Consider the following 115,343-nt stretch of genomic DNA (forward strand, 5'->3'; position numbering starts at 1 on the left):
CATGCTGAAAAACATGCCGCTGGGTACTGTAGTACATAATATTGAGATGCAGCCTGGTCAGGGTGGAAAGATTGCCCGCAGTGCTGGTACATCTGCACAGCTGAGCAACAAGGAAGAAAAGTACGCTGTATTGAAAATGCCTTCAGGGGAGTTGAGAAAAGTATTGATCAACTGTTATGCAACCGTAGGGGTAGCATCAAACAGCGATCATAACCTGCAGAGCATGGGTAAGGCTGGTAGAAATCGTTGGAAAGGTATTAAACCGCGTAACCGTGGTGTTGCGATGAACCCAGTTGATCACCCGATGGGTGGTGGTGAAGGTCGTGCATCCGGTGGACATCCGAGAAGCAGAACCGGTAAGTATGCAAAAGGTCTGAAGACCCGTAAGCACAAAGGCTCTGACAAACTGATTATCCAGCGTAAGAATGGTAAGAAGTTAGCCAATAAATAATCTACAATCATCAATCAGCATTCTAAAATTTAGATATGGCTCGTTCAATTAAAAAAGGTCCTTACGTAGACGTAAAACTGGAGCAGAAGGTGTTGAATATGACCGAAGGTAAATCCAAGAAAGGGGTTATCAAAACCTGGAGTCGCCGTTCAACGATTACACCTGATTTCGTTGGTCACACGTTCGCAGTGCACAACGGCAACAAGTTCATCCCGGTTTATGTAACGGAGTTCATGGTAGGTCACAAGCTTGGTGAATTTGCTCCTACCCGCAACTTCAAAGGACACTCTAGCAAGAAAATGTAATTAAATAAATGATCCGCCCTGCTTCCGGCAGGGTGGGTTAAAGAATCATAAAACAATGGAAGCAGTAGCTAAACTGAGAAATTACCCCACATCGCCCAGAAAGATGCGTTTATTGGCTGACCTGGTGCGTGGCATGGAAGTAGAAAAGGCGCTGGCTGTGCTGGAGCACAATGCCAAGCATCCCGCTGTTCCTTTGCGCAAACTGGTAGTAAGTGCCATCAGCAACTGGAAGCAGGCAAACGAAGGTGGTGATGAGACCCAACTGGTTGTTAAGACCATTTTTGTGGACGGTGCAAGAACGCTGAAGCGTATGCGTCCGGCTCCCCAGGGTCGTGGTTACCGTGTGCGCAAGCGTAGCAATCACGTAACTGTAGTTGTAGATACTAAATAATTCAATCGTATAAACTTAATATACCAAACAAATGGGTCAGAAAACAAATCCTATTGGTGCAAGGTTGGGAATCATCCGCGGTTGGGAAAGCAACTGGTTTGGCAGTAAAAAAGACTACTCGACCAAGTTGATTGAGGATCACAAGATCCGTACCTACCTGATGGCTCGTATTAACAAGGGAGGAATCTCTAAAATTGTTATTGAGCGTACACTGGGTAAGCTGATTATCACCATCCATACGTCCAAGCCTGGAATCATCATAGGAAAAGGTGGTAACGAGGTAGATCGCATCAAGGAAGAATTGAAGAAGCTGACAGGTAAAGATGATGTTCAGATAAATATTCTGGAGATTCGTCGCCCTGAACTGGATGCCAACATCGTTGCCGACACCATCGCCAAGCAAATCGAGAACCGTATTAACTATAAGCGTGCCATCAAAATGGCGATTGCCTCTGCGTTGCGTATGGGTGCTGAGGGAATCAAAGTGAAAGTAAGCGGTCGTTTGGGTGGAGCAGAAATTGCCCGTTCAGAAGAAATCAAACAGGGTCGTACTCCTTTGCATACACTTCGTATGGATATTGATTACGCTAATGTGTTTGCACTGACTGTATACGGTAAAATTGGTATCAAGGTTTGGATCTGTAAAGGAGAAGTATTGGCCAAGCGTGATCTGAACCCGAATTTCATCGGAGGTAAAGACAGTGGTCCGATGGGTGATCGTCGTGAGAGCAGGGGAGGTGATGACCGCAGAGGTGGTGGTGATCGTGACCGTAACCGCGGCGGCGGAGGCGGTGGACGCCGAAGAGGCTAATACCCAAGTAGACGTGAGACGTGAGACGTGAGAAGACTTTACAGAATCTGATTTTAAAAAGAACATTGACAAATTAATATAAGATGTTACAGCCAAAAAGAACAAAACACAGGAAGATGCAGAAGATGCCTGTGAAAGGCAATGCAAAACGTGGCACCAGCCTGTCCTTTGGTTCCTTCGGTCTGAAAGCGCTGGAAACAGTGTGGATGACGGATCGCCAGATTGAAAGTGCCCGTCAGGCAATGACCCGTTCCATGAAGCGGGAAGGAAATGTCTGGATCCGCATTTTCCCTGATAAAATCGTTACCAAGAAGCCCGCTGAAGTAAGGATGGGTAAAGGTAAAGGTAACCCTGATCATTGGGCTGCTGTAGTAAAGCCCGGTCGTATTCTGTTCGAGTGCGACGGCGTTTCTGAAGAGGTAGCAAAGACCGCAATGGAACTGGCTGCTCAGAAATTACCGATTAAAACAAAGTTTGTAGTTCGTCGTGAACTGCAATCCTAAGCTATAACAACAAAATCGACCATACGATGTCAAAGAAGACCGATTTCGTAGCCACCCTGAAAGATATGAGCCTGGCTGATCTGAAGGCTCGCATTCAGGAAGATGAACTGCGTCTGAAGAAGCTCGAGTTCGCTCATGCGATCACTCCGCTGGAGAATCCGATGAGCATCCGTTCTCTTCGCCGGGATATTGCCCGTCTGAAAACGGAATTAACCAAAAAACTGGCAACTGCCTGATCAGGTAGCCCAGGTGTATTCAAAAAGCGAATAAGCTAAAAAAGATAACAATGGCTGAAAGAAATTTGCGTAAAACAAGGATTGGTTATGTAACCAGCAACAAAATGGAAAAAACCGTTACCGTTGCCGTTGAAAGAAAGGTGAAGCACCCAATCTACGGTAAGTTCGTAAAGAAGACTACCAAGTTCCATGCACACGACGAAAAGAACGAGTGCAGCATTGGTGATCTGGTACGAATCATGGAAACCCGCCCGCTCAGCAAAACAAAGCGCTGGAGAATGGTGGAGATCGTAGAGAAAGTGAAGTAATCCCTCTGTTTTACATTACTAATTGAATAAATTAATTAAAGATGATTCAGCAAGAAAGCAGACTGAATGTAGCTGATAACAGTGGAGCCAAGGAAGTGCTGGTTATTCGCGTGTTGGGTAACAGCGGCCAGGACTATGCCAAGATCGGCGACAAGATTGTCGTAACTGTTAAGGACGCCATTCCTGCAGGTGGTATCAAAAAAGGTACCGTTACCAAAGCGGTAATTGTACGTACCAAAAATAAACTGCGCCGTAAAGATGGTTCCTACATCCGGTTTGATGACAACGCCGTTGTGTTGTTGAACAACTCTGATGAACCTCGTGGTACACGTATTTTCGGACCTGTAGCAAGGGAATTGCGCGACAAGGGATATATGAAGATTATTTCTCTTGCTCCGGAAGTATTATAATTGTACCTTTGCGCCCCGATTAAGGGAGCACGGGCAGAAAACAAAAGTGAAAAATAGATAAACAGAATCTACATGAGCACAAGATTCAAAGCTAAATACAACATTAAAAAAGGCGACACGGTGGTAGTTATTGCCGGCGACGACAAAGATCTGAAGAAACCCCGCAAGGTTTTGGAAGTAATGGTTGACGAAGGTCGCGTGATCGTTGAAGGGGTGAATATCATCACCAAACACACGAAGCCTTCTGCACAGAACACCAAAGGTGGTATCGTAAAGAAGGAAGCTGCCATCAATATCTCCAACATTATGTTGTGGGATGCTAAAGCTGGTGCTGCCACCAAGGTGAAGCGTACCCGTGAAGCTGGAAAGTTAGTTCGTGTTTCTAAAAAATCAGGGGAGGTAATTAAGTAATGAGTACCGTTAAATATACTCCGCGACTGGCAGACAAGTACAAGAAAGAAGTTGTACCTGCCTTAATGAAGAAGTTTGGCTATGGCACTGTAATGCAGGCTCCCAAACTTACCAAGATCTGTCTGAACCGTGGTGTCAATGGCGCTGTGGCTGACAAGAAGCTGGTTGACATTGCAGTAGAAGAGCTGTCTACCATTACCGGTCAGAGAGCTGTAGCTACCATGTCTAAGAAAGACATCTCCAACTTCAAGCTGCGTAAGAACATGCCAATTGGTGCGCGTGTAACCCTGCGTGGTGAGAAGATGTATGAATTCCTGGATCGCCTGATCTCTGTATCTCTGCCACGTGTACGTGATTTCAAGGGAATCAGCGAGAAAAGCTTTGATGGCCGTGGTAATTACACCCTGGGTGTTACCGAGCAGATCATCTTCCCGGAAATCGATATTGATAAAGTGAACAAGATCACTGGTCTGGATATCACTTTTGTTACTACTGCAGGAACCAACGAAGAAGCATATGAATTGCTGAAAGAATTGGGAATGCCGTTCCGTAATATCAAAAGAGGAGAAAACGCTTAACTTACTTTTTAACTAATAATATGGCAAAAAAATCAGTAGAAGCCAGACAAAGGAAAAGAGAGGCGATGGTAGCCAAGTATGCTGAAAAGCGTGCTGCTCTGAAAGCTGCCGGAGATTACCAGGCACTTGATAGCCTGCCGAAGAATGCTTCTCCCGTTCGTTTGAAGAATCGCTGCCAGTTGACTGGCCGTCCGAAAGGTTACATGCGTTATTTCGGATTGTCAAGGGTTATGTTCCGTGATATGGCCCTGGCTGGAAAGATTCCTGGAGTAAAGAAAGCCAGCTGGTAAGGAAATTTCCGGCAGGAGAGAAAATTTGTTGATATCAGCTAGGATATCGCATTGTAAAACAATTATCAATCAAACTTATTTTAGACAATGGTTACTGATCCTATAGCAGACTTCCTGACCCGCATTCGTAATGCACAAATGGCTGGTCATCGTATCGTGGAAATTCCTGCTTCTAACCTGAAAAAGCGTATAACCGAAATTCTGTACGATAAGGGATATATCCTTAAATACAAATTCGAAGAAGATAACAAACAGGGCATCATCAAGATTGCCTTAAAATACGATCCCTCTACCAAGCAGCCTGCAATTCAGAGCCTGGAGCGGGTTAGTCGTCCCGGTCTTCGTCAGTATGCCAAACCTGCTGATTTCATCCGTGTTAAAAATGGTCTCGGTGTTGCAATTCTTTCTACTTCCAAGGGAGTTATGACAGATAAGGAAGCGAAATCACAGAATGTAGGTGGCGAAGTACTTTGCTACATTTACTAAGATACTTATTGCGCAATGGCAACATTGCGCAATTCACATATAACTGGCTGTTGATACATTAAGGCGTCCTATACCCGTCTGACCGATCAGCAGACTCAAACATAAACTTTCAATTTTTTAAACATGTCTCGTATAGGTAAAAAACCCGTTAACGTTCCTGCAGGTGTAACCATCACTGTTGGAAAGGACAATGTGATTACAGTTAAAGGTCCTAAGGGTGAACTCAAGCAGGCGATTGATCGCGATATCAACGTCGAAGTTGTGGGAAATGAAGTGTTGATCAAACGCCCAACTGATCAGATCCGTCACCGTGCGTTGCATGGTTTGTACCGCGCTTTGCTGGCAAACCTCGTAAAAGGTGTAACTGATGGATTCAAAGCAGAAATGGAATTAGTGGGTGTGGGTTTCAAAGCTGCCAATACCGGTAACACACTGGACCTGGCACTCGGTTACTCTCACAATATCGTTTTTGAAATTCCAAAAGAATTGAAAGTTGCTACTGTAACTGAAAAAGGACAGAACCCTAAAATTATCCTGGAAGGCTCTGATAAGCAATTGCTTGGTCAGGTTGCTGCCAAAATCCGCAGTCTCCGTAAGCCTGAGCCGTACAAAGGAAAAGGTGTTCGCTTTGTGGGTGAAGTGGTACGTAAGAAAGCTGGTAAAGCTGCTGGTAAATAAATTTAAATTGTTCAACGGCTCCGGCAGCATCGGAGCTCTAAATAAACAGAAATGGAAACAAAATCAATCAGAAGACAGAAGATCCAGTACCGCATTCGTAAGAAAGTGTCTGGTACTGCTCAGAAGCCTCGTCTGTCTGTTTTCCGCAGTAACGCAGAAACCTATGCACAATTGATTGACGATGAAAATGGAGTAACACTGGCAGCGGCCAGCACCCGTGACAAAGACATCCTTGCTCAGAAAGTTACAAAAACGGAAAAAGGTAAACTTCTGGGAGCAGCAATTGCTACCAAAGCAAAAGCACTGGGACTGGAAACAGTAGTGTTTGACCGTGGTGGTCGTTTGTACCATGGCCGTATTAAAGCGGTTGCGGATGGTGCTCGTGAAGGAGGACTCCAATTCTAAGCATCGTTCCAAAAAATCTAAACTCAACTTAATTTCTGCAATAAATGGCACAAGTAATTTTAAATAAAGTAAAAGCCGGTGACCTTGAGCTCAAGGAGAAAGTTGTTGCAATCAACCGGGTTGTAAAAACTACCAAAGGTGGTCGCTCCTTCAGTTTCTCTGCACTGGTTGTGGTAGGAAATGAAAATGGTGTAGTTGGTCACGGACTCGGAAAAGCCAAAGAAGTTCAGGAAGCAATTACGAAGGGTATTGAAGATGCCAAAAAGAACCTGATCAAGGTTCCTGTAATGCATGGCACTATTCCTCACGACCAATTGGCAAAAGAAGGTGCTGCGAAAGTACTGATCAAGCCAGCTGCACATGGTACCGGTGTAATTGCCGGAGGTAGCATGCGTGCTGTATTGGAAAGTGCAGGTATCACCGACGTATTGGCAAAAAGCCTGGGTTCCGCTAATCCGCACAACGTGGTAAAAGCGACTTTCAAAGCGCTGGCTACGCTGAAAGAACCCGTACAGGTTGCTAAAACCCGTACCGTTAGCCTGAAGAAAGTATTTAATGGATAATCTCCCAATCAGAATAGAGATGAAAAAGATTAAGATCACACAAGTTAAAAGTGCCATCGATCGTCCCGAAAGTCAGAAGCTGACCCTGAAGGCGCTCGGTCTGAGAAAGATGAATTCCTCCCGCGAGGTAGAAGCCACCCCTCAGATCCTGGGAATGGTACGTAAAGTTGAACACCTGTTGAAGGTGGAAGAAGCGTAATAAGAAGTGAGATGTGAGACGTGAAACGGAAGAAAACCACTTCATTTCACATCTCACGTTTCACATCTCACATTTCGCCTTTCGCCTTTCACTTTTCACTTTTCACATTAATGCGAGGGGTGATTCCCCGAAAGTTTAAAATCAGAAAAACATGAAACTGCACAATTTACAGCCAGCAGAAGGCGCTACGCACAAAGAAAAAAGATTAGGTAGAGGTGAAGCATCCGGTAAGGGTGGTACTTCTACAAAGGGTAATAAGGGTGGTCAAAGCCGCGCAGGTTACAAATCCAAGCGTGCACACGAAGGTGGTCAGATGCCAATTCAACGTCGTGTTCCCAAGCGCGGATTCACCAATATTCACCGTATAGAGTTTAAGGTGTTCAACCTCGGACAGATTGATCAGCTGGCAGAAAAATACAACCTGACTGAATTCAGCCTGGAAACATTATATATTAATGGTTTGATCGCTCATACTGATTCAGTTAAAATTCTGGGTACTGGTGAGTTGAAAACCAAACTGAATTTCAAAGTAAACGCTGCCAGTGACAAAGCTAAAGCAGCAATTGAAGCGGTAGGCGGAACTATTGAAATTGTAAAGTAATTTTCTTTATCTTGCCGGACGCATTGGAAAAATGCGTCCTTTTTTTATTGGAGGCTCACTTAAATTTCAGAAATCCGTGAAGAAATTAATTCAGACGCTGAAGAATATCTGGAGCATTGAAGAGTTAAGAAGTAAGATCATAACCACACTGCTGCTTATTCTAATTTACAGGATCGGTGCACACATCGTGTTACCCGGTCTGGATCCTAATAAAATTGATACCGAAACTGCCAAATCCGGAGCACTCGGATTGATTGATGCTTTTGCCGGTGGTGCCTTTTCCCAGGCTTCCATATTTGCATTGGGTATCATGCCCTATATCTCTGCTTCCATCTTCATGCAGCTTATGACCATCCTGGTTCCGAAGATGCAGAAGATCCAGAAAGAAGGAGAAAGCGGCCGTAAAAAAATCAACCAGTGGACACGCTATTTAACAGTTGCTGTAACTGCAGTACAGGCGGGCGCTTATGTTGCTTACCTGAATCAGGTTAACGGCGCAGCTATGCTGGCTTCCTATGCTCCCTATTTCTGGTTATCAACTACTGTCGTTCTTACAGCAGGTACCCTTTTCGTAATGTGGCTGGGTGAAAAAATCACAGATAAAGGGTTGGGTAATGGTACTTCCCTGATCATCATGGTTGGTATCCTGGCTCGTTTGCCTCAGTCTGCCATCCAGGAATGGGCTGCCAAGAGCAACCGCGGCAGTGGAGGATTGTTGGTTTTCGTAATTGAAATCGCTGTATTGATTGCTATTATCATGGGCTTGATTGTATTGGTTCAGGGTGTTCGTAAGATCCCTGTTCAATATGCTAAGCAGATCATTGGTAACAAGCAGTTCGGCGGTGCCCGTCAGTTCCTCCCGCTGAAAGTGAATGGTGCTGGTGTAATGCCTATCATCTTCGCACAGGCTATCATGTTCCTGCCAACCCTGTTTTCTTACACCAGCTTTGAATCTGGTCAGGGTATTGCAAGAATCTTCTCTGATCCAAGAGATGCCTGGCACATGGTAATTTATGCAGTAATTGTAATTGGATTCACGTTCCTCTATACGGCTTTGATCTTCAATCCCAAGCAGATTGCTGAGGATCTGAAGCGGAACAACGGTTTTATTCCCGGCGTTAAACCGGGCCAGGAAACCGCTGATTACATCGGAGCTGTAATGGACCGGATTACGTTACCAGGTGCGGTATTGCTGGCATTGGTTGGTATCCTTCCCGGTTTCGCACAGCGCCTTGGAATTACGCAGGGATTTGCATCGTTCTTTGGAGGAACTTCGCTGCTGATCATGGTTGGTGTTGTGCTGGATACTTTACAGCAGATTGAAACACAACTGCTCATGCGCCAATACGACGGACTGATGAAAAGTGGTCGGATCCAGGGGCGCCAGGCGGTTAGCACCACCACTATTTAATTAGACATACGCTAACTAATATAACTCCCGGCAATGGACTACCTTTGCCGGGAATTTTTTTTGACATATGATATATTATAAAACCAGTGCAGAGGTTGAACTGATCCGTGAAAGCAGTTTGCTGGTAAGTAAAACTCTTGCACATGTTGCCAGTGTACTTAAACCTGGTATGACTACCCTTCAAATTGATGAGGTCGCGGAAACCTTTATTCGGGATCATGGGGCAGTGCCATCTTTTAAAAACTACAAAGGTTTTCCTTTTACCTGTTGTATCAGCGTGAACGATGCCGTTGTTCATGGATTTCCCAATGACCGACCGCTTCACGATGGAGATATCGTTTCTGTTGATGTAGGTGTTTATAAAAATGGATTTCATGGAGATAGCGCTTATACGTTTGCGTTAGGTACTATTACAGATGATGTGAGCCAGTTACTGGAAGTAACCAAAACATCTCTATACCTTGGAATTGAAAAAGCGGTGGCGGGTAACAGAGTGGGTGATATTTCGTTTGCTATCCAGGAATATGCTGAGAAAAAATTCAAATACGGGGTAGTTCGGGAATTGGTTGGTCACGGTTTGGGCAGACACCTGCATGAAGAACCCCAAGTGCCCAATTATGGAAAAAGAGGTAGTGGAGCCAAACTTAAAGACGGCCTTGTAATTGCTATTGAGCCCATGATTAACATGGGTGTGAAGGAAGTGTGGTATGAAGAAGATGGCTGGACAGTGAAAACAAAAGATGGCTTACCGGCTGCACATTTTGAACATACAATTTGCGTGCGCAGAGGAAAAGCTGATATTCTTTCCAGTTTTGAAGAGATTGAAGCAGCGGAGAAGGCGAATACTAATTTGTTTACGAAGGACTGATACTTTTACGCGTGTATTAACCTGGTCAGATTGGGTGATTTCACTCCTGACCAGGTTTTTTTTATTTCCCATGTTTACACCGATGTAAGAATTTATCATCAAAACATGGAAAATGAAAAAGGACCAACAACTAAAACTCGAAAATGAGCTACTGAAAATTCGCTTGCTGGCTGAAACTGGGGCAGTAGTTCATATTGATAGCGATGCCAGCCCTGAAATGGAGCATGCTTTTTTACAAATGGTTTTGTCTATTGAAAGCCAGTATCCACTAAAAAAGACAACAGTACACAATTTTATCGGTGAGCCTTTGTTACCAGTGTTGAAGTATCTTGAAACGGAGCAGGATTGTTCCATAGAAGTGGAAAAACTGTTACAGGTGCTGGACCTGAATTTCATTGACGTAGTATTCCCGGAGCATTTATCCTGGAAGGAAATGCTTCGGTTCCTGGTCCAGGATCTGATGCCCGAACCGATCGATGACATCCGAATACCACAATTAAGGGCGCTGTTCTTCTATGATACGTTTCATCCGGATAGTCCGCTCTTTTTGCCTAATTGAAGCACAGTATATACCTATTTTTGCCGGAATGAAAACAAGAACCCTGGTAGTAATAGGAGGGGGCGCGGCCGGTTTTTTTTGTGCGGTGAATGCCGCTGCATTTGATCCCTCTTTGCGGGTAATCATACTGGAAAAATCGTCAAAGCTGTTATCTAAAGTCAGAATCAGTGGGGGAGGAAGGTGTAATGTGACACATGCCTGTTTTGAAGTGCCTGCTTTATCAAAGCGCTATCCCAGGGGGGAACAGTTTGTGAAAAAGAGCTTTGGGTATTTTAGTCCATCCGATACCATTCAATGGTTTGAAAAGAGGGGCGTTCTGCTGAAGGTGGAAGCCGATGGCAGGATGTTTCCGACAACCAATGATTCCTCCACCATCATTGAATGTCTTTTGAAAGAAGCCGACAAAACAGGAGTGGAGATTCGTATGAACCAGGAAGTAAAAAAACTGGAAAGAAAAGGTATTCAATGGCTTATTCAGACAAATAGCGGAGAGCTAATTGCAGATAAGGTTTGTATAGCAACAGGCGGTTATCCGAAGGCACAGCAGTTCGACTGGCTGAAAGTAACCGGGCATAGTATTCAGGAACCAGTTCCGTCTTTGTTTACGTTCAATTTGCCAGGACATCCGATCCGGGACCTGATGGGAGTGGTAGTGGACCCGGTACAGGTGAAAATACAAGGTTCCAAACTCCAGGAAAATGGACCGGTCCTGATCACACATTGGGGGCTAAGTGGCCCGGCTATCCTGCGTCTAAGTGCCTGGGGAGCAAGGCAATTGGCTGCTTCCAACTGGACATTCAGGTTACTGATCAATTGGGTGCCAGGCTACCACGAACAGTCTTTGCTGGAGTTTATTCGCCAATTCCGGAATGAAAAAGGAGCACTTAAAATCCAGAACCGGAATCCATTTGGGTTGCCCCAGCGATTCTGGGAATGGTTGATTTCAGAAGCGGGTGCTGGCCTGGAGACCAAATGGGGAGAATTACCCGCAAAGGAGCAAAATAAACTGGTAAAGTTACTGTCAGCTATGGAATTGGAGGTCAAAGGCAAAACCACCTTTAAAGAGGAATTTGTAACAGCAGGAGGGATAAGTCTTGCAGAGGTAAATCCCGCTACGATGGAAAGTAAATTGAGCCCCAGTTTGTATTTCGCAGGAGAAGTGCTGGATGTGGATGGAATTACGGGAGGGTTCAATTTTCAGCATGCCTGGACCAGTGGCTGGCTCGCTGCCCAGAACATCGTTAAAAAATAGGCTCAAAAGGCCGATGGAAGCGGATTTTGCCTATCTTTGCAGGCCCGAATAAAACCATCGGGAAATTTCTATGTTTCATAACATTTTTGCTAAACAATTAAACGCTGATGCTCAGGAGTCTGCTGCTGCCCCGGCAGAAGCAACTACAGCGACAACAACTGCACCTGAGGCGCCGGTAGCGACTGCTCACGACGATTTTGACTGGAGCATCGACAAGCGCAATGTAGCTTCCTATAAGGAAGAAGAAAAAGCGAAGTACGACAAAGTGTACGAAGCTACTTTCGTATCCATTACAGATGGAGAACTGATTAAAGGTTCTGTTGTTGGTTTAACTAAAACCGACGTAGTACTGAATATCGGTTTCAAAAGTGATGGTCTGATTTCACTGAACGAATTCCGTGATCTGCAGGGATTGAAAATCGGTGATGAAGTGGAAGTGATGGTGGTGGAAAAAGAAGACCGCCAGGGTCATCTGCATCTCAGCCGCAAGCAGGCTCGTATTACCCGTGCCTGGGAGAAAATTGTTGAGGTTCACAAGACCGGTGAAATTGTTACCGGAACTGTTACCAGCAAAACCAAAGGTGGTCTTATCGTGGATGTATTTGGTATGGAAACCTTCCTGCCAGGTTCTCAGATTGATGTGAAGCCTGTAACTGATTACGATCAGTTTGTTGGTAAAACCATGGAGTTCAAAGTGGTGAAAGTAAACGAAGCCATCAAGAACGCGGTTGTTTCTCACAAAGCACTTATCGAAAGCGATATCGAAGCACAGCGTGCAGAGATCATGGGCAAACTCGAAAAAGGTCAGGTACTGGAAGGTACTATCAAGAACATTACCGATTTCGGTGCGTTCATGGACCTGGGTGGCCTCGATGGTCTGCTCTATATTACCGATATCAGTTGGGGACGTATCAACCACCCTTCAGAGGTGTTGAAATTGGACCAGAAGCTGAATGTGGTAGTACTGGATTTCGACGACGACAAAAAACGCATCAGCCTTGGTCTGAAGCAACTCACTCCGCATCCTTGGGATGTGCTTCCTGAGAACATTGCGGAAGGTAATGTTGTGAAAGGTAAAGTAGTGAATATCGAAGATTATGGCGCGTTCCTGGAAATTATGCCGGGCGTAGAAGGACTGGTACACGTTAGTGAAATTACCTGGGCGAATACTCCGATCAATGCGAAGGAGTTCTTCAAACTGGGTGATGAATACGAAGCGAAAATCGTTACCCTTGATAAAGACGCTCGCAAGATGAGCCTTTCTATCAAGCAAATGACTCCTGATCCCTGGAATGAGATCGAAAACAAGTTCCCGGTTGACAGCCGTCACAGTGGACTGGTGAAGAACATTACTCCATACGGTGTATTTGTTGAACTCGAGCCTGGAATCGGTGGCATGATCCATATCAGTGACCTCAGCTGGCTGAAGCGTTTTAATCACCCTTCTGAGTATACCAAAGTGGGTGAGAAGATCGAGATCATCATCCTGGGCATTGATAAAGAAAATCGCAAACTTCAACTCGGACACAAGCAACTGGAAGAAGATCCATGGAATGCATTGGAAGATACCTTTGCTATCGGTACCGTGCATGAAGGAACTGTTATCCGCAAGGACGATAAAGGTGCGATCGTACAGCTGCCATATGGCCTGGAAGGATTCGCTCCAAACCGTCATCTCTCTAAAGAAGATGGTAGTTCTGTAAATGCGGATGAAACCAACCAGTTCATGGTGATCGAATTCGATCGCAATGAAAAGAGGATCGTGGTGAGCCATGCCCGTACCTGGGAAGTTGCCAAAGCTGAAGAAAGAGAAGCAATCAAGAAGGAAGCTAAAGCAGAAGCCGACAAAACCAAGAAGGCTGTTAAAAATATCCAGAGTAAGGTGGAGAAAGCTACCCTTGGTGACCTGGGTGTGCTGGCTGAACTCAAGAAGAAGCTGGAAGGCGGAGAAGGCGAAGGTGCTCAGTAATACAGAAAGGATTCCAAATACAAAAGGTGCAGTTCAACACTGCACCTTTTTTTATGGCTGGAAACAAAAAAGCCTGCCTTGAAATGCTCCATGGAATAAGTAAACCTAGAAGGTTGGCTGCTGATTACATAAACATTCACTCCGTTTATTTGGCCAAATGGTTTTAATTCCCCCTTCGCTACTACGCACCGGTTGCATTCAAAGCAGGCATAAAATTTTAAAAGAGCTGGTTTCCCCTTGAGGGCAAAAGTTTACAGGGTATTGGGGTGGTGGGGTCGGAAAACGGCGGAAGAGATCAATTGCCGTGGATTTTCATGGATCTTAGAAAAGAAAGTTGATTGACATTGGATTCGTCGGTTTCATAAGATATTGAAAGAGTTCTGGACGGTTGTTACTGGACATTGGATGGTTGGAGGTTGCGATTCCCGTCAATCAACTTCTGATACAAATGTAGTAAGCCTGAAGGCCCGGTACAAGAGCGGAATTGCTGAATTTTGGGGATTCGGTAATTACTGCTTGTTTCGTAAAATTTCGACTGCCAGAAAGGATAGTTACGATGGGAAAAAGGCTAATTTTATGAAAAATCCCCAGCATGGTAGATTCCGCACACATATATTTACGTAGAATTACTATAGTGGATATTCCGGATTTTTTACATCTTGCAAACCGAAATCTGCTGTATAGCAGGGTTTCACCAATAGTAAAATTCACCGTATGAAAAAACCAGACCCCAACCATCCTATCAAGGTGGCGATTGCCGATGATCATGCTCTCTTTCGCGCTGGCGTTAAAACTGCCCTGTCAGCGAAAAAAGATGTAGAGTTGATTGCAGAGGCGGATAATGGGATGCAGCTTTTGAACCTTCTGAAACATATTGAGCCGGATGTGATCCTGCTTGATATCCAGATGCCAATCATGGATGGAATTAGCACCCTTCCTGAGATACGTAAGATTAATCCGCATGTAAAAGTGATTATTCTTTCAATGCACAATGATCATTCCATGATCTCCAAACTAATGGAAATTGGTGCCAATTCCTATCTTACCAAAAACTCTGATTCGGAAACCATCTATCAGGCTATAAAGACCTGTTATGAACAGGAATTCTTTTTTAACGAACTCACCAATAAAGCGTTACTGACTGGTTTGCGTACGCGTAAAAATGAGCCTGAACATCTCATGGATGCCCAACTTTCGGAAAAAGAAATCCGGATTTTGAAACTGATGTGTGAAGAGAAGACCACCAAAGAAATTGCGGATATCGTGGATATCAGTCCCAGGACCGTAGAAGCAATCCGTGATAAATTAAAGACTAAAACCGGTGCTAAATCAATGGCCGGACTTGTAATGTATGCAGTGAAAAAAGGGTTCGTTCAGGAAACCTGAGCACACCTAAAAGCTACTTTATAAAAATGCCAGGCTAAGGCCTCCGGATAATTCAACCGGTAGAACTTCTTCCTCTGTTTGTTCATCTTTTGAACAGACAGAGGATTTTTGTTTGCATATAATGCCGGCATTTGCACCTGATATCACGAGGCTGCCGGAAAAAATTACCAGGGCAAAAACGAATGTGAATTTTAACAGAAGGGCTTTCATCTCAAATGGTTGTGCCCATTTTGACAGCATTCAATAACCTTCCGTTGTACCAGCACAAAAAAAATCAGGGTACTTATCAGGAACCTCGTAAAATTTCTACAATGTCTAGGTATTAGTACTCAATTTGGGCATCCATTCGTCGAAATTTTCGATAAAAGCTTTCATTTCTTCGACGGTAGTTAGAATTTTAACGTTATATCCTCGTATCCAAATCCGACTATGAAAAAACTATACTTATTTCTATCCCTATTACTCAACCTTATATTTTACCAGGTCGGTTGGTCACAGGCCTGTACTCTGACCATTAACTCAGCAGTACCCCAGGAATCAAGATGCAGAGCTACCGGATCTATTACGGTTGCTGCTTCAGGTGGGTCGGGTAATTACAATTATCGCGTAACCGGGCCTCTTTCTACGCCCTATACGTCCTCGACAACTATTTCCGGATTATCTGCAGGCACCTACACCGTACTGGTTCAGGATGTAACCACCAATTGTGTAGCAGAACTACAGAATATTGTAATTCCGGGAACTTATGAGGATCCCCGTTTCAACCTGTCTAAAACAGACGAAACCTGTTTGAACGCCAGCAACGGAACAATCACGGTTAACAATCAAACCGGTGGACGGGCTCCCTACACTTTTACAATTGTCGCTCCTTCACCGGCCGGTGTTGGTACTTCCAATTCATCTGGAGTTTTTACCGGTTTGCCTGGTGGAGAGTATGCCATTGAATTGAAGGACTCCTGTGGTGGTATTCAGACACGCCGTATCAATGTACTTGCATACGATTGGTGGATTGAAAACCATAGTGGAGCCAGAGTGAATTGCCGGGATGCCAATTTTGAATTGAGGCTGCGTGATTCAAGAGGTAATTCCAATACAAGCTCATCGGTATTCGATACCTTCCAGTATGGAGTGGTCAATAGCCCTGGTGATACCAGCTGGTACAGCAGTTATCAATTTACATACGACCTTGAATCACGTCGATCTGTTCGTTTGGTAGCAAAAGACGCTTGCGGTAATGTGAGAGGAGTGAACTGGTCTGATAATAGTATTCCTTCAGTTGCCAATGTTGTGGCTACTTCTTTCCAGTCCTGTAATAGTTTCACAGCAACTATCACCGGACAAACCAACCTGACCAATCCAACCTATTGTCTGTTCAACAGCAGTAATGTTCAGATTGCCTGTAATACTACAGGAATATTCCCTGGTATTCAGGAAGGAACCTATTCCATCACAGTACGTGATGACTGTTTTGACACAACTATCACCCGCAATTTTGTGCTGGCTCAACCAGTGTTGAGCCTGAACCCGAATGTCAGTTTAAACAGAGTGAGTTGTGATCAGGTTTCCGCCTCTGTAAGCGGACTGGTGAATTTTACCAATCCCAATTTCTGCCTGTTCAACAGTGCCGGTGTACAATTGGCATGTAATACAACGGGAAGTTTCCCCAATCTTGCTAATGGATCCTATTGTATTGAGGTGAAGGATGGCTGTTATGATACCACCATCACCAGGTGTTTCTCAGTAGAACCCCTCATTCCTTCCGTAGCAGCCAGTGTAACAGTGAGTGATCCTCAGTGTGACAACGTGGATGTAAGCATAAGCGGACAAACCAATCTTACCAATCCACAATTTTGTTTATTCGACCAGGCCGGTGTGCAAATTGCATGTAATACTACCGGAAGCTTTGGAAACATTCCTTACGGAAATTACTGCATGCGCATTACGAATGATGCTGCCTGTTATGATACCACAATTGAACGTTGTTTTACCGTATTGCCAATTCCACCGTCTGTTAACTCACAACTGGATGTGGTAAGAAATTGTTCTACCATTGATCTGAGTATAGGCGGACAAACCAACCTGACCAATCCTCAGTATTGTTTGTACGATGCTGCAAATACCCTGATTGGTTGTAATACCACTGGTGTATTCCCCGGACTGCCTTATGGTTCCTACTGTATGGATATCCGTAACGACGTAAATTGTTATGATACAACGATACGACGTTGTATAACAGTTACTCCCAATATCCCATCTGTTGGATCTCTCCAGGTTGGTAGCAGGGGTTGTACCGGATTTACGATGAGTCTGAATGGACTGACTAATCTTTCCAATCCACTCTTCCGTTTGAAAAACAGCAGTGGAACCGTAATTGGGACCAATACCAATGGTGTATTCAGCAATGTACCTTATGGTACCTACTGTATGGAAGTACAAAACGATCCGGCATGTTACGATACATTGATTACACGTTGCATGACAGTAACGCAAAATATTCCAAATGCAGGTAGCGCCCGGGCCTTTAATAGAACCTGTACAGGTTTTAACGCAGAAATTCAATGGGTGTCAAATTTTAGCTCACCAACTTATACCCTTAGGGATTCTGCGAATAATGTAGTGGCATCGAACACTACCGGCAGATTTTTTAATCTTCCGTATGGTTCCTATTGTATTGGAATCCGGGATAACTGTTATGATACAACGATTACACGTTGTCTGGAAGTGCGTCGTTCTTCTCCAGGTATCTCCCTTCTTGCGCAACCATCCTGTGTGTTTAACAAAACCAATATCAGGGTTACTGCATCCAATGGATTCGCCCCTTATACTATCAATGTTTATACACCCGAGGATTCGCTGGTTGCAACCGTAACCAGCTGGAGTACCACCTTATGGGCGAATGAACTGGATATGTTACCGGGAGGTCAGCAGTACCGGGTAGAATTAACCGATAATTGCGGTAGTGCTACCAGTAGTAATGTAACACCTGTGATGAGCACCTTCAATAGTGATCTGCAGGTAACAGCCAAATGTCCCTCTGGTGTGAATCAGAATGGTTCTTCTGAGTTAACCGTAACCGTTAGTTCCAATCTTGGGATTATTAGTCCAGTTATCATTCGAAAAGATGGTAATGTGGTGAACATGCCATATAACACCGGATCCGTAGCGGTTTATAAATGGATGGATCTGGAACCGGCCACCTATGTAATTCAATACAATCTACCGGGAAGTTGTAACAACAAAGGATACGACACCGTGGTGGTAGGTGCTTATCAATATCCTCAATTGGATAAATCAGCTTCCTACCAGTGTGATAACAATTCCTTCAGCGTAGGTGCCAACGTAACAGGGGGGGCTCCACCGTTCATGTATGAAATTATCGGAAGTGTTCCGGCAGCACCATCAATCGTTGCACCACCCCAGGCAAGTCCGGTTTTCAATATCAATAATGGAAGCAGCTATTCCCTGGTTCGTTTGAGAGTAGTGGACTACTGTGGTAATGCAACGTTGAATGATGTCAGCGTACTGCCATTGCAGAATATCGTTGTAACTGCACAATCAGACTGTTATTATACGGATGTTACCCTTTCTGTACCGGTTTTCCCCAATGCCAGTTATGAATGGTATCAGAAATTATCTGACACTGATAGTGTGCTGGTAAGTACAGATCGGGAGTATATGATTCCTTACCTGGAGCCTGACGGAATAGGTGAATATGTATCAAAAGTATCTGTAAACAACGGATGTTTGATCCGACTCAGCTATTACAACGTAACCGGAAATTGCGGAGGCGTATTATCTGATAAGATTAAACTGAATGGTAAAACCATCCGGAAAGCACACCAGTTGACCTGGAATCATTTACAATCCGGTGATATCGTTCGTTACCAGGTAGAGCGACTGCATCCTGTAACAAACGAATTCCAGGTGATAGGTGAAGTAAACGTAACAGGAAATCGTGCCGGAACTCAGTTTAGTTATACCGATGACCGCCTGACTGGGCCACTACACCAATACCGGATCAAAGCCATTGATAAGAGTGGCAGAGTAAGCTATAGCAACCTGGTGAAATTAAAAGCGGAAGCGTCAGCGGTACTTCCAATCCGGATCTATCCAAACCCGGTGAAGGATGTTGTGAATATCGCGTTCCAGGCAAATCAACCGGGACTGTATCAGTTGGATCTCATGAATGTTGCCGGCCAGGTATTGTACCAGACCCAGAAAGCGGTAGGCGGACCTGTAACCGTTACACTCGAGCGTAAAGTATCCATGAAGCCAGGTGTTTACTTCCTGAAAGTCAGAAATACGGAGACCGGGGTGGAAACTATTGAGAAATTACTGTTCCAATAATTTGACTGCAGCATATAAGTAATTATTTTTACTAATATGCTGCAGTTATTCCCTAAAACTACTGGCCTGGTGCTGGTTGTTTTTTTACTTTCCTGTACCAAATCGGGTGAATCAGGTACTATTCAACCCTTGTTTAAAGAACCTGTAGGTGCGCTGTTGCCGGGGAATTTTCCCGGGGAAGTATCCGGTATAGCAGACAGTTATACTCAGCCTGGTTCTATCTGGATGATTCAGGACAGCCAAAATGGGAATGAGTTGCTCCGGGTAAATCATTCCGGTGAATTACAGGAAGCAGTTGCTCTGCCAGGTTCCGAAAACCGTGATTGGGAAGATCTTGCAATTGGCGCGGGACCCGATCCGGCACTAAAGTATTTATACATTGCTGAAACCGGCGACAATGCGAGCCAGTATTCGGAATATGCCATTTACCGGATCGAAGAGCCCGGAGCAGGAGTTACAACCGTACAGAATCTCGTTAAAATCCGGTTTGTGTATGGTGATGGAGCTTCACATAATACGGAAGCCATTTTGGTTGACCCTTCTTCAAAAGATATCCTATTGGTAACCAAAGAAAAGCCTGCAAAGGTTTTTGTACTGCGTTACCCCTATAAAACAAATGAACTGAATTCAGCTGTACTCGCTGGAGCAACCAAACTGGAAACAGTAACAGGCGCAGCTATTGGAGGAGACGGAAAGGAATTGTTATTGAGGACCTATACAGGAATCTTTTACTGGAAAAGAAACAATGGTGAATCTGTTGAAGCGGCGTTACAACGGGAAGCGGTTTCGATACCACCGGCACTTGAGCCTCAGGGAGAAGCCATTGCTTTCAAGACTGATTTGAAAGGGTTTTATACCTTAAGTGAAAACGCGGGATTGCCGGTGACACTCCGACTCAATTATTATGCACGGAATTAATTGCGGCTTCCAGTTCAGGCATGGAAATCCCCATATGACTCGCAGTATAAACAATAGATTCATTCCGAATCAGGAGAATCTGAGGAGATTCATGTTCAACACCAAAGGTATCAGCTACAGCATTGGAAACTGGACGATATTGAATCAGATCCAGATAATGAAAATCAATGCCTTCCGGTGGAGTTGATTTTTCCAGTCTGTTTTTTGCCATGGCACTAATCGAACAGCGTGTGCTGTGCTTAAAAATAACCTGGGGTTTATGGAGAGAAGCCTGCCGGATTATTTCAATTTGTTCCAGGCTGGAGAGCATATTCCAATTCATAGTAATAGCTATTTAATAACCTATCATTCCGGAAGACATCTTACAACCACCTCTTGAAGTTGTGCAAGAGCTGAAACCCACAGCAAGCAAACTTGCCAATCCAATAACTAGCAACAATTTTTTCATGATTTCCAGATTTATGGATATACCCTTGCAAATTACATACCTAAGTCCAATCTGCCAGTGAAAAAGGGTAGATACATACAAATTATTAATAATTTATGGTATGGTTAACAGGAGCTGATTGGGCAAACTGTCAATAAGTGTACATTTGCGCCATGCCATTACAATTACAGCGACCCATAGCATTTATTGACCTTGAGACAACCGGCACCAACCTGGGGACCGATAGAATTGTGGAGATAGCGATCGTAAGGATCGGAAAGGACAACAGCAGAACAAATAAACGGAAATTAATTAACCCGGAAATGCCGATCCCGGTGGGTGCTTCAGACATACATGGCATCACAGATGAAATGGTTAAAGACGCACCGACTTTTCGCCAGGTAGCCAATGAATTGAAGCAATTCATGGAGAACTGTGATCTGGCCGGATACAATTCCAATCGTTTTGATATTCCGCTGCTGGTGGAAGAGTTTTTACGCGCAGGTCTTGAGTTTGAAGTAGGTTCCCGCAGATTACTGGATGTTCAGAAGATCTTTCACCTGATGGAACAGCGTACGCTGAGTGCAGCATATAAATTCTATTGTAATAAGACATTGGATGGTGCGCACAGCGCAGAAGTGGATGCAACAGCAACATGGGAAGTGCTGGAAGCGCAACTGGTCCGGTATCCGCAATTGGGCGATTCAGTGGAATCCATCATTAAATTCATTGGGGAAGAACAAATCGTTGATTTCGCCCGTCGCTTCGTTATGGTAAATGGAGTGGAAGTATTCAATTTTGGTAAACATAAAGGCCGCCCTGTTGCTGATGTCTTAAAATCAGAGCCACAGTATTACGACTGGATGATGAAGGGCGATTTCCCGCTTCATACCAAACAGAAATTGACTGAAATTTTAAACAGGACCCTGCTGAAGAAGCCTTAATTCAATTAATTTCGCCTCCGTTTTTGGAAAAGATAGTCATCATACCTACGTACAACGAGAAGGAAAATATTTCTTCCATCCTGCAGGCTATATTCGGGCTGCAACAGGATTTTCACGTATTGGTAATAGATGATGGGTCGCCGGATGGTACTGCACAGATTGTACAGGGTTTACAGCAACAGTATCCAGGTCAGTTATTCCTGGAACAGCGTACCGGTAAACTTGGCTTGGGAACTGCCTATATACATGGCTTTAAATGGTCCCTGGCCAAAGGGTACAAGTATATATTTGAGATGGATGCCGATTTCTCACACAATCCCAAAGACCTGCAGCGGCTTTACCTGGCCTGTTCAGAAGGAGGGGCCGACCTTGCGATAGGGTCCAGGTGGGTAAAAGGCGGTGGCACTGTAAACTGGCCCTGGGATCGGATCTTTTTATCAAAAGGAGGAAGCTGGTATACCCGCATTATAACCTGGATGCCTGTAAAAGACACTACCGCAGGATTTGTCTGTTACAAACGGGAAGTACTGGAAGCAATCAATCTGGATGAGATTCGCTTTCTCGGTTATGCATTTCAGATAGAAATGAAATTTGCCGCCTGGAAACTAGGATTTAAGATAAAAGAGGTTCCCATCATCTTTGAGGACAGGCAGTATGGTGTATCCAAAATGCACAAAGGCATAGTAAAGGAAGGTGTTCTCGGGGTGCTGAAACTTCGCTGGGAGAGTCTGTTTAAAGACTATCATAACCGGATGAAAAATAATGAAGAAGAAGCTGCCGCATGAAAACAGCTTTTATTCGGTTGCATATCGCCGTTATACTAGCAGGTTTTACAGGTGTCCTGGGCAGATTGATTACACTCAATGAGGCACTGATCGTATTTTACAGGCTGCTATTAAGTGCGCTCGCACTCTGGCTCATTGCAGTATTCCGGAAGACCATCAAAAAAATTCCATTATCGCAACTGGCTGCCATCTTCGGAGTTGGTTTCATTGCCGCCATACATTGGGTAACATTTTATGGAGCGATAAAATATTCCAATGTATCAGTTACGCTGGTCTGTTTTTCCGCTATCGGATTTTTTACCGCACTTATAGAACCTTTATTGCTGAGGAAAAAACCGGTCTGGCAGGAGCTGGCACTGGGCTTATTGGTGATTCTTGGCATATTCATCATTTTTCAATTTGATACCCGTTACCAAACCGGTATTATTATCGGGGTGATATCGGCCTTTCTGGGGGCCATCTTTCCTGTGTTGAACAGAATCCTGCTGAAGAAGGTTACGGTTGAAACTTTGGTAACCTATGAGCTCACAGGAGGGTTTCTTACATTGAGTTGTTTAATGCCTGTTTATTTTTATTTTTTTCCGACAACGGTGCTTACCCCAAGTTGGACGGATTGGGGTTGGTTGCTCGTGTTATCACTGATTTGTACGGTATGGGCATTTTATTTATCCTCTTATGCCCTTAAATATATTTCTGCTTTTACTGTAAATCTTACCTATAACCTGGAGCCGGTTTACGGCATATTGCTGGCTTTTTTTCTATTCCAGGAAAATGCAGTACTTGGGTTACATTTCTATATTGGGCTGCTTATTATTGTATCAGCCGTTTTACTGCAGTTGTTTCGCGTCTGGAAAGCACATCGATAAACCGGATTGCTTAATTTTAGCTACTAAACAGTACACACATGCGGAATTTTTGTTGGGCTCTGTTCCTTCTGATTAGCTATCTGCCTGCCAGTTCCCAAAAAAAGCCATTGAATCATAGTGTTTATGATCAATGGCAGAATATTGGTGAACGAATCCTGAGCAGTGATGGCAAATGGCTCGCTTATACGGTAGTAGTTCAGGAAGGCGATGGGCATTTATCTATCAAGTCAACCAGTGGAGATAAATCCTGGCAATTTCCACGTTGTTACCAGGCGATGTTTAGCTATGATAGTCGCTTTTTGGTTGCGCGTATCAAGCCTTTTTTTAAGGACACCCGTCAGGCAAGAATTCTTAAGAAAGGGCCAAATGATATGCCTAAGGATTCCCTGTTAATCCTTGATCTGGAGAAAGGTACCGAGCAACGGATTGCAGAAGTAAAATCTTACCAGATGCCGCCAAAAGGCGGCCACTTCCTTGCTTACAATAAATGGAAAACTAGCCCCGTATCTCCCCGGCCAGTTGTTACGGATTCACTTACCCGGTTGCAGCGTATGTTGCAGATGGCAGACAGCCTGAACCGTGTCTCTGATAGTTTGCGTAATAAAGTAAATGAAGCACGGATTAAAGGCATGGCAGCTATCCAGCCAGCCAAACCGCAGGCTACTGGCAAAAAGCCCGAGTCTGTTGAAGAAGGAACAGAATTGATTGTTCGCGATCTGAGTACAGGTAAAGAATGGATTCATAAGCTGGTATTGGAATATAAGTTTGCAGAATTTGGACAGGGATTGGTAATTGAACAGAGCAGAAAGAATAATGACAGCTTAAGTGAAGCCCGTCTGTTGTGGCAGGATTTTACCAATAACCGGATTGATACCATCTTGTCCGGTTTCCAGGAAGCAAAATCATTTGCCATTTCAGAAGCAGGTAATCGACTTGCTTTTGTAATTCAAAAAGATAGCAGTGCAAAAGCGCTGAAAAAATATTACCAGTTGTATTATTTTGAAACGGGTCAGGGTAAAGCAAAAGAGCTGCTCAACAGATCTTCACCGGGGATGAGTAAGCAACTGGTCATCAGTCCGGATTTCTCGAATTATTTCAGCCAGAATGGTAAGCGACTTTTCTTTGGACTCGCTCCTGATCGTCCGGTTAAGGATACCAGCCTGGTTGAATTTGAAACGGCTAAACTGGATGTCTGGAATTATAAAGATGATTATCTGCAACCACAGCAATTGGTCAATCTATCCAATGAGCTGAGAAAAAGCTGGCTGGCTGTATGGGATCAGGAAACAGGAAGCTGGTTGCAGCTGGCTGATGATAGTTGCGAAACTGTGATGCCGGGTGATGAGGGAAATGCAACCCATGCATTGGGAATGAGCAACCTGGGTTACCGGGTTGAACAACAATGGAAACAGGATGGTGCGGTTCGTTTATACCTGGTGGATATAAAAACCGGGAAACGCAAGCTGATTACAGAGCGGGCTAACCGCGGAACTGTACGTTTGTCGCCCGGTGGAAATTTTGTGCTTTGGTATGATCCGATACAGAAGCACTGGATCAGCTATTCAAATCAGTCTGGCCTAAAATCGGTTATTACAAAATCAATTACAGTTCCCCTCTATGATGAAGAGCATGATACACCTTCAGATGCGCCGCCGCATGGATTGATGGGATGGAAGGAAAAGGATGAGAAAGTGTACATCTACGATAAATATGATATTTGGGTAGTGGATCCGAATGGAAAGGAAACAGCTAAATTACTGACCCAGGGATGGGGCAGAAAAAATAAAATCAGCATTCGGAATGAAGTGCTGGATCGCGAAGAGCGCTTTCTGAAAGATGGTCAGTCTTTGTTGTTTCAATTGTTTGACAATGTTTCAAAAGGATACGGATGGAAAACCTATACAATGGGTGCTGCATTTATAGCAGGTAATCCGGCTACTTTAATCCATCCATCAGTAGTGGATGGTGCGATCAAAGCGAAGAAAAGTAATGAACTGCTGTTTGTAAAAGAAATGCCGTCTGCCAGGGATCTCTGGTTGACGAGCTTAAACGAAGCCGAAAACGCAACAGCCCATCGAAAAGTCAGTGAACTCAATCCACAGCAGCAGCAATACAATTGGTTTACGGTGGAACTTCATAAATGGAAAATGCTGGATGGAAAAATGAGTGAAGGGCTACTCTACAAACCAGAGAATTTTGATGCCTCAAAAAAATATCCGGTGATCTTTTATTTCTATGAAAAGAATGCGGACAGGAGGTATAATTATATAGAACCTATGCCAGTTAGGGCTTCTGTTAATATCGCCTATTACACCAGCAATGGTTACCTGGTTTTTGATCCCAATATTTATTATAAAACCGGTCAGCCTGGTGAAGATGCATATAATTCGGTTGTATCGGCTGCACGGTATTTGTCGAAGTTCAAATTTGTGGATTCCACAAAAATGGGATTACAGGGACATAGCTGGGGAGGTTACCAAATTGCTTACCTGATTACCCGAACCAATATGTTTGCAGCAGCAGAAGCAGGTGCACCGGTTAGTAATATGACCAGTGCGTATGGAGGCATTCGCTGGGGAACAGGCATTAGTCGCCAATTCCAGTATGAAAAGACCCAAAGCAGGCTAGGTGCCACGCTTTGGGAGAAACCTGAACTATACATTAAGAACAGTCCGCTTTTCCGTGCTGACAAAGTTAAAACGCCCTTGCTGATGTTGCACAACGATAAGGACGATGCCGTACCCTGGTACCAGGGCATTGAATATTTTACGGCATTACGCAGGTTAGGCAAACCGGTGTGGATGATTAATTACAATGATGAATTACACGGAATCAATGAACGTAGAAATAGAAAGGACTGGACCATCCGTATGGCTCAATTCTTCGATCATTATCTGAAAGGTGCACCTGCACCGGTATGGATGAAAGAAGGAGTGCCGGCAACACTGAAAGGAATCAACTGGGGCCTCGACTACTAAGAGATATATCGCACAAGGCAGCGCTTAGCTATAGGTAAAAGCGTTTCCTCTACAGGAAAAGAAAGATCTGAACAGATGGTGTACACCGCCGGATTGGGAAGTTCTTTCTTTTCTTTTATCAGTAATCCTTTCATTTGCTCAAACGTATTACTGATACTGCGATGCCATTCCGCTACAAAATTTGTTTTGATGGCCCGATACTGTTCGTCGTGTTTTTCGAATATACTTAACCGGTAGTAATAGATTAGCGTTTCTTTTCTATTGGTAGTACTTAGGAAAAAATAACCTTCTTTGTTTTCCAGTGGAATGATCCCTACCGGTTCAATCTGAATGTTGTCTTCTACAAATTCGAAGATTTCTGTACCACTTCGAATCGTGTCTTTCATCTTGCCGGTTGAATAGTGAATGATGTTTTCAAGTTCTTCCATCATTTCATCGTCTTCAATCATCTGTTCATAGAGTAATTGCAATTTTTCAAGCTGGATGCCTGTGAGGCGTTTGGGAAACTGTTCCTGCAGAAATTTTTTATTCTCCCTGAACTGAACAAGGTTGTTATAATGAAAGATGATATCTGCCAATTGGGGATAGAGCCGGTTTTCATTGAAGTGCTGGTTAACTTCCTGCAGATAAGCAAGCAGGGTATATTTTTTCAGTTCGAAATCAATATATCCTTCGGCAAACCAGGTTTGGGATAATGTTTTCATGGTGAACTTATTTTCCTTAATTTACTGAAATTGCTGTTAAAACAACGTTTATGAAATCAGTCCTGCCATTGCTGCTCCTTACTTTTTTACTAACGGGATGTTATCAGAAATATTATATCGTACGGCATGCGGAGAAGGCGCAGGAAAGTAGTGGCACTACCATGCAAACGGCTGGTAATCCACCCTTATCAGATGCAGGACAACAGCGTGCAAAGGATTTGGCTGAACGATTAAAAGGAGAGAAGATTGGCGCGATCTATTCAACCAACACAACAAGAACCAGGGAAACGGCAACCCCCTCTGCCGCACAGGCAGGACTGACTATTCAAACATATGGCAGAATAGACTCCAGCCTGATCAATCAGTTTAAAGCATTGAAATCAAACACGCTGATCGTTGGTCACAGCAATACGGTAGATGATCTGGTCAATGGATTAACCGGAGAGCAATTGTTGAACGACCTGCCGGATGCGGCGTATGATAATCTGTATATCATCACCAAAAAAGGAAAAAGGCTGACACTTGTTCAATCCAAGTATGGTCAGCCCTCTCCGCAGTGATCTCTATGTGTGTGCTTAGATTTCCCTATGCGAATCGAAATGTTCCAGTTCTCTGGCAACAGCGCTTAAGAAGGTAGCTCCCAGGCTGCCATCAATGATGCGATGATCGTAACTCATGCTGAGGTACATCATGTGCCGGATCGCGATGGAATCGCCCTGTTCGGTTTCTATAACTACCGGACGTTTTTTAATTGCTCCAACGGCCAGGATTGCTACCTGCGGTTGCGGAATGATCGGTGTACCCATCAGGCTTCCGAATGTGCCCACATTGGTAAGTGTAAAGGTTCCGCCCTGTGTATCTTCCGGTCTGAGTTTGTTGTTACGCGCTGCATCTGCCAGTGTGTTCACCTGTTTGGTGAGTCCCACCAGGTTGAGCTGGTCGGCATTTTTAATCACTGGTACAATGAGGTTACCCGAGGGAAGGGCAGTAGCCATCCCAATATTGATATCTTTTTTTACGATGATCCGATCACCTTCCACACTACTGTTGATCAGCGGATATTTTTTTATGCAACGAACAATGGCTTCAATGAAAAGTGGTGTGAACGTGATCTTGGTACCTTCCTGTTTAATGAATTGCGACTTCACTTTATCGCGCCATAAAACAAGGTTAGTCACATCTGCTTCAGTAAAGCTGGTAACATGCGGACTTATCTGCTTGCTCTTCACCATGTGATCGGCAATCAGTTTGCGCATGCGATCCATTTCTATGATCTCTACATTATTGCCATAAGAACCGGAGGTTCTTTCAATCAACTGGCTTGAAGCCGGAGCAGGTTCTGTAGGTTTTGTAGCAACAGGTTGTTGTACTGGTGTAGCAACAGGTTGTGGTGTTCCTGATTTTTTATTCTGAACAAACTGAAGAATATCTTTTTTTGTTACACGTCCTTCATTACCGGTACCAGGAATCTGTTCCAGTTCGCTCATGGAAACTCCTTCACTTGCTGCAATATTTAATACAAGCGGCGAGTAAAAACGATTACCATTGCCAGTTATGGTATGTTCCGGATGGGTGGCCACAACTGGTTCAACAACCGAAGCAGGTGGTGCAACTTGAACAGCTACTGCTTCCGGTGCTTTCTCTTCTATGGGAGCAGCAATAGCCGGAGCCGACGTTTCAGCTGCCGCACCATTGGTACGGATGCGGGCAATAACAGAACCAATGGGAACTACATCATTGGGTTGATACAATACCTCTTCAATCACTCCGTCCGCCGTACTGGGAACTTCACTGTCTACTTTATCGGTTGCGATTTCCAGTACGGTTTCATCCTGCTTCACCGTATCCCCAGGGTTCTTCAGCCATTTCAGCACGGTGGCTTCCATGATACTTTCTCCCATTTTAGGCATTACCAGGTCAACTAGAGCCATAAGCATTCATCATTTGTGCGCCAAAGGTAAGGATTCAGTATTAATGTTAATGACTGTTAGTTTTTTCCGTACCCCGACTGATTATAAATTTTCTTAACAGGTTAAAGGCGTTGGTGGCGGTTAGTTCGATATTCCTGCGCCGGTCGAACCGGAAATGAAATTGCTGGGTGATGATTTCGTCCTGATTGCCAACAGCCACCCAAACTGTACCAACCGGTTTTCTGGAGGATCCACCATCCGGACCCATTATTCCGCTGGTAGCAATAACATAATCCGTTTTGAGAGCTGCCAATGCCCCTTTGACCATCTGGATAACAGTAGCCTCACTTACCGCACCTTCCGATTCCAGGGTAGAATCCGGCACATCTAACAGGTGTTTTTTAACCTGGTTGTCATAACTGATGATACTGCCCAGGTAATAGCGGCTGCTGCCGGCAACTGAAGTAAGCAGCTGAGCGATATAACCACCTGTGCAGCTTTCTGCTGTTCCCAGGGTTTCTCTACGGTCCAGCAACATCCGGGCAACCACCTGGTCCATGGATTCATCCTTGTTGGTGACCAGCACGTCTGCCACTTGCTCCTGCAACAAGGTGAACTGCTCCTCCATGATTTTTTCAATGGTTTCTTTATCATAACCGGAGGCACTGAGCCTGAGTCGTACCATTCCGTAATTCGGCAGGTAAGCCAGTTTTATGAAAGCAGGCAGGCTGGTTTCAAAAGCATTGATGCGTTCTGCCAGGAAGGATTCACCAATACCGGCAGTAAGGAGGGTGCGATGTACAATAACAGGAGGCTGAAAGTGCTGCAATAGGCGGGGGATCACTTCATCGCTCATCAGACCCTTCATTTCATGCGGCACACCAGGAAGCGAAGCAACAATCTTATTGTTTTTTTCAAACCACATACCAGGAGCAGTACCATTCCGATTGTGTAACACGGTGCACACATCCGGTACATCTGCCTGCCGGATATTCCGTTCAATCATGGGTCGTTTCAGTACTTTTTCAAAGAGGTAGGTAACATGTGCCAGTACCTTCGGATCACTGACCAATTTACCGCCAAAATATTCACAGAGCAGGGGTTTTGTGATGTCATCGGCGGTAGGGCCGAGGCCACCAGTAAGTAGTATAATATCGGATTTTTCGAGCTCTTCGTCGAGTGTAGACCAGATGGCATTCCATTCATCTCCTACGGCAACCCTTCTGCTAACGGTGATGCCTACCAGATTTAATTGCTGTGCCATCCAGGCACTGTTGGTATCAATAACCTGACCGATCAGTAATTCGTCGCCAATGGTAATAATACTGGCTCTCAGTAATTCCATACAATTGATTCAATGCGTAAAGGTAGCAGCAATTCTTCCTAAATTGCCGGATGAGTTGGAAACAAATCTGGAGCGGTGTTGGTTCTGTATTGATTGGTATTTCGATGCAGGCGCAAACGGTGCCTGTTAGGCTTTCTCAAAAAGTTCAGGCGTTGCTCAAAGAGCCGAGTATGAAACATGCTGCTGTAGCCCTATCTGTTTTGGATGGAGTAACCGGTAAACCAGTGTATGAATACAATGAACAGATGGGGCTGGCACCAGCCAGTACACTGAAAGTATTAACGGCGATGGCTGCTCTTGAATCCCTGGGACCCGACTATCGTTTCGAAACCCGACTTGATTTCCGGGGTGAAATCAGGGAAGGGATATTGGATGGAGATCTGCTGATCAGGGGTGGAGGCGATCCTTCCCTGGGTTCGTGGAGGTATTCAGCTACCAAAGAAGACGTATTCTGGGAGGCCTGGATAAAAGCGCTGAAAGCAACAGGCATAAAAAAAATAACAGGAAGTATCCTGCTAAGTGAAGAGGAGCCGGATTTGGAACGCATACCGGATGGATGGATCTGGCAGGATATCGGTAATTATTATGGAGCTGGAGCAGGTTCCCTGAACTGGAGGGAAAACCAGTATGATGTGGTATTGGCAGCCGGACAAAAAATCGGGGATCCTGTACGGATTTTGCGTACCAAACCTGAGTTGCATGGAGTGGAACTGAGATCTGTTTTAACAACCGGCGCAAAGGGAAGTGGCGATAATGCTTATATCTATCTTGCTCCTGGCTCAAATCAGGGAGTAATAAGAGGCACGATTCCCCTGGGGGAGCAGGCTTTTTCAATATCCGGGTCAATGCCCGATCCGGTTTCTCAGTTCATCGCCACTTTTAAACAGAAGCTTTCGGATGCAGGAATAGAACTCTCCAATGAAAACGGGGGGACAGCATCAGGAAAGACAGGAACGCTCGCGAAAACAGCATCGCCCCGGCTGGACTCACTGGTATATTGGTTCATGCGGAAAAGTATCAACCTTTATGGCGAGGCGATGATAAAAGAACTGGCCCGTAAGATGGGAAAAACACCTTCAACAGCAGCCGGAGTAGAGCACCTGGTTGCATTCTGGAAAGCCATAGGTATCGAACCGGGTGCGCTTCAATTGATGGATGGCAGTGGATTATCTCCACAAAACCGCGTTACAGCAAATGCATTGGCAACTGCTATATTCTGGTCCACCAAACAAAGCTGGCACAGGCAATTTTATGATTCCTTTCCCCTCTATAACGGTATGCAACTAAAAAGCGGTTCCATTAATGGCGCCCGAGCCTATACAGGTTTTCATACTGCTGCAGATGGAAAAAAATACGTCGTTGCCATACTGGTAAACAATTATACCGGTTCTGGCACTGCTGCTGTTCGATCGCTTTATTCTGTTTTGGATGTGTTGAAATAAGGCGCCAGTTTCTGGAATAAGGCATCCGGCATGGATGTTTTTTCCTTTGTATCAGCTTTAATAAAATAAAGTACCACTTTTCCGATGGTCAGCAATTTCTGGTGTTCATTGAATACTTCCTGCTGGAATTCAATCCGGTGATTGGTTGGCAGATGCGCCAGGGTAGTACGCACGGTTAACAGATCGTCGTAATGAGCCGGACGTAGAAATTTGGTGTGCAATTCCACAATGGGCATGATAACGCCCATCGCTTCCATGTCTTTATAACTGAATCCGAGTTGCCTGATACTTTCAGCACGGGCCACTTCGAAATATTGTGCATAATTACCATGGTACACCACATTCATCTGGTCGGTTTCTGCATACCGCACACGTACCTGGGTTTCTGAAATATACATTTTACACTTTCTTATGTTAATTTATTCTTCTCACATCTCACGTCTCACATCTGACGTCTCACGTCTCACATTCCTTACCTTCCCATCATGCGGTCGAGAGAGGCTCTTCCAGGGCCAACCAGCAGGATGGAAAGAAAACCAACAAGGAAAAGTGCCGCTTTTTCTCCTTCCTTAATGTCATGGTTATGCGCAATAAAAAAGGCTACGCCCATTGCAATTACAAGCGGGATAGCTGCCAGCCGGGTAAACAATCCCGCCATGATCAGCAGACTGCAAAACACTTCAGCAAAGATGACGAGAATCAGCGACCAGTCGGATCCGATATGAAAAGGATCGCTGAATTTGCTCTGCAGACTTGGGTATTTTGTTAATTTCTGAAAACCATGATCAACCAGCATTAAACCTCCGAAAGTAATTCGCATCAAAAAGCTCATAGTATCAAATGCCCATTCCTGGTAGCTGGTGGAAAGTAGTTTTTTCATTCTGGATTTTTTGCCAAAAATAGGCACTCGACAGAAAGAATTGTTAATGATTTCAATTATCCACAGTTGTTTGGAACGTTATTTGGTCAGGATTAAAATATTTGAAAACTTTACCCGGTTTCAAGTGGCCTTTGAAAATAAAATCAACAACAAGTGAGAAACTTCGTCGCAACGATCCTGTGCTGTTCCCTTCTTCAATTTGGACAGGCACAACAAACTGGATTTTTCACTGATCCCCGGAACGGATATAAACAAGCCAAGGAATATTATCAGCAGGGACAATACAGTCTTGCTTACCCGATATTTCGTGAATTGTATCAGCAGCAGCGGGAACCAGATCTTACCAATAATGCGCTTAACTCCCAGGAATTACGGTTTTATACATTGTCCTGCGGTTTGATGCTACATGAAAAAGGCGCTCTGGAGCAGGCAACAGAATATGCAGAACTGGAAGAAAACGTAAGCAGGGTAGAGCTGATGAGTTTTCATCTGGGAGAATACTATTTTCGCCAGAAAGATTTTTACCAGGCTGTAAATTTTTACGAAAAGACATCCCTGACAAACCTGGAAAACAGCCAGGTTGCAACCCTGAAATTTCACCAGGGCTACAGTTATTTTAACCTGCAGCAGTTTGATAAAGCAAAACCGCTGCTGGATGCAGTACGCCAGATGAAAAGTTCAGAGCATTATGTGGATGCCAATTATTATTATGGCTTTATTGCCTTTAGAGACCGCCAATACCGCACAGCGCTGGAATCGTTCCGGATCGTGGAAAATGCGGAAGCCTATAGTGATGTTGTGCCCTATTATATTGCCAGTATTTTGTATATAACCGGAGAAAAGGAGAAGGCCCTGGAATATGCCGGCGGAAGGCTGTCAAAAGGGAAAGGCTATTATGACCTTGAATTATCCAAGCTGGTGGGACATGGCTGGTTTGAAAAAGGTGAGTATGGGAAAGCTCTTCCTTACCTGGAAAAATTTGCAGAGCGAAATACACTGGGCCGGTACGACCAGTATGAATTATCCTACACGCAATACCAGCTGAAGCAATACGAGAAAGCTATTGAAGGGTTCAAAAAACTTTCTGGAAAAGAAGATTCGCTTGCACAAAACTCGATGTATCTACTTGGAGATGCTTACCTGAAAACCGGGCAGAAAGCAAATGCACGAAATGCATTTTTGTTTTGCGCCATCAACAGCTCCAATCCAACGCAGCAGGAGATATCAAGATTCAATTATGGGAAGTTGTCCTACGAACTGGGCTACCATGATATTGCCTTAAATGAGTTGCAGCAGTTTTTAGCTACTTATCCCAATTCCAGTTATGCAGCAGAAGCGCGGGAGGTATTGGTAGGCGTGATGGCCACCACAAGCAATTTTAAAGACGCGCTAACCTTGCTGGAAAGCATTCGGCAACCATCGGAGCAGGTAAAGCGATTTTATCCTTCCATTTTGTACGGTCGTGCAACTGAACTGATCAATGATAACCGATTAGCAGAAGCCGATCTGTTGCTAGATAAAGCCTTGAAGGCACCTTATAATACAGCTATCCTTCCGTTGACCCAGTTCTGGAAAGGAGAGCTGGCATACCGTACCGGTGCAGTTGAAGAAGCAATTGAATATTATACCGATTACCTCAAGAATCCGGTAACCAATAATGAAGTCAGCAGTACCAATGCACACTACAATTTGGGTTATGCATATCTGCGGAAAGAGTTGTACCGTCAGGCACAGGCCAGTTTTGATGCTGTAATAAAAACACCCGCAGCAAGATCAACTCAGGTGGAACAGGATGCTTATATCCGGTCTGCCGATGCGGTTTACATGCAGCGTGATTATAAAAAAGCTTCCTCCATGTATGATCGTGCCATCCAACTGGGATGGGCGTCGAGTGATTATGCGAATTTTCAGAAAGCCATGATCGCCGGCATTTCCAATTCGGGCGATAAAATCCGGCTCTTGCAGCAACTACAACAGAAGTACCCCAATTCTTCTTTGATACCGGATGCAAATATGGAAATTGCCCAATCTTACCTGGCAAACGAAGATTTTAAAGAAGCAATCCCTTATCTGCAGGCAGTAATGAAAGATGCCCGCAGTGAAGCACTGAAGCCAAGAGCCTATTTGCGTGCAGGAATTGCCCATTATAACCTGGGAAACAATGAAGCAGCATTAAAGCAATACAATACGTTACTGGAACAATATCCCAATTCAACGGAGGCGGAAGATGCACTGGACAATGCGAGAAGCATTTATGTGGAAGAGGGACGCACCAGTGAATACATTGGTTATGCCAGGAAAATGGGCCGGGATATTTCCACCAGTCAACAGGATTCACTTTCTTATGCTGAGGCAGAAATACAATTGAGCAACGGAAATTTCACCAATGCGATCAGCCGGTTTGATGCCTATCTGAAAAATTATCCCCAGGGGCGCTATGTAGTGGAGGCAAACTATTATAAGGGAGAAATTCATCTAAGCAGAAAAGAATTTGCACCAGCAGCTGCAGCTTATGAAGCCGTGGCTAGTCGGGTGCCTAATAAGTTTGGAGAAAAATCACTGTTGCAGGCGGCCCGGATCAATTTCTTCGATCTTAAGCAATATGAAAAAGCGGCCGGCCTGTATGCACAGTTAAAGAATTTTGCAAGCACGGAGGAAAATAAACTGGAAGCAATGCGCGGTCAGTTACGAAGTGAGTTTCAATTAGGACAATGGGCTCAGGCCGTGGAAAATGCCAAGGAGTTACTGAAAGCAAAAGGCGCCAGCGGCGATGATAAGCTGCTCAGTAACATGGTGCTTGCCCGGGCAGCCCAGGAAGAAAAGAACTATGACCTGGCCATTTCATATTACAAGGCGGCAGTGACAGGTGGCAAAGGTGCTTACAGTGCGGAAGCCAGGTACCAGATCGCCTGGTGTTTATTTGAGCAGTCTAAATTAAAAGAGTCGGAAAAAGCAGCATTTGAAGTGATCAATAAAAGCGGTTCCTATGAAGAATGGGTAACACGTTCTTATATACTGCTGGGTGATATCTATATGAAACAGCAGGATTATTTCAATGCAAAGGCAACTTATCAGAGTATTGTAGAGAATGCCTCCATCCCTGAATTAAAGGAAATGGCACAACAAAAACTCAAGCAGGCAACCGAAGCGGAAAGCAAACAGAATACCATCTCTGCTAAAAATTGAATCAACTAAAGAAAGTATTTCCATGAGCATTATTCAGGTAATTGGAAAATCGCTGGTAGTGGGAGCAGGGTTATTATCCCTGGGACTATGCGCAATGGCACAGGATAGCAGCAAAAGAAAAACCATTGATATAACCTCCACCTTTAAACCGGTTTTGCGGGATGCGGTAAAGCTTAACTTTTCAGCCGCACAGCCGGCACTTGATACCACCAGGCCGGTTTTGGGTTATTCCATACCCGTTCAGCAGGTTAAATTGCCATACCAGCCGGGAACCTTGAAACCGGTTGCCATGCAGATTGACTCTTTGGTGCCCTGGAAGAATAGCCAGTATGTAAAAGTTGGCGTGGGCAACAATCATATTCCCTATGCACAGGCAGGATTCAGTTTTGGTGAAGGCAAAGCATCATACCTGAATTTGTATGGAGAAGTATTCGCAAGTAAAGGAAAGCTTGATTTTCAAAAGCATAATATGGCGGAAGTCAGAGCCCGAGCCGGACAAATGCTAAATCAAAATCATCAGGTATCGGCAACGGTTGGTTTCAAAGGGGAAGATTATTTCTTATACGGCTACCGGCCAACTACACTGGATTTCACCAAACGTGAATTACGGCAGCAGTTTCAGACACTGGATGGTGAAGTTACCTTACGCAATACCAATCCTACGGAATTTGGATTGAGTTATCAGCCAACTGTAAGGGTTGTATCCTTCCGTCACAATAATGCCGACAGCAGTGCCCGGGAACAGAATTTCGTATTTAAGTTACCGGTTCAGAAAACCTTTGGAAAAAGTTTTGGTATTAACCTGGCATTTACCGGAGACCTTACAAATTATAAGGCAGATGGAAAATCAACCATCAAAAACAACCTGTTTCAACTGGCGCCCTCGCTTTTGTTGAAAACACCGAATGTATCTATTCAAACAGGCATCCTTCCGTCCTGGGATAACAAGGTGTTCCATATGTTGCCCAATATCCTGGCAGACTTTACCACCAACGACAAGCAGTTTACCTTCCAGGCCGGTTATATCGGATATTTCAATAAGGGAAGTATGCAGCGATTTTCAACCATCAATCCCTGGATTGCACAACCCGATCAATTGCTTAACACCCGGGTAGTGGAACTATATGGTGGAATTAAAGGGGTGCTGGCGCAACATTTTACCTACAACGCCAAATTGGGTGTACAGAAACAACGGAATGTAAACCTTTTTGTAAATGACCTGCGAGATGGTAAAACCTTTTTAACGGTGTATGCCCCTGAAATGGATGTTGTAACAGTGCACGGTGAAATAGGGTATCATAAAGGAGAGAAGTTAACATTTACCTCCGGAATTACGTACAATAATTTCGTCGATGTGGAAGGACAGGAAAAAGCATGGGGACTGTTCCCTCTAGAAGTAAATGCAAGCCTTCGCTGGAAAATCATTGATGATCTGTATTTCAAAACAGATTTCATCGGTTGGGATGGTCCTGCTTACCGGAATCAATCCGGATTGGCATTTAAAGGAGATAAGGCGTTTGACCTCAGTTCCGGATTGGAATTCAAGGTTACTAAATCCATTGATCTCTGGTTACAAATGAATAATATCCTGAACAATCGGTATGAGCGCTGGAACCAATACCAGGTGTATGGTTTCAACGTGCTGGGAGGGGTGATTTTGAGATTGAACCGCTAATCTGATAAGTATTTTTTGACGGGTCAGGTAAAATTCGGTTTTTTGTCCGATTGGAACCTGTATGGAAAGACTGGATGTATTAACCAATTATTTATTGCAACAAAAGCGAATCAGCATTCCTGGTTTGGGCACGCTGCATATGGAGCGGGTACCGGCAAGAACAGATTTTGTGAATGCCCGGATTCTTCCGCCTTTGTACAGATTCCGGTTCGATCAATATTTTGATGCGCCGGATAAAGACCTGTTTGGTTATTTGTCCAACCACCTGGGTATACCGGATTTTGAAGCTGTAAAATGGTACAATGAATTTGCCTATGCATTACGGTCCAAAATCAGGAATAACGAATCTGCAGCATGGCCCGGACTGGGAAGTTTTGTTTCAGATGATAAAGGTGAAATAACATTCGAAACTGAGAAGCCTTCTTTTGATCTTCCGGATCCGGTTCCGGCTAACAGGATCATACACGAACACACGGAGCATGCAATTCTGGTTGGAGACCGTGAAGTGGTGGTATCTGATCTTACGGAAAGATCGTCCGAGGCAGTTTTCATTGAAAGGGGTTCCTGGTGGATCTATGCATTGATTATCGCGGCGCTGGCATTGATTGCCATCGGGTACCATTACTTCCTACAGGATGCTGGTCAACAAAGCGGGGGAAGCCAGCAGAAAGTTCCGGCCTACCAAATGCCCTCCACCAGCAGAACTATTAATAACTAGTATGGGATCGATTCATATTACTGCATGCCCGGTTTGTTCTGGTGGTAACATTCACCCGGTAGTAGAACTCCAGGATTTCTCGGTATCCAAACAGGCATTTGCGATATGGGAATGCGAACAATGTAGTTTTCGCTTTACGCAGGATATCCCTGATCAGGCGGCCATCACCCCTTATTATAAATCTGAAAATTATGTATCACACAGTGATACCAATAAGGGATTGATAAATCGGTTATACCATCTCGTTAGACGATTTACTTTAAGAGGCAAACGTACTTTGGTAGAAAGGGAGAGCGAAAAAAAATCCGGCCGGTTGTTGGATGTAGGAGCAGGTACTGGCGCTTTTCTTATGGAAATGAAAGCTGCCGGCTGGGATATAACTGGTCTTGAGCCGGATGCGGATGCAAGAAAACTGGCGCAAACTAAAACAGGTTTGTTGCTTCAGGAGCCGGATACACTGTTTCGACTACCTGCTGAAAACTTCGATGTTATCACGCTTTGGCATGTGTTGGAACATGTTCATGCATTACATGAATATCTGGATCAGTTTCATAGTTTATTGAGGAAGGATGGTGTTTTACTGATTGCAGTACCCAATTATACCTCCGGTGATGCGCACCATTATCAGCAATATTGGGCGGCTTACGATGTGCCGAGACACCTGTATCATTTTTCTCCCAGGGCGATGCGCACACTAATGGGAAAACACCACTTCAGTGTGCTGCGAATACTGCCAATGTGGTTTGATAGTTTTTATGTAAGTATGCTGAGTGAAACCTATCGGAAGGGCAAATCCAACCTGACTGCAGCTTTTTGGCAGGGATTGAAATCCAATCTTGCTGCCATGGGGGATCGTGAGAAAGCGAGTTCCCTTATTTATGTTATCAAAAAAACTAGTTGAACCGAACTTCCAGAAGTACCGGCCAGAGTTTGCCGGTAATATAGATTTTCCCGGAGGCAGGATCATAGGCAATTCCATTTAATACAGCATCTCCGTTATTGTAATCGGTATTGGGAAAGTACTGTTGTTTCATAGAATCCAACATGCCAGATAAATCAGCCCGGGCTATCACCTGTCCGTTTGAAGGATCTATTTTCAGGATATGATTGGTTTGCCATTTATTCGCATAGATATAACCGTTGATATACTCCAGTTCATTCAGGTTATTAACCGGACCGTATTGATCGGTAACACTTAGTATGCGGGCAGTTTTAAAGTCAGCTGGATCAAGAAAATACAGATTGCTGGAACCATCGGATAGAATCAGGTGGGTGCTGTCGTGGGTGAGTCCCCATCCTTCGGTTTTGATCTGGAACTCGCCTGTTTTTTTGAGCGTGGCCGGGTCGTATATAAAGCCTTTTTTTTCGGTCCAGGTAACTTGAAATAATTTATCCTGGAATACGGTAATTCCTTCACCAAAATAATCCTTGTCAAGTGGCTGGGTGGATATAGCTTTTCCTGAGCCAAGATCTATTTTGGAAATTTTGGATGTATAATCATTCACACCCGGTTTACCTCCCGTGCCTTCCAGCAATTGTCCCTTATATACAACTAACCCCTGGACATAGGAACTTGCATCATGCGGAAAAACATTCACCGTATTTACCTGCATGGTTGCAGGAGCGGGCAGATTATTGGAGGGAAGCTGCTGGCTATTTTCTGCAGGCTGCGGAGCATTGTTGCAGGCGCTTGCCAGAAAGCAAACCAGCATCGCGAAAAATGAGTTCTTTTTCATAGACATGAAAGCAAAGGTAGGATGCCCAAAGCTTCCATTCGTCTAAAAAACGCTAAAAAAGGGCCATTAATCTTTGAATTTCAACTAAAAAGCAGTTGTTTTACAGTTCTTCATCGAATATCCTCTGACCATTACTGTCGAAATCTACCCAATGAATTGCTGTTGATCCACGCTATGATTGGCCGTCCAAACAATCGATTTGTTCATGAGACGGATTCTGGTACTCTTAATAATATTGATCATACCTGCCCTTATATTCGCCCAGAAAGCGTGTGTACAGGACGGCTCTCCCCTTATTGCCAATTCTTCCTTCTCTATATCACCTGCAGTTTCATCTTCTCCGCTTGCTCCGATTTTTGAAATTCCTGCTCGCATAACGGTTCCCGTTGTGGTGCATATTCTTGAGTCTGCTGCATTCTCTGTTTCTGATGAACAGGTACAATCTCAGCTCGATGCGCTCAACCGTGATTTTCAGGCAGCAAACGCTGACCTGGTAAGGGTTCCGGATCGCTTTAAACACCTGGTGGCCAATTGCAATATCCGCTTTGAGCTGGCCAAAGTGGATCCATCCGGAGAGCCTACATCAGGAATCGTTCGTGTAAAAGCCGGGGTAAACCAATTCTCTCTTGATAACCGGATCAAGTTTCGCTCCAGAGGGGGATCCGATGCCTGGCCTGCTGCTCATTACCTGAATATCTGGGTTGGCAATATGGTGAGTGGTATAATGGGGTATTCCAGTATGCCCGGGGACGCACCAGAGCTGGATGGCGTGGTATTAAATCACACGATATTTGGCACATTGAATAAAAGAGGAAGATATACACTCGGGCGGGTGGCTGTGCATGAGGTCGGTCACTGGTTAGGCCTCAAACATATCTGGGGAGATGCTTATTGCGGTGATGATGGAATTGCCGATACCCCACCTCAAAAAAGTTATAATCGCGGTTGTCCTTCGGGTATTTTAAATTCCTGCGGAAATGATCCTAACGGTGATATGTACATGAATTACATGGATCTCACAGATGACAGTTGCATGTATATGTTTACCCTTGGGCAACGGGAAAAAATGCGTTCGGTATTTGCGGCTGGTGCACCAAGAAACAGCATTCTCGCCGGACTGGCGTTACAAACAGATGGAGATCCAATTGACCCGGAATGGGGACTGCCGGACCCTGCCAGCATAAAAGCACAACCCTTACAGGTATTCCCTGTACCAGCCTCAACTGAAATCAGGGTTGAGATTTCGGATTACGAAACACTCAAACAGAAGCAATTATTCATTTATAACATGATGGGTCAACAACTAATGCAGGTGCCCATCCGCAGCAGCCAGGTGATCATTCTTATTGGCAAACTGGCACCTGGTCAATACCTGATTAAAACGGACAGGCCAGACCAGGCAGTGGGGAGGTTTGTGAAAATGTGAGACGTATGGAAGTGAGACGTATGGAAGTGAGACGTCAGACGTGAGACGTCAGATGCACTTAGGAAGAATTGTGGATGCCATAGATAAAAGTAAAGTGTATTAGCTACGACTTAATCTGACAGTTAGGGTTAACTTTAGAGTAACTACAAACCAAAGTTTAACCCCTTAAAACTGTCAGAAATGAAAGTAGAAACTAAGTTAATCAAAACAAAGTTAGGTTTACTGCAATTAGCCGAGCAGTTAAACAACGTTACGCAAGCTTGTAAGTACATGGGCTATAGCCGGGCAATTAAGAGCCAGCAATGAGCTGCGCAAGATCGGTGTGTTCATCTCTGCTGCGGGTATCCGATGTGTATGGCAACGGCATGACTTGGAGACTTTCCCGAAGCGTTTGAAGGCGTTAGAAGCCCGTATGACCCAGGAAGGAATTGTTCTTACAGAAGCCCAAATGATGGCACTGGAGCGTAAGAAGGAGCAACGGGAAGCCCATGGTGAAATTGAGACAGAACACCCGGGTTACCTGGGATCACAGGATACCTACTATGTTGGAAATATCAAGGGTGTAGGGCGGATTTACCAACAGACATTTATTGATACCTACAGCCGGGTAGCTTTTGCGAAACTCTATACTTCCAAACATGCTATTACGTCGGCTGACATCCTGAATGATTGTGTAATCCCCTTCTTCGAGCAACATCAAATACCGCTGTTGCGGGTTCTGACTGACCGCGGAACGGAGTATAACGGGAAGCCAGAACACCATGAATATGAGCTGTATTTACAACTGGAAGAAATAGAGCATAGTAAAACTCAGGTGCGCCATCCTCAGAGCAATGGAATCTGTGAACGCTTACACAGAACAATGAAAGATGAGTTTTACTCCGTAGCGTTCAGGAAAAAGATGTACGATAACTTAGAGCTTCTTCAGCAAGACCTCGACAGCTGGCTTCAGTTCTATAACAATGAACGAACACACTCTGGAAGATACTGCTATGGCAAAACGCCTATGCAGACTTTTTTAGAATCATTACCTTTAGCTAAAGAAAAGCTGATCCAATATCCGGAATCAGCTTAACTATATCCTAACCCTATAAAACTAAAAAAAACCTTGATTGTCAGATGAAGTCCTAACTATTACAAGAAAAGGCTGCACTCAACAAGTGCAGCCTTTTGTTATTATGTTCCTTTCGTCTCACATCTCACATCTCACATCTCACATCTGACGTCTCACGTCTCACGTCTCACTTTCCTACAGATGAATCGCTTCTCCATACGCCACTTCAATCGCGTCCTTGATTCCTTCAGAGATGGTGGGGTGGGGGTGGATGCTGTTCAGCACTTCGTGGTAGGTGGTCTCCAGTTTGCGGGCCACCACGGTTTCTGCAATCATTTCGGTTACATTGTATCCGATCATGTGCGTACCTAACCACTCGCCATACTTGGCATCGAAAATCACTTTAACAAATCCTTCCGTAGCACCGGCAGCCTGCGCTTTACCGGAAACGCTCAGCGGGAATTTACCCACCTTGATTTCATAACCGGCTTCTTTCGCTGCTTTCTCTGTATAACCAACAGAAGCGATCTCCGGAGTACAATAAGTACATCCCGGAACATTGTTATAATCCAGGGCTTCCGGCTGATGATGGTATTTCTTCTCAGCATAGCCGATATTCTCCGCACAAATGATTCCTTCTTTGGAAGCTACGTGCGCCAATGCTTGTCCTGGTACACAATCTCCTATCGCATAGATACCTGGAACACTTGTCTGGTAGAACTTATCTACCACAATTCTTCCCTTATCTGTTTTGATGCCATTTTCTTCCAGGCCAATTCCTTCGATATTGGCTACCACTCCAGCTGCACTCAGTACGATATCCGCTTCCAGTGTCACTTCCCCATTTGGAGTTTTCACTTTTGCTTTTACACCTGTGCCGGATGTGTCAACTGATTCAACGGATGAATTTGTCATCACCTCAATGCCGGATTTTTTATACGACTTCTCGAGTTCTTTGGAGATATCTTCATCTTCCACCGGAACAATGCGGGGCATGAATTCAACGATGGTCACTTTTGTTCCCATGCTGTTGTAGAAATACGCGAACTCCACACCAATGGCGCCACTTCCTACTACAATCATGCTCTTGGGCTGCTGTGGCAATACCATTGCTTCGCGATAGCCGATCACTTTTTTACCATCCTGCTTAAGGCTTGGCAATTCACGACTGCGACCACCGGTTGCGATGATGATGTGTTTGGCTTCCACTACTTCTTTGGTGCCATCCGCCTTGCTTACTTCCACTTTACCTTTTGACTGTACCTTTCCGAAGCCCATGATCACATCGATCTTGTTCTTCTTCATCAGGAATTGTACACCCTTACTCATCTTATCAGCAACGCCACGACTGCGTTTAATTACTTTTTCAAAGTTGTGCTTTCCACTTGCTTCGATCCCATAGGCTTCCGCATGTTTGATGTATTCCATTACCTGCGCACTTTTCAGCAATGCCTTGGTAGGAATACAACCCCAGTTCAGACAAACTCCTCCCAGGCTTTCCTTTTCAATAACGGCTGTTTTAAACCCTAACTGTGAAGCACGGATAGCGGCCACATAACCACCAGGTCCACTACCGATCACAACAACGTCGTATGCCATAATCTATATTTTAATTGTAGGTTGATATTTTGTTATCTGATCTGCGAAACTAACTTAGAAGCCCCAAATCGCCAAACCACTACCGATTGGCATCGTTCATGCGGATCTTGCGACCCTTGTACGTCTTCCCGTCAATCGCTTTGATCATCTTGGATGCGGCAGCTTTGTCTACTTCAATCCAGCTGTTCATTTCCTTCATATCAATACGGCCCAGAGAATCTTTACGCAAATCACTCATGTCCAGAATGAACTGAAGAAAACTGGCTTTATAGAACCCATCTTTCGTGCCAAGATTCACAAAAAGCTTGGTGGTATTGGCCGGACCTTCAAAGCTCCTTCCACGACCCGCATCTCTGTCCCGGCGTTGTCCATCACCTCTACTGCCGAATTCTCTACCAACCTGCTGGCGACTTCTGCTGCGGTCTTCGCGTATGTTCAGGTCCTCCGCATTTTCATAATATTTCAGGAAACGGTCAAATTCCATGGCAGCCACCCGCTTCAGAATATCTTCCTTACTCATGTCGGCAAACTTCTCTTCCAGCATGGGCACATAGGTTTCATAATTACCATGACTGATATCTGTTTCCAGCAGTTTATCCATGAAGTAGAAAAATTGCTTCCTGCATACGTCTTTGCCGGTTGGAATTTCCAGTTTATTAAATGGCGCCTGAACAATTTTTTCAATCTGGCGGAGACGGAAAGTCTCACGGCTATGCACAATCGACATACAGATACCGGTTTTTCCGGCACGACCAGTACGGCCGCTTCTGTGGGTATATACTTCTATGTCGTCGGGCAATTCGTAGTTGATCACATGCGTGATTTCTTTAACATCAATACCACGAGCAGCCACATCAGTTGCAATCAGCAACTGCAGGCTCTTGTCGCGGAACTGGCCCATCACTTTATCCCGTTGTGCCTGGGTAAGGTCGCCATGCAGGGCATCGATATCATAGCCTTCACGTGTCAGCTTTTCCGCTATTTCCTGAGCATCCAGTTTGGTGCGGGTAAAGATGATACCATACATACCCGGGTTGAAATCGATCAGGCGTTTCAGTGCTTCATAACGGTGTTGTGCAGACGTTATGTAGTATTGGTGATCAATGTTTTTGTTTGCTGTGTTCACCTTTCCAACCTGCACTTCTTTCGGATCATTCATGTACCGCTTGCTTACCTTCTTGATTTCAGGTGGCATAGTGGCGCTGAACAACCAGGTGCTTTCGCGTTGGGGAGTATTCTTCAGAATGAATTCAATATCATCCTGGAAGCCCATGTTCAGCATTTCATCAGCTTCATCCAGCACAACATATTTGATCTGTTCGAGATTGATTGCTTTTCTCTCGATCAGGTCGATCAAACGACCTGGGGTTGCCACTACAATCTGAACACCGCGTTTAATATCGCGGATCTGTGCACCAATGGAAGTTCCTCCATAAACCGCCATCATATTGATGGAAGTTTTGAACTTTTTGAACAATTCCATTTCTGTTACAATCTGCATGCAGAGTTCGCGGGTTGGACAAACAACCAGCGCCTGCGGGTATTTATCGGTAGTGGAAATCAGCTGTAAAAGGGGTAATCCAAAAGCTGCCGTTTTACCGGTGCCGGTTTGTGCAAGTCCCACTAAATCAGTGGTTCCGCTAAGAAGAATAGGAATCGCTTTTTCCTGAATCGGGGTAGGGTTTACAAATCCAAGGGCCGTCGTCGCTTTAACCAATTGCTCATCAAGTCCTAACCCATCAAATGTTATCATATATCAAAATTTGCGCAAAGGTAGGATATTAAACCCACTACATTTGCACATTATGAAACTAGACCTATTGGCAATCGGTGTCCATCCAGACGATGTAGAGCTGGGCTGTTCGGGCACTATCATCAACGAAATTCGAAAAGGAAAGAAGGTTGGAATCGTGGATCTGACACAGGGAGAGCTCGGTACCCGGGGAACCATCGAAACCCGCTATGCCGAGGCTGCGGAAGCCTCCCGGATCATGGGAATTCATGCAAGGGAAAACCTGAAAATGCGGGATGGTTTTTTTGCCAATGATGAAAAACATCAGTTGGAATTGATCCGCATCATCCGTAAATACCAGCCAGAGATTGTATTGGCAAATGCACTGGAGGATCGCCATCCGGACCATGGAAGGGCAGGTAAACTGATTGCGGATGCCTGTTTCCTTGCGGGATTGATCAAGATAGAAACCAGAGACGAGGAAGGCAGGATCCAGGACCGCTGGCGGCCTAAATATGTGTTGCATTATATACAGGACCGCTTGCAGGAGCCGGATCTGCTGGTAGATATTTCCGATGTATTTGAGCAGCGGATGAAAGCAATCGAAGCCTATTCCACCCAGTTTTACAATCCGGATATGGAAACAGAGGGCCCCGCAACCTATATCTCAACACCTGATTTCAGGGAGTCGGTTGTAGCCCGGGCCCGGATGCTTGGAAAACGAATCGGTGTTCGTTACGCGGAAGGGTTCACAACACAGAAAACATTGGGAATCAGTAGCCTGGATGCACTGATCCAAAATGAGACATAAGATTAACAGTTTAAAGACTAAACACAAGTGAAATGCGTGAAGGTTTTTTGTACCTTCACGCATTAATTTTTTATTTCGAACCTGTTATTTTCTCATGGTTACTCCAAAGTTTAGTTCTTCTGCCCAATCCTTTCATGCAGAATTGAAAAGACGTATCAATCAGTATTTTGAAGAAAAAGGAAAGTCCACCACCGGCAACATGACCTTGTATACCAAGGCGATAATTCTGTTGGTTGCTTTTGTTTTTACCTATGTGCACCTGGTGTTTTTTACGCCGGTAACCTGGGTAGCGATCCTCGAATGCCTGCTTTTAGGCGGTATTGTAGCAGCGATCGGTTTTAACATCATGCACGACGGTGCGCACGGAAGTTTCAGCAAATACAAATGGCTGAACCAGGTAGCTGCTTTCTCCCTGAATGTATTGGGCGGCAGCAGCTTTATGTGGAATGTAAAACACAATGTGATCCACCACGCCTATACCAATGTGGATGGCTTGGACGACGATATTGATATCCAGCCATGGATGCGGATGAGTACAACTCAGCCCAAATATAAATTCCATAAGTACCAGCACATTTACTTCTGGTTTTTGTATGCGCTGTTGTACATCCTCTGGATTTTTGTGCTCGATTACAGTAAGTATTTCGCGAGCAAAATCGGAAGTATGCCACTGAAGAAAATGAAGCTCGGTGATCATATCACCTTCTGGGCATTCAAAGTGTTCAATCTATTCCTGTATGTAGGGTTGCCAATTTACATGGTAGGGTTCCTGCCCTGGCTGGTAGGGTTCCTGGTGTTCACCATGTTTGCCGGACTGGTACTAAGTATCGTATTCCAGCTGGCGCATACAGTTGAGCATACTGCTTTCCCGGTTCCGGATGTGAATACCGGCAGACTGGAAGATGAGTGGGCTGTACACCAGTTGAAAACCACAGCTAATTTCGCAACCAATAACAAACTGGTTTGCTGGTTGGTAGGCGGATTGAATTTCCAGGTGGAACATCATCTCTTCCCAAAGATTTCACATGTGCATTATCCGGAGATCAGTAAGATCATCAAGAAGGCTTGCGCTGAGTATGGTATTCCTTACATTGAGTATCCGAAAACAAGACTGGCGATCGCTTCGCATGTATCCTTCCTGAAGCAGATGGGACGTTCCTGATAGTCGGGAACTCTTCTTACATTTGGCGCTCTAAATTCTACTGAATGTCAACTGTAAGGGTGGGAATGGTACAAATGAGTTGTACCGCCAAAAAGGAAGAAAATTTACAAAAAGCCATAGCGGGAGTTAAACAGGCTGCTGAGAAAGGCGCACAGATCGTCTGCCTCCAGGAACTGTTTACCTCCCTTTATTTTTGTGATGTGGAAGACTATGCCAATTTTGAATTGGCGGAACCTATACCCGGACCATCAACTGACCGGCTCAGTTCAGTTGCTAAAGAGTTGGGCGTGGTAATCATTGCCAGCCTCTTTGAGAAAAGAGCACAGGGATTGTATCACAATACAACAGCAGTGCTGGATGCGGATGGAACCTACCTGGGCAAGTACCGCAAAATGCATATCCCGGATGATCCGGCTTATTACGAGAAATTTTACTTTACGCCGGGAGATCTCGGATATAAAATCTTCAAAACCAAATTTGCAACCTTCGGTGTTTTGATCTGCTGGGATCAGTGGTACCCGGAAGCAGCGAGAATAACTGCTTTGATGGGCGCAGAGATCCTGTTTTATCCCACGGCAATCGGCTGGGCCACTTCACAGGATGAAGCCACCAATACCGAGCAATACAATGCCTGGCAGACCATTCAAAGGAGCCATGCTGTTGCCAATGGCGTACATGTGGTAAGTGTGAACCGCGTTGGATTTGAACAGGACGGCGCCATGAAATTCTGGGGAGGATCCTTTGTCAGCAATCCATTTGGTACCGTATTGTACCAGGCATCGCACGAACAGGAAGAAGTGCAGGTAATGGAGATTGATTTGTCCAAAACGGACCGGTACCGGACGCACTGGCCTTTTATGCGCGACAGAAGAATTGATTCCTATCAGCCCATCACCAAAAGATATATCGATGAATCTTAAGACACCGGCAGAACTGGGTTATTATTTTCCTGCTGAATTTGAGTTGCACCGCGCTACCTGGCTAAGTTGGCCGCATAAGGAAGCCAGCTGGCCGGGAAAAATTCATACGATTTTCCCTTACTACGCTGAGTTTGTAAAATGGCTGGCCAAAAGTGAACGAGTATGCATCAACGTTAGAGATGAGGCCATGAAGGCGTTTGCCCTTTCGCATCTCGAAAAAGCCGGTGTTGATTTGTCGCAGGTGGATTTCTTTTTCTTTCCCACCAATGATGCCTGGTGCCGGGATCATGGTCCGGCTTTTTTGCTCAACCCGACGCTGGAGCAACCGAAAGCGGTTGTGGATTGGGGTTATAATGCATGGGGAGGGAAGTATCCTCCTTTTGATCTGGACGATGTGATACCAACCCGAATCGCGGAACATTTTGGACTCCCGGTTTTTCATCCGGGCATTGTGATGGAAGGAGGTTCGGTGGAGTTTAATGGAAAGGGAACAGTAATGACAAGTACGGCCTGTTTACTGAATCCGAATCGCAACCCTTCTCTGAACCAGGAAAAGATTGAATGGTATTTGCAGCAATATTATGGCGTGCAGCAGGTATTGTGGGTTGATGAGGGTATCGTTGGAGATGATACTGATGGTCATATTGATGATACGGTTCGCTTTGTGAATGAAGACACGGTATTAACGGTGATTGAAGAAAACAAAGCAGATGAGAATTATGAGCTGTTGCAGACCAATCTGAAGCAGCTGCTGCAGATGCGCCTACTCAATGGTAAGCAATTGAATATTGTAGAATTACCCATGCCGGATGAACTGGTATATGACGACCAGCGGTTGCCTTGTTCTTATGCCAATTTCTACATCGCGAACAACTATGTGATTGTTCCCACCTTTCGTTGTACAAAAGACGACCGCGCATTACAGATCATACAGGGTTGCTTCCCCGACCGCGAGGTTATCGGGATAGATTCCACTGAGATCATCTGGGGTCTGGGAAGTTTTCATTGTTTGAGCCAGCAGGAACCAATGGAACTGAGAAGTTAGAAGTGAGAATTATGAAGTAGGAAGTGGGATTCGTCCCGGGTACTTTTATTTCCTTAACAAATGTGAATTTAATAAATTATATTTACATTTGTTAAGGAAATATTCTTTTATGAAACATCCAAGTTTAGGGGAATTTGAGGAACTGGTTTTATTAACAGTAGCAGCGCTGCATGATACTGCATATGGTGTATCTATTCTTGAAAATCTGGAAGCTGAGCTGGGTAAACAAGTTAGTATTAGCGCCATCCATGTTAGTTTAAAACGGATGGAGGAAAAGGGCTTTCTCAACTCCAGGTTCGGGGGCATAACAGATGAAAGGGGAGGTAGACGTAAGAAGTATTATGTTATAACTGCATTGGGGAAACGTATGCTGGATGAACAATATGCACTGCGAACCAATCTTTATAAGCGAATTCCTTCAATCTCTTTTAAATGAGAAAAGTACCCAAAAGCGCGGTTTCCTTTCTGCGGTGGTTTTGCCGGGAGGATTATATCGAAGAAATCGAAGGCGACTTACTGGAGGTTTTTTTCAGGCAAGAACAGTTCTCTCCACGTTTGGCAAAACTTGCCTTCTGGATTAATGTGCTGATGCATTTTAGACCGGCTTTTATAAAGAAGGTGAATATATTTCAACCAATACCTTTTTTGCTTATAAAATACCACATAAAAATTGGATGGCGGAGAATAAGGAGCAATAGTTTTTTTTCTGCAATCAATGTAATCGGACTGTCAATTGCATTGCTTTGTTGCATAGCCATTACACTTTATGTGTATGATGAATATCAATTCGACCGATTTCATAAAAACCTTCCACAGTTGTATAGGGTTGTGGAAAAGCAAAATCAGGCAGGTGTGTTGTATGATGTTGCAAGCACACCAGGACCATTGGGACCCGCAATGGAGATTGATTTTCCGGAAGTACAACAAGTCTGCAGATTTGGAAGAACTATTGGAAGTTTGCACTACGGTGAAAAACAGCTTGAACCAAAGGATATTCGTTATACAGATAATTCGATTTTTTCCATGTTTGATTTCCGCCTGCTTAAAGGGGATCAACAGCGTGTATTAACTAATCCGGAAGAAGTTGTAATAACCGAATCTACAGCAATCCGGATTTGGGGTGAAGAATGGAGGTTGCAACCAGACGTAATTGGAAGCACCATTACATTAACATCCTGGGGAAAGGAGTTTCCCTTACGTGTAACAGGAATTGCTGAAGATCCTCCAGTTCATTCGCATATTCAGTTCTCCGTATTACTTTCATTTAAAGCGCTTGAAGGAACGGATTATTTCACCTGGGATAATAATGCCTACAGTACCTACCTGTTGTTGGACCCTGATGTACAACAACAGGAATTCAATACTAAACTTCGCACGTATATTGACAGATACTCTGAATATGGATCTGAAAACGAAGCAAGAACATTGCGTCTTCAACCCATGAAAGATATTTACTTGTTTTCTGATTTTGATTTTGGTACAAATGATGCAAAGGCAGGTAATATTGTAGCACTGCGTATTTTTTCGATTGCAGCAATAATGATATTTGTAATTGCCATTTTTAATTTTATTAATCTCTGTACTGCGAAAAGTCTAAACCGGTCAAAGGAAGTCGGCGTTCGCAAAATTATGGGTGCTAACCGAGGGCAATTGATTTCACAATACCTGGTTGAAGCTTCTATGCTTTCCGGAATTGCAGTTGTTGTTTCGCTAATGCTGGTACAGCTTTTTCTTCCGTTCATAAATGCTATTTCAGGAAAACAGGTTGCATTACCCTGGCTTAATCCAGGATTCTGGTGCCTGGTAGTCTTGTTTTCAGTAGTTGTAGGAATTCTGGCAGGTATCTATCCTGCATTCTATTTATCGCGTACTAGATCCGGCATTAAGAGCAATGCAGGATATTCAACCGGATTTAAAAGTCCCTTACGGAAATTACTTGTTGTGGGGCAGTTTAGCCTTGCCGTACTATTCATGATTGCATCAATCATCATTTTCCGGCAATTACAATTTATGCAGGAAAAAGAGCTTGGCTTTAACCAGGACCAATTGATTTATGTTACGTTGAAAAATGAGCTTCGCCAGAAGGCCGGGCTGTTAAAAAACGAATTAAAAAAGATGCCTGGAATTACGGAGGTAGTACCAACTTCCAGTAACCTGGTGGATGCAAACAGTTCAACTACCCAGATTAGCTGGGAAGGTCAGCTCACTACAGATGAATTTTTGATTACCCAAGTAAATACAGATGCTGATATGCTGCCTGCAATGGGAATACAGTTGCAAGCCGGAAGAAATTTTTATGAAGATGGATCAGATTCAGGTTCCTATATAATCAACGAGTCGGCAGCTAAGAGAATGGGTTGGACGGCTGAATCAGCTATAGGGAAAAAGTTGAGTTTGTGGAATGCAGAGGGAAAAGTAATAGGTGTAGTGAATGATTTTCATTTTCAACCGCTCACACGGGCAATAGAACCTTTTTTATTCCGTAGTTGGATGGACCAGCCCTATTCGGGTCTGTTGATTAAAATAGAAGCCGGACAGGTAGCTGCAGCATTAACCAGCATTGAAGAACAATACAAAAAGTTGGAAAGGAATAGCACCTTACAGTTTCAGTTTTTAGACCAGGCAATTTCCCAACAATATTTTCTTCAACAGAAAACGAGTAAGCTGGTGCTGATTTGTACAATATTGGCTGTCTTTATATCCTGTTTAGGTTTATTTGGTTTGGCAATGTATGCTGCGGAACAAAGGCAACGTGAAATTGGTATCCGAAAAGTATTGGGTGCAAGCATACTGAATATTGTAAACTTATTGACAAGTGATATCGTTCGTCTAGTAATGATATCCATTCTTATAGCTGTGCCGGTTGCTTATTGGTGTATGAACAAATGGATACAAGACTTTGCGTACCGTATTGAACTGGATGCATGGCTTTTTTTAGTTGCCAGCCTTTCTATAATGTTGATTGCATTCATTACTGTTTCCTTCCAATCCATTCGGGCGGCATTGATGAATCCGGTTAAAAGTATCAAAGTAGTATCCTGATTATTTTAAATGGAAATTTCTGTTCATTCATCTGCAACGATTGAATGCAATATTCTGAACACAGCATAAAATATTGTCAAATGCCTGGGATTTATGTAAATTTTTTTGCGCTTTCGCAACCTTGGCTGGTTTTTTGGGTTATGCTTTCCTGAATAACCTACAACTAGCAGAACACCAGGGCCCGGTGAAATTATTTCAGTCAATCATGTTATCCACCAAGAGTGGGTAAGAAACGGGTAATTAATCTCAACAATTAAAAAACATTTTATGAAAAAGTTTTTCCTTTTCATGGTAATCGGTGCTGCCTCTATTTTTTCAGCAAACGCACAAAGTAAAGACATCGTTGGAGTGGCTGCAGGAAGTGCAGATCACAGCACGCTGGTGGCCGCTGTTAAAGCAGCTGATTTAGTAGGAACCTTGCAGGGAGCCGGACCTTTCACTGTATTCGCTCCGACCAATGCGGCATTTGGCAAATTGCCATCTGGAACTGTAGATGGCCTGTTAAAGCCTGAGGCAAAGCCGGCACTTACTAAAATCCTTACCTATCATGTAGTAGCCGGTAAACTGGATGCTGCTGCAGTAGTAAAAGCCATCCAGGCAGGTGGCGGCAAAGCTGTATTGTCGACTGTAAGCGGTGGCAAACTGACAGCTACACTGGATGGAGGTAAAGTAAAACTGACCGATGAAAACGGTGGAACTTCCTGGGTAACTGCAACCGATCTGCAAGCAACCAATGGAGTAATCCACGTGATAGATAGTGTGGTATTGCCTAAGTAAGTCGCACTATTTTTCCATTCGGATAAATAATTCAGCATCTTTCCGGGGAGGTATGGAGTTGTAACAAGGCTCCATACTTCTCCGGCTGAATGTTGAAGCAAAAAGTTGCTCATATTCTTCTTTAGATCCTCCAAATGGCGGTCCCCCTTCAAAAGCCCTGTTAAAGAGTACCCCCACCAGCTTTCCGCCGGGAGCAAGTAATGAAAACATTTTGTCTACATACTGAGAGCGCAGAGATGGATCCAGCGCACAAAAGAAAGTCTGTTCAATTATGATATCATAGACCCCCTGGTGTTCAAAAAAATCACCGGTAATGATGGTAAGCTCTTTGCCAACATGGGGTGCAAACTTTTTAGCGAGTACAGCTGTCAGCTCCGGCGCAATATCAATGACTGTAATATGCTGAAATCCTTTCTCCAATAAGTAAGCTACTTCATAAGCATTACCACAACCCGGAATTAAGATTCGTTTATTCTTATCCGTTAGCTGATCAAAATAATTCGTAAGGGGAGGGGATGCATAACCAATGTCCCAACCGGTTTCCGCATTGCGGTAACGATTGTTCCAATAGTTGCTGTCAAGTATGGTAGCCATTTTTCAAAGCTACTATATCCCTTCAAATTAGGGCATTAAGTAGTTGACAATTAAATAGTTGCAAAACGAACCAATTTTTTTACAAAAAATAGCTAACAATCGTTAGTTGAACAGGTTTTTCGGTTATTTTTGCTCCACTTTAAGCGTATCCGATGCAGTTTCAGTTGACAGAAGAACAATTGATGATTCAAAAAGCGGCCCGGGATTTTGCACAGCAACAATGTTTGCCGGGTGTGATTGAGCGCGACGAAAAACAACAGTTTCCCAAAGAGCAGATTCTGCAATTGGCAGAACTCGGTTTCATGGGAATGATGGTTGATCCAGCCTATGGCGGTGCCGGAATGGATACCATCAGTTATGTGCTGGCAATGGAAGAGATCAGTAAAGTGGATGCCAGTGTGAGTGTTTGTATGAGCGTAAACAACAGCCTGGTGTGCTGGGGATTGGAAACTTTTGGAACAGAAGAACAGAAGCAAAAATACCTGACCCCATTGGCTCAGGGAAAAAAGGATGGCGACTTGTATATCGGGGCCTTTTTGTTAAGTGAACCGGAAGCAGGAAGTGATGCCACTTCACAACGTACCACAGCGGAAGACAAAGGTGATTACTACCTGTTGAATGGTACTAAAAACTGGATCACCAATGGATCATCTGCCTCTGTTTACCTCGTGATTGCGCAAACAGATGTTGCCAAAGGTTCTTCCGGCATTAATGCCTTTATCGTTGAAAAAAACTGGCCCGGCGTAAGTGTTGGTGCCAAAGAAAATAAAATGGGGATCCGCGGCAGTGACACACACAGTATCTCTTTTTCAGATGTAAAAGTGCCAAAGGAAAACCGGATTGGTGCGGATGGATTTGGATTTAAATTTGCCATGAAAACCCTTGCGGGTGGTCGAATTGGAATTGCCGCCCAGGCCCTTGGAATCGCAAGTGGTGCCTATGAATTGTCTGTTGCGTATGCCAAACAGCGGAAAGCATTTGGTAAGGAGATCATGCACCACCAGGCTATTCAGTTCAAACTGGCGGATATGGCTACCAAAGTGGAAGCAGCCCGTCTCTTATGTCTGAAAGCGGCCTGGGAAAAGGATAACGGTATCGACTATACGACAAGTAGTTCAATGGCCAAAGTGTATGCCTCCGAAGCAGCTATGTGGATCAGCACGGAAGCTGTACAGGTACATGGTGGCTATGGTTATGTTAAGGAATATCACGTTGAGCGATTGATGCGCGACGCCAAGATTACCCAGATCTATGAGGGTACATCCGAAGTACAACGCATTGTAATTGGTCGCTCCGTACTAAAATAGGTTTGGTTTTGCTTGCTTGAGCGCCACTTCGAAAGAAGGGCGCTTTTTTTGTGAGATGTCAGACGTGAGACGTGAGACATTCCCGTCTCCTTTTTCCCGTCTCCTTTCCCCCTCTTCTCACGTCTCACGTCTGACGTCTCACCTTTTCGTACCTTCGCACCATGTCTGTCAACCTTACTCAATACCAGAAAATTAACAAGGAATGTGCTGCTGCAAATGCGTTGCTTGTGGCAGTGAGCAAGATCAAGCCGGTGTCGGATATCAAAGCTTTGTACGATGCGGGGCAGCGTGATTTTGGAGAAAATTATGTGCAGGAACTGGTTGATAAACAGGCACAGTTACCGGAAGATATTCGCTGGCATTTTATCGGACACCTGCAATCCAACAAGGTGAAATACATTGTTCCCTTTGTATACCTCATCCATGGGGTGGACAGTCTCAAACTTCTAAAGGAAATCAGTAAGCAGGCAGTAAAGCTCAACCGGCGCGTGAATTGCCTGCTCCAGGTTCACATCGCGCAGGAAGAAACCAAATTTGGTCTGGATGAGGCAGAGTTACAGGAACTTGTGGCATCCGTTTCCGCTAGTCCGGAGGCGTTTGAAGGGGTTCAAATTCGAGGGTTGATGGGAATGGCTTCCTTTACCGAAAACGAGGCGCAAATCCGCCAGGAATTCAGGCAATTGACAGAGTGGGCGAACAAATACCTGCCGGCGATCCTTCCTGATAACAATAGTAAAATACTGAGCTTTGGAATGAGTGGCGACTATACCATCGCGCTGGAAGAAGGCTCCACCCTGGTTCGAATCGGCAGTCTGCTTTTTGGTGCCCGCAACTAAGGATTTTATCCTCCGCGAAAAGGCCGTAAATTCGCCCTTCCAAAGGAATCATTACGTATGAGCGACATCAAGAAAGAAGAAGAGAAAGGCCTCAATTTTATTGAAGAGATCATTGAAGCAGATTTAGCTGCCGGAAAATACAATTCCATCATCACCCGTTTTCCCCCGGAACCTAATGGGTATCTTCATATCGGGCATGCTTCCAGCATCTGCCTGAATTTCGGTCTCACCCTGAAGTACCCAGGTTATACCAATCTCCGGTTTGATGATACCAATCCGGTTACTGAAGACACGGAATATGTGGAAAGCATTAAAGAGGATATCAAATGGCTGGGTTTTACCTGGAAAAATGAACTCTATGCGTCTGATTATTTTGATCAGCTCTACACATTTGCAATAAAACTCATTAACAAGGGATTGGCCTATGTAGATGATTCTACTTCTGAAGAGATCGCTGCCATGAAAGGTACTACCACCCAGCCTGGCGTGAATAGCCCTTATCGGGATCGGTCTGTAGAAGAAAACCTGGAGTTATTCGCCCGTATGAAAGCTGGTGAATTTCCGGATGGGAGTCGCACGCTGAGGGCAAAAATCGATATGGCACATCCCAACATGATCATGCGCGATCCGGTGCTTTATCGGATTAAACATGCTCATCACCACCGTACAGGTGATGCCTGGTGTATTTATCCGATGTATGATTTTGCGCATGGTCAATCGGATTCCATAGAGGAAGTAACACACTCTCTGTGTACCATGGAATTTGTACCACACCGTGAACTGTATGACTGGTGTATAGAAAAACTGGAGATTTATCCTTCCCATCAATATGAATTTGCCCGTCGTAACCTGAACTACACGGTTACGAGTAAACGAAAATTGCTGCAACTCGTAAATGAAAAACATGTTACGGGTTGGGATGACCCGCGTATGCCTACTATTTCCGGTTTGCGCAGAAGAGGTTATACTCCTTTCAGTATCCGCGATTTCTGCGACCGCATCGGTATTGCAAAACGGGAGAATATGATTGATGTATCCCTCCTGGAATTTTGTGTACGGGAAGACCTGAATAAAAGTGCACTGCGCCGCATGGTGGTTTTTGATCCGTTAAAAGTGATCCTTACGAATTATCCCGAAGGGCAGGAGGAATTGCTGCAAAGTGAAGACAATCCGGAAGCGGAAACAATTACACACAGGGATATCCCATTCTGCAGGGAATTGTATATCGAACGCGAAGACTTTATGGAAGTACCACCAAAGAAGTTCTTCAGACTCGCACCCGGACAAATGGTGCGCCTTAAAAGTGCCTACATCATCCGTTGCGATGAAGTAGTGAAAAATGATGCAGGAACTATTACCGAACTGCATTGTTCGTATATCCCTGAGAGTAAGAGTGGCTCCGATACATCCGGTATTAATGTAAAAGGCACCCTGCATTGGGTAAGTGCCAAACACGCGGTATCTGCAGAAGTAAGATTATATGATCGGCTGTTCAGAGTGGAAGATCCTTCCAGTGAAGAAGGCGATTTCAAATCCTATATCAACCCCGATTCATTACAGGTGATCGATCACGTTTATGCAGAGCCTGCTTTGCTCAAATCCAGTTTTGACGAGCGTTACCAGTTCCTGCGTAAAGGTTATTTCTGCCTGGATAAAGATACCAGTGAAGAAAAACTGGTCTTCAACCGCACGGTAACATTGAAAGATGCCTGGGCGAAAGAGCAGAAAAAGGGTTAAAACCCTTTTTTTGCTGGTGCCTGTTTCTGTTTCGCCTGGAGATTGGCATAATCAAATACCAGGTGGCAGAAAGCTTTTACACCTACATCCAGTTGACTGTCATCAATGAAGAAATCCGGTGTATGATGGCCCGGTGCTTTAGCAGGATCGGTACCAACCGGCATGCCTCCCAAATTGAAAAACAGGGCAGGGGCTTTCTCACCAAAGAAGGAGAAATCTTCAGCGCCGGTAGTCCAGGATTGTGTTTGCACTTTATCCTTTCCCGCTGCTTTCTGAAGTGATGGTGCCATCATGGCTGTCAGGCTGGAATCATTATCGGTAACCAGGGTTTTGGTGTCAATATCTACTTCCACAGTTGCACCACTGGCTTCTGCAATCTTTTCAGCAGTTTTTTTGATGCGTGCATGCACATCGCGCTGCATTTCGGCATCCAGCGTACGAATGGTGCCTTCCAGTATTGCTTCCTCGGGAATGATATTGCTGCGTACGCCGCTATGGAATTTACCTACGGTAATCACCACCGGTGCTTTGACAATATTTTCCTGGCGACTCACAATTGTCTGCAATCCTGCTATGATTTGAGTTCCCACAACAATCGGATCAATGCTGCCCCAGGGAGCAGAACCATGTGCCTGTTTGCCTTTCACTTTGATGGTGAACCAGTCGGAGGATGCCATAAACGGCCCTGGCTTGTATCTGATACTGCCACTTTCTGTATTGGATGAAATATGCAAACCGAAAATCGCATCTACTTTGGGATTGTCCATCACGCCTTCTTTCACCATTAATGGTGCGCCGCCTTCTTCCTCACCGGGCGGACCTTCTTCTGCAGGCTGAAAAATGAACTTCACAGTTCCTGCAATGTCTTTTTTCATGGCAGCCAATACCTCTGCCGTACCCATCAGGATGGCCACATGGCTGTCATGCCCACAGGCATGCATAACCGATACTTCCTGCCCAAGATAATCTGCTTTCTGGGTTGATTTAAAGGGCAGGTCCACTCTTTCTTCCACAGGCAGGGCATCCATGTCTGCGCGCAGGGCAATCACAGGGCCGGGTTTGCCTCCTTTTAAGAGTCCCACTACTCCTGTTTTTGCTACTTTATCCTGTACTTCAATGCCAAGGGAACGCAGGTGATTCGCGATGTATTCCATTGTTTTGAATTCGCGATTGCTCAGCTCGGGATATTGGTGGATATGCCGCCGCCATTCAATCACTTTGGGCAGAACCTGTTTGGCTTTCGCCTGGATGGTTGCATCCAGGTTACTTTGTGCCCCGGCTGTCAGGCAGAAGCTGGAAGCTGCGAGCAGAAGGGTAAGAAATCGAACCATGATGTGTGGGTTATGTTGGTCAGTAAGTTAAGAAAAATCAGCTAGCGATGTTCTCCGAATACGCCCCTGAGTTCATCTGCAATTTCTCCCAACGTACATTTTTGTTCTACGGCCTCAATTACTGCCGGCATCAGGTTTTCACCGGAAGCCGCTTTGTCGTTCAGATTTTGCAGTACCTGGTCAACCATTGCCGGATTGCGGTTATTCTTTAAGGCATTCAGTTTTTCAATCTGTACCTGCCGTATGCTGTCATCCACTTTGAATATAGGAATGGAAGCTTCAGTATCAATCTGGAATTTATTGACACCCACAATGATCTTTTCACCGCTTTCAATCCCTTTCTGGTATTCATAAGCGCTACGCGCGATCTCATCCTGCATGAAGCCTTGTTCAATGGCAGATACACTGCCGCCCATGGCATCTATCTTTGCCATTAAAGCCAGCGCTTCCTGCTCAAGTTGAGAAGTGAGCGCTTCTACAAAATAGGAGCCTGCCAGGGGATCCACCGTATCGGCCACGCCACTTTCAAAGGCAACGATTTGCTGGGTTCTCAAAGCAATACGAGCCGCTTCTTCAGTTGGCAGAGAAAGCGCCTCATCATACCCGTTAGTATGCAGTGATTGTGTGCCTCCCAGTACAGCGGCCAGGGTTTGAATCGTTACCCGGCTGATATTGTTCTGGGGTTGTTGCGCAGTAAGGGTACTGCCACCTGTTTGGGTATGGAAACGCAGCATCATGGCCTTGGGATCAGTAGCCCCCAGTTCCTTCATGATAGTTGCCCACATGCGACGGGCAGCGCGGAATTTGGCCACTTCTTCAAAGAGGTTGTTGTGTGCGTTGAAAAAGAAGGAGAGGCGTTTGCCGAAAACATTGATGTCGAGTCCGCGCTCCAGTGCTGCTTTCACATAAGCCTTCCCGTTAGATAGTGTAAATGCGATCTCCTGCACTGCAGTTGAACCGGCCTCACGGATATGGTAACCTGAAATGGATATCGTATTCCATTTGGGCAATGAACCACTGCACCATTCAAAGATATCGGTGATGATACGCATGGATGGTTTGGGTGGATAGATATAAGTGCCGCGGGCAGCGTATTCTTTCAGAATATCATTCTGGATGGTACCACTGATTTTGCTGAGATCGGCTCCCTGCTGTTTGGCCAGTGCCACATAAAAGGAGAGTAATATGAATCCGGTGGCATTGATCGTCATGGAGGTACTGACAGATTCCAGTGGTATGCCCTGGAAGAGTACCTGCATATCCTGTAGACTGTCAATTGCCACCCCCACTTTTCCAACTTCACCTTCTGCCATGGCATGATCACTGTCGTATCCGATTTGTGTGGGCAGGTCAAAGGCAACTGAAAGTCCGGATACCCCCTGCGATAATAAATAGTGATAGCGTTTATTACTTTCCTCGGCAGTAGAGAAACCGGCATACTGCCTCATGGTCCAGGGCTTTCCCCTGTACATATCGGGTTGAACGCCCCGCGTGTAGGGGAATTGTCCCGGTTGTTCGGAACCATCCCATGCAGTCGGCAAATCACCGGGGTAATAAACCGGTTTAATTTCTATACCGCTGTCGGTGGTGATTTTTTTTTCTGACATGGCAATTCATCGTTTTGCAATCAACTCAGTAATTTCTTTGCTTCATAGCTTAAGGCTTCCTGCACCAGGCTATGCATGGAGCCCTGGGGCTGGTTCATTACAAACTCAATGATCTTTTTGTTGAATTCCACACCACTCATATCATCCGGCAGGATGGCGGCGAGCTGATTTACAATCATGATGTTCTGCTCTTTCAGGTTGCGAATCGCGTCCCAGGCAGCAGCACTCACATAGATCTGTTGAGAGAGATTATATTCAAATTCCTGTTTGATGGTTTGGGTAAGCAGTTGTTGCATTCCACGTTTATCAAAAGAGGGATCATTGCTTCTGCTGATGAGGTTGGGCAGTGCGATTCTGTCGGCTAAAATTACCAGTCGCTCATAGGCCGCCAGCTGCATTTGTTTGGAAGCACCTGCCACCTGTTGATCTTTACTGGTAGCGGCATCCACTTTCTGACTGATATCGGCGATGGACTTTTTGTCCTTCCGGTAGAAATAAAGATAGAGGCCTACAAAACCAACAAGTGCAATGCCGGCAACGATCCAAACGATTGTATTATCCATAAAAGCTTAACAATTAAGCAGCAAAAGTAAAGGATTTACCTGACCGGGTGGAGTGGCCGGAATCCTTAAATTTGCAGTATGGAAATGACAACAACTACACCGGTTACAATGACAGCAGGGGCTATCAGTGAGATCAAGCGCTTAATGGAGGCTCCGGAATTCGACAAAAGCCAGGTTTTACGCGTAGGCGTAAAGGGCGGCGGTTGTTCAGGTATGAGTTATATCCTCGGTTTTGATAAGATGGAAGAAGGCGATGAGCAGTTCACCATCGATGGTATTCCCTGTACCATGACCAAATCTCATGGGATCTACCTGATGGGTATGGAAATCGACTGGCAGGACGGGCTCAATAATCGTGGTTTCACTTTTACCAATCCCAATGCCAGCAAGACCTGCGGATGCGGTACTTCCTTCGCTGTTTAATAGGATTGAATCAACCCCGGCGAAAGGAAAAGCCCACTCCAAGGGTATAATAGATATCCTTGAAATCAATCATTTTCCCGCCGCCGCGTAGCTGGAAGCCTCCTACATCAATAATAGCGCCTGCTTCTACCACCGGTTTTATGAATTGCTGATCGGTATTTTTAATCCATTCAGATTCTATAAATCGTCCACTGTCATTGTATTCATCTACCTGAATGGAGAGTTGGGAATAATTAATTCCCCCTCCGGCATACAACCATAAAGGGAAGGCGATTTTTTTGGTGAGTCCCAGCATGCCATCAAAATGACTGGTACGCGTTTCTCCGGTTGGGCGAACATCATCAAAAACACTCCCATCATACATACCCTGGTCATTCACTGTATAAAAACTATTTCCCTGGAAGAGGTTCTCATTGGCGCGAACTGTAATGTACATACCCACTTTACGGTTATTGATAGTACCAAAAGATAAACCGATTGGAGCCAGGCTATCATAAACATATGCAATGAAGCCACGATTGGGTCTGCCATACCGGATTGCTTTTTTGTTGGCTGTTTTCAGTGCAGTCTCCAGCGCCGGCGTACTACTGCAGATGGTCTTTACTTTCGTTAAATACGCGATGGATTGCTTTTGCGCAAATGCTGTTTTTTTATCTTTTTCTTTATCAGCTGCAGCCTGGTAGGTATCGCACATGGTTTGACGGGCGGCTGTGTTTTCTGAACCATTTGGATATTGTTTCATGTATTTACCGAAGTAATACTCCATGTCTTTGAAATTGTTTTCTGACGCAGCTTTATTTCCAAAACGGATTAGCGCGCGCATCACAATATCATCTGCTTCTGCTTTATGATTACGTAAAGTAGTGCCTTTCAAATAGTTCTCGAATGCTTCAAGTGTATTGGTCTTGCGGGTAGTTTGCCAGGCCAGTTCATCCTCTGCCAGTTTTTTCTGCGAACCAGCTTCTACATCATTCGGCTGGAAACGAAGTGCAGTTGAGAAGTTGCTAATGGCTGTACTGTAATTTCCGTTTTTCATATTTTGTTTGCCTAATAACAGGGCCTCATTATAACCATTGATTTTGGTCATCTCCGGGGTACTGTTAATTCGCTTATATAAGGCCTGGGCACCAGGATCATTTGCCATGGCTGGATCTTTTAAAATTTCCAGCGCCTGCGGATAATTTTTTTGCTCAACATATAACTCAACTGCATTTAGTGCATACTCGGTTTTCAGTTTATCGAGTTCCCAAAGCTTTTTCCACTCATCAGCAGCTCGTTTGCTGCCCTGTTTTTCCTGTTTTTCGGCAAGTTCTAATACCTGGTTTGCTTCCCGGTACTGGTTAATCTCATTTTTTAATGTTGATAACAAGGGCTTTAGCTCTGCATCTGCCAATGGTTCTGCCTGTGCAAGGTATTCACTGGCCTTATCTGGCTGGTTTAATTTCAGGAATGCCATTGCCGTATAATAGTATCCATTCCCATTGGTAGGATCTGCAATTACAAGATCAGGTGCAGTTACCACCACTTCATCCCAACGACCATTTTTGATATGATCTTTGATCCTTCTTTCAATGGTGAAAAAATCATCGGTTTGTGCTATTGCTAGTATGCTGCATACCAGTAGAAGTCCGGTTAGAATTGCCTTCATATTTTGATAATAATTGAATTAATTGGTGATTTTATTCAGGATCATGTCGTACCTGGTTTTGGATGAGCTTTTGCGAAGCGCATCCATATCGGAATCTGATAAACCATTTACCCAGGAATGGTAATGGCTTTTATATCGTACGGATTCTTCTTCACAGCCATAATAAACACTATTATTGGCATGCAGGTTATCCATTGAGCCTACGCAAGTAAGACGATTGTTGGCGATCAGGTTAAATTCTCCCTGGGCATCCCTGCCATAACAGGAACAACCTGCCTTTTCACATGCTCTTAATAATCGGATTCGTTCATTATTTGCTTTGGCATCATATTCGGATTGTTTTTTCCTGTACACATCTGTTTTATTGTTTACCAGGCTGCCAAGCCGCTCCAGTGATGCAATGCGTGCTGTATGTGCATCCTGCAGAATTTTTCGTTTCGTTGTAAATGCATTCCGTAATCCTTTCAATGCCTCTTCCTGTATGGATGACAGGTTTACTGTCAACTCCCAGATTTTATCTTCAGCTTGCTTTATTTCTGCCAGCAGTTGCCGGCGATCTGTTGAATATTTTTCTTCATGTGCCTGTATTTCACTCACCTGCTGACTGATCCGGTTCTCAAGCTCCTTGCTGTTGGCATCCATTGCCGTTTTTTCCTCTGCTGTTAGTTTCGTGTTTAGTTGGAGCTCAGATTTGATCGAGGATAATTTTGTTCTGAGTGCGTTTAATTCGGAACGTAATCTGCTGATCCGGTCCTTGTGTAATTGATCCAGTTCATTGATGCGACTCCGGTTCGTGGTTATTTTCTCATTGAGTTGTTTCTTATCCTGCTCCACTTTTTTGGCTACTTTTTCTTTCAGTTCACTCACAGCTTTTGCCTCTTCCTGTTGCAACTCACTTAGTTTAACATTGATGATATTAATACGGTCTTCCGCATAATGTTTCTCAGCCAGCGTTCGTAATATTTCATCCACCCAGGTCAGGGTAATTGATTTTGCTTCCTGAACAACTTTATCCTTGTAGTCTTTACTTAGGGCTACAATTTTTGCCCGCATGTCATCTGTTTTACCTCGCAGTTCATTCATTTGTTTATCAATGTCTGCCCGCTTTCTGGTAAACTCATTTTCCTCTGTCTGGAATTTTTTGATCAATTCCTCCTGGGCTGCGATCAGTCGATCGTATTCGGCCATCTTACTATCAATATGTTCTTTGGTTGCCGGAACAGATACACCATTTACCCTGCGTAAATGCCCCTGGTAGGTCTCAGAACCTCCTCTTTCAATTTCGGATTTTGGTCTTTTACACTGACTGCAATAGAGTCCGCTGCGAAGTTCTTTGAGTGCATTTGCTTTCTCCGCAATCAGGTCATTCAGTTTCTTTTTTAGCGCCAGGAGTTTCTGATTTTCAGCATCATAAGATTCAAGATGCTGTCGGTTGAGCGCTCCAATTTTTTCATCGTTAGCCTGGATGGTATTAGCCAGGCTTTCAATGGTAGACAATGTACCTGCACCAGCCGTTTGGGCAAGCAGTTGCAAAGGGGTGCCCACCAGTATGGCAGCCACCAGCATACTAATCAGTTTCATCGGCAAAGGGTTGAACTAACTTCAACGGCTAAACGCAGAATTTATTTTAACTTATCATGATCAGGCGGATTAAAATTGTATAAATATAAAAGGCTGCCTCCATTGAGGCAGCCTTTTTTATATTAAAATATTCTATTACGCTTTCGCTGCAGCTGCAGGTGCAGACTCCATTACCTCGTTAGAATCACCTCCCAGCGGTTTGCTTTTACCGAAATCCACCAGGATCGGAGCAGCCACAAAGATGGATGAATACACACCGGTGATCACACCAATCAACATCGCAAAGGCGAATCCTTTGGTTACCTCACCACCTACCAGGAAGAGGATCAGGATGGTTAGGAATACCGTTACAGAAGTCATAATGGTTCTGCTTAAGGTATCGTTGATGGATTTATTGATGATTTGTGCACGGGTAGCATTCCTCATAAGGTGACTGTTTTCACGGATCCGGTCAAACACGATCACCGTATCATTGGTAGAGAAACCAATCACTGTCAGGATCGCAGCAATAAAGTGCTGATCAATTTCCAGTGAGAAGGGTACGATGTCCTTAAAGAAGGAGAATACAATCAGTGTTACCAACGCATCGTGAATCAACGCCACAATCGTACCGAAAGAATAACGCCAGTCGCGGAAACGAATCAGGATATACAGGAAGATACCCAGCAATGACCAGAAAGTGGCCCATTTAGCACCTTGCTTCAAGTCATCCGAAATGGTGGGTACTACTTTCTTGGAACCCTGCTTGTATTTGGTATCAAATTCCTCTGCTGTAGCATTTGCTGGCAGGAAGTTTTTCAATCCTTCAAACAGTTTCGCCTGCACCTGGTCATCCACTTCCGGACCGGATTGTTCAATCAGGTAATCAGTAGTGATATCCAGTTGGTTGGCACCGCCATAAGTTTTGATGATTGGCGTGCTTCCCAGTACTTTCTCCAGGTCATTCGCAACTGCTGTAGTAGAAACCGGCTTGTCAAACTTCACGATGAAACTGCGTCCGCCACTGAATTCAACACCCTGGTTAAAACCGTTGATCAAAGCTCCAATACCAAGTGCCAGGATGATGGCAGAAATAACATAGGTTACTTTCCGCACTTTCACGAAATCAAAATTCGCATTCTTAAAGATGCTACGACTGATGCCTGTGAAGTATTTGAAGTGACGATTTTTATTGGTCCAGAAATCAGTTACCAGGCGGGAAACCAGGATACCGCAGAACAGGCTCAGCAACAAACCGAGGATCTGTGTGGTTGCGAATCCAAGCACCGGACCAAGACCGAAATAGAACAGAATAAAGGCAGTTATCAAAGAAGTAAGGTGACCATCCAATACAGGTGAAAGTGATCGGCTGTAACCATCATTTACGGCCTGCTGGTAAGATTTACCTCTGGTCAGTTCATCCTTGATACGTTCAAAGATTACCACATTGGTATCCACCGCCATACCGATGGTCAATACCAGACCCGCAATACCAGGAGCTGTCAGCGTTGCATTCAGCGAACTCAGTACACCCACGGTAAAGAGCAGGTTCAACATAAGTGAAATATTGGCAACCCATCCGGCAGTGTTGTAATACACCAGCATCAGGATGAAGATCACAGCAAAGGAAATAAGGAAAGAAAGAGAACCACCGGAGATGGCTTCCTGTCCGAGTGTAGGTCCAACTACCTGCTCCTGAACGATTTTCGCAGGGGCATCCAGTTTACCGCTTTTCAGGATATTGGAAAGATCCTGACCTTCCTGAACAGAGAACGAACCGGAGATCTGTGAGTTACCACCAGTGATGGGTTCATTTACATTGGGAGCTGAGTAAACGATATCATCCAGGACAATCGCAATAGCGCGTCCAACATTATCGCCGGTCATCTTAGCCCAGATTTTTTCACCCTGCTTGCTCATGGTCATGTTTACGGTAACCTGGTTGGTAACAGGGTTGAAATCCTGGAAGGCATCCGTAATATTCTCTCCTTCGAGTTTGGCTTTTTCAGAACCCGGAATCGTTTTGATCGCATAGAGTGCAACAAAATCCTGCACTTTGCCATCTTCGTTTTTCTCCGGCATGCCAAAGAGGAACTTCACATCACCAGGCATATTATTCTGAACCACGGGGTTCTTTAAATAAGACATTGCCAGGGCTGTATCTTTCGTTGCTACATAACCGAGGTTAGGTGCATAGGCAACGCGGCCATCCTGACCCTGCTGAGGTGGTATAAACTGGATAGTTGCCAGCAGCGGGTTAGCTGCACGGGCTGCTTCCGGAGTCTGAGCTGCTGCAGTCTTGGAAGTATCACCACTCTTCAACACATTGGCAAGAGAAGTCGTATCAGACGTTTTGGCGCTTGTATCAACTGCTGCAGGTTTTGCAACCGTGTCGGTTGTAGAAGTTCCTTTCAGGTAAGCAGCCAGGGCTTTGTCTGAAGCTTCCAGGCTACGATCCAGTTCACCAATATTATATACTTCAAAGAACTGCAGGTTGGCAGTAGACTGAAGATATTTACGAACCCGCTCAGGATCACTTGCACCAGCCAGTTCTACTGTAATAATACCCTTGGTTTCATCCAGTGAAATATTCGGCTGTGCCACCCCGAACTTGTCGATACGTTTGGTCAACACATCATAGGTCTGCTTCATGGCAGCGGTAGCCTGTTCGCGGATATAACTTACAACAGCTTCATCCGAAGCATCCACTTTCAGGCGGTTACGGGTGCTGTTAGCAAACAGGGGCGCCATTCGGATACCCGGATTCACTTCCTTAAAGGATTGTGCAAACAGGGAAATGAAATCCGCATCAGAATTTGCCTTTCTGCGGGTTGCTTCATCAATCGCTTTTTTCAGATTCGCATCAGCAGGATTATTGCTCAATCCTTTGATTAGTCCGTCCAGCGCAACATCCATCGTTACGTTGATACCGCCCTGCAAATCCAGTCCCAGCAGCAATTCGTTCTCTTTTGCTTTCTGGTAAGTGTGCCCCCACCAGGTAATTTTTTCATTGCGGGTGCTGTCCTGCAGACGACGAACCGTTGACTTCTTGATCTCATTCAGCGTATCCTGGTACTGGAGTTGAAGTTCCTGGTTACCGGGGTACTTTTGTTCTGGTTTAGGGTAGGTGTTTACGTACCGCAGTGCCTTTTCTTCGATGCCTTTTTCATGCTGATTTACGAACCAGGTAAAAGACAACTGGTACAAAGAAATCAGAATTAAGAAAGCAGTAAAGATGCTCACGAGTATTCTCATCGCAATACTTGTTTCGTTTTTTGTAGTTTTTTAAAGAGTGGCAAATATAGGATTTCGGATGAAATATTGACAGGGTGGGAGTTTATTGCTGCCGGAACCGGAAAAATTCCGGAATTTGTGCCTCCTGGAACTAAAAAGAAACTATGAGTTGGAGGAATACGATCCTGGCGGGATGGATTAGCTGCCTGACACTTTCAGGCTGCCTGAAGCATGAGGACAAAACCGATGAGGGACCGAAAACCAATATCCTGCTGGTAAATGCTGCCCTGGATGCTGCGGAGGTGAACCTGCTACTGGATGGAGAACCACTGGCACCGGCTGATCTTGCTTTTGGAGAAGCCGGACAGGTAAATGAAAATGGCTATATAAAAGCCCGGCCCGGAGTTCAAACTATTGGCTGGAAGATTGGCGGAGAGACTCTTACAGATGATAAGTTTTTGATCTGGGACCCGAACAGCTATTATACCGTACTACATTTTGACACAGCGGTAAATGGTTTTGGGCGATGGACCATCATTGAAGATGAGCCAGAATTTTCAGACACCCTGGCAAAAGTGCGTTTTATCAATTGTATCGCCGGAACCGATTACCTGAATTTGATACTCATCAATAATGAAGATACTCTTCAGGTGGCCAATCGCCGTGCCTTCCTGGAAGCCACCGGAATTACCGGAACCGCCTTTTCTGTAAATGTGTTCCCGGGAACCTGGCGGTATGAACTGACAGACAAGAACAACGTATTATTGGAAACTGCTGATCTTTTATTGACCAGGGGAGAAGTGTATAGCTTTATCGGAATCGGTGAAACTGGTTCAACAGGAGAGAAGCAGCCCCGGATACTGGCCGTTCGGCAAAAGAAATGACTGGAATAAACCGGCCAATTCGTATTTTTACCAATTGTCAAGCAATCATTCTTAATCAAACCAATTTAGCAACACAAAATGTCTTTATCATCCCGGTTGCAGCGCTTTAGCGAACCCGAAACGCTGCGAATGGCCAAAATGGGCCGTGAACTTCGTGCCAAAGGATTTGACGTAATCGATCTGAGTTTGGGTGAACCTGATTTTGATACCCCAGAACACATCAAGGAAGCAGCGAAAAAAGCAGTAGATGAAAACTGGAGCCACTATCCTCCGGTTGCAGGTTATCCGGATCTGCGAGAAGCTGTGTGCACCAAACTGAAACGTGATAACAACCTCGATTATAAACCGGAGAATATCCTGGTATCTACAGGTGCTAAGCAAAGTATCGCGAACCTGATCATGGCATTGGTGGATACGGGTGATGAAGTGATCATACCAACACCATATTGGGTATCCTATTCTGAAATTGTGAAGATGTCGGAAGGGGTACCTGTGATGATCCGCACTTCTGCAGCATCCGGATACAAAGTAACGGCGGCAGAAGTAGAAGCGGCCATTACGCCGAAGACCAAACTCTTCATGTTTTCTTCTCCCTGCAACCCTACCGGTGCTGTATATACGAAGGAAGAGTTGTCGGCATTAGCTGACGTATTCCGCAAGCATCCGCAGGTATATATCATGAGTGATGAGATCTATGAATACATCAATTACGTGGGTAAACATGAGAGCATCGCGCAGTTTGATGATATCAAGGATCGTGTGATTATCATCAATGGATTGAGCAAGGGCTTTGCGATGACCGGTTATCGTTTGGGCTTTATTGCCGGCGCTCCGGAGATTGTGAAAGCCTGTGAAAAAATACAAGGACAAATCACCAGTGGTGCCAATGCAGTAACACAGCGTGCGGCGATTGTAGCACTCACCACTGACCTGGCTCCCAGCAAGGCAATGGTGAAAGAATTTGCAGAGCGTAAGAAGGTAATCATGGCGCGACTAGCAGAGATTCCAGGAATCACCTGTAATGAGCCGGATGGAGCATTTTATGTGTTCCCGGATATCAGCTCCTATTTTGGAAAATCCGATGGCACTACTACAGTAAATAATTCGGATGAACTTTGTTTTTACATACTTGAGAATGCGCATGTAACAACTGTTACCGGTAAAGCATTCGGAGAAGATAAATGCATACGCATCGCGTACACGAACAGTCTGTCTAAGATTGAGGAAGGGATGGCAAGGATTAAGGCAGTGCTGGCGAAGTTGAAGTGAGATGTGAGACGTGAGATGTGAGACGTCAGACGTTAGACGTTAGATGTGAGAAGAGAAACACCCGACGGTTGACCGTCGGGTGTTTTTATTGAAACTTTCATACCATTCGGGGGCTGCCAGCTAACCATCCGGCTTATTTTGACCACTCACTGACCTGTCTGTACCATTGATTGACCACTCTACCACCACTCTGTAACCAGTAGTGAACCGTCAGTGAACCACTCTGCAACCACTCAGGACTGTTCAGGAAGGAATGTATAATTACAAGGGGGTGAAATAACTTGAATAATATTACGAAAATTCAATCTCAGCTCAAAAAATTATTTCAGGCGTTCATGCAGTTTCAACACCTGAGGCAGCACTAATTGCTGCTCGTCATTCACTACTACAAAATCACAGAGTTTCATTTTGACCGACTCTTCAATCTGGTTAGCCATGCGCTGCAATACCTGCTCGCGGGTTAGGTTATCGCGTTGCATAACACGATGGATGCGCAGGGCCTGTGGTGCATATACTCCAATGACAAAGTCCAGTTCATCCTGAGTGCCGGATTCAAAGATCAGGGCTGCTTCTTTAATAGCGTAAGGCGTAGTTTGCCTGCTCATCCATTCTTTTCCAAAGCGGATGGTTGCAGGATGTACCAGGGCATTGAGTGCCTCCAGTTTGCTTCTGTCTTTAAATACGAGGGAGGAAATATAGGAACGGTTGAGGGTACCGTTGAGGTAGGCATCGGGACCGAATAAAGCGGTTATGGATGCCCGTAAGGCAGAATCATTTTCCATCAGGCTTTTGGCGGCGGTATCTGCATTGTAAACCGGAATGCCCAGGTGTTCAAACACCTTTGCTACCATCGATTTACCACTGCCGATACCGCCGGTTATGCCTATTTTTAACATTATGCTTTATCAGCAGCTGCTGTTTTGTTGATATTCTTGGTCCACTCCAGGGAGATGGCAGATTTTTCAATCTTCATGTAGCTGCCAGGAGAGGTTTCCAGCATCAGGGTACCGTCTTCGTTTACTTTATTAACGGTGCCATGAATACCAGCGATGGTAACGATCTTGTCTCCTTTCTGCATATTGTCCTGGAACTGCTTGGCTTCCTTGGCTTTTTTAGCCTGGGGGCGAATCATGAACAGCCAGAAAACGAGAATCATACCTCCCAGCAAAATCAACTGGAATGTACCACCACCGGCGCCGCCGGCCTGAAGAAAAACTAAATTGGTCATTTTGAATTTTGAATTATGAGTTGTGAATTGAGAATTATTTTGTCCCGGCTGCAGGTGCTGCCGCTACTTCTACTTTAAACTGAAGGTGATGATCCATGCTGCCATTTGTATTGGCACGAACATGAATGGATTTGTTATTGGTACCTACACGTCCCTTGCTATCAAATGACCCTTTGATCACACCTTCTGCACCAGGCAGGATTGGCTCTTTGGGAGGTTCTGCAGCTGTACAACCACAGGCAGGAGATACTGAATAGATTACCAGGGGCTTGCTGCCACTGTTTTTAAAACGAAAAGCTACTTCCACCTGCTGACCTTCGGTCACTTTGCCATAATCCTTGTCCTGGTCCAGCCATTCAATGCTGGTGAACTGGGAACTATCAGGTAGATTGGTGGCTGTTGCAGGCGCGGTTACGGGTGCTTCTGTAGCGGTTGCTTCAGATGCCGGGCTGTTCTGGCAGGCCACTGCTGCCAATGCGAACATGGATAAAAAGAGAAAACGCATAGTCTGTTATTTTTTGAAGCTTACTTTATGCAATTTATTATCTCTGACCAGATCTTTATGAATATTATCGAGGATTCCATTGACAAACTGTCCGCTTTGAGGCGTACTGTATTCTTTTGCCAGGTCAATATATTCGTTAATGGTCACTTTTGGTGGGATAGTTTCAAAATAAAGTAACTCACAAACACCCATCTGCATCAGGATCATATCCAGGGTGGCAATTCTCTCGGGATCCCAGTTTTTCAGTTTGGGTTTGATCATTTCCAGGGTGATATCCCGCTTGTCAAGCACCGCATTCAGCAGGCTTTTGGCGAAATCCATTTTTTCAGCACTCACCATCAGCTGGAAATTAAAACTGCCAGGTTTGGACAGGTATTGTTGCACGAGCTGGTGAACCATCTCGCAGTCATCGTCCCAGTTATTGAAGATTTCCTCCAGGTGAGAAGTAAAGACTTCCTTGCCGATCAGCAGGTTCGTATAAATAAACTCAAGGATTGCTTTTTCCTGTTTGTATTCCCGGCTTTCAGCATTGATATATTGCTGGTATTCGGGAGTATTTACCAATTCAAGATAGATTTTACGTACCAGTTCCTTATCGAGGAAGCGCTCCACTTTATCATCTTCCAGGGCCGCTTTCAGGGAAGTGTCTTCCAGTATTTTCCAGAGTAATTGGTTGCCGGCGATCCGGGTATTTACTTCCAGGTCGGCTGCACTGGGCAAATGTTTGCTGGCGCGATTCCGGGCATCGGTTTCGGCATAACGGGCCACTTCAGTAATAAAGTGAAGGATATAGGTAAGTAACTGCCTGGTCTGATCGAATTGCTTTTGTAATAATCGAACGGGTTCACCGGGCTTAGAGGGCTGGGTAAAGGAATCCAATGCGTACAGGGTCTGCATCACTTTTACCCGAATAATTCTTCTGCTGATCATACCTCCAAGAGCTTTGTTAAGGCGGCAAATCTAGGTCATTTCAGTTCGCTTACCAAAAGGCGAACTGTCAATTAACGAGGTCTTATAGCTACAATGGAAATGATCTCCAGCCCGGTACCAGGATTGAAGGTGCTTTTTCTGCCGGTTCGGCGGTATTGAACTGAAACAGGCTGGTCGTCTATTTGAAAATTAGCTGGCAGATCGGGGGCTTCATACGCGATACCATTCTGCATTACCAGCACCCAGGCACTGGCGTCACAGGCCGGTCCGCAGGGGTAGCGCCAGGTTTGCACCAGGGCCGGATCAGCTGTCAGGACCGGTGCTTCCATTTCCGCCTTCTGACAGGATAACAGCAAAAGGCTGCTCAAAATCAGCAGGATACAGGAGGATATTACGGAACGGAGCAGTGACATAACCTGAAAAATTGGCACGGATTGCAGTGCTGTCAGTAAATTGAACGGCAAACTGTTCAAAAAATTGCGCCCCGGCTGCAAAAATGGCTTTATTTGAGCCGGTTGGGCAAGTTGGCATGTAATTCGTTCCGGATTGCTCGCCTATGGGGCGATTGCTCCAAAATCAATAACTCACTTAATAAAAACCAAGTAATATGGCTAAGAAGTTGAACATTACTCCTTTGCACGACCGGGTGGTAGTTAAACCCGCCCCTGCTGAAGAGAAGACTGCAGGCGGTATCATTATTCCTGATACGGCAAAAGAAAAGCCCCAGCGTGGCACCATCGTGGCAGCCGGTAACGGTAAAAAAGATGAGCCGATGACCGTTAAAGTGGGCGATACAGTATTGTATGGTAAATATGCCGGTACCGAATTGCAACTCGAAGGCGGCGATTTCCTGATCATGCGGGAAAGTGATATCCTGGCAATTATCTAATTCAATCAATCAACAACTTATTTAAGTCAACTACTATGGCAAAGCAAATATTCTTCGACCTCGACGCGAGAAACAAAATGAAGAAAGGGGTGGATACCCTCGCCAATGCGGTGAAAGTAACCCTGGGACCTAAAGGTCGTAACGTGGTAATCGAAAAGAAATTCGGTGCTCCTGCTGTAACCAAAGATGGTGTTACTGTAGCAAAAGAAATTGAACTGGAAGATCCCATCGAGAACATGGGTGCCCAGATGGTGAAAGAAGTTGCCAGCAAAACTGCTGATGTAGCAGGTGATGGTACCACTACTGCAACTGTACTGGCTCAGGCAATCATCACGGAAGGTCTGAAAAACGTAGCAGCAGGTGCTAATCCAATGGACCTGAAGCGCGGTATCGACAAAGCAGTTGAGAAAGTTATCGTGGCACTGAAAGAGCAGAGCCAGACTGTTGGAAATGATTCCAAGAAAATCGAAGCGGTTGCTACTATCTCTGCCAACAACGATGCTGAAATCGGTAAGCTGATTGCTGAAGCGATGGCTAAAGTTGGTAAGGATGGTGTAATCACTGTTGAAGAAGCAAAAGGTACTGACACTACTGTAGAAGTAGTAGAAGGTATGCAGTTCGATCGCGGTTATATCTCTCCTTATTTCGTTACCAACAGCGAAAAAATGGAAGCTGAACTGCAGAACCCATATATACTGATATACGACAAGAAGATCAGCGCAATGAAAGATATCCTGCACATCCTTGAGAAAGTAGCACAGGGTGGTCGTCCGCTGGTAATCATCGCGGAAGATCTGGAAGGTGAAGCACTGGCTACTCTCGTAGTAAACAAACTGCGTGGTACCCTGAAAGTGGCTGCTGTTAAAGCTCCTGGCTTCGGCGACCGTCGTAAGGAAATGCTGCAGGACATTGCGATCCTGACAAAAGGTATCGTGATCTCTGAAGAGCAGGGTTTCAAACTGGAGAATGCTGACCTCAGCTACCTGGGACAGGCTTCTTCCATCACTATCGACAAAGACAATACCGTTGTTGTAGGTGGAAAGGGTAAGAAAGAAGATATCAACGCACGTATCAACCAGATCAAGGCGCAGATTGAAACAACGACTTCTGACTACGACCGTGAGAAGTTGCAGGAGCGCCTGGCTAAGTTGAGCGGTGGTGTAGCTGTACTGAATGTAGGTGCTGCTACTGAAGTTGAAATGAAAGAGAAGAAAGACCGTGTGGATGATGCTCTTCATGCAACACGTGCAGCTGTTGAAGAAGGAATCGTTCCTGGTGGTGGTACTGCCTTCATCCGTGCGATCAGCGCGCTTGATGGATTCCGCAGCAGCAACGAAGATGAGAAACTGGGTGCACAAATTGTTCGTCGCGCGCTGGAAGCTCCGATCCGCACCATCGTTGAGAATGCCGGACTGGAAGGAAGTGTGATTGTGAACAAGATCCGCGAAGGAAAAGGTGATTTCGGATTCAATGCTCGTACAGAGAATTTCGAGAACCTGTTCAAAGCGGGTGTAATCGATCCAACTAAAGTAGGTCGTGTTGCCCTGGAGCATGCAGCATCAATTGCTGGTATGTTGCTGACCACTGAGTGTGTAATTGCAGACAAGCCTGCTAAAGAAGCAGCGCCTGCTCCGCATGGTCACGGTGGTGGCATGGGTGATATGGGATATTAATATCCACCTGGAATATAAAACTAAAAACTGCCTCCGATTGGGGGCAGTTTTTGTTTTATCAACAGGCTTGTGGAAAAGTTTTTACTCGTATAAATACGATCGTAAAATTACTAATATGATGATTTTTTATCTGTTTTTGGTGTAAATAAGTAAAGGATCACGGTAAATATTGCAGAATTCTGAAATGCCTATGTGGATTGATGTTGCATCAATTAAATGTTGAAAAATATTTTATTTCTACCATTAGAAAATCTGATAATTAGGCCTATTTTTGAGTCATCCTTATCAGAGTTAAGCCGAGTAACTCCATTATCCGTATTGAAGCGCCTTGCTCAGATGATTAGTGCCTCAACCACAAAACCTTTTACGGATAATGAAACAGACGAATCACATGATTTGGCGTATCAGTTCTGTGCTAACCTTGATCCTTACCCTTTTTGTTAGCAGTACGAAAGCGCAAGCACCTTTACCGGCAATACCCGAAGGTAGATTACTAAGTTGGCCACTTTCTGATCAATTGTATCCAAGAAATTTGAATACAAACCAAGCTAGCATTCCTGTTTCTATTAGAATGAGGGGATCCACTCAGTTTAATAGATTGCAAGTGCAATTTTTTAGAGATGCCAATAATAATACGTTCTATGATGAACCTCCAGTATCAACAACAACATTGTTGCTTTCCAATTTTCCTATTGTTAATGATTCAATAACAGTGTCTTTTCCGAGTTATACTATAAATGCAGAGCTTCGCCATTATGGGTTTATTTTAAATGGGTTAAGAATTGATAACTCAAGTCAACAATTAGCTGTTTCAACTGATATAGTTGCGGGAGATACATACATAATTCAAGGTCAATCAAATTCTTATGCTGAAAGGAGAGCGGATGGAGATGCACAAAATGAACCCAATAGTAGGTTTATTAAATCTTATGGAAGTTCCCATCCTAATGGTGTGAGCGCATATTCTCGTACTTGGGGTAAGGGAAATGGCAATGTTAATAATGCAACTAATTATAACGTTGGAATGTGGGGAATGAGGCTAGCGACACAAATAGCAACCTTGGAGCAAATTCCTGTCGCTATTTTTTGTGGTGGTTTTGGAGATAAGATATCAATTTTCGAATCAAATTCTAATGCTTATATCTCTACTGATAATGAAAATAATTATAGAAGATTAAGAAGAAGATTATTTGATGCTGGAGTACAAAATAATGTAAGAGGAATCTTTTGGTGGCAGGGTGAATCGGATGGAATAATTGAAACAAATAAAACATCGAGAACAGACTATATAAATTCATTCAATGCAATAAAAACTGCATGGTTAAATGATTACCCTACAGTCGAGAAAATTTTTATTGTCCAGATTAAGTTAGGTTGTTACGGTGGATCAACACCTCCAATATCAAGTGCACTCGAGATAATGCAAGCTCAATTGGATTTGGCAAAATCTGATAATAACATAGAAATTTTTTCTACCCAAAATCTCGAACATATTTTGGAAACAGGCACAGGAATACCTCCTGGGGGGTGGTACTGTCATTATGGTTATAATAATGGATACCTTACTGCTGGTAATCTTTTTCTACCTACTGTGAGACAGGAATTATATGGACTGGCATACCAAAATAATACTCGAAGCGGGTATCCAGTTGCAGCAGATGTTACAAGTATAGGGTTTCCTGCAACTCAAATTACAGTTGAACTTAATAACCCTGAAGATACGTATCAAATAATACCACTAACAGGGAATAATATTGCTGAATATTTTAGAGTTGAAGGAGGGGGAGGTGGTTATGTAGTAAATAATGTATCCATAAATGGGAAAAATATAATCATAAATTTTTCGAATCCAGGAAATAATATACCAACCTCAGTTTCTTATTTTGGTAGACAACAATTTGGAGCCCCGACAATAGAAAACTCCGGAGGACACGCAATTGTTGCCTTCACTCAACCAATAGTTGGAGGTTCTCTTCCCATTGATCCACTTTTACTTACTGTATCCCGTACCGGAGGCGCACACCAACTTCGCTGGAAGGCAGAGTCCAATGAGCGGTTTGATCAGTTCGTTGTGGAAAGAGGAGAGACCAGGAATTCGTTCAAGACAATCTATGAAGTATATGGGACCGGTCAATCAGGAACCATTCAATATGATTTTACCGATAACAAACCGAATGCTACAGTAAGTCATTACCGGATTCGCGCGATTCAGCAGGATGGAAGAGAATTGTTCAGCCAGGTGGTTACAGTAAACAATCGCCTCAACAGTGTAAAAGAGTTCAGGGTGTATCCGAACCCGGTTGCTGGTTCTGCTAATGCAACCATCAATATGAATGAAGCAGCATTGGCAACTATTAACCTGCACGACGCATCAGGACGGCTCCTGTCTTCCCGTAAACTGCAATTGCAGAAAGGAAATAACCAGTTCTCGTTGGGAGAATTGCTGGATTATAATCCGGGCACCTATATCGTTCGGGTTGTGACTGCAACTGAAACACAGCAGATCCGCGTGGTGAAAGCAAAATAAAAAAGGGTTAGTTCGTACATAAACAAAAGAGGCTGTCGCAGTAATTGCAACAGCCTCTTTTTATTTGCCAGTACGTCTTCTTATTGTTTCTGGAATTTCCGCGTTTCCGGAGCCATTCCATCGAATTGTACCCGAATTACATAAGTGCCTGCCGGGAAGTTCGAGATATTGTAGGTCTTGTTGAAATGGGTTCCCTGTTTGTTGATTTCATCGCGCTGTACCAATACACCACTGATGCTGTAGAATTGTACGGTACCTCTACCGGATGAATTATCATCAAGGCGCAGGTGCAACACTCCATTGCTTGCAACCGGGTTCGGATACAATTTCATGGAAAGGGTTTCTTTTCCTGAATTGCCACGAACGATTACATTCACTTCTTTTCTAACAGTAATATTTCCATTGTCACGAATCAGGATTTCGAAGGTGTAGATGCCTGATACCAGTCCGCTTAAACTGAGAACGGAAGTATTCTGGTTGCGCATTGCGGCATTACTCGGGCCATTTACCAGTTTCCACTGGAAGATGCGAATTTGGCCATCCGGATCATAAGATTCACTGGCATTGAGGGTAGCAGTATCTGCGGGCAGCACTACTTCCACACTATCACTGGTAACAATAACCGGGGCTCTGTTAGGAAGCACGCGCACGGATACAGTGGTAGTGCCCTTCAGTCCGGCATTGTCAGTAACTTCCAACTGGAACTGGTAGGTGCCAGCTACGAGGTTGCCAACAACTGTTTTGCTTCCGGTAGGAGTGAGGATGGAGGCAGTTGCGGGACCGCTTTGCTGCGACCAGCGATAGGCGCGAATGCTGCCATCCGAATCAGTTGATCCAGATCCATCCAGTTCAATGCGGTTGGTTGGCAATGAAATGGTTTTATTGGCTGCTTTTGCTACAGGTGCAACTGGTGGAGGTAATACTTCCAGCGTCATGGTGCTGGTAGCTTTCATACCATCGTTATCGGTAACTTCCAACTGGAAGCTGTAGGTACCGGTAGCCAGGTTACTAACTGTGGTATTGGCAGATCTGGTAGAACTGAAAGTGGCTGTGTTAGGACCATTCATTTGTCTCCAGCTATAAGTTACAATTGTCCCATCCGGATCATAGGAAGAAGAACCATCCAGGGAAGTTGATTTTGTATTAACTGTTTTCTTGCCGCCGGCATTGGAAACAGGAGCTCTTTTCACTGCTGCTACAGGTGCAGGGTTAACTGTTACGGTAACATCATCTGCATCACGCGCACCATCATTATCGGTAACGGTTAAACGAAATACATAGGAGCCTTCAACCAGATTGGAAACACCTGTGCTGGTTGCTGTTGCAGTTGCAATGGTAGCTGTGTTCGGACCACTCACCTGGCTCCACCGGTAAGTAGTAATGGTACCATCTGTATCTGTACCTGAGCCAGAAAGCGTTGTTGAATTGGTGGGGAGTGTGATAGAGCGATTGCTTCCTGCATTGGCAGTTGGAGCTGCATTAGGAACCGGGGCAGGATTCACCACAACCGTTGTTTCATCAGAATCTGTTGCACCGTCATTATCTGTTACAGTTAACCGGAACACATAAGTACCAGCAACTAAAGAAGAAACAGTAGTACTTGCAGCGGTAACCGGGTTGATCAATGCTGTGCTTGGTCCACTTACCTGTGTCCAGCGATAAGATGCAATTGTTCCATCATTATCAGTACCTGAACCAGCGAGTGTAGTATTATTTGTTGGAAGAGTTATGGTGCGGTTGCTGCCTGCATTAGCCACTGGTGCTTCATTGGCAGGAGCAGCAGTGTTCACGGTAACGGTCATTTCATCTGTTCCGGTAGCTCCATCATTATCGGTGGCAGTCAGTCGAAACGTATAGACACCTGCTACGAGTCCGGATACCGATGTGCTTGCATTACCGGCATTGGCGATGGTGGCAGTTGATGGACCATTCACCTGTCTCCAGTTATAGGATGCGATGGTGCCATCTGTATCAGTTGCGGTACCAGAGAGGTTGGCGCTGGAGGTTGGAAGTGTAATAGTAACATTTCTTCCTGCGCTAACAGTAGGCGCCTGATTGGGAGCCGGATTTACGGTAACATTCATATCATCTGAATGTGTAGCGCCATCATTATCGGTTACGGTTAGCCGAAAAGTATAGGTACCCTGGATTAATCCGGAAACAGATGTACCTGCTGTTGTGGCACCTACAATATTTGCAGTATTCGGACCGTTTATTTGTCGCCACCGAAAACCCGTGACCGTTCCATCCGAATCTGTACCTGAACCCGAAAGGGTAGTGGAACTGGTGGGTAAGGTAATATTTCTGTTAGAACCTGCATTTGCAACCGGAGCTACATTATCAACCGGAGCTGGATTTACGGTAACTGAAACAGTTGCCGCAGCGGTTCCACCTGCATTATCAGTAACAGTAAGGCGAAAACTATATGTGCCCTGCACCAAATTAGAAAAAGTAGCAGTGGCAGTTGTTCCATTGGTAATGGTAGCAGTATTGGGGCCGGAAACTTGTGACCAGCGAAAGGAGCTGATACTTCCGTCAGCATCTGCAGCAGTTCCGGTAATAGTAATAGAGTTGGTAGGTAAAGTTATGGTTCGATTGGTTCCTAAATTTACAGTTGGTAATTGATTTGCGGGAGGGGGAGCAGTAGTGCCATCCAGGAGGAAGTCTTCCAGTTTGGCGTTTTGATTGCCAAAACGAACTTCATCCATATACATTTCAACGTAGTTTACATTTGGAACAGGATTGTGGTTATTTCCAAACGCCCATTTGTAGAGTCCCATTTGCATATAAGGTTCTTTACTGTGGCGGCCATCATCCTTCCAGTTGGGACCAATGTATTCTGCTACCAGTTTTCCATTTTTGTAAAGACGTACAAATCCGGAAGAAGAAGAAGTGAAGTCGCGGTTCATTACCCAATCTTCCCACTGGTCTTTCACAACCGGACCAACATCTGTTTTAGTAATAGTGGCCGCACCGGAAGAGGAAAGTTTGGTAATGATAAAAATGTAACGACCATTTTCCATACCCAAATAAGTTGGTGTTGGCCAATCGTCTTCAACCGGTTTGGTATTGAAAAGGATGGAAGTGATTGTGTTGTAGTCATTATTGCTGGCGGGGATCAAGGTAGATGCTGCCATCCAGCGAAGGCCCAGCGGTTGACGATAATAAGCAGTCTGATCTCCAACGGTACCAAGTGGTGACCCGGCTGGAAGGAAGTTCCAAGCCAGTTCGGCTTTCATATACTGCCAACCGTCGTTGGTTGAATTACTTAAAGTGTGTTTGTAACTGTAGCTGCCTTTGCGAGCGTAGGCTGTAGATCTTGCGATAGTACTATTAGTGGAGCTTCCCTGTCTGCTCGTCCAGCCCGCGGAAACATTTCCATTTGTTCCCACCATAACTGGTTTATTCGAAGCTTCACAATCATCGTAAAAGATGATGCCTGTCTGTGCTTTGGACGCGATGCTGAAAAATAGCATACACGCGAACGCACACGTTTTCACTACATGAGTGCGGGTACTGGATTTCATGATATTGGATTTTGAGAACTGAAAATTAAGTTACCAAAATCTGTGCCAAGAATGTGTGGTAAAAAAAATTCACAGTTGCAACGATAAAACGGAGAACAGTTTCCTCAAATTGTTCGAAATAATGTGAAACAGCTGCAATTTTTTACTACAGGATACGTTAATGGTAAACCCTTATTAGATTTGAAAACTACCAAACAACTGATTATCAGCTTGTTATTTTGATCCAGTGCCACCCTATGCAAGAACTGAATTTGGTCATTGGTAAAACCTGCTAAACATTTGCAAAAAGTCAGGTGAAGTATTACTTTTACGCATCTTAAACAAGCGTAAAAATTCGTAGTAAATACTTCAGGCTTTTACGGGTGTGAAAGCTGTAGTTTACCATTAAACCCCTGTTACCTCATGAATCGTTTCTTGTTACCCATCTGCACTAAATTTAGTTGGATGTTCCTGGTAGTGGTTACCCTTTTTCTTGGCTCCTGTGCCAGTGTAGAAAAAGCAAGGTATTTCAATGAGTCAGTGCCATCACAGTATCCCCTGGTGGATGCCAACCTTGATCCCATCATTCAGAAAGCGGATATCCTTGGTATTACGATCAGTTCACTGAACCCGGATGCCAATCTCCCGTTCAATTCTCTAAATACCACTCCGGCTGGTTATTTCAGTAATACCAACAATTCAATGGCTCCTGTAGGCTACCTGGTAGATCCTGAAGGAGTTATTACCTTTCCGATGCTGGGAAGATTACAGGCGGCTGGCTTAACCAAGGCACAGTTTACGGACTCTCTTGCAATAGCATTGAAGAGCCGGAAATTACTGGTGGATCCAATTGTGAATGTGCGGATACTTAATTTTAAAGTTACTGTTTTAGGGGAGGTTGGAAAACCAACCGTGGTTTCTGTTGCCAATGAACGCATCAGTTTACTGGAGGCAATAGGTATGGCAGGTGATCTTACATTAACTGCAAAAAGAGATAATGTATTATTGATCAGAGAAGAGGGAAATAAAAAAATTACGCGAAGGATTAATCTGAATGATGAATCCCTGTTCCGGTCTCCCTATTATTTTCTGAAGAACAATGATATCATCTATGTAGAGGCGAATAAAGCCAGGGTGCAGAGTACCAGCCGGTTTACCACCCTGCTACCTGCTTTGCTTAGCGGTTTTGCATTACTTGCCATCATCATTGACCGTGTGGCCAGATAGTTCCATTCCTAACTCTGAAACAGTTTCCCATGCCTCCAACACAGTACAAAACTTTCAAAGCGAAAGAGGACGATCTTTTTAAGCAATTGCTCCAGAAGTATTTACCCTTCTGGCCTTTGTACCTATTATTAGTTATTCTGTTCCTTGCAGCTGCTTATATCTACGGAAAAATAACCATTCCGGTTTATGAAGCGTATTCATCAGTAGTTATCAAGGATGAATCAAAAGGTTTAAATGAATCCGAAATGTTGCAGGACCTCAACCTTTTCCGTGGTAAAAAGCTGGTTGAAAATGAAATTGAGATACTGCGTTCTCATTCCTTTATTTCGGATGTGGTAAACAACCTCGGTTTATACGCAGATGTTATGGAAGAGAAGAAAGTGCAGAAGGCGCCGGCTTACCTGACTTCTCCCATAAAGTTGCGATTCAAGGATCCGACAAGAATCAAAAAGGTAGAAAAGATTCCTTTTACGTTTAACCGCGATGCCAGATCTGTAACAATTGGCAAGGATAATTTCCCGATTAACCAATGGGTTACTACCAAGTGGGGAGAGATCAGTTTTATTCCGAATTATAAATACAACGGAGATACGGTAACACGCAATCTCTATTTTCTATTATATCCTAGCCAGGCAGTACAGGCATCGCTGATGAACCGGATCAAAGTAGTACCTGCCAGTAAACTGGCTACGGTTATCAATATTTCGATTAAGGACCAGGTTCCTGATCGGGCAGAAGACATTTTAAATGAACTGGTAAAAGTTTATACAGAAGCAGAGATTGAAGATAAAAACCAGCGTGCGGCCAGTACGGTTGCCATGGTGGAGAATCGCATTCGTTCAGTAGCAGGCCAGCTGGATTCGGTTGAAAATGAAATTCAGCGTTACCGTACCAATACCGGTGTTATTGATATCAGTACACAAGGAAGACAGTACCTCGAAAATGTGGGCCAGTATGATCAGCAATTGGAACAAATCAAAAACCAGATAGCTGTTTTGAATGAAGTGGAGAAATTCATTGTGCAGAAAGAGTCAACAAGCTCAGGTATTATACCCTCTGCAGTAGGTGTGAATGACCCTGCATTGAACCAGATGCTGGATAAACTGAATAACACCCAGTTACAGTTTGAAAAACTAAAGCGCACAACAGGCGAGAATAGTCCCATCCTGGTGAATCTGAAAGAGGAAATCGAAACACTGAAGCCGGGTATTCTTGAAAATATCCGCAACCAGAAGATCAACCTGAATATTACGCGGAACAGTATTGCGAGTACTGGTAACCGTTACTCTGCCATGCTGAGTACGATTCCGCAAAAGGAAAAGCAACTGATTGAGATCAGTCGCCAGCAGGCCATTAAAAACCAGCTCTATGCTTTTCTTTTGGAGAAAAGAGAAGAAGCGGCCTTATCCTTCACGTCAACAAACAAAGGCGATACCCGCATTATTGATAAAGCGTATTCATCTGTTCAGCCGGTTAGTCCGAATAAGTTCCTGCTTTACCTGGCTGCACTGGTAGTTGCATTAGGAGCGGGTATAGTATGGGTAAGTCTGAAAGAGGGACTGAATAAAAAGATCCTGTTCCGTTCTGAATTGGAAAAGCTTTCTCCCATTCCGGTGGAAGGGGAAATCCTGTATGATAGTTCCAAAGATCCCTTTATTGTAAGAAATGAAGTTGGGTCAAGGGTCAGCGGACAATTGAAAAGCCTTCGTAATAAATTGTTTTTTGGCGCCAATAACAAACAGGTTAAAAAAGTAATAATTACATCTGCTTCCAGGGGAGAGGGAAAAGCCTACATAGGTTCTAACCTGGCAATCAGTCTGGCAATGACAAATGCCCGGGTTGTATTGGTTGATCTTGATTTTTATTCTCACGAAATCAGTTCCCTGTATGAGTTGGATAGCGCAAAAGGTATGGTTGAATACCTGCGCGGAGGCGCCTCTTTGGGTGCATTGCTTCATACAGATAAAACTACATCCGGACTCAGCATATTACCAGTTGGAGCAACCAATGATGGTACTGCTGAATGGCTCATGAGTGGCAAATTGGAAGGGCTCATCAAGGAATTGGATGCCAGTTTTGATTATATCGTAATTGTTGGTCCGGCTTTTAGTGATGATGTAAATATTCAGGCACTTTCACATATTGCTGACGCCAGTTTATTCGTTATCAGACAAGGAGTTACATCCAAAGCAGACCTTACCATGCTCTTGTATAACGGGCATATGGAGGCACTTAAAAACCCTGGTTATGTATTTAACGCTGTTAAAGGTCGTGGCTGGGGTATTAGAATGTTTGGGAACGGATATGGGTATGGCAACAATCCGGGTAAATAGTCCGGCGCAGTATTCTTCCGCATTTCCAGACAGATAAAAAATTTAACGGATCGATCGTACCCGGTCTCAACCGCATGGATGGGACTGAGGAGGCGAAGCTTTGGCCGGAACCCAAGAAATATGAGAGCGAGAAACTTAAGCAGTAAATTCCTTCCTGCCTTTTTAAAGTCGGATAATGCCCGGACCAGCCTTGCAATCAAAAATATTGTAGGGTCGCTCTTCGTGAAAGGAGGAAGTGTACTGATCAGCCTGGTGATCGTTCCATTGACCATTAGTTATGTGAACGCCACCCAGTATGGAATCTGGCTCGCATTAAGTTCCATCATTGCCTGGTTCAGTTTTTTTGATGTTGGTTTAGGTAATGGCCTGAAAAATAAACTGGCAGAAGCCCTTGCTAAAGAGGACCGTGTTCTTGCCAGGACACTGATCAGCACCACCTACGCATTGTTGGTTTTGCTGGTTCTGGCATTTGTGCTGATATTCCTGGTGGTTCACCATTTTGTTAGCTGGAGTGCTATACTCAGTTTGCCCACCTCCATGGAAGCTGAATTACGAAGCCTGATATCACTGGTATTCATCCTTTTTTGTCTGCAGTTTATTCTTCAAACCATTGTTGTTATACTCACTGCGCACCAGCAGGTTTCTACTGCATCATTCCTAAGTTTTCTCGGCAACCTGCTTTCGCTGGTCTTTATTTTTATTTTGACCAAAACAACCGAAGGTAATTTACTCTACCTGGGATTGGCATTTAGCGCTACCCCTCTGGTTGTTTATTTTTTCTCCAGCCTGTTTTATTTCAAAACCAAATACCAGTTGATCGCTCCGTCTTTTGGAAGTATAAACTTTTCCTATTCCAGAATTCTGATGGGATTGGGAGTGAAATTTTTTATAATCCAGATTGCTGCCATCATTCTGTATCAGACTACAAACATTTTGCTGCTCAAGTTATATGATGCAGATGAAGTGACTTCCTACAATATCAACTACAAATATTTTGGTGTTATTACCATGGTATTCTCCATTGTGATGTCGCCTTTCTGGGTCGCTTTTTCAGATGCTTATCATAAAAATGATAAGATGTGGATCAAACAAACAGTCAATAAGCTGCTCAAGATCTGGGCGCTGATTGCTGCAGGCGGATTGGTAATGCTCCTGGTGAGTGTACCCCTCATTAAACTATGGGTGGGGGATACGGTTCGTTATTCCCTGCACGCAGGATTTGCCATGTGGTTATATTTTGTAACCAGTTCCTTTGGGTCAATTTTTGTGTTTTTTATCAATGGAACAGGGAAAGTATTTCTTCAATTCCTGACCAGTATAATTGCCCCGATCCTGTTTATACCGCTGGCAATTTTGCTGGGGCGTTACCTGGGACAGGCTGGCTTGATCTATTCCTCCATTATATGCAATGTATATGGGATTTTTATTGCGCCGCTCCAATACAGAAAAATTATTCAGCAAACAGCAACCGGAATCTGGAATAAATAAATCAACACTATGAAAGTTCTCTGGTTCTGTAATACTCCTTCAAATGCTGCTGCTGAACTTGGTTCAACCAGTAAGGGAGGTGGCTGGATTTCATCTTTGGAAACACTGGTAACTGATCAAACCGATATAGACCTGGGGGTTGCATTTTTTTATCCATTGGAGCAAGACCGAACCATAGTAAAAGGGCGTACTACCTATTTTGCAGTTGCCCTTGAAGAAAAGGGACCAATTGGGAGGATCAAAGACAGGTTTTTATTGAATCTTCCATCAGATACCAAGTTGTACCGATTAATTCAGATTATTGATAAGTTCAAACCGGATCTTATACATGTATTTGGTTCAGAAGAAGTATTCGGGATGGTAGCCAAATATGTGACAACACCGGTGGTATTGCATATTCAGGGAATACTGACGCCTTATCTTGATCAATGGTTCCCTAAAGGTGTTTCTAACCTGGCTATATTGAAGAAGAGTCCGATTAAGGATAGTTTAAGAGCAACCGGATTGTATTTTGATTATCGGACTATTTCCAAAATGGCAAAAAGGGAACGCCAGATATTCAAGTATTGTAAAAACTATATGGGAAGAACCTACTGGGATGAATCCGTTAGTCAATTATTATCTCCTGGTTCAACCTACTATAAATGTGAGGAAGTTATAAGACCCTTTTTTTTCTCCGTGCAATGGGAGCAACCAGCCAAAGAGGTACCATTTACTATTAGCACTACTATTAATCCCAACATTTATAAAGGACTTGATATAATACTGAAAACTGCAAAGTTATTGAAACAGCAAGCCGGGTTGGAGTTTCAGTGGAATATATATGGAATTAATGAAACACATCTGCTTGTGAGGCTTTTCGAAGGACTTTTGAAAGATACATTTAAAACGAATGGTGTTGTGTTTAAAGGTCCTGTCGACGCTGCTCAATTAGTTTCTGAATTACGCAAAAGCCATTTGTTTGTTCACCCCAGTCATATTGACAATAGCCCGAATTCTGTATGTGAAGCCATGTTAATGGGAATGCCGGTAATAGCCGCAAATACTGGAGGTGTTGGATCTTTATTGGAACATCAAAAGGAAGGGATCCTTTATCCGGATAACGATCAGTACTTACTGGCCCGGCATATATTGGATTTGGCAAAACAACCTGAGCAAGCAAAACAGTTTGGAGAGCAGGCAAGAATAAGGGCTACCATCCGGCATAATCCAACCACTATTATTAAACGGCTGGAGGAGATATATACATCAATAGTACAGAACAGCAAATCGTCAACTGCCAATTTTCAAATGCAATAAGTGAAAAGAATCCTTGAAATAATATTATTACTTGGTTTGATGGCAACATCAGGAATGCCATTGTTTATTGATAATGTGCCAGTCTTCCTGGTTTATTTCGGATATGCAGCATTCTGTTTTCTGTATTTCAAAGTGAATTTGAGGTATTTTTTGCCATTCCTGCTTTTTTTTGCATTAATACTGTTCGTTCAATTGCTCAATACAGGTCAGCATTATTTACTTACTGCAGTTGCTCAGATAATGATCATGCTAACCGGAGTAATTACAGTTGATGTACTTAAAGAACGTTTTGTCAGCAGCTTTCTACAAATCATGACTTATATAGCAGTTATAAGTCTGATCTTCTTTATACCAATTTATTTGCAGCCATCACTCACTGATTTTCTGATTGCTAATTTTCCCATACATGTTCCGATTGAAAAAGAATCCTATGGTATAAGACAAATCATCCATAGCTTTTTGTTTTTCAATTTTTCTCCTGATTTCAATTTTCGAATTCGTAATGTGGGCCCCTTTTGGGAAGCAGGTGTTTATGGGGGGTACCTGGTAGTTACGCTGATTCTGAATTCTATACGAGAGAAATCGGTATTTAATCGGCGCGGTATTTTATTTATTATTTGCATTCTAACCACCTTCTCAACTACAGCGTACCTTGCCTTATTTCTTTTTATTGGTGTGTATTATGCAGTAAAAATAGGCAGTCCGATTCTGAGGGCTATAAGTATTCTTGTATTTGCAGTTGGTTTTGGTTATGCTTACTCCGAATTGGAGTTTCTTGGGTCAAAAATCGATGACGAATTAAAGTTGGTAGCTTATGATGCCCAGGTGCAGGGAGGGAATTCAAGGATGGCCAGCGCTTATCTTGATATTGTTGAATTGAACGAGAATAAATTATATATATTTTTTGGTAGAGGTAACCACCCTGAACACAGGGTAGCAACTCGAGATAAGGCTGTACAAAGAAATAATGGCACAACGGATGTAATTGCAGTGTGGGGCATTCCTTTTTTTATTTGTTATGTTTTACTAATGGGAAGATCGATTCGTTCTTTCTGTTTGTATTATAAAGAGAAAACATATTTGGCTGTCCTGTTTGTGATTATAATGCTAACGCTTGGAGTGAGTGAGCCCTATTTCCGATTCGGGTTCTTTTATGCGTTAATTCTATTGTACATACCCTATGAGCGGGCTTTGGAGGCAGAGGACGCTGATCAGGACCTAATACTTCAACCTAATCTTGCATGAGCCGCTTCACGTCCATCATAAATAAATTACGTATTAAAAAGCAGGACTATTCGGTTCGCTATTATTCTGCGTTAACCTATCTCTTTGCACGTATTTATGGAATCAAGCTGGGAAAAAATGTAATGTTTTTCAAGTTTACCACTTTTTTTATGCAGGAGGGATCCCGGATAGAAATTGGAGATAATGTTCAATTCAGATCGGGAGTAGTAACTAATTTGTTTGGCTTGAATCACCGCTGTGTAATTTCAACCCACCGGCCTGGAGCAAGCATTAAAATAGGAAAGGGAAGTGGAATGAGTGGAAGTACTATTGGGTGCGCTACTTCTATTGAACTGGGAGAAGATGTTATGGTAGGTGCGAATACAGTGATCACAGATTTTGACTGGCATAGTATGAATCCGTACGACCGGAATGGAGGTGAGATTTTATCCAGGCCGGTAAAAATCGAAGACAGGGTTTGGATTGGTGCCAATTGCCTGGTGTTGAAGGGAGTAACGATTGGAGAAAACACGGTGGTGGGTGCAGGTAGTGTGGTAAGTTCCAGTCTTCCTGCCAATATGATTTGTGCGGGCAATCCCTGTAAGCCGATTAAACCTTTGAAAACGACAAATGGGGGCTGAATTTAAAAACGATAAACTGAATGTCTGCTTTGTAGGAACAAGCGGTTTCCCTTTCGGCCTGGCACAGGTTGAAAGGCAAAAGCTTATTTCCAAAGGATTACTTCAAGCTGGCGCATCTGTCCTTATTATAAACAGGTATGGACAACAGCCGGAAGGCATAAGAATTGATCTATTACATGAGCCTTCTTTTGAGGGAATTCCATTTGTATATGCATCCGGTAATCCTTACCGACCCGCTTCTTTCTGGCGTAGGAATTGGGGGAAACTAAAAGGTATGTTCAACGAGTTTTTCCTGGTGCGAAAGGAGAAAAGAAAAGAGGGAAAAACAGTTCTGCTGGTTTCAACACTTGAGTTTTATAATATCGTATTTTATAAAATGGTATCTGTCTTATTGCGGGTACCTATGGTAATTGACAATGTGGAGTTTTTCTCCGCCATGAATATTCCCAAATCAAAATTCGTGAAATGGGATAATCATTGGTACGACCACCTCGCCAGCAAGCTGGCCGATAAAGTAGTTGTGATCAGTCATTTTCTAAAGGACATGGCTGCCAGGCAGAAAAAAGCTGAAGCTATTATTCAAATTCCTTCAATTGTAGAGTTTGAAAAATTCCAAACAAAAGAAGTAGCAAAAGAACCTTTTTTCCTGTATTGCGGGCATGCTGGATATTTTGAAGTGATAGCTTTTATTCTGAATGCTTATGAGCGGTTACCCGGTTATCCATATGCGTTATATCTTGTTTCAAATGGCGCAGCATGGGAGATGGACCGGCTTAAAAAACGCATTAGTGAAAGTCCGCGTGCGGATAGCATTAAATTGTTTTCCAGGTTACCCATGCAGGAGTTGATTGATCTGTATATGACGAGTAAAGCCCTGCTGATTCCCTTGCGGCCTACCCCCCAGGACCAGGCCCGCTTTCCTCATAAAATCGGCGAGTATACTGCTGCCAGGAAACCTATTCTTTCCACCAAAATCGGCGAAGTTGATAAGTTTTTTAAGGATGGTGATACTGCCCTCCTGGCTGATCTGTACGATGAAACAGCGTTTGCTGAAAAAATGAAACTGGTCATGGAGCAGCCTGAATTGGCAGAACAGATTGGCCTAAACGGATATAATCTTGGATTGCAGCATTTCGATCATAAAGCGTTAGGGAGAAAATTAAAAACATTTTTGAGTGAATAAGCCGTTGGAGCATAGTTTGAAAGTAATGATTGTGGTGCCCAATATGTCCACCCAATTGGAAACCATTACGGGTGGGGTTCATTCCGCGGTTATGAATCTGCTTCGTGGATTTGCTGCATTGGGAAACCCTGAAGTGATGCTGGTATCTATCAATGAATCACTAAAAGAACCAGTTGAAATTCAGTTCGCAAGCAACGTGCGTATTTACTATTTGCCGGAAGGGCCTTTCCCATCTTCCAGCCTCAATTATTTTTTTGTAAGCACCGGAAGATTAAGAAAGTTGATAAAGTCCTTTCAACCCGACCTGGTGCACTACCAGATAGGAGGCACGCTTTTATTCACCCGCTGGGCCAGTATGTTTTCCTTACCTCATCTGATTACCATTCATGGTATCCCCTGGGCAGAATTAAAAATTGCCAAACACTGGAAACAAAAACTCACCATTTGGTTAAATGCAATAATCGGTGACTGGTTGTATCCTGATACTATTATCCAGATTTCTGCCTACTCCAGGGAGCAGTTCCGGAATCGGAAAATCAATCGTTTTTGTATCATCCCCAATGCCATCCCTTCCCGGTATGCAGATATAGATCTTAAGGAGAAAATGACCAATCACCTGGTATTTGTTGGCATTATCAATGACTTAAAAAATCAATTATTCATATTACAGGTGCTGAAGGAGTTGAGAGATTCCGGCTATTTATTTACCATTGAATTTTGTGGTGGCTTTGGAAATGCGGAATACCAGCAAAAGATAGAGTCCTATATTAAGGACCATCACCTGAATGATCATGTTCGGTTTAATGGTTGGGTAGCCTATTCTGATCTCCCCAAAATATTGGAACGATCTGATATGCTGGTGCTGACCTCCCGACAGGAAGCATTGCCCATGAGTATTGCGGAAGCTATGGCTGCCGGAAGACCGGTACTGGCTACCAGGGTAGGAGGTATCCCGGAAATGATCAATGATGAAGTAAATGGATTCCTGGTAACCATTGATTCTACGAGGTTGGCTGTGGAAGCTCTTAAGAAAGTTTATAATAACGATAGCCTTATGCTAAGGTTGGGTAAGGCTGCCAAAGAAAAGGCGCTTTCCAATTATCTGGCTGAATCCGTGGCAGAACGAACCATAGAGTTTTATCAACAAATACTGATTTCTAAAGCAACCGTACCTGCCGTATGAGTCTGATAAAAGAAATAATTGGAGCCACACTGATGGGATTGCGACTGGTAAGTCGACCGGATGATAATAAAATTCTTTCGGTGTACTTCCATAATCCCTCTGTTAACCTCTTTCATCAGATGATTAGCTGGCTTCATAAAAAAGGCTACCGGTTTATTTCTATCCGGGAGTTGGATGAACTCATAGTACAAAAGCAGGCGCCTTCAAAGCGGCTTGCTTTTATCAGTTTTGATGATGGAAACAAAGAGTACCCGGACCTGCTTCCAACGATTGAAAAATTTAAAGTACCGGTTACGGTTTTTGTACCAACCAATCCGGTAGTAGAAGGCAATTATTGGTGGGATTATGCAGGCAAAAAGGAGCAGTCAAATTTTACTGGATTGCCTACAGTTGAGTCATTTAAGGTGCTTCCTGTGCAGGAATTTGATCTCAAGCTCGATGTACTTAAACAACACCTGAAACTTGAACGTAGTTGTATGACCTTGTCTGAGTTGAAAGTACTGGCAAAAAATCCCTATATAACCATCGGAGCACATACAGTAAGCCATCCCATTCTTAAGAATTGTGATGCGGCCCGCCAGTCTAAAGAACTGGAAGAAGGACAATCGCTATTGAATGAATGGCTTCAGCAAAACACTGTATACCTGGCTTATCCGAATGGTGATTATAATGACACGACATTAGAACTGGCTGATAAATACGGATACCGGTTAGGGTTTACAACCAAACCCGGACAAATCAATACAGCTACTGTATCCCGATTGGAGATACCCCGATATTCCGTGAATGATGAAGGTGGTTATTATGAAAACCTGGCCAAAATAAATGGCTACTGGCAACGATTGTTTCCACCTAATTAAACCTGTTTCCGAACCGTAGTAAAACAAAGAGCAGATGGTAAGTTTTAAGAAGAAGTTTTTATTCCTGAATGTTAAAGAGAACTGGTATCACTGTGAACCCGGATTTTGGGATATGCTGATGCCAACCGCCTGGTTGCATGTTAAGAACCGTAAAACACCGGTTAAGCCTGGCTTTTCGGATGTTACGTACACAATTGAGAATGATCTGACCCTGGATCATGATACGATTTATGCAGGATTTCTGAAGTCGAACAGGCAGCAGATCCGGCAAGCTGAAGAAGCAGGTGTTGAATTTGAATTCCACAATGATGTGGAAGGTTTTGTAGAATTTTTCAATGAATTTGCCCGTTCCGTAAATATCGGTACTACCAGTGTGCGCCGGATTAAGGAGATGGAGGGCTTCTTAAAATTGAGTTATGCCAAACACCAGGGGCGCATCCTGGTTGCTCACAGCACTTTAATTGATGATACCTATAAAATTGTTAGAGCGTTTCATTCGGCCTCTAAAAGAACCGATGATGCCTTTGATAAATCTCTGATCGCAAAAGCGAATAAAGCGCTTCACTATAAAGACATGATGCATTTCCGGGAACTGGGTTATAAAGTATACGACTTTGGTGGTTATACCCAGAATACGGAAGATAAGGCCCTGCTGGGTATTAATAATTTCAAACAGTCTTTTGGTGGTGAAGTGGTAGCCTGCACCAATTATTATACGGTTAGCTATCAATTGCTAAAAAAAGTCGGCTCACTGATGGGTGCGCTGGGTAAAGGTTGATCCTGAATTCAAACTGTAACGAACCTCAGATATATGCTGTTTAATTCTATAGAGTTTGTCATCTTTTTTATCCTGGTAACTTCCCTGTATTTTGTGCTACCACATAAATACAGATGGTTTCTGTTGCTGGTGGCGAGCTGTTATTTCTACATGGCTTTTGTGCCGGTGTATATACTCATTCTCTTTTTCACCATTGTGATTGATTATTTCGCCGGAATCTGGATCGAGGAGGCCCAGGGAAAAAAGAAAAAGCAGTTCCTGGTCTTAAGCCTGGTAGCCAATATTGGCGTACTGGCCGTGTTCAAATACTACAATTTTCTCAACGATAACCTTACTTTCCTGCTGCATGGCGTCGGTTGGGAAAACCCTATTCCTTATCTGTCCATCCTGCTTCCAATTGGCTTGTCTTTTCACACATTCCAGGCCATGAGTTACACTATTGAAGTGTATCGGGGACACCAGAAAGCCGAGCGGCATTTCGGGATCTATTCCCTTTATGTGATGTTCTATCCGCAGTTGGTTGCCGGTCCAATTGAACGTCCGCAGAACCTGCTCTTCCAGTTCAGAACCGAACATAAATTCGATTATGAAAGAGTGGTGAGCGGTCTTCGATTGATGTTATGGGGCTTATTCAAAAAACTGGTAATCGCAGATCGGCTGGCCATCTATGTAAACGCAGCATACGGTAACCCGGATGAACATACAGGCATAACGCTGGCAGTTGCTACCATGTTTTTTGCTTTCCAGATCTATTGTGATTTTTCCGGTTATTCTGATATTGCAATTGGTGCAGCGCGGGTAATGGGGTATGATCTGATGAAGAACTTCAATCGCCCTTACCTTTCTGCGAGTATTTCTGAATTCTGGAGTCGCTGGCATATTTCACTATCCACCTGGTTTAAGGATTACCTGTATATCTCTATGGGAGGTAACCGGGTGCCCATTCCCAGATGGTATTTCAACCTCTTCTTTACCTTCCTGATCAGTGGTTTGTGGCATGGAGCCAACTGGACCTATATCATCTGGGGTGCACTGAATGGTTTCTATCTTGTATTTGCGCTTATTCGTGCCCGATATATAGACAAACACCTTGATGGTAAAGTCCCATTACCTGCATGGATAAAGAAGACGGGTAATATTCTCATGACCTTTATTTTGATCTGTTTTTCATGGATCTTCTTCCGGGCAGAATCAGTACAGGATGCTTTCCTGATTGTGAAGAAAATCTTCACGCTGAATGGACCGCTCTTTACTGATTTTACGCAGATGTTTTATGGTCTGATCGGACTGGCGATTTTAATGGCCAGGGAAATCAAACACGAATATTTCAAGAATGTTTCACCATTGCTGGAGCACCGGAGCCCGGTTGTCCGCTATGCTACTTATATGGTATTAATTGCGCTGATTCTGCTCATCGGAGTGTTTGACGGAAGCCAGTTTATCTATTTTCAATTTTAACCAGTATGCTGAATCAATTAGTTGCCAATCCCGGATTTAAAAAATTCCTGGTACGCCTGGTGATCTTCCTGGTAGTATTATTTGCGATTGATTTCGTTGTTGGAAATGTCTTGCGAAAATTATACTTCCAGCAAAAATCCGGTCCTGATTATGAAACCATCTATGCGATGGAAAAAAGCACTGAAGACCTGATGGTCTTTGGCTCTTCCCGCGCTCGTAATCATTACCATCCGAAAGCTTTTGAAGAAGCACTGGGTATGTCCTTTTATAATGCAGGAAGAAATGGAAATTTCATTTTGTACAGCAATGCAGTAGCGCAGGCGGTGCTAAAGAGGCATCAGCCTAAAATTGTGATACTTGATATTGTAGGGCATGAGTTCGAATACTATGCCCCCAATTATGAGAAACTATCTGTACTCTTACCCTTTTATAAAACACATCCTGAGATTCGGTCAACAGTAAAGCTTCGTGGAGAATTTGAACCTGTCAAACTATGGTTTCAAATGTATCCTTTCAACAGTACCCTTCTTTCAATCGGTTTGGGAAATACTGAGTTTTATAACAAAAAGGATCCGATCATTAAAGGTTATTCCCCTATCAACCGGGAGCTCAATCATGAACCTGTTGTGGACACCATAAATCTGAATTATGAAATTGATACCGTGCAGGTAAGAAGTTATGAAACCTTTATTCAAAACTGTAAGAAAGCCGGTGTACAACTCTATGTAGTATGTTCTCCCTATTTCAATAAGTTTCCGGTTCGTGATAAATCCATCGTACTGGCAGAAGAAATTGCCCGTAAATACGATGTGCCTTTCTGGGATCATTCCCAGGATCCGGCCTATAGCGGAAATCCAAAGAATTTTTATGATATCAGGCATTTGAATGAACCGGCTTCGCTGCGTTTTTCATACATGCTGGCGGAAAAAATTAAATCGGCAGATGGCAAACTGGCAACCCGTCCCTAAGATGAAAAAAATGCTGCTGGTTGGACCAGTTCCTCCTCCTGCTGGAGGGGTGAGTATTCACTTATGGAGATTAAAACATCTGCTTAGTGATCAGTTCGAAATTGACCTGGTGGATGAGTCCAGGAATATTAAACCTGCTTTTTTTAACATCCGGCAAAAGAAATTTCTTGCCTATTGGAAAAAAATTGCCTGGTCTGATTTTCTTTTTATTCACTCCGGTTTAAATGCACTACGTTTTTTTCATATTCTTTCCGCGAAGCTGCTGGGTAAAAAAATTGTTATGACCCTGCATGCGTATCCGGAGGAAAAATCCGGCATCAACAGATGGCTGGATGAACGTTTGTTCAGCTGGTGTGATGCCATCATCAGTGTGAATGCAGAGATGCTGGAAAGAGTCAGTTTGCCGAAGCATAAAACCTTTGTGCAATATGCCTTCCTTCCACCTGTAATGGAGGAAGAAAAAGAACTTCCCCAAAAGGTTCAGCAATTACTTTCTGAACAAAAGGTTGCAGGGAAAAAAATCATTGTTTCCAATGCCTGGAGGCTCGATCGCTTTAATAACCAGGATGTTTATGGGGTTGATATGTGCATCGCTGCGGTACAGAAAATAAAGGCAGCAGGCATACCGGTACATTTCATTTTCAATATTGCAACCATTGACATGTTTGGCCCTGCTTATGAAGCCTATCAGCAGGAAATAAAAAGCAACGGATTATTGGATTCCTTTTCCCTGATCAACGAAGAACTCTCTTTTGTGAAATTAATGGAGCAGGCCGACCTGGTAGTGCGTCCCACCAATACGGATGGTGATTCCCTTTCCATACGGGAAGCCATTTTTCTGAACAAGCCCATTATTTCATCCGATGTAGTAAAAAGGCCCGAGGGTACTATTCTGTTTGCGAACAGGAATCAGGCAGCGTTTGAAGCAACCCTGTTGAAGGTATTGCAGGATGGCAATCAAGGTACCAGTACTATCGCGTCTAATACCTACGACTATTATAAATCCTATTACACCAACTTGTTAGGAACCATCTAACACCTAAAACCAGACTATGTGCGGATTTGCCGGATTTACAGGTTTCGCGGATAACCAGGCTCTAGCAGCCCTCGCGAATCAATGCCAGGCCCATCGGGGACCGGATAATCAATCCGTATGGTCAGATGATTACATCGCGCTGGCGCATCAGCGACTTTCCATCATCGACCTGAGTGAGCGCTCCAATCAACCTTTCCACAAGGGGGATTATGCGATCATCTTTAACGGTGAAATTTATAATTACCAGGAACTGCAGGTCCAATTGCAAAAAGATAAACAGGTAAACTTTATCACTACCGGCGATACGGAAGTGGCATTGGAAATGTTTGTGCAATACGGACTGAAAAGTCTTGATCAACTGATCGGGATGTTTGCCTTTGCCATCTATAACAAGAAGACCAGGGAACTGGTATTGGCAAGAGATCATTTTGGTATCAAACCCCTTTTTTATACTAAGATCGGTTCCGGACTGGCATTCAGTTCAGAGCTGAAGACATTGGTGAAACTTCCTGGTTTTGACAAAACGATTGAACCCAAGGCCCTGGTAAGTGCATTGAATTATTCCTGGGTATCGGGCAATCAGTCGATGTTTCGCAATTGCTTCAAATTGCCGCCGGGACATTACATGCTCTATCATCCGGATCAGCGCATGGAGATTGTGCGTTACTATGATCTGCAGCCGGTTAAAAATCCGGCCTATCAGTCAGAGGAAGCCATCATTGCCGATATTAAATCCACTGTAGAAGCTTCTATTGCGAGGCATATGGTGGCCGATGTACCGGTCAGCAGTTTTCTGAGCGGAGGTCTTGACTCATCCCTTATTTCTGTATTGGCGAAAAAGTCAAATCCGAATCTATCAACTTATACCATTTCCACCACCAGCCGGGATAAACAGGTGGAGAAAATGCCAGACGATGAAAAATACGCCCAGGAGCTCGCCAATCAGTTTGGCTTTGATCACAACGTAATTGAGATTACGCCGGATATTATTCGCATGCTGCCTGATATGGTGAGAACCCTGGATGAGCCGATTGGTGATCCAGCTGCCATCAATACCTATATTATTTGCAAAGCGGCAAGGGATAAGGGGGTGAAAGTGCTGTTATCCGGCATGGGTGCTGATGAGATCTTTTTTGGATACCGGCGTCAGAAAGCTACTCTTTTGTCCATGCGCTTCAACCAGTTGCCGGGATTCGTAAGGACTGCCGGGAAATTTACGGCATCCCTTTTGCCAGTCAAGATTGGCGGGAAAGGCTTTCGCTTCGGGCGCTGGGCCAAGCGTTTTTTCAGTCTGGTATCCCTTCCTCCCAGCCAGACCTATATGCGCAGTTATTCTTATTATAGTCCGGATCAGCTGCGGGAACTCGTAAAACCGGGTTATCAGGAGGCAATTCCAGCGCTTCTGAAAGAGCACGACGAACTATTTAACGCAAAATTCAAGGGCGACCTGGTCAATCAGATGTGCAACACTGATCTGAGTATGTTTATGCTGGGACTGAACCTTACCTATACAGACCGGGCTTCCATGGCCGCATCCGTGGAAGTGCGGGTACCATTTATTGATAAAATAGTGATAGAGAAGGCCATGCAGATCCCTGGTGAGTATAAAATATATAAAAAAGAACCTAAGTATATATTAAAGAAGGTGGCTGAGTCGTTCTTGCCTAAGAGTATTATTTACAGGCCTAAAGCGGCGTTCGGAGCGCCTATCAGATCCTGGATTTCCAAGGATTTGAGGGGTATGGTGGATGAATTATTGTCAAAAGAAGTAATAGAAAAGCGTGGCATCCTTAATTTCGGGGCCGTAAAGAAACTTATTGAGGACGATCGGAGAGGGGTTGAAGATAATGCTTACCAGATCTATCAATTGATCACACTGGAACTTTGGTTCCGGGAATTTTTAGATAACTGAACCAAAAAGAAACATGAAACAGGTTATTCAGAATTTTAAGACCGGAGAACTCTATGTTGATGAAGTGCCCTTGCCCAAGCTCTCCAGTGGAATGGTGTTAGTGGAGAATAACTTTTCACTTATCAGTGCCGGAACAGAAAGAAGTACCGTAAAAGTGGCGCAGGCCAACCTGCTCAACAAAGCAAGGCAGCGTCCCGACCTGGTTGCACAGGTACTGCAAAATGTAAAAAAAGAAGGATGGAAAGCCACACTTGAAAAAGTGCGCACCAAGCTGGATTCACTGAAAGCGCTCGGTTACAGTACCAGCGGAACGGTGCTATCTTCTCTTGATAGAAATGGGAGTTTCCAAACCGGCGACCGGGTAGCCTGTGCCGGACTGGATTATGCTTCCCATGCTGAAATCATAGCGGTTCCCCAGAACCTGGTGGCCAAGGTGCCGGATAATGTTAGCTCTGAAGAAGCATCCTTTACTACATTGGGTGCCATCGCCCTGCAAGGGGTACGCCAGGCAGAACCCAGACTGGGAGAAAAAGTATGTGTAATCGGCCTCGGCTTGCTGGGTCAGATCACCGGCCAGTTGCTGAAAGCAAATGGCTGTACTGTTTTCGGAATTGATCTTTCGGATTCTTTTGTAAAGATGGCCAATGAATATTCGGCTGATCTGGCCTTGAACCGGAATGATCCCAACCTGATAGCAGCCTGTGAAAACTTTACCAATGGTCAGGGATTTGACAGTATTATAATTACAGCAGCTACGCAGTCGAGTGATCCGATCGAACTCTCCACTGAATTGTGCAGAAAGAAAGGCAGAATTGTAGTGGTAGGTGCTGTTAAAATGGATGTGCCCCGTGACCCTCACTTTTACAGGAAAGAACTCGAGCTCAGGATTTCCTGTTCTTATGGACCGGGCAGATACGACACCAATTATGAAGAGAACGGGCATGATTATCCCTTTGCCTATGTGCGCTGGACAGAGCAACGTAACATGGTTGCCTTCCTTGAATTGCTTTCACGCAAACTAATCAATCTGCAACCGCTGATCACTCATGTATTCGATATAGACGAGGCTGAACAGGCCTATGATATCATATTGGGAAAAGTGAAGGAACCGCATATTGGCATTCTGCTGAAATATGCGCCCAATACAACCAAACATGCAACCCGGGTTGAACTGAAAAAAAATCCGCTTGCAACGGTAAATACAGGTTTTATTGGAGCTGGCAGCTTTGCTCAGAGTTACCTGATCCCGAATGTAAAATCTGCAGGTGGTTCATTGGACGGAGTAGTTACTTCAAGGGGAATCACTGCGAAAAATGTGGCAAATAAATTTGGATTCAATTTCTGCTCTTCGGATTTGCAGGATGTGTTAACCAAAGATTCGATTAATACAGTCTTTATTGCAACTCCGCATTCTTCGCATGCAGGGCTTACCATCAAAGCCCTTCAGGCAGGCAAACACGTGTATGTGGAGAAGCCACTGGCAATGAACGACGATCAACTGGCGGATGTAGTGGAAGCCATGAAGAAGTCTGATAAAACGCTGATGGTTGGCTTCAACCGCAGGTTTGCGGAAGTGAGTAAAAGAATCAAAGCCGAAATGGCCAATTCAGGCGAACCCATGGTTGTGAATATTCGCGTAAATGGCGGGCATATTCCCAAAGATCACTGGATTCAACAACCTGAAATTGGTGGTGGCAGGATTATTGGTGAGATCTGTCATTTTATTGATCTGATGCAATATTTCACGGATGCAGAACCCATAAAAGTATATGCTGATTGCATCAGTACGCAGAATGCTGCGATCACTCCTGCAGATAATATTTCCATTGTTGTGAAGTTCTCTGATGGATCAGTTGGAAACCTTACCTACCTGGCTAACGGAGACAAAGGAATGCCTAAAGAACTGATAGAAGTATTCTGTGCAGGAAAGATTGGAGTGATCAATGATTTCCGGGATGGCCTGCTGTATAAAGCAGGTAAGGAGATCAAACTCAAATCACCCGGAAAAGGACATAAGGAAGAAGTACATGGATTTATTGAATCCCTGCAGAAGGGCAGTGGCAGTCCGATCAGCTTCCGCTCCATTTGTTTGACCACGCTTACCACTTTCCGGATTTTAGATAGTTTAGCAACCGGCTTACCACAAAATATTGAATTCAATGAGCAATAAGATAGCAGCCTCTTTTCAGAAGCTTAAGGAATTCTGTGAGCACGAAGAATTCAAGGGATATGATCCGTATGATGGGTTGAACAGCAGTTTTTTTCAAAAACTTCCCTGGGCACCCAAAAATCGGTTTGCCCGCCTCGTTTGGATACAGGCATTCAAAAGAATGCCATTGAACCTTCGACCTGTTGTAGGTATAAAAAAAGAATACAATCCTAAAGCTTTGGGTATTTTCCTTTCCGGATATTGCCAGTTATACAGGATGGATCCAAAAGAGGAATACCTGGAGCGGATTCGATTTTTTGTAGATAAGATCATTGCCTCGGAAACCCCGGGATACAGTGGTGCCTGTTGGGGATATAATTTCGACTGGGAGTCGCGTGCTTTTTTTCAACCCAAATTTACACCAACGGTAGTGGCATCTTCTTTTATTGCCAATGCACTACTGGATGCCTACGATATTACAGGAGAACAATGTCTGCTGGATAAAGCAAGAAGCACCTGTGATTTTTTCCTGAAAGATTTAAACCGGACAGAAGATGCTGATGGCAACTTTGCCTTCTCCTATTCCGGTAATGATAAGGCTATTGTATTTAATGCTTCCTTACTCGGCAGCCGGTTACTGGCAAGAGTATATCATCATACAGGTGAAGAAGAATTAAAAATTATTGCACGCAAATCAGTTGCCTTCTGCTGCAATCATCAGAAACCAGATGGTTCCTGGAGTTATGGTACCTATTCCTTTCACCAGTGGATTGATAATTTCCATACCGGATACAACCTGGAATGTTTAACGGATTATCGTGATTTTACAGGTGACAGAAGTTTTGATGCCGTAATTGAAAAAGGACTGGATTATTATCTGAAAACGTTCTTCACCAGTGAAGGAATTTCAAAATACTATAGTAACAAAACCTATCCAATAGATATCCACGCACCTACACAGCTGGTTATTACGCTTGCCAAACTGAATCGGTTCCAGGAGCATAAAGCGCTTATTGATAAAGTTGTAAACTGGACAATTGATCACATGCAGGATCCACGTGGATATTTCTATTATCAAATCAACAAATATTTTCATTCCAGGATTCCTTATATGCGTTGGTCGCAATCCTGGATGTTTTACGCATTGGCTATTTATTTACGCCAGGTAAAGGAATTATCGCGCCAATCTAATCCCCGAGTTGCTCATGAAAATCTGGTTTGATCTATCCAATTCCCCGCATATCAACATGTTTCATGACATGATCAGGGATCTTGAAGCCCGGGGTCATGAAGTGTTGATTACCTGCAGGCCACTTGCCAATACAATTGACCTGCTAAAGCAGCGAAATCTGGAGTATCATGTAGTGGGAGAGCATTATGGCAAGAATCTCTACAAGAAATTATTCGGTTATCCCATCAGGGTAAATCAACTCAGAAAGTTTTTAAAGAATAAGCATATTGACCTTGCTGTTTCGCAGTCTTCTTTTCATTCTCCGGTAGTTGCAAAACTGCTCGGAGTTCCTTCTATATATACGAATGATAATGAACATGCAATGGGGAATATCCCTTGTTTCATGTTTGCTAACCTCGTGTTGATACCGGAAAATCTGCCAGTTGAAAAAATTGTCAAAAAAGGAGGATCTGCCAAACGGATCAAACAATATCCGGGTGTAAAGGAAGGGATTTATCTATGGCAGAAAGGGGAGCAGATACATGCGGCCCGAAAGCAAAATCCGGCGGATAATAAAACTATTTATGTTCGTCCGGAGCCCTTGACAGCGCAGTATTACAAAGGGGGATTGAATTTCCTGGACAGTACCTTGGAGGCATTGCAAGATCGTTTTTCAATTACGATATTACCCAGGGATAAAACACAACTCGAACATTACCGGCAATCCAAATTTTCGGGTATACGGGTTCCGGATAAACCAATGCATTTTGATCAGATCGCAAAAGAATGCAGTTTGTTCATCGGCGCGGGTGGATCCATGACTCGGGAACTGGCTATTTTGGGAATCCCAACCATTTCAGTATACCAGGATGAACTACTGGAGGTTGACAAATTTTTGCTGGAAGAAGGAATTATGGCACATGAGCCCAACCTGAAACCGGAAACAGTTGAGCAGATGATACAGTCGCTGGAAAACAAAGAACCGGATTTGCAACTGATGCAAAAAGGCAAACAGGCATACGATTTATTTATAAGTGAAATTTTAAACTACAACAGATAATGGTAAAAGTCGGATTGATCGGAGCGGGTAAAATGGGAATCTCTCATCTCGCAATATTGGGTGCGCATCCTGATGCTGAAGTGGTGGGTGTTTGTGATACCTCCAAAATGGTAATAGAAGCATTGGAAAAATACAGTCCGTTTCCCTGTTTTACAGATTATAAAAAAATGCTGCAGCAATCCAAACCGGATGCAGTAGTAGTGGCGGTTCCTACCAAATATCATGCTTCCATGGTGAAGGAATTGTTGCAAATGGGAATACATGTATTTGTAGAAAAGCCTTTCTGTCTTCGTCCTGAAGAAGGAGTGGAACTGATTCAACTGGCAAAGTCCAGGAACCTGGTAAACCAGGTGGGATATCATAATAAATTCGTTGGCACTTTTGAAGAAGTAAAACGTTTGTTGAATGCTGGTGCCATTGGTGATATTTATCATTTTATGGGGCAGGCATACGGTCCGGTGGTGATCAAGCCCAAACAGGATACCTGGCGTTCCAATCCCGAAGAAGGTGGGGGCTGTTTAATGGATTATGCATCGCATGTGATTGACTTAATCAACTACCTGCTTTCACCAGTGCAGTCGGTGCAAAGCAGTAGTCTCAAATCGATTTTTTCCAAACAGGTAGATGATGCTGTATATGCCATGATGTCGTTACAAAATGGGGTATCCGGAATTTTATCTGTAAACTGGAGTGATGAAACGCATCGTAAGATGACAACTTCTGTCAGCATCAATGGAACTAAAGGAAAGATTGTTTCGGATGCGAACGAGTTAAAAGTATATTTCAAAGATGCCGCCTGTCCTGCAGGTTACAGTCGCGGCTGGAATGTTAAATATGTTACTGACCTGACTGCTCCTGTTGATTATTATCTCCGTGGAGAAGAATATTCTGCGCAAATGGATCACTTTATAAAAGCGATCCAGGGTAAGGTGCCGAATGAAGTGAACTCATTTGAATCCGCAGCAAAAACAGACAATGCCATTGCCTTAATCAGAAAAGCACAACAGTGATGAAGATGGAAAGAATATTATTCGGAGATAACCAGTTTTTTGCGGTCAACCATATTTCAGATGAAAAGTCGATGGCACAGTCTATCCGCTTTAAAGATGATGCTGCCATCATTAAGACGCTGGATCATGCTATGGACGCAGGCATCCAGACCTTTATGTGTACTACACACGACCGGATTGCCAATATTTGCGAAGTGATTCGGCAGCAACCGGAAAAATATAAGGATTTCAAGATTTATCCCTGTATGCCGTATGCGCATAAGTATGCCAATGCTGTTACGGAATTGGGCATCATGGGTACGATTAAACAATATGTTCCTGGTAACTTTTTTGGATCCCTGTTTAAGGGAGGGGTAGCCTTCCTTTCTAAAGATTTTCTTTCCATCATGGAATTACTGATTGATGCTGAAATGAAAATGTTCAAGGGTATCAATACACCCGTTATTTTTTTGCAGAACGTGGTTACTGATTTGCTACTTGGATTGGGCATGAAAGATATCCTGGTTGCCTTTCATGATTATGTGAAAAAAAAGTACAATGCGGAAGCCGGATTTATTACGATGAACATGCCTGCTTTGTTAAATATGCTGGAAGAAGGTGGTGTTAAGAACCCGATAATTTGTGCATCTATCAACAAGGTCGGATTCCGTATGTCAGGTGGTAAGGAATTATACGAAGAAACCCTTCGCACCCGGCAGTTCCGGGCCATTGCCATGCAGGTACTTGCCGGAGGAGCAGTGTCTCCGAAAGAAGCAATCGAATACGTATGCGGATTACCGAATATAGAATCCATTTTGTTTGGTGCTTCTTCGAGGACAAATATCAATGATACAGTATACCTGATTCATAAATATGACCAGGTTTACACTACTACCCCTTAATACTCGTACATGAAAATTACCATTGTTGCGGGAGCACGCCCCAACTTTATGAAAATTGCACCGATCATTAAATCGATCCATTGTCGGAAGGCGGCAGGTGCTTCTATTGAATACCGGCTTGTTCATACAGGTCAGCATTACGATAAAAAGATGAGTGCTGACTTCTTTGAACAATTAGGAATTCCTGAACCGCATGCCAACCTCGAGGCCGGAGGTGGAAGCCAGGCAGAGCAAACGGCTGCCATCATGGTGCGATTCGAAAAAGAATTAATGGAGCATCGTCCCAATCTGATCCTGGTTGTAGGAGATGTTACCTCCACGATGGCCTGCACCATCACAGCTAAGAAACTTTGTATTGATGCTGTACATGTGGAGGCGGGTATCCGATCCGGCGATATGACCATGCCTGAGGAAATCAACCGGATTGTGACGGATTCCATTACCGATCATTTTTTTACTACCAGTGAAGTTGCCAATGAACACCTGCGCAAATCAGGTGTAGCTGAGAACCGGATTCATTTTGTTGGAAACACAATGATTGATACGCTGCACCAGAATCTCAACAGATTGGTACAACCTGAACTCTGGAATGCTGCTGCGTTGCAGGAAAAGAAGTTTTTTTTGCTAACGTTGCATCGTCCGGCAAATGTGGATGATCCGGCCAACCTGAATCATTTACTGGATACCATTATGCGTTGCACCGGTGATTTACCAGTTGTTTTCCCCGTGCATCCAAGAACAAAAAAAATTCTCGACAGTATCGGTTTTCAGAATGAGAAACTGGTACTGGCAGAACCTATGCCATATCTTGAATTTATATACCTGGTAAAAAATGCACTTGCTGTGATTACAGATTCAGGTGGCATTACTGAGGAAGCTACAGTTTTGCATGTGCCTTGCATGACGATGCGGGATTCTACAGAAAGGCCTGAAACGGTGACGATGGGTACCAATGAACTGATTGGTACAGATCCCACCAAACTGGAACCTTATCTTGAAAAAATAATGAAGGGAACCTGGAAAACAGGGGCTGTTCCACCCTTGTGGGATGGAAAAACGTCGGATCGGATCGTTAAAAAACTGGAAGAACTTTATAATTCATGAACAAACTCTCCTACGTTTTTTACAGAACCATGTTATGGCTCTGGGATATTTTTTCCCTGAACCTGGTATTGATACTGGCTGGTTTTTTTGTTGAACGGGCAGAAGCGTTTAGCCAGGCACCTTATCATGTGTTTTTTGCTGTTATCAACCTTGCGTGGATAGCATCTACCTATCTTACCGGGCTTTATCTGGCACAGGATTGGCTGGATTTTGAAGGTTTCAGCAAACGAACCATTAAGGCCTATCTGATCACACTGCTCATATTATTCTTCTTCACGTTCATTTATCATTTCCCTTATTCCAGGTTATACATTCTGGTGGTGGTTGGTGGCTTTGCCGGGCTTCTGACGATCAACAGAATTGCATTTAATATCTTGATCTTTTTTCTCCGGAGCAGATTCCGTCTTCAGAAAAATGTAGTGATTCTTGGATACAATGACAACTCAAAGCGGTTGCTCCGTTATTTTCGGGAAGAGTCAAAATTTGTTCATGTTGCCGGCTGTTTTGAAGATGAAGAAAGAGTAATAAAGGATGAAAATTTTCCAATCAAGGGAAATCTCAATGAAGTGATGCCTTTTGTGCTGGAAAACAAGGTAACGGAAATCTATTCCACTCTTGCCCCGGAGCACTTTCCGGATCTGTATGAATTGGCAAAACAGGCTGAAAACCAGTTTGTGCATTTCCGTTTTGTTCCGGATTATAAAATTTTTGTGAACCGCAATATCTACGTGGATTTCATTGATAATATTCCTGTTTTATCACTTCGGAACGAACCACTGGAAGATACTGGTAACCGGATTAAGAAAAGACTCTTTGATATCGCATTCAGCAGCCTGGTAATCGTGTTCCTGTTGTCCTGGCTGATACCTATCATCGCAATCCTGATTAAGCTGAGTTCAAAAGGTCCTGTATTTTTTACGCAGATGCGATCTGGTAAAAGCAATCAACCATTCCTCTGTATCAAGTTCAGGAGTTTGCGGATGAATGATGATGCCAACAAAAAACAGGTTACCCGCAATGATGACCGTGTTACCAAAATCGGACGGTTTATGCGGAAGACGAACCTGGATGAATTACCACAGTTTTTCAATGTATTTATGGGAGATATGTCGGTAGTGGGCCCGCGTCCGCACATGCTCAAACATACCGAAGATTTCGCCAATATTTACAAGCAATACATGATCCGTCATTTTGTGAAACCCGGAGTTACCGGCTGGGCACAGGTCAACGGATTTCGTGGTGAGATCACCGATAACCTGTTTCTGAAAAAGCGTATCGAGCATGATATCTGGTATATGGAGAACTGGACCCTCATGCTGGATATGAAGATCATCCTGATGACAGCTTTTCTTTCTGTAAAAGGTGATAAGAACGCGTTCTGATTAATTTCCTTCCTTCTCTACCAATACCACGCGGCTTGCATAAAAAATCCGCAGGGAATCTTTAATCCTCGTCGTATCTGCAACGGTAGCTGGCAGTGAAAAATACAATTTGAATGTAACAGAATCTGCTGTCTCCATTTTAATACCACTTTTGATTTCCAACAGTTGATTGTAACGACGCAACGCCCTCGCTTTTTTGTTGGTGGTTTCAATGATGAATTTATAGCGATTGGCCGCTGTAACAGCGTTCAGTCTGCTTGTATCAATCAGTGGTCGGCGACTCACTGAATCAACTGTTGCCACAACTGTGGTATCGGTTTGCAGAACAGGTTCCGGCTGAATGCTGGTTACTGTTTCTGTGTTTTCTTTTTCTTCTGCTCCCTTCTGCGACCATTTCCATCCTCCCCAGATCACGATGCCCAGGGTTGCTGCGATACCCAAAAAGATTGCCAATTTTCTTCCAATTCCTGATCCGCCATCATATCGCGGATTTTCCTCAAATACCGAAGTTTTTTTGGTCTCCGGCATGCGCTCATCAAGGCGCTCCATTACCATGTCTCCGGGCGTGAATTCAATTGAGCCCTCCTTCGCTTTTACCAGCGTACCAATTCCCTCCATGTAAAGAGCCTTTCCGATATTGAGAAATTGACTGTTCAGCATGATATAGGATTCCAGGTCGGATTTCGCCAGAGCGGTCATTTTGCCGGTGTGGGTTCTGATAAATTCCACCAGTTCCGGATTCAGATCAGTGTCTGCCGAATTGCTGAACTGAATACCGCCGTTTTCCATGGTGAAAGTTCCTATTCCGGGTAAACTCAGTCGCTTCTGCTGGTATAAGTATTGCGTAACGAGGTGATCAATTTTCAAAGCAATCGAATATTGGTTAAAGCACAAATTAAGCAAAAAAGAGCGGAGAGCTGTATTTTTGCCAAAAGCCCGGAATGCTTACAAAAGAAGAAAAAGACTTTATTGTGTATTGGGAGCAAAACCGCGACCGTCAGAAAAAGACCTTCCGGCAGTGGCTGATCGGTCTTCCAATAGGCCTGTTGTTTGCTGTACCCATTTTTCTGAATTATGCCCTGGGCTGGTATAAAAGAGCAGGAATGGTAGCCGGCAGCCAAAGCAGTCCGCTTATTCTAATCATTGCCATACTGGCCATTATCACGTTTATGGCCATCTTCTACAAACAATACCAGTGGGATCAATACGAGCAGCGTTATCGTGAACTCAAAGTTCAGCAAGACCGCGAATCGTCCGAGACGTGAGACGTGAGATGTGAGAAGGAACCCATCCTCCATTCAACCATCTTCCATTCTCTTTTCTTCCTTGGATTATTCTCCGGTGCCGTCTCACGTTTCACGTCTGACGTCTCACTTTTCACCTTTCCATGCAACATATCCTACCCTTTGCTGGTCTATACCAGTATCAATATATATATTCGCGCAAAAATTTGGGAAATGGTGAAAAAGATAATCGTACTCCTGGGAGTTTGTCTGGTGGCTGTGAGCAGCTGGCATTGTAATAAATCCGATAATGATAACAGCTGCACGGTTGTGCCTCCTGCCAATGAAGAGCAGGCCATCCTCGCCTACAATGCAGCTAACAATATCAATGGTGTAAAAGATGAAACAGGTCTGTATTATGAAATACTTGATCCAGGTACGGGAGGATCTCCCAATCTGAATTCTCAGATCTTCATTAAATACACCGGTAAACTGACTAATGGTACCATATTTGACTCACAGAATGATCCTAACCGAACCGGCTGGCGCCTGGCTACCCTGATCCCTGGTTGGCAGATTGCTATTCCTAAACTCAAAAAAACGGGCAAGATCAAAATGGTGGTGCCTTCTGCGCTTGCCTATGGTTGCCGCGATAATGGAAATATTCCTGCCAATTCCATTCTCTATTTTGAGGTTGAACTGGTTGACTTTTACTAAGCCTCCGGATTTTCCTAATTTCGATCAAAATTATCCTGCTTGTCTTACGAGCCGATATCTGTATTTGATATTTTCAAAATTGGCGTAGGGCCTTCCAGTTCACATACCCTGGGGCCCTGGCGTGCGGCACTTGCATTCCTGAACCAGCTTGACCAGGAGGGGGGACTTATGCAGGTTGAAGACCTGGTGGTGGATCTGTACGGTTCGCTTGCCAAAACAGGAAAAGGACATGGTACAGATGTAGCTGTTTTGATGGGACTCATGGGCGAAGATCCGGTGAGTTGTGAAATTGATTCGATTACACCAAAAATTGCAGCAGTTCGAAACAATGGAATACTGCAGCTGAATGGTATAAAGGCTTTGCCTTTTGAACTGTCGCGCCAGCTGAAATTTCATATGCTGGAATTTCTCCCGGCACATCCCAATGCACTCAGTTTTCATGCGCTGCTGAAAGACGGCAGTAATATATCTGCTACCTATTATTCCATTGGTGGCGGTTTTATATTGCAGGAAGGGGTGGAGGCAAAACGAAGCGACCAGGTGGAACTTCCATTCCCCATCGATAAAGCGGATGATCTCCTGCACTGGTGCCGTAAAACAGGGCTCTCCATACATGAGATCGTTGCAGAAAATGAAACCGCCTGGCGACCCGAAAAAGTAACACGTGAAGGTGTAATGCAGATTTGGGAAGTGATGAAATCCTGTATGTACAGAGGATGCCACACAGAAGGTGTACTGCCTGGTGGTTTACAGGTAAAACGAAGAGCTGCCGCTTTAAATAAGAAACTCTTAAGAAACCGGCACTACGATGGCTATGAGCAGTGGGTGGAAGCAATCCGGGCCGGTGGCAATGATTTTAAATACATTCTCGACTGGGTATCCTGTTTTGCACTGGCGGTGAATGAAGAAAATGCTTCCTTTGGAAGAGTGGTAACAGCCCCAACCAACGGAGCTGCTGGCGTTATTCCGGCTGTATTGCAGTATTATGAGGTATTCTGTAATGGATCCAAAGAATCCATTTATCAATTTATACTGACAGCGGCTGAAATAGGCAGCATATTCAAAAAAGGATCAACCATTTCAGCTGCTATGGGCGGATGCCAGGCAGAAATCGGCGTGTCTTCCTCTATGGCAGCCGCCGCACTTACCGAATGTATGGGCGGAACGCAACGCCAGGCCCTGATGGCGGCGGAAATCGCGATGGAGCATCACCTGGGACTTACCTGCGATCCAATCGGAGGATTGGTTCAGGTACCCTGTATAGAACGAAATACCATGGGGGCGATCAAGGCAATAACTGCATCCCAACTTTCCTTACAAAGCGCGCCTGATTTTGCCAAAGTATCTTTGGATGCGGTGGTAAAAACCATGTGGGAAACAGCACTCGACATGAACAGTAAATACAAGGAGACAGCTGATGGTGGCCTGGCTGTTAATATTCCTTTAAGTTTGCCTGAATGTTGATCAACAATTCTGTTGAATTGCTGTTATTGCAGCCGGAACTCTCTTTGAACGAAACTTGTAAATGACCTATAGCTATGGCTAAACCTGGATTGAATCCTGTAAAAAGGATATTGAAGATTTTGCGCTTTCAAAAGAAGGATATTTCAGCCATTTATTTTTATGCTATTCTTAATGGCCTTGTCCAACTTTCACTTCCGCTGGGAATTCAGTCCATAGTAAGCTTTGTTTTAGGAGGAGCCATTTCCACCTCCATTGTCATCCTGATCATAATGGTAGTTATGGGGGTTTTCTTCAATGGCTTTTTCCAGGTTAACCAGATGAAGCTGATTGAAAAAATTGAACAACAGGTATTTGTACGGTATTCCTTTGAATACGCTCAAACCATCCCCCGATTGAATCTTAAAAGTGTGGATGGTTATTTTCTGCCTGAACTCACAAACCGTTTTTTTGATATTTCAACCCTCCAGAAAGGATTGGCGAAATTGCTGCTTGATTTTCCAACAGCCACGATTCAAATCATATTTGGTCTGATTTTGCTTTCGTTCTATCACCCCATCTTCATTTTATTCAGCCTGGTATTTGTTACAGTGGTCTATTTTATTATCCGGATGACCAGCGTAAAAGGATTGGAAACCAGTGTGGAGGAAAGCAACCACAAATATGAAGTGGGCGGATGGCTGGAAGAAATAGCAAGGGTTGTAACCAATTTTAAGTTCTCCCGTGATTCTACCCTGCACCTTCAACGGACCGATAAAATCGTAACCCGCTACCTCGATGCCCGCACCCGCCATTTTCGTATTCTCAAACTACAGTACTGGGCACTGATAGGATTTAAAATAGCTATCACAGCCGCCATGCTGATCGTGGGAAGTATCCTGCTGGTGGACCAGCAACTGAATATCGGGCAATTTGTGGCAGCGGAAATTATCATTCTATTAGTGATCAATTCCGTGGAAAAGCTGATCATCAACATTGATAACGTTTATGATATTCTTACCTCGGTGGAGAAACTGGAAAAAGTAACCGATCAACCGCTGGAGAAGGAAGGGAATAGGGAGCTGGTGCCTGCTAAAGCGGGAGTTGAGATTGCGGTTAACAACATGAGTTTTTCCTACCGGGAGGGCCATGCACCTGTTTTAAACAATATCAGTTTTAATCTGAATCCGGGGGAGAAAGTGCAGGTGATGGGCATCAATGGATCTGGTAAATCAACCCTTATAAAAGTATTAAGTGGTGCCTACCAGCCTTTTGACGGTACTATAACCTATAATAGCATACCATTGGAGCAATATAATTTTGCTTCTTTTCGCAGTAAAACCGGCATCTTCCTCAGCACACAGGAATTGTTTGATGGCACGTTGTACGAAAACCTTACCATGGGCAATGACAGGATTCCCATGGAGGAAATTATGCGGCTTTCGGAAGTAGTGGGACTTCGCTCTTTTTTGAAAAATTCCAAAAAAGGGTTGGAAATGATGATTAATCCGATGGGAGAGCGATTACCCAAAAAAATAGTTCATAAACTGCTATTGTTAAGGGCGCTGATCAACTCGCCATCACTATTAATTCTGGAAGAACCCTGGTTGGGACTGGAATCAGAATATGCCCAGCGAATTAAAGATTACCTGCTGAGGGATATGCCGGCCACTACTGCTATTATCGTAAGTAATGATAAGGAATTTGCCAACAACTGTAGTAAGATAGTATATATGGAAGATGGAAGCATCCGTCATATTGGAACCTGGAATGAAATCAAAGAACAGATAACCAACGATAACAATGGAACACGTTAAAGAAATCATTACCCGGCAGGCTCCGGGAAAGGAATTCGCCTCGTTTGAGTCTGTTTATATGATCAACAGACCCAGTAAAGTCAAGTACTGGACCTTGGGGTTATTAGGCTTTCTTTTAGTTTGTCTTTTTTTACCATGGACACAGAACATCCGGTCAAGGGGAGCAGTAACGACACCCCGGCAGGAACAACGACCCCAGGAATTAAATGCAATTATTGGTGGCCGCATTGTAAAGTGGTTTGTGAAGGAAGGAGATACAGTAAGTAAGGGTGATACTATTCTACAACTTGCGGAAGTGAAAGTGGATTACCTTGATCCCAACCTGGTTTCACGTACCAAAGAACAGCTCTCTGCCAAGCAGGATGCCGTTGAAAGTTACAAGGGCAAAGTAACTACTATCAATCAGCAGTTGCAGTTTTTGCAGCAGGCCCTGGAACTTAAAGTGAGTGAGCTGGAAAATAAAATTCAGCAGCAGCGATTCAAGATTCGGAGCGACAGTATGGATTTGCAGGCGGTAGAAAATGATCTGGCATTCAAACAGGAGCAGTACAAACGCCAGCGGGTACTTTATGATTCTGGTGTAGCTTCTCTTTTATCACTGGAACAAAGGAGTCAGGCCGTTCAGGACGCTATGGCGAAACGTACCAGTGCAGAAATCAAACTTGCCAATAGTATCCAGGAACAAACAAGGCTACAGTTGGAGTTAAATGGTGAACGTCAGCAATACCTTGAGAAAATATCCAAAGCGGAAGGCGATCGCTTTACTACCTCCTCCCAAATTGCTACCGGCATTGGAGATATTGCCAAACTGGAAAATCTCTATACAAGCTATGATATCCGGAACCAATTGTACTATGTAGTGGCACCGCAAGACGGGCAGGTAACAAAAGCCCGGAAAGCTGGATTGAATGAAGTCGTGAAAGAAGGGGAGATGCTGGTCGAAATTGTACCATCCAATTATCAATATGCGGTGGAGGTTTTTGTAAAACCTGTTGATCTTCCATTGGTAGCAACCGGCCAGAAAGTCCGTTTTATATTCGACGGTTTTCCTGCAATTGTATTCAGCGGCTGGCCACAGGCATCGTATGGTACTTTTGGTGGAATCATTACTGCTGTTGAAAGTTCGGTAAGTGAGAATGGGTTATTTAGGGTGCTGGTTACCGAGGATCCAAAAGATAAACCCTGGCCAAAAACACTCCGGATGGGAACAGGTGCAATTGGTATTGCGCTTTTAAAAGATGTTCCGATCTGGTATGAACTCTGGCGGAATATAAATGGCTTCCCGCCCGATTATTATGTTCCGCAAAAGGATGGAAAAGAAGAAAAGAAAGATAAATCATCGATCTAATTGAACAGCATGAGGGTTTCAGTGATTAGGGTTATAATCTGGCTGATATGTCTAGTACAAGGCATTCCAAATACAGGACTGGCGCAGTCCACAGATTCTGTATTGTACACCTTGAGTGAATCAGAGTTAGTAGCGATTCTTCGTAAATACCATCCCTATCTGCAGCAGGCAAACCTGCAGGTTGACCAGGCTAAAGCATTTATCCGGGAAAGCCGGGGTGCATTTGATCCGCTGATAGCAGGAGGATGGGATAAAAAAACCTTTGATCAGCAGTTGTATTATAATTATTTCAACCCGGAAATAGTAATTCCAACCTGGTATGGAATTGAAGTGTATGGCGGCCTGGAGGAAGTAATAGGAACTCGCACTGATATTGAACGATCTTTAGGTAAAACCAGTTATCTCGGGATCAGCGTACCGTTAGCCAAAGACCTGGTGCTGGATAAAAGAAGAGCAGTTTTGCAGCAGGCAAAGATCATGCTGAATCAAACAGGAGCAGAACGACAAAATCTTATCAACGATTTACTCAATGATGCGCTTTCTGTGTATTGGGCCTGGACCCGCAATTACCAGGTTTATAAAATTCTGAATAACGCTGTACAGGTAAATACAGATCGCTATCGGTTTATCCGCCTTGAAGCTGAACAGGGCTTACGTGCGGCTATTGATACTACGGAGGCGCTTACGCAATTGCAGCAGT

General features: G+C 44.1%; 103 protein-coding genes and 1 pseudogene (2 of these 104 cut by a window edge). 80 read left to right on the top strand and 24 right to left on the bottom strand.

Annotation, left to right across the window (positions count from 1 at the left end; all coding sequences use genetic code 11):
• The 23 genes from rplB to L0U88_RS08845 all read left to right on the top strand — a co-directional run.
• A protein-coding gene (rplB, locus tag L0U88_RS08735) for a 50S ribosomal protein L2 (protein ID WP_234865661.1) crosses the window boundary here: on the top strand, positions 1 to 451 show its 3' portion. 389 nt of this gene lie to the left of the window's left edge; only the last 451 of its 840 coding nucleotides appear in the window; its start codon lies beyond the left edge, outside the window; its stop codon occupies positions 449 to 451.
• Between the two features lie 35 nt (positions 452 to 486).
• Positions 487 to 756 carry a 30S ribosomal protein S19 gene (gene rpsS, locus L0U88_RS08740; RefSeq protein WP_234865662.1) on the top strand — a complete coding sequence of 90 codons (270 nt, stop codon included), beginning with the start codon at positions 487 to 489 and terminating at the stop codon, positions 754 to 756.
• A gap of 55 nt (positions 757 to 811) precedes the next feature.
• A complete protein-coding gene (rplV, locus tag L0U88_RS08745) occupies positions 812 to 1,147 on the top strand; it encodes a 50S ribosomal protein L22 (RefSeq protein WP_187255360.1) in 336 nt (111 codons plus the stop codon).
• Positions 1,148 to 1,178: 31 nt separating this feature from the next.
• On the top strand, positions 1,179 to 1,958 hold the full coding sequence (gene rpsC / locus L0U88_RS08750) for a 30S ribosomal protein S3 (protein ID WP_234865664.1): 780 nt from the start codon (positions 1,179 to 1,181) through the stop codon (positions 1,956 to 1,958).
• Positions 1,959 to 2,041: 83 nt separating this feature from the next.
• The gene (gene rplP, locus L0U88_RS08755) at positions 2,042 to 2,461 is read left to right on the top strand and encodes a 50S ribosomal protein L16 (RefSeq protein ID WP_234865666.1); all 420 of its coding nucleotides are present in this window, start codon (positions 2,042 to 2,044) and stop codon (positions 2,459 to 2,461) included.
• A gap of 26 nt (positions 2,462 to 2,487) precedes the next feature.
• On the top strand, positions 2,488 to 2,697 hold the full coding sequence (gene rpmC, locus L0U88_RS08760) for a 50S ribosomal protein L29 (RefSeq protein WP_234865668.1): 210 nt from the start codon (positions 2,488 to 2,490) through the stop codon (positions 2,695 to 2,697).
• 50 nt (positions 2,698 to 2,747) lie between these two features.
• Entirely contained in the window at positions 2,748 to 3,005 is a 258-nt protein-coding gene (gene rpsQ / locus L0U88_RS08765) for a 30S ribosomal protein S17 (RefSeq protein WP_150846737.1), read from the top strand.
• Positions 3,006 to 3,046: 41 nt separating this feature from the next.
• Positions 3,047 to 3,415 (top strand): 50S ribosomal protein L14, encoded by a 369-nt coding sequence (gene rplN / locus L0U88_RS08770; RefSeq protein ID WP_039142952.1) that lies wholly within the window; start codon positions 3,047 to 3,049, stop codon positions 3,413 to 3,415.
• Between the two features lie 72 nt (positions 3,416 to 3,487).
• Positions 3,488 to 3,826 carry a 50S ribosomal protein L24 gene (gene rplX / locus L0U88_RS08775; RefSeq protein WP_234865670.1) on the top strand — a complete coding sequence of 113 codons (339 nt, stop codon included), beginning with the start codon at positions 3,488 to 3,490 and terminating at the stop codon, positions 3,824 to 3,826.
• Positions 3,826 to 4,404 (top strand): 50S ribosomal protein L5, encoded by a 579-nt coding sequence (gene rplE, locus L0U88_RS08780; RefSeq protein ID WP_234865671.1) that lies wholly within the window; start codon positions 3,826 to 3,828, stop codon positions 4,402 to 4,404. Before rplX ends, rplE begins: the two co-directional genes overlap by 1 nt.
• Positions 4,405 to 4,424: 20 nt before the next feature.
• Positions 4,425 to 4,694, top strand: a complete 270-nt coding sequence (gene rpsN / locus L0U88_RS08785) for a 30S ribosomal protein S14 (protein WP_234865672.1) — start codon at positions 4,425 to 4,427, stop codon at positions 4,692 to 4,694.
• Positions 4,695 to 4,781: 87 nt separating this feature from the next.
• Positions 4,782 to 5,180, top strand: a complete 399-nt coding sequence (gene rpsH, locus L0U88_RS08790) for a 30S ribosomal protein S8 (RefSeq protein WP_234865673.1) — start codon at positions 4,782 to 4,784, stop codon at positions 5,178 to 5,180.
• Positions 5,181 to 5,303: 123 nt separating this feature from the next.
• On the top strand, positions 5,304 to 5,858 hold the full coding sequence (gene rplF, locus L0U88_RS08795; protein ID WP_234865674.1) for a 50S ribosomal protein L6: 555 nt from the start codon (positions 5,304 to 5,306) through the stop codon (positions 5,856 to 5,858).
• A gap of 51 nt (positions 5,859 to 5,909) precedes the next feature.
• Positions 5,910 to 6,263: a 50S ribosomal protein L18 gene (gene rplR, locus L0U88_RS08800; protein WP_234865675.1), complete on the top strand. Its 354-nt coding sequence runs from the start codon at positions 5,910 to 5,912 to the stop codon at positions 6,261 to 6,263.
• A 44-nt stretch (positions 6,264 to 6,307) separates the two neighbouring features.
• Entirely contained in the window at positions 6,308 to 6,826 is a 519-nt protein-coding gene (rpsE, locus tag L0U88_RS08805) for a 30S ribosomal protein S5 (protein ID WP_234865676.1), read from the top strand.
• Positions 6,827 to 6,845: 19 nt separating this feature from the next.
• Positions 6,846 to 7,025 (top strand): 50S ribosomal protein L30, encoded by a 180-nt coding sequence (gene rpmD / locus L0U88_RS08810; RefSeq protein ID WP_234865677.1) that lies wholly within the window; start codon positions 6,846 to 6,848, stop codon positions 7,023 to 7,025.
• Between the two features lie 151 nt (positions 7,026 to 7,176).
• The gene (gene rplO / locus L0U88_RS08815; protein ID WP_234865678.1) at positions 7,177 to 7,626 is read left to right on the top strand and encodes a 50S ribosomal protein L15; all 450 of its coding nucleotides are present in this window, start codon (positions 7,177 to 7,179) and stop codon (positions 7,624 to 7,626) included.
• 76 nt (positions 7,627 to 7,702) lie between these two features.
• Positions 7,703 to 9,037: a preprotein translocase subunit SecY gene (gene secY / locus L0U88_RS08820; protein WP_234865679.1), complete on the top strand. Its 1,335-nt coding sequence runs from the start codon at positions 7,703 to 7,705 to the stop codon at positions 9,035 to 9,037.
• A 67-nt stretch (positions 9,038 to 9,104) separates the two neighbouring features.
• Positions 9,105 to 9,905, top strand: a complete 801-nt coding sequence (gene map / locus L0U88_RS08825) for a type I methionyl aminopeptidase (protein ID WP_234865680.1) — start codon at positions 9,105 to 9,107, stop codon at positions 9,903 to 9,905.
• Positions 9,906 to 10,017: 112 nt separating this feature from the next.
• Positions 10,018 to 10,464 (top strand): hypothetical protein, encoded by a 447-nt coding sequence (locus L0U88_RS08830; RefSeq protein WP_234865681.1) that lies wholly within the window; start codon positions 10,018 to 10,020, stop codon positions 10,462 to 10,464.
• Positions 10,465 to 10,492: 28 nt separating this feature from the next.
• Positions 10,493 to 11,716 carry a BaiN/RdsA family NAD(P)/FAD-dependent oxidoreductase gene (locus L0U88_RS08835; RefSeq protein WP_234865682.1) on the top strand — a complete coding sequence of 408 codons (1,224 nt, stop codon included), beginning with the start codon at positions 10,493 to 10,495 and terminating at the stop codon, positions 11,714 to 11,716.
• Between the two features lie 70 nt (positions 11,717 to 11,786).
• Complete coding sequence (rpsA, locus tag L0U88_RS08840; protein ID WP_234865683.1) at positions 11,787 to 13,685, top strand: 30S ribosomal protein S1; 1,899 nt, start codon at positions 11,787 to 11,789, stop codon at positions 13,683 to 13,685.
• 714 nt (positions 13,686 to 14,399) lie between these two features.
• Positions 14,400 to 15,071 (top strand): response regulator transcription factor, encoded by a 672-nt coding sequence (locus tag L0U88_RS08845; protein ID WP_234865684.1) that lies wholly within the window; start codon positions 14,400 to 14,402, stop codon positions 15,069 to 15,071.
• An 18-nt stretch (positions 15,072 to 15,089) separates the two neighbouring features.
• Here the strand turns inward: L0U88_RS08845 and L0U88_RS08850 are convergent, their stop codons facing one another.
• Positions 15,090 to 15,281 carry a hypothetical protein gene (locus L0U88_RS08850; protein WP_234865685.1) on the bottom strand — a complete coding sequence of 64 codons (192 nt, stop codon included), beginning with the start codon at positions 15,279 to 15,281 and terminating at the stop codon, positions 15,090 to 15,092.
• A 219-nt stretch (positions 15,282 to 15,500) separates the two neighbouring features.
• Here L0U88_RS08850 and L0U88_RS08855 point away from each other — a divergent pair, with 219 nt between their 5' ends.
• Both L0U88_RS08855 and L0U88_RS08860 read left to right on the top strand, forming a co-directional pair.
• Positions 15,501 to 19,418, top strand: a complete 3,918-nt coding sequence (locus L0U88_RS08855) for a T9SS type A sorting domain-containing protein (protein WP_234865686.1) — start codon at positions 15,501 to 15,503, stop codon at positions 19,416 to 19,418.
• A 36-nt stretch (positions 19,419 to 19,454) separates the two neighbouring features.
• A complete protein-coding gene (locus tag L0U88_RS08860; protein WP_234865687.1) occupies positions 19,455 to 20,336 on the top strand; it encodes a hypothetical protein in 882 nt (293 codons plus the stop codon).
• On the opposite strand, the gene ytxJ is transcribed toward L0U88_RS08860, so the two are convergent.
• Positions 20,314 to 20,658: a bacillithiol system redox-active protein YtxJ gene (gene ytxJ / locus L0U88_RS08865; RefSeq protein ID WP_234865688.1), complete on the bottom strand. Its 345-nt coding sequence runs from the start codon at positions 20,656 to 20,658 to the stop codon at positions 20,314 to 20,316. The genes L0U88_RS08860 and ytxJ overlap by 23 nt on opposite strands.
• A gap of 278 nt (positions 20,659 to 20,936) precedes the next feature.
• Between ytxJ and L0U88_RS08870 the strand changes: the two genes are divergently transcribed.
• The 4 genes from L0U88_RS08870 to L0U88_RS08885 are packed head-to-tail and all read left to right on the top strand — an operon-like array spanning position 20,937 to position 26,336.
• On the top strand, positions 20,937 to 21,707 hold the full coding sequence (locus tag L0U88_RS08870; RefSeq protein ID WP_234865689.1) for a 3'-5' exonuclease: 771 nt from the start codon (positions 20,937 to 20,939) through the stop codon (positions 21,705 to 21,707).
• Between the two features lie 23 nt (positions 21,708 to 21,730).
• Positions 21,731 to 22,492 (top strand): polyprenol monophosphomannose synthase, encoded by a 762-nt coding sequence (locus L0U88_RS08875; protein WP_234865690.1) that lies wholly within the window; start codon positions 21,731 to 21,733, stop codon positions 22,490 to 22,492.
• A complete protein-coding gene (locus L0U88_RS08880; protein WP_234865691.1) occupies positions 22,489 to 23,358 on the top strand; it encodes a DMT family transporter in 870 nt (289 codons plus the stop codon). Before L0U88_RS08875 ends, L0U88_RS08880 begins: the two co-directional genes overlap by 4 nt.
• A gap of 38 nt (positions 23,359 to 23,396) precedes the next feature.
• The gene (locus L0U88_RS08885; protein ID WP_234865692.1) at positions 23,397 to 26,336 is read left to right on the top strand and encodes an alpha/beta hydrolase family protein; all 2,940 of its coding nucleotides are present in this window, start codon (positions 23,397 to 23,399) and stop codon (positions 26,334 to 26,336) included.
• Here L0U88_RS08885 and L0U88_RS08890 read toward each other — a convergent pair.
• A complete protein-coding gene (locus L0U88_RS08890; protein WP_234865693.1) occupies positions 26,333 to 27,040 on the bottom strand; it encodes a hypothetical protein in 708 nt (235 codons plus the stop codon). The two genes, L0U88_RS08885 and L0U88_RS08890, sit on opposite strands and share 4 nt — an antisense overlap.
• A gap of 50 nt (positions 27,041 to 27,090) precedes the next feature.
• On the opposite strand from L0U88_RS08890, the gene L0U88_RS08895 reads away from it, so the two are divergent.
• A complete protein-coding gene (locus L0U88_RS08895) occupies positions 27,091 to 27,600 on the top strand; it encodes a SixA phosphatase family protein (protein WP_234865694.1) in 510 nt (169 codons plus the stop codon).
• Between the two features lie 15 nt (positions 27,601 to 27,615).
• Here the strand turns inward: L0U88_RS08895 and L0U88_RS08900 are convergent, their stop codons facing one another.
• Together L0U88_RS08900 and L0U88_RS08905 are read right to left on the bottom strand one after the other, a co-directional pair.
• Positions 27,616 to 28,971: a dihydrolipoamide acetyltransferase family protein gene (locus tag L0U88_RS08900; protein ID WP_234865695.1), complete on the bottom strand. Its 1,356-nt coding sequence runs from the start codon at positions 28,969 to 28,971 to the stop codon at positions 27,616 to 27,618.
• Positions 28,972 to 29,017: 46 nt separating this feature from the next.
• On the bottom strand, positions 29,018 to 30,295 hold the full coding sequence (locus L0U88_RS08905; protein WP_234865696.1) for a competence/damage-inducible protein A: 1,278 nt from the start codon (positions 30,293 to 30,295) through the stop codon (positions 29,018 to 29,020).
• 50 nt (positions 30,296 to 30,345) lie between these two features.
• Here L0U88_RS08905 and dacB point away from each other — a divergent pair, with 50 nt between their 5' ends.
• Positions 30,346 to 31,737 carry a D-alanyl-D-alanine carboxypeptidase/D-alanyl-D-alanine endopeptidase gene (gene dacB / locus L0U88_RS08910; protein WP_234865697.1) on the top strand — a complete coding sequence of 464 codons (1,392 nt, stop codon included), beginning with the start codon at positions 30,346 to 30,348 and terminating at the stop codon, positions 31,735 to 31,737.
• Here the strand turns inward: dacB and L0U88_RS08915 are convergent.
• Both L0U88_RS08915 and L0U88_RS08920 read right to left on the bottom strand, forming a co-directional pair.
• Positions 31,710 to 32,135 (bottom strand): acyl-CoA thioesterase, encoded by a 426-nt coding sequence (locus L0U88_RS08915; RefSeq protein WP_234865698.1) that lies wholly within the window; start codon positions 32,133 to 32,135, stop codon positions 31,710 to 31,712. The genes dacB and L0U88_RS08915 overlap by 28 nt on opposite strands.
• 74 nt (positions 32,136 to 32,209) lie before the next feature.
• Positions 32,210 to 32,617 (bottom strand): DoxX family protein, encoded by a 408-nt coding sequence (locus L0U88_RS08920; RefSeq protein WP_234865699.1) that lies wholly within the window; start codon positions 32,615 to 32,617, stop codon positions 32,210 to 32,212.
• A 153-nt stretch (positions 32,618 to 32,770) separates the two neighbouring features.
• On the opposite strand from L0U88_RS08920, the gene L0U88_RS08925 reads away from it, so the two are divergent.
• From L0U88_RS08925 to L0U88_RS08940, 4 genes are all read left to right on the top strand, one after another.
• A complete protein-coding gene (locus L0U88_RS08925; RefSeq protein WP_234865700.1) occupies positions 32,771 to 35,803 on the top strand; it encodes a tetratricopeptide repeat protein in 3,033 nt (1,010 codons plus the stop codon).
• A gap of 22 nt (positions 35,804 to 35,825) precedes the next feature.
• Positions 35,826 to 37,478: a hypothetical protein gene (locus L0U88_RS08930; protein WP_234865701.1), complete on the top strand. Its 1,653-nt coding sequence runs from the start codon at positions 35,826 to 35,828 to the stop codon at positions 37,476 to 37,478.
• A gap of 61 nt (positions 37,479 to 37,539) precedes the next feature.
• Positions 37,540 to 38,196, top strand: a complete 657-nt coding sequence (locus tag L0U88_RS08935; protein WP_234865702.1) for a hypothetical protein — start codon at positions 37,540 to 37,542, stop codon at positions 38,194 to 38,196.
• Between the two features lies 1 nt (position 38,197).
• Positions 38,198 to 39,097 carry a class I SAM-dependent methyltransferase gene (locus tag L0U88_RS08940; RefSeq protein WP_234865703.1) on the top strand — a complete coding sequence of 300 codons (900 nt, stop codon included), beginning with the start codon at positions 38,198 to 38,200 and terminating at the stop codon, positions 39,095 to 39,097.
• Here L0U88_RS08940 and L0U88_RS08945 read toward each other — a convergent pair.
• Entirely contained in the window at positions 39,090 to 39,932 is an 843-nt protein-coding gene (locus L0U88_RS08945; protein WP_234865704.1) for a glutaminyl-peptide cyclotransferase, read from the bottom strand. The two genes, L0U88_RS08940 and L0U88_RS08945, sit on opposite strands and share 8 nt — an antisense overlap.
• Positions 39,933 to 40,137: 205 nt before the next feature.
• On the opposite strand from L0U88_RS08945, the gene L0U88_RS08950 reads away from it, so the two are divergent.
• Both L0U88_RS08950 and L0U88_RS08955 read left to right on the top strand, forming a co-directional pair.
• Positions 40,138 to 41,358, top strand: a complete 1,221-nt coding sequence (locus tag L0U88_RS08950; RefSeq protein WP_234865705.1) for a M43 family zinc metalloprotease — start codon at positions 40,138 to 40,140, stop codon at positions 41,356 to 41,358.
• A gap of 180 nt (positions 41,359 to 41,538) precedes the next feature.
• Positions 41,539 to 42,433 (top strand): annotated as a pseudogene (locus tag L0U88_RS08955) (integrase core domain-containing protein).
• A 174-nt stretch (positions 42,434 to 42,607) separates the two neighbouring features.
• Here the strand turns inward: L0U88_RS08955 and lpdA are convergent.
• A complete protein-coding gene (gene lpdA, locus L0U88_RS08960) occupies positions 42,608 to 44,011 on the bottom strand; it encodes a dihydrolipoyl dehydrogenase (protein ID WP_234865706.1) in 1,404 nt (467 codons plus the stop codon).
• A gap of 79 nt (positions 44,012 to 44,090) precedes the next feature.
• Positions 44,091 to 45,764 (bottom strand): DEAD/DEAH box helicase, encoded by a 1,674-nt coding sequence (locus tag L0U88_RS08965; RefSeq protein WP_234865707.1) that lies wholly within the window; start codon positions 45,762 to 45,764, stop codon positions 44,091 to 44,093.
• Positions 45,765 to 45,816: 52 nt separating this feature from the next.
• Between L0U88_RS08965 and bshB1 the strand changes: the two genes are divergently transcribed.
• The 7 genes from bshB1 (at position 45,817) to L0U88_RS09000 (ending at position 53,500) form a co-directional block, all read left to right on the top strand.
• The gene (gene bshB1, locus L0U88_RS08970) at positions 45,817 to 46,554 is read left to right on the top strand and encodes a bacillithiol biosynthesis deacetylase BshB1 (RefSeq protein WP_234865708.1); all 738 of its coding nucleotides are present in this window, start codon (positions 45,817 to 45,819) and stop codon (positions 46,552 to 46,554) included.
• A 94-nt stretch (positions 46,555 to 46,648) separates the two neighbouring features.
• Positions 46,649 to 47,716, top strand: coding sequence for a fatty acid desaturase family protein (locus L0U88_RS08975; RefSeq protein ID WP_234865709.1), 1,068 nt, complete (start codon positions 46,649 to 46,651; stop codon positions 47,714 to 47,716).
• A gap of 44 nt (positions 47,717 to 47,760) precedes the next feature.
• Positions 47,761 to 48,636 (top strand): carbon-nitrogen hydrolase, encoded by an 876-nt coding sequence (locus tag L0U88_RS08980; protein WP_234865710.1) that lies wholly within the window; start codon positions 47,761 to 47,763, stop codon positions 48,634 to 48,636.
• Complete coding sequence (locus tag L0U88_RS08985) at positions 48,626 to 49,681, top strand: agmatine deiminase family protein (RefSeq protein WP_234865711.1); 1,056 nt, start codon at positions 48,626 to 48,628, stop codon at positions 49,679 to 49,681. The genes L0U88_RS08980 and L0U88_RS08985 overlap by 11 nt, the downstream gene beginning before the upstream one ends.
• A gap of 109 nt (positions 49,682 to 49,790) precedes the next feature.
• Positions 49,791 to 50,117, top strand: a complete 327-nt coding sequence (locus L0U88_RS08990) for a PadR family transcriptional regulator (RefSeq protein WP_234865712.1) — start codon at positions 49,791 to 49,793, stop codon at positions 50,115 to 50,117.
• Positions 50,114 to 52,723: an ABC transporter permease gene (locus tag L0U88_RS08995; protein ID WP_234865713.1), complete on the top strand. Its 2,610-nt coding sequence runs from the start codon at positions 50,114 to 50,116 to the stop codon at positions 52,721 to 52,723. The genes L0U88_RS08990 and L0U88_RS08995 overlap by 4 nt, the downstream gene beginning before the upstream one ends.
• A 267-nt stretch (positions 52,724 to 52,990) precedes the next feature.
• Positions 52,991 to 53,500 carry a fasciclin domain-containing protein gene (locus tag L0U88_RS09000; RefSeq protein ID WP_289623306.1) on the top strand — a complete coding sequence of 170 codons (510 nt, stop codon included), beginning with the start codon at positions 52,991 to 52,993 and terminating at the stop codon, positions 53,498 to 53,500.
• 6 nt (positions 53,501 to 53,506) lie between these two features.
• Here the strand turns inward: L0U88_RS09000 and L0U88_RS09005 are convergent, their stop codons facing one another.
• Entirely contained in the window at positions 53,507 to 54,094 is a 588-nt protein-coding gene (locus tag L0U88_RS09005; protein WP_234865714.1) for a methyltransferase, read from the bottom strand.
• Between the two features lie 152 nt (positions 54,095 to 54,246).
• Between L0U88_RS09005 and L0U88_RS09010 the strand changes: the two genes are divergently transcribed.
• From L0U88_RS09010 to L0U88_RS09020, 3 genes are all read left to right on the top strand, one after another.
• Positions 54,247 to 55,401, top strand: coding sequence for an acyl-CoA dehydrogenase (locus tag L0U88_RS09010; RefSeq protein WP_234865715.1), 1,155 nt, complete (start codon positions 54,247 to 54,249; stop codon positions 55,399 to 55,401).
• A gap of 161 nt (positions 55,402 to 55,562) precedes the next feature.
• Positions 55,563 to 56,237 (top strand): YggS family pyridoxal phosphate-dependent enzyme, encoded by a 675-nt coding sequence (locus L0U88_RS09015; RefSeq protein WP_234865716.1) that lies wholly within the window; start codon positions 55,563 to 55,565, stop codon positions 56,235 to 56,237.
• A 57-nt stretch (positions 56,238 to 56,294) separates the two neighbouring features.
• On the top strand, positions 56,295 to 57,974 hold the full coding sequence (locus L0U88_RS09020) for a glutamine--tRNA ligase/YqeY domain fusion protein (RefSeq protein ID WP_234865717.1): 1,680 nt from the start codon (positions 56,295 to 56,297) through the stop codon (positions 57,972 to 57,974).
• On the opposite strand, the gene L0U88_RS09025 is transcribed toward L0U88_RS09020, so the two are convergent.
• The 3 genes from L0U88_RS09025 to L0U88_RS09035 are packed head-to-tail and all read right to left on the bottom strand — an operon-like array spanning position 57,971 to position 61,475.
• Positions 57,971 to 59,305: an amidohydrolase gene (locus L0U88_RS09025; protein WP_234865718.1), complete on the bottom strand. Its 1,335-nt coding sequence runs from the start codon at positions 59,303 to 59,305 to the stop codon at positions 57,971 to 57,973. The genes L0U88_RS09020 and L0U88_RS09025 overlap by 4 nt on opposite strands.
• 41 nt (positions 59,306 to 59,346) lie before the next feature.
• Positions 59,347 to 60,912, bottom strand: coding sequence for an acyl-CoA mutase large subunit family protein (locus L0U88_RS09030; protein WP_234865719.1), 1,566 nt, complete (start codon positions 60,910 to 60,912; stop codon positions 59,347 to 59,349).
• Positions 60,913 to 60,932: 20 nt separating this feature from the next.
• The gene (locus tag L0U88_RS09035) at positions 60,933 to 61,475 is read right to left on the bottom strand and encodes a DUF7935 family protein (protein ID WP_234865720.1); all 543 of its coding nucleotides are present in this window, start codon (positions 61,473 to 61,475) and stop codon (positions 60,933 to 60,935) included.
• Positions 61,476 to 61,553: 78 nt separating this feature from the next.
• Here L0U88_RS09035 and L0U88_RS09040 point away from each other — a divergent pair, with 78 nt between their 5' ends.
• Positions 61,554 to 61,898, top strand: coding sequence for a HesB/IscA family protein (locus L0U88_RS09040; protein ID WP_234865721.1), 345 nt, complete (start codon positions 61,554 to 61,556; stop codon positions 61,896 to 61,898).
• A gap of 10 nt (positions 61,899 to 61,908) precedes the next feature.
• On the opposite strand, the gene L0U88_RS09045 is transcribed toward L0U88_RS09040, so the two are convergent.
• The 3 genes from L0U88_RS09045 to secDF form a co-directional block, all read right to left on the bottom strand.
• On the bottom strand, positions 61,909 to 63,546 hold the full coding sequence (locus L0U88_RS09045; RefSeq protein ID WP_234865722.1) for a tetratricopeptide repeat protein: 1,638 nt from the start codon (positions 63,544 to 63,546) through the stop codon (positions 61,909 to 61,911).
• A gap of 18 nt (positions 63,547 to 63,564) precedes the next feature.
• Complete coding sequence (locus tag L0U88_RS09050) at positions 63,565 to 65,127, bottom strand: coiled-coil domain-containing protein (RefSeq protein WP_234865723.1); 1,563 nt, start codon at positions 65,125 to 65,127, stop codon at positions 63,565 to 63,567.
• 135 nt (positions 65,128 to 65,262) lie between these two features.
• A complete protein-coding gene (gene secDF / locus L0U88_RS09055) occupies positions 65,263 to 68,361 on the bottom strand; it encodes a protein translocase subunit SecDF (protein WP_234865724.1) in 3,099 nt (1,032 codons plus the stop codon).
• Between the two features lie 143 nt (positions 68,362 to 68,504).
• Between secDF and L0U88_RS09060 the strand changes: the two genes are divergently transcribed.
• Both L0U88_RS09060 and L0U88_RS09065 read left to right on the top strand, forming a co-directional pair.
• Positions 68,505 to 69,224 (top strand): DUF4397 domain-containing protein, encoded by a 720-nt coding sequence (locus tag L0U88_RS09060; protein WP_234865725.1) that lies wholly within the window; start codon positions 68,505 to 68,507, stop codon positions 69,222 to 69,224.
• A gap of 78 nt (positions 69,225 to 69,302) precedes the next feature.
• The gene (locus tag L0U88_RS09065) at positions 69,303 to 70,493 is read left to right on the top strand and encodes a pyridoxal phosphate-dependent aminotransferase (RefSeq protein WP_234865726.1); all 1,191 of its coding nucleotides are present in this window, start codon (positions 69,303 to 69,305) and stop codon (positions 70,491 to 70,493) included.
• A gap of 320 nt (positions 70,494 to 70,813) precedes the next feature.
• Here the strand turns inward: L0U88_RS09065 and coaE are convergent, their stop codons facing one another.
• From coaE to L0U88_RS09090, 5 genes are all read right to left on the bottom strand, one after another.
• Positions 70,814 to 71,389, bottom strand: a complete 576-nt coding sequence (gene coaE, locus L0U88_RS09070; RefSeq protein WP_234865727.1) for a dephospho-CoA kinase — start codon at positions 71,387 to 71,389, stop codon at positions 70,814 to 70,816.
• Complete coding sequence (gene yajC, locus L0U88_RS09075; RefSeq protein ID WP_234865728.1) at positions 71,389 to 71,721, bottom strand: preprotein translocase subunit YajC; 333 nt, start codon at positions 71,719 to 71,721, stop codon at positions 71,389 to 71,391. The genes coaE and yajC overlap by 1 nt, the downstream gene beginning before the upstream one ends.
• Positions 71,722 to 71,755: 34 nt before the next feature.
• The gene (locus tag L0U88_RS09080; protein WP_234865729.1) at positions 71,756 to 72,226 is read right to left on the bottom strand and encodes a DUF1573 domain-containing protein; all 471 of its coding nucleotides are present in this window, start codon (positions 72,224 to 72,226) and stop codon (positions 71,756 to 71,758) included.
• 6 nt (positions 72,227 to 72,232) lie between these two features.
• Entirely contained in the window at positions 72,233 to 73,156 is a 924-nt protein-coding gene (gene nusB / locus L0U88_RS09085; protein ID WP_234865730.1) for a transcription antitermination factor NusB, read from the bottom strand.
• Positions 73,157 to 73,227: 71 nt separating this feature from the next.
• Positions 73,228 to 73,569, bottom strand: a complete 342-nt coding sequence (locus L0U88_RS09090) for a hypothetical protein (RefSeq protein ID WP_234865731.1) — start codon at positions 73,567 to 73,569, stop codon at positions 73,228 to 73,230.
• A gap of 194 nt (positions 73,570 to 73,763) precedes the next feature.
• On the opposite strand from L0U88_RS09090, the gene L0U88_RS09095 reads away from it, so the two are divergent.
• The 3 genes from L0U88_RS09095 (at position 73,764) to L0U88_RS09105 (ending at position 78,245) form a co-directional block, all read left to right on the top strand.
• Entirely contained in the window at positions 73,764 to 74,045 is a 282-nt protein-coding gene (locus tag L0U88_RS09095) for a co-chaperone GroES (RefSeq protein WP_234865732.1), read from the top strand.
• Between the two features lie 35 nt (positions 74,046 to 74,080).
• Positions 74,081 to 75,718 carry a chaperonin GroEL gene (gene groL / locus L0U88_RS09100; RefSeq protein WP_234865733.1) on the top strand — a complete coding sequence of 546 codons (1,638 nt, stop codon included), beginning with the start codon at positions 74,081 to 74,083 and terminating at the stop codon, positions 75,716 to 75,718.
• A 373-nt stretch (positions 75,719 to 76,091) separates the two neighbouring features.
• The gene (locus L0U88_RS09105; protein ID WP_234865734.1) at positions 76,092 to 78,245 is read left to right on the top strand and encodes a T9SS type A sorting domain-containing protein; all 2,154 of its coding nucleotides are present in this window, start codon (positions 76,092 to 76,094) and stop codon (positions 78,243 to 78,245) included.
• A gap of 80 nt (positions 78,246 to 78,325) precedes the next feature.
• Here the strand turns inward: L0U88_RS09105 and L0U88_RS09110 are convergent, their stop codons facing one another.
• On the bottom strand, positions 78,326 to 81,721 hold the full coding sequence (locus L0U88_RS09110; RefSeq protein WP_234865735.1) for a PKD domain-containing protein: 3,396 nt from the start codon (positions 81,719 to 81,721) through the stop codon (positions 78,326 to 78,328).
• A 453-nt stretch (positions 81,722 to 82,174) separates the two neighbouring features.
• Here L0U88_RS09110 and L0U88_RS09115 point away from each other — a divergent pair, with 453 nt between their 5' ends.
• The 21 genes from L0U88_RS09115 (at position 82,175) to L0U88_RS09215 (ending at position 108,098) form a co-directional block, all read left to right on the top strand.
• Complete coding sequence (locus tag L0U88_RS09115) at positions 82,175 to 82,978, top strand: polysaccharide biosynthesis/export family protein (RefSeq protein ID WP_234865736.1); 804 nt, start codon at positions 82,175 to 82,177, stop codon at positions 82,976 to 82,978.
• Positions 82,979 to 83,007: 29 nt separating this feature from the next.
• Positions 83,008 to 85,311 (top strand): GumC family protein, encoded by a 2,304-nt coding sequence (locus tag L0U88_RS09120; protein WP_234865737.1) that lies wholly within the window; start codon positions 83,008 to 83,010, stop codon positions 85,309 to 85,311.
• A gap of 120 nt (positions 85,312 to 85,431) precedes the next feature.
• Positions 85,432 to 86,799 (top strand): lipopolysaccharide biosynthesis protein, encoded by a 1,368-nt coding sequence (locus L0U88_RS09125; protein ID WP_234865738.1) that lies wholly within the window; start codon positions 85,432 to 85,434, stop codon positions 86,797 to 86,799.
• 9 nt (positions 86,800 to 86,808) lie between these two features.
• Positions 86,809 to 88,098, top strand: a complete 1,290-nt coding sequence (locus L0U88_RS09130; RefSeq protein ID WP_234865739.1) for a glycosyltransferase family 4 protein — start codon at positions 86,809 to 86,811, stop codon at positions 88,096 to 88,098.
• Between the two features lie 39 nt (positions 88,099 to 88,137).
• Positions 88,138 to 89,343: a hypothetical protein gene (locus L0U88_RS09135; protein ID WP_234865740.1), complete on the top strand. Its 1,206-nt coding sequence runs from the start codon at positions 88,138 to 88,140 to the stop codon at positions 89,341 to 89,343.
• Complete coding sequence (locus L0U88_RS09140; RefSeq protein WP_234865741.1) at positions 89,340 to 89,963, top strand: acyltransferase; 624 nt, start codon at positions 89,340 to 89,342, stop codon at positions 89,961 to 89,963. The genes L0U88_RS09135 and L0U88_RS09140 overlap by 4 nt, the downstream gene beginning before the upstream one ends.
• The gene (locus L0U88_RS09145) at positions 89,953 to 91,146 is read left to right on the top strand and encodes a glycosyltransferase (protein WP_234865742.1); all 1,194 of its coding nucleotides are present in this window, start codon (positions 89,953 to 89,955) and stop codon (positions 91,144 to 91,146) included. The genes L0U88_RS09140 and L0U88_RS09145 overlap by 11 nt, the downstream gene beginning before the upstream one ends.
• Complete coding sequence (locus L0U88_RS09150; RefSeq protein WP_234865743.1) at positions 91,139 to 92,329, top strand: glycosyltransferase family 4 protein; 1,191 nt, start codon at positions 91,139 to 91,141, stop codon at positions 92,327 to 92,329. The genes L0U88_RS09145 and L0U88_RS09150 overlap by 8 nt, the downstream gene beginning before the upstream one ends.
• The gene (locus tag L0U88_RS09155) at positions 92,326 to 93,189 is read left to right on the top strand and encodes a polysaccharide deacetylase family protein (RefSeq protein ID WP_234865744.1); all 864 of its coding nucleotides are present in this window, start codon (positions 92,326 to 92,328) and stop codon (positions 93,187 to 93,189) included. Before L0U88_RS09150 ends, L0U88_RS09155 begins: the two co-directional genes overlap by 4 nt.
• A gap of 34 nt (positions 93,190 to 93,223) precedes the next feature.
• On the top strand, positions 93,224 to 93,967 hold the full coding sequence (locus L0U88_RS09160) for a GNAT family N-acetyltransferase (protein WP_234865745.1): 744 nt from the start codon (positions 93,224 to 93,226) through the stop codon (positions 93,965 to 93,967).
• A 33-nt stretch (positions 93,968 to 94,000) separates the two neighbouring features.
• Positions 94,001 to 95,425: an MBOAT family O-acyltransferase gene (locus tag L0U88_RS09165; RefSeq protein ID WP_234865746.1), complete on the top strand. Its 1,425-nt coding sequence runs from the start codon at positions 94,001 to 94,003 to the stop codon at positions 95,423 to 95,425.
• Positions 95,426 to 95,430: 5 nt separating this feature from the next.
• Entirely contained in the window at positions 95,431 to 96,393 is a 963-nt protein-coding gene (locus L0U88_RS09170; protein ID WP_234865747.1) for a DUF1398 domain-containing protein, read from the top strand.
• A gap of 1 nt (position 96,394) precedes the next feature.
• A complete protein-coding gene (locus L0U88_RS09175; protein WP_234865748.1) occupies positions 96,395 to 97,429 on the top strand; it encodes a glycosyltransferase in 1,035 nt (344 codons plus the stop codon).
• A 16-nt stretch (positions 97,430 to 97,445) separates the two neighbouring features.
• Complete coding sequence (asnB, locus tag L0U88_RS09180; protein WP_234865749.1) at positions 97,446 to 99,341, top strand: asparagine synthase (glutamine-hydrolyzing); 1,896 nt, start codon at positions 97,446 to 97,448, stop codon at positions 99,339 to 99,341.
• Between the two features lie 13 nt (positions 99,342 to 99,354).
• Positions 99,355 to 101,511, top strand: coding sequence for a bi-domain-containing oxidoreductase (locus L0U88_RS09185; protein ID WP_234865750.1), 2,157 nt, complete (start codon positions 99,355 to 99,357; stop codon positions 101,509 to 101,511).
• A complete protein-coding gene (locus tag L0U88_RS09190) occupies positions 101,501 to 102,712 on the top strand; it encodes a prenyltransferase/squalene oxidase repeat-containing protein (RefSeq protein WP_234865751.1) in 1,212 nt (403 codons plus the stop codon). The genes L0U88_RS09185 and L0U88_RS09190 overlap by 11 nt, the downstream gene beginning before the upstream one ends.
• Positions 102,696 to 103,721, top strand: coding sequence for a DUF354 domain-containing protein (locus L0U88_RS09195; protein WP_234865752.1), 1,026 nt, complete (start codon positions 102,696 to 102,698; stop codon positions 103,719 to 103,721). The genes L0U88_RS09190 and L0U88_RS09195 overlap by 17 nt, the downstream gene beginning before the upstream one ends.
• Entirely contained in the window at positions 103,721 to 104,731 is a 1,011-nt protein-coding gene (locus L0U88_RS09200) for a Gfo/Idh/MocA family protein (RefSeq protein WP_234865753.1), read from the top strand. Before L0U88_RS09195 ends, L0U88_RS09200 begins: the two co-directional genes overlap by 1 nt.
• A gap of 5 nt (positions 104,732 to 104,736) precedes the next feature.
• Positions 104,737 to 105,612: an aldo-keto reductase family protein gene (locus tag L0U88_RS09205; protein WP_234865754.1), complete on the top strand. Its 876-nt coding sequence runs from the start codon at positions 104,737 to 104,739 to the stop codon at positions 105,610 to 105,612.
• A 9-nt stretch (positions 105,613 to 105,621) separates the two neighbouring features.
• The gene (gene wecB / locus L0U88_RS09210) at positions 105,622 to 106,716 is read left to right on the top strand and encodes a non-hydrolyzing UDP-N-acetylglucosamine 2-epimerase (RefSeq protein WP_234865755.1); all 1,095 of its coding nucleotides are present in this window, start codon (positions 105,622 to 105,624) and stop codon (positions 106,714 to 106,716) included.
• Positions 106,713 to 108,098: an undecaprenyl-phosphate glucose phosphotransferase gene (locus L0U88_RS09215; RefSeq protein WP_234865756.1), complete on the top strand. Its 1,386-nt coding sequence runs from the start codon at positions 106,713 to 106,715 to the stop codon at positions 108,096 to 108,098. The genes wecB and L0U88_RS09215 overlap by 4 nt, the downstream gene beginning before the upstream one ends.
• On the opposite strand, the gene L0U88_RS09220 is transcribed toward L0U88_RS09215, so the two are convergent.
• Positions 108,099 to 108,965: a hypothetical protein gene (locus tag L0U88_RS09220; protein WP_234865757.1), complete on the bottom strand. Its 867-nt coding sequence runs from the start codon at positions 108,963 to 108,965 to the stop codon at positions 108,099 to 108,101.
• A 74-nt stretch (positions 108,966 to 109,039) separates the two neighbouring features.
• Here L0U88_RS09220 and L0U88_RS09225 point away from each other — a divergent pair, with 74 nt between their 5' ends.
• From L0U88_RS09225 to L0U88_RS09250, 6 genes are all read left to right on the top strand, one after another.
• Complete coding sequence (locus L0U88_RS09225; RefSeq protein ID WP_234865758.1) at positions 109,040 to 109,363, top strand: hypothetical protein; 324 nt, start codon at positions 109,040 to 109,042, stop codon at positions 109,361 to 109,363.
• Between the two features lie 192 nt (positions 109,364 to 109,555).
• A complete protein-coding gene (locus tag L0U88_RS09230) occupies positions 109,556 to 110,038 on the top strand; it encodes an FKBP-type peptidyl-prolyl cis-trans isomerase (RefSeq protein WP_234865759.1) in 483 nt (160 codons plus the stop codon).
• Between the two features lie 39 nt (positions 110,039 to 110,077).
• Positions 110,078 to 111,502, top strand: coding sequence for an L-serine ammonia-lyase (locus tag L0U88_RS09235; protein WP_234865760.1), 1,425 nt, complete (start codon positions 110,078 to 110,080; stop codon positions 111,500 to 111,502).
• A gap of 74 nt (positions 111,503 to 111,576) precedes the next feature.
• The gene (locus tag L0U88_RS09240; RefSeq protein ID WP_234865761.1) at positions 111,577 to 113,295 is read left to right on the top strand and encodes a peptidase domain-containing ABC transporter; all 1,719 of its coding nucleotides are present in this window, start codon (positions 111,577 to 111,579) and stop codon (positions 113,293 to 113,295) included.
• Entirely contained in the window at positions 113,282 to 114,643 is a 1,362-nt protein-coding gene (locus L0U88_RS09245; protein WP_234865762.1) for an HlyD family secretion protein, read from the top strand. Before L0U88_RS09240 ends, L0U88_RS09245 begins: the two co-directional genes overlap by 14 nt.
• A 111-nt stretch (positions 114,644 to 114,754) precedes the next feature.
• Positions 114,755 to 115,343 carry the 5' end (the start) of a TolC family protein gene (locus L0U88_RS09250; protein WP_234865763.1) on the top strand. The gene runs 767 nt beyond the window's last position, so 589 of the gene's 1,356 nt are visible here — the first part of the coding sequence; it begins with the start codon at positions 114,755 to 114,757; its stop codon lies off the right edge, out of view.

Source organism: Flavihumibacter fluminis (assembly GCF_021491375.1).
In the GTDB taxonomy this organism is placed as follows: Bacteria; Bacteroidota; Bacteroidia; order Chitinophagales; family Chitinophagaceae; genus Flavihumibacter; species Flavihumibacter fluminis.

What these genes read in the sequence shown, in the direction of transcription:
- rpsS (WP_234865662.1), top strand. Translation starts at nt 487, where the DNA reads ATGGCTCGTTCAATTAAAAAAGGTCCTTACGTAGACGTAAAACTGGAG.
- L0U88_RS09015 (WP_234865716.1), top strand. Translation starts at nt 55,563, where the DNA reads ATGTCTGTCAACCTTACTCAATACCAGAAAATTAACAAGGAATGTGCT.
- L0U88_RS08985 (WP_234865711.1), top strand. Translation starts at nt 48,626, where the DNA reads ATGAATCTTAAGACACCGGCAGAACTGGGTTATTATTTTCCTGCTGAA.
- L0U88_RS09005 (WP_234865714.1), bottom strand. Translation starts at nt 54,094, where the DNA reads ATGGCTACCATACTTGACAGCAACTATTGGAACAATCGTTACCGCAAT.
- L0U88_RS09030 (WP_234865719.1), bottom strand. Translation starts at nt 60,912, where the DNA reads ATGTCAGAAAAAAAAATCACCACCGACAGCGGTATAGAAATTAAACCG.
- L0U88_RS08950 (WP_234865705.1), top strand. Translation starts at nt 40,138, where the DNA reads ATGAGACGGATTCTGGTACTCTTAATAATATTGATCATACCTGCCCTT.
- L0U88_RS09195 (WP_234865752.1), top strand. Translation starts at nt 102,696, where the DNA reads ATGAAAATCTGGTTTGATCTATCCAATTCCCCGCATATCAACATGTTT.
- L0U88_RS08980 (WP_234865710.1), top strand. Translation starts at nt 47,761, where the DNA reads ATGTCAACTGTAAGGGTGGGAATGGTACAAATGAGTTGTACCGCCAAA.
- L0U88_RS09000 (WP_289623306.1), top strand. Translation starts at nt 52,991, where the DNA reads ATGAAAAAGTTTTTCCTTTTCATGGTAATCGGTGCTGCCTCTATTTTT.
- L0U88_RS08845 (WP_234865684.1), top strand. Translation starts at nt 14,400, where the DNA reads ATGAAAAAACCAGACCCCAACCATCCTATCAAGGTGGCGATTGCCGAT.
- rpsA (WP_234865683.1), top strand. Translation starts at nt 11,787, where the DNA reads ATGTTTCATAACATTTTTGCTAAACAATTAAACGCTGATGCTCAGGAG.
- L0U88_RS09035 (WP_234865720.1), bottom strand. Translation starts at nt 61,475, where the DNA reads ATGGATAATACAATCGTTTGGATCGTTGCCGGCATTGCACTTGTTGGT.
- lpdA (WP_234865706.1), bottom strand. Translation starts at nt 44,011, where the DNA reads ATGGCATACGACGTTGTTGTGATCGGTAGTGGACCTGGTGGTTATGTG.
- L0U88_RS09065 (WP_234865726.1), top strand. Translation starts at nt 69,303, where the DNA reads ATGTCTTTATCATCCCGGTTGCAGCGCTTTAGCGAACCCGAAACGCTG.
- L0U88_RS09050 (WP_234865723.1), bottom strand. Translation starts at nt 65,127, where the DNA reads ATGAAACTGATTAGTATGCTGGTGGCTGCCATACTGGTGGGCACCCCT.
- L0U88_RS09135 (WP_234865740.1), top strand. Translation starts at nt 88,138, where the DNA reads ATGGCAACATCAGGAATGCCATTGTTTATTGATAATGTGCCAGTCTTC.
- L0U88_RS08975 (WP_234865709.1), top strand. Translation starts at nt 46,649, where the DNA reads ATGGTTACTCCAAAGTTTAGTTCTTCTGCCCAATCCTTTCATGCAGAA.
- ytxJ (WP_234865688.1), bottom strand. Translation starts at nt 20,658, where the DNA reads ATGAATTGGAATATGCTCTCCAGCCTGGAACAAATTGAAATAATCCGG.
- L0U88_RS09140 (WP_234865741.1), top strand. Translation starts at nt 89,340, where the DNA reads ATGAGCCGCTTCACGTCCATCATAAATAAATTACGTATTAAAAAGCAG.
- map (WP_234865680.1), top strand. Translation starts at nt 9,105, where the DNA reads ATGATATATTATAAAACCAGTGCAGAGGTTGAACTGATCCGTGAAAGC.
- rplN (WP_039142952.1), top strand. Translation starts at nt 3,047, where the DNA reads ATGATTCAGCAAGAAAGCAGACTGAATGTAGCTGATAACAGTGGAGCC.
- L0U88_RS09190 (WP_234865751.1), top strand. Translation starts at nt 101,501, where the DNA reads ATGAGCAATAAGATAGCAGCCTCTTTTCAGAAGCTTAAGGAATTCTGT.
- L0U88_RS08870 (WP_234865689.1), top strand. Translation starts at nt 20,937, where the DNA reads ATGCCATTACAATTACAGCGACCCATAGCATTTATTGACCTTGAGACA.
- L0U88_RS09145 (WP_234865742.1), top strand. Translation starts at nt 89,953, where the DNA reads ATGGGGGCTGAATTTAAAAACGATAAACTGAATGTCTGCTTTGTAGGA.
- L0U88_RS09230 (WP_234865759.1), top strand. Translation starts at nt 109,556, where the DNA reads ATGGTGAAAAAGATAATCGTACTCCTGGGAGTTTGTCTGGTGGCTGTG.
- rpmC (WP_234865668.1), top strand. Translation starts at nt 2,488, where the DNA reads ATGTCAAAGAAGACCGATTTCGTAGCCACCCTGAAAGATATGAGCCTG.
- L0U88_RS09110 (WP_234865735.1), bottom strand. Translation starts at nt 81,721, where the DNA reads ATGCTATTTTTCAGCATCGCGTCCAAAGCACAGACAGGCATCATCTTT.
- L0U88_RS08835 (WP_234865682.1), top strand. Translation starts at nt 10,493, where the DNA reads ATGAAAACAAGAACCCTGGTAGTAATAGGAGGGGGCGCGGCCGGTTTT.
- rplX (WP_234865670.1), top strand. Translation starts at nt 3,488, where the DNA reads ATGAGCACAAGATTCAAAGCTAAATACAACATTAAAAAAGGCGACACG.
- L0U88_RS09020 (WP_234865717.1), top strand. Translation starts at nt 56,295, where the DNA reads ATGAGCGACATCAAGAAAGAAGAAGAGAAAGGCCTCAATTTTATTGAA.
- L0U88_RS09215 (WP_234865756.1), top strand. Translation starts at nt 106,713, where the DNA reads ATGAACAAACTCTCCTACGTTTTTTACAGAACCATGTTATGGCTCTGG.
- L0U88_RS08860 (WP_234865687.1), top strand. Translation starts at nt 19,455, where the DNA reads ATGCTGCAGTTATTCCCTAAAACTACTGGCCTGGTGCTGGTTGTTTTT.
- L0U88_RS09160 (WP_234865745.1), top strand. Translation starts at nt 93,224, where the DNA reads ATGGTAAGTTTTAAGAAGAAGTTTTTATTCCTGAATGTTAAAGAGAAC.
- L0U88_RS08920 (WP_234865699.1), bottom strand. Translation starts at nt 32,617, where the DNA reads ATGAAAAAACTACTTTCCACCAGCTACCAGGAATGGGCATTTGATACT.
- L0U88_RS09200 (WP_234865753.1), top strand. Translation starts at nt 103,721, where the DNA reads ATGGTAAAAGTCGGATTGATCGGAGCGGGTAAAATGGGAATCTCTCAT.
- nusB (WP_234865730.1), bottom strand. Translation starts at nt 73,156, where the DNA reads ATGATCAGCAGAAGAATTATTCGGGTAAAAGTGATGCAGACCCTGTAC.
- rpsE (WP_234865676.1), top strand. Translation starts at nt 6,308, where the DNA reads ATGGCACAAGTAATTTTAAATAAAGTAAAAGCCGGTGACCTTGAGCTC.
- L0U88_RS09095 (WP_234865732.1), top strand. Translation starts at nt 73,764, where the DNA reads ATGGCTAAGAAGTTGAACATTACTCCTTTGCACGACCGGGTGGTAGTT.
- L0U88_RS08990 (WP_234865712.1), top strand. Translation starts at nt 49,791, where the DNA reads ATGAAACATCCAAGTTTAGGGGAATTTGAGGAACTGGTTTTATTAACA.
- L0U88_RS08995 (WP_234865713.1), top strand. Translation starts at nt 50,114, where the DNA reads ATGAGAAAAGTACCCAAAAGCGCGGTTTCCTTTCTGCGGTGGTTTTGC.
- L0U88_RS08885 (WP_234865692.1), top strand. Translation starts at nt 23,397, where the DNA reads ATGCGGAATTTTTGTTGGGCTCTGTTCCTTCTGATTAGCTATCTGCCT.
- L0U88_RS09105 (WP_234865734.1), top strand. Translation starts at nt 76,092, where the DNA reads ATGAAACAGACGAATCACATGATTTGGCGTATCAGTTCTGTGCTAACC.
- L0U88_RS08945 (WP_234865704.1), bottom strand. Translation starts at nt 39,932, where the DNA reads ATGAAAAAGAACTCATTTTTCGCGATGCTGGTTTGCTTTCTGGCAAGC.
- L0U88_RS08830 (WP_234865681.1), top strand. Translation starts at nt 10,018, where the DNA reads ATGAAAAAGGACCAACAACTAAAACTCGAAAATGAGCTACTGAAAATT.
- L0U88_RS09060 (WP_234865725.1), top strand. Translation starts at nt 68,505, where the DNA reads ATGAGTTGGAGGAATACGATCCTGGCGGGATGGATTAGCTGCCTGACA.
- L0U88_RS09090 (WP_234865731.1), bottom strand. Translation starts at nt 73,569, where the DNA reads ATGTCACTGCTCCGTTCCGTAATATCCTCCTGTATCCTGCTGATTTTG.
- L0U88_RS08965 (WP_234865707.1), bottom strand. Translation starts at nt 45,764, where the DNA reads ATGATAACATTTGATGGGTTAGGACTTGATGAGCAATTGGTTAAAGCG.
- rpsC (WP_234865664.1), top strand. Translation starts at nt 1,179, where the DNA reads ATGGGTCAGAAAACAAATCCTATTGGTGCAAGGTTGGGAATCATCCGC.
- L0U88_RS08890 (WP_234865693.1), bottom strand. Translation starts at nt 27,040, where the DNA reads ATGAAAACATTATCCCAAACCTGGTTTGCCGAAGGATATATTGATTTC.
- L0U88_RS08880 (WP_234865691.1), top strand. Translation starts at nt 22,489, where the DNA reads ATGAAAACAGCTTTTATTCGGTTGCATATCGCCGTTATACTAGCAGGT.
- dacB (WP_234865697.1), top strand. Translation starts at nt 30,346, where the DNA reads ATGAGTTGGAAACAAATCTGGAGCGGTGTTGGTTCTGTATTGATTGGT.
- L0U88_RS09115 (WP_234865736.1), top strand. Translation starts at nt 82,175, where the DNA reads ATGAATCGTTTCTTGTTACCCATCTGCACTAAATTTAGTTGGATGTTC.
- L0U88_RS09130 (WP_234865739.1), top strand. Translation starts at nt 86,809, where the DNA reads ATGAAAGTTCTCTGGTTCTGTAATACTCCTTCAAATGCTGCTGCTGAA.
- rplF (WP_234865674.1), top strand. Translation starts at nt 5,304, where the DNA reads ATGTCTCGTATAGGTAAAAAACCCGTTAACGTTCCTGCAGGTGTAACC.
- rpsQ (WP_150846737.1), top strand. Translation starts at nt 2,748, where the DNA reads ATGGCTGAAAGAAATTTGCGTAAAACAAGGATTGGTTATGTAACCAGC.
- L0U88_RS08850 (WP_234865685.1), bottom strand. Translation starts at nt 15,281, where the DNA reads ATGAAAGCCCTTCTGTTAAAATTCACATTCGTTTTTGCCCTGGTAATT.
- L0U88_RS08940 (WP_234865703.1), top strand. Translation starts at nt 38,198, where the DNA reads ATGGGATCGATTCATATTACTGCATGCCCGGTTTGTTCTGGTGGTAAC.
- L0U88_RS09205 (WP_234865754.1), top strand. Translation starts at nt 104,737, where the DNA reads ATGGAAAGAATATTATTCGGAGATAACCAGTTTTTTGCGGTCAACCAT.
- L0U88_RS09080 (WP_234865729.1), bottom strand. Translation starts at nt 72,226, where the DNA reads ATGCGTTTTCTCTTTTTATCCATGTTCGCATTGGCAGCAGTGGCCTGC.
- wecB (WP_234865755.1), top strand. Translation starts at nt 105,622, where the DNA reads ATGAAAATTACCATTGTTGCGGGAGCACGCCCCAACTTTATGAAAATT.
- L0U88_RS09170 (WP_234865747.1), top strand. Translation starts at nt 95,431, where the DNA reads ATGCTGAATCAATTAGTTGCCAATCCCGGATTTAAAAAATTCCTGGTA.
- L0U88_RS08915 (WP_234865698.1), bottom strand. Translation starts at nt 32,135, where the DNA reads ATGTATATTTCAGAAACCCAGGTACGTGTGCGGTATGCAGAAACCGAC.
- L0U88_RS08855 (WP_234865686.1), top strand. Translation starts at nt 15,501, where the DNA reads ATGAAAAAACTATACTTATTTCTATCCCTATTACTCAACCTTATATTT.
- groL (WP_234865733.1), top strand. Translation starts at nt 74,081, where the DNA reads ATGGCAAAGCAAATATTCTTCGACCTCGACGCGAGAAACAAAATGAAG.
- coaE (WP_234865727.1), bottom strand. Translation starts at nt 71,389, where the DNA reads ATGTTAAAAATAGGCATAACCGGCGGTATCGGCAGTGGTAAATCGATG.
- rplR (WP_234865675.1), top strand. Translation starts at nt 5,910, where the DNA reads ATGGAAACAAAATCAATCAGAAGACAGAAGATCCAGTACCGCATTCGT.
- rpmD (WP_234865677.1), top strand. Translation starts at nt 6,846, where the DNA reads ATGAAAAAGATTAAGATCACACAAGTTAAAAGTGCCATCGATCGTCCC.
- L0U88_RS09120 (WP_234865737.1), top strand. Translation starts at nt 83,008, where the DNA reads ATGCCTCCAACACAGTACAAAACTTTCAAAGCGAAAGAGGACGATCTT.
- L0U88_RS08905 (WP_234865696.1), bottom strand. Translation starts at nt 30,295, where the DNA reads ATGGAATTACTGAGAGCCAGTATTATTACCATTGGCGACGAATTACTG.
- L0U88_RS09045 (WP_234865722.1), bottom strand. Translation starts at nt 63,546, where the DNA reads ATGAAGGCAATTCTAACCGGACTTCTACTGGTATGCAGCATACTAGCA.
- L0U88_RS09025 (WP_234865718.1), bottom strand. Translation starts at nt 59,305, where the DNA reads ATGGTTCGATTTCTTACCCTTCTGCTCGCAGCTTCCAGCTTCTGCCTG.
- L0U88_RS09165 (WP_234865746.1), top strand. Translation starts at nt 94,001, where the DNA reads ATGCTGTTTAATTCTATAGAGTTTGTCATCTTTTTTATCCTGGTAACT.
- L0U88_RS09155 (WP_234865744.1), top strand. Translation starts at nt 92,326, where the DNA reads ATGAGTCTGATAAAAGAAATAATTGGAGCCACACTGATGGGATTGCGA.
- rplO (WP_234865678.1), top strand. Translation starts at nt 7,177, where the DNA reads ATGAAACTGCACAATTTACAGCCAGCAGAAGGCGCTACGCACAAAGAA.
- L0U88_RS09175 (WP_234865748.1), top strand. Translation starts at nt 96,395, where the DNA reads ATGAAAAAAATGCTGCTGGTTGGACCAGTTCCTCCTCCTGCTGGAGGG.
- L0U88_RS09185 (WP_234865750.1), top strand. Translation starts at nt 99,355, where the DNA reads ATGAAACAGGTTATTCAGAATTTTAAGACCGGAGAACTCTATGTTGAT.
- L0U88_RS09240 (WP_234865761.1), top strand. Translation starts at nt 111,577, where the DNA reads ATGGCTAAACCTGGATTGAATCCTGTAAAAAGGATATTGAAGATTTTG.
- rplV (WP_187255360.1), top strand. Translation starts at nt 812, where the DNA reads ATGGAAGCAGTAGCTAAACTGAGAAATTACCCCACATCGCCCAGAAAG.
- rpsH (WP_234865673.1), top strand. Translation starts at nt 4,782, where the DNA reads ATGGTTACTGATCCTATAGCAGACTTCCTGACCCGCATTCGTAATGCA.
- L0U88_RS09040 (WP_234865721.1), top strand. Translation starts at nt 61,554, where the DNA reads ATGGAAATGACAACAACTACACCGGTTACAATGACAGCAGGGGCTATC.
- L0U88_RS09010 (WP_234865715.1), top strand. Translation starts at nt 54,247, where the DNA reads ATGCAGTTTCAGTTGACAGAAGAACAATTGATGATTCAAAAAGCGGCC.
- secDF (WP_234865724.1), bottom strand. Translation starts at nt 68,361, where the DNA reads ATGAGAATACTCGTGAGCATCTTTACTGCTTTCTTAATTCTGATTTCT.
- rplE (WP_234865671.1), top strand. Translation starts at nt 3,826, where the DNA reads ATGAGTACCGTTAAATATACTCCGCGACTGGCAGACAAGTACAAGAAA.
- bshB1 (WP_234865708.1), top strand. Translation starts at nt 45,817, where the DNA reads ATGAAACTAGACCTATTGGCAATCGGTGTCCATCCAGACGATGTAGAG.
- L0U88_RS08900 (WP_234865695.1), bottom strand. Translation starts at nt 28,971, where the DNA reads ATGGCTCTAGTTGACCTGGTAATGCCTAAAATGGGAGAAAGTATCATG.
- yajC (WP_234865728.1), bottom strand. Translation starts at nt 71,721, where the DNA reads ATGACCAATTTAGTTTTTCTTCAGGCCGGCGGCGCCGGTGGTGGTACA.
- L0U88_RS08935 (WP_234865702.1), top strand. Translation starts at nt 37,540, where the DNA reads ATGGAAAGACTGGATGTATTAACCAATTATTTATTGCAACAAAAGCGA.
- L0U88_RS09245 (WP_234865762.1), top strand. Translation starts at nt 113,282, where the DNA reads ATGGAACACGTTAAAGAAATCATTACCCGGCAGGCTCCGGGAAAGGAA.
- L0U88_RS09225 (WP_234865758.1), top strand. Translation starts at nt 109,040, where the DNA reads ATGCTTACAAAAGAAGAAAAAGACTTTATTGTGTATTGGGAGCAAAAC.
- L0U88_RS09125 (WP_234865738.1), top strand. Translation starts at nt 85,432, where the DNA reads ATGAGAGCGAGAAACTTAAGCAGTAAATTCCTTCCTGCCTTTTTAAAG.
- L0U88_RS08930 (WP_234865701.1), top strand. Translation starts at nt 35,826, where the DNA reads ATGAGCATTATTCAGGTAATTGGAAAATCGCTGGTAGTGGGAGCAGGG.
- rplP (WP_234865666.1), top strand. Translation starts at nt 2,042, where the DNA reads ATGTTACAGCCAAAAAGAACAAAACACAGGAAGATGCAGAAGATGCCT.
- asnB (WP_234865749.1), top strand. Translation starts at nt 97,446, where the DNA reads ATGTGCGGATTTGCCGGATTTACAGGTTTCGCGGATAACCAGGCTCTA.
- rpsN (WP_234865672.1), top strand. Translation starts at nt 4,425, where the DNA reads ATGGCAAAAAAATCAGTAGAAGCCAGACAAAGGAAAAGAGAGGCGATG.
- L0U88_RS08895 (WP_234865694.1), top strand. Translation starts at nt 27,091, where the DNA reads ATGAAATCAGTCCTGCCATTGCTGCTCCTTACTTTTTTACTAACGGGA.